The sequence below is a fragment of the Pseudomonas sp. CC6-YY-74 genome (genome assembly GCF_002025205.1).
GTDB lineage: Bacteria > Pseudomonadota > Gammaproteobacteria > Pseudomonadales > Pseudomonadaceae > Aquipseudomonas > Aquipseudomonas paeninsulae.
Genome location: NZ_CP019947.1, coordinates 4,952,674 through 5,040,792, shown reverse-complemented (window position 1 = coordinate 5,040,792; position 88,119 = coordinate 4,952,674). Strand labels below are relative to the sequence as shown.

Genomic DNA, 88,119 nt, shown 5'->3' with positions numbered 1-88,119 from the left:
ACCACTAGGCAGATTCCTAGGTATTACTCACCCGTCCGCCGCTCTCAAGAAGTGCAAGCACTTCTCTACCGCTCGACTTGCATGTGTTAGGCCTGCCGCCAGCGTTCAATCTGAGCCATGATCAAACTCTTCAGTTTTAATACTGCTTGGGTTTTGTGAAAACCCTAAACTTGGCTCAGCACTTCCAAATATACTCTCGAACTTCGAGTGCCTACTTGTGATGCTGATAATCTTGCGACTAACAGTCTTACTCCACAAGCACCCACACGAATTGCTTGATTCAATTGTTAAAGAGCGGTGGCTGAGTCTTTCGTCTCAACCGAGGCGCGCATTCTACAGCAGCCTCATTTACTGTCAAGCGATTCCGAAAATTTCTTTTCAACTTCAACCACTTGCGCTTACTAACTATCCAACATGATGTTTCGATGTTCGAAACTTTCATGCTTATACTTATAGACAAAACCCCCACCCGTTTTCACGGATGGGGGGTTTGGAATACAAGCTTGACGATGACCTACTCTCACATGGGGAAACCCCACACTACCATCGGCGATGCATCGTTTCACTACTGAGTTCGGGATGGGATCAGGTGGTTCCAATGCTCTATGGTCGTCAAGCAATTCGGGTGGAACATCGTGCTTCTTTTATCAAGAAGGACGCGGCTCCAAATTGGGTATGTGATAAAGGGTAGTGCGTGGTCTTGCAAACTTTCGGTGTGTTGTCGACTTCGATCGTCTAGCACACAAACAGCAAATTGTTTGGGTGTTATATGGTCAAGCCTCACGGGCAATTAGTATTGGTTAGCTCAACGCCTCACAGCGCTTACACACCCAACCTATCAACGTCGTAGTCTTCGACGGCCCTTTAGGGAACTCAAGGTTCCAGTGAGATCTCATCTCGAGGCAAGTTTCCCGCTTAGATGCTTTCAGCGGTTATCTTTCCCGAACGTAGCTACCCGGCAATGCCACTGGCGTGACAACCGGAACACCAGAGGTTCGTCCACTCCGGTCCTCTCGTACTAGGAGCAGCCCCTCTCAAATCTCAAACGTCCACGGCAGATAGGGACCGAACTGTCTCACGACGTTCTAAACCCAGCTCGCGTACCACTTTAAATGGCGAACAGCCATACCCTTGGGACCGGCTTCAGCCCCAGGATGTGATGAGCCGACATCGAGGTGCCAAACACCGCCGTCGATATGAACTCTTGGGCGGTATCAGCCTGTTATCCCCGGAGTACCTTTTATCCGTTGAGCGATGGCCCTTCCATACAGAACCACCGGATCACTAAGACCTACTTTCGTACCTGCTCGACGTGTCTGTCTCGCAGTCAAGCGCGCTTTTGCCTTTATACTCTACGACCGATTTCCGACCGGTCTGAGCGCACCTTCGTACTCCTCCGTTACTCTTTAGGAGGAGACCGCCCCAGTCAAACTACCCACCATACACTGTCCTCGATCCGGATAACGGACCAGAGTTAGAACCTCAAGGTTGCCAGGGTGGTATTTCAAGGTTGGCTCCACGCGAACTAGCGTCCACGCTTCAAAGCCTCCCACCTATCCTACACAAGCAAGCTCAAAGTCCAGTGCAAAGCTATAGTAAAGGTTCACGGGGTCTTTCCGTCTAGCCGCGGATACACTGCATCTTCACAGCGATTTCAATTTCACTGAGTCTCGGGTGGAGACAGCGCCGCCATCGTTACGCCATTCGTGCAGGTCGGAACTTACCCGACAAGGAATTTCGCTACCTTAGGACCGTTATAGTTACGGCCGCCGTTTACCGGGGCTTCGATCAAGAGCTTCGCGTTAGCTAACCCCATCAATTAACCTTCCGGCACCGGGCAGGCGTCACACCCTATACGTCCACTTTCGTGTTTGCAGAGTGCTGTGTTTTTAATAAACAGTCGCAGCGGCCTGGTATCTTCGACCGGCGTGGGCTTACGCAGTAAATGCTTCACCCTCACCGGCGCACCTTCTCCCGAAGTTACGGTGCCATTTTGCCTAGTTCCTTCACCCGAGTTCTCTCAAGCGCCTTGGTATTCTCTACCTAACCACCTGTGTCGGTTTGGGGTACGGTTCCTAGTTACCTGAAGCTTAGAAGCTTTTCCTGGAAGCATGGCATCAACCACTTCGTCGTCTAAAAGACAACTCGTCATCAGTTCTCGGCCTTGATCTCCCGGATTTACCTAAGAAATCAGCCTACCACCTTAAACACGGACAACCAACGCCGTGCTGGCCTAGCCTTCTCCGTCCCTCCATCGCAGTAACTAGAAGTACGGGAATATTAACCCGTTTTCCATCGACTACGCATTTCTGCCTCGCCTTAGGGGCCGACTAACCCTGCGTCGATTAACGTTGCGCAGGAAACCTTGGTCTTTCGGCGTGGGTGTTTTTCACACCCATTATCGTTACTCATGTCAGCATTCGCACTTCTGATACCTCCAGCAAGCTTCTCAACTCACCTTCACAGGCTTACAGAACGCTCCTCTACCGCTCATCCTAAGATGAACCCGTAGCTTCGGTGTATGGTTTGAGCCCCGTTAAATCTTCCGCGCAGGCCGACTCGACTAGTGAGCTATTACGCTTTCTTTAAAGGGTGGCTGCTTCTAAGCCAACCTCCTAGCTGTCTAAGCCTTCCCACATCGTTTCCCACTTAACCATAACTTTGGGACCTTAGCTGACGGTCTGGGTTGTTTCCCTTTTCACGACGGACGTTAGCACCCGCCGTGTGTCTCCCGTGCTGACACTTGTTGGTATTCGGAGTTTGCATCGGGTTGGTAAATCGGGATGATCCCCTAGCCGAAACAGTGCTCTACCCCCAACAGTGATACACGAGGCGCTACCTAAATAGCTTTCGAGGAGAACCAGCTATCTCCGAGCTTGATTAGCCTTTCACTCCGATCCACAGGTCATCCGCTAACTTTTCAACGGTAGTCGGTTCGGTCCTCCAGTTAGTGTTACCCAACCTTCAACCTGCCCATGGATAGATCGCCCGGTTTCGGGTCTATTCCCAGCGACTAGACGCCCTATTAAGACTCGCTTTCGCTACGCCTCCCCTATTCGGTTAAGCTTGCCACTGAAAATAAGTCGCTGACCCATTATACAAAAGGTACGCAGTCACCCAACAAAGTAGGCTCCCACTGCTTGTACGCATACGGTTTCAGGATCTATTTCACTCCCCTCTCCGGGGTTCTTTTCGCCTTTCCCTCACGGTACTAGTTCACTATCGGTCAGTCAGTAGTATTTAGCCTTGGAGGATGGTCCCCCCATATTCAGACAAAGTTTCTCGTGCTCCGTCCTACTCGATTTCATGACTAAGAGATTTTCGCGTACAGGGCTATCACCCACTATGGCCGTACTTTCCAGAACGTTCCGCTAATCTCAAAGCCACTTAAGGGCTAGTCCCCGTTCGCTCGCCACTACTAAGGGAATCTCGGTTGATTTCTATTCCTCAGGGTACTTAGATGTTTCAGTTCCCCTGGTTCGCCTCACACACCTATGTATTCAGTGTGTGATAACCATCTTATGATGGCTGGGTTCCCCCATTCAGACATCTCCGGATCAAAGGTTGTTTGCCACCTCCCCGAAGCTTTTCGCAGGCTACCACGTCTTTCATCGCCTCTGACTGCCAAGGCATCCACCGTATGCGCTTCTTCACTTGACCATATAACCCCAAGCAATCTGGTTACTGTCTATAACGTGAAGACGACATTCGCCGAAAATTTGCAATTGAGAACACGCAAATTTTACCTTGACCAAATTAACTGCCAGTGAAAGCAGTCAATCAGTCACTTCTATCACATACCCAAATTTTTAAAGAACGATTTTTCTTACCGGTCAAAGACCAGAAATCAACATTCAGCTACCGTCGGCAGGAATGTTCAGTTCTGAACTCTCTACAACGTCATAAAGTGGTGGAGCCAAACGGGATCGAACCGTTGACCTCCTGCGTGCAAGGCAGGCGCTCTCCCAGCTGAGCTATGGCCCCAGGTAATCGCAAGGCCTCACCCCACTCAATTGACAATTGGTGGGTCTGGGCAGATTCGAACTGCCGACCTCACCCTTATCAGGGGTGCGCTCTAACCAACTGAGCTACAGACCCAATAACGGGCTTCTAACCTAATCGTCTTTTTCAATGAATCAAGCAATTCGTGTGGGAACTTATGAAGAAGCTGAAGCCTTCGATTAAGGAGGTGATCCAGCCGCAGGTTCCCCTACGGCTACCTTGTTACGACTTCACCCCAGTCATGAATCACACCGTGGTAACCGTCCCCCCGAAGGTTAGACTAGCTACTTCTGGTGCAACCCACTCCCATGGTGTGACGGGCGGTGTGTACAAGGCCCGGGAACGTATTCACCGTGACATTCTGATTCACGATTACTAGCGATTCCGACTTCACGCAGTCGAGTTGCAGACTGCGATCCGGACTACGATCGGTTTTATGGGATTAGCTCCACCTCGCGGCTTGGCGACCCTTTGTACCGACCATTGTAGCACGTGTGTAGCCCAGGCCGTAAGGGCCATGATGACTTGACGTCATCCCCACCTTCCTCCGGTTTGTCACCGGCAGTCTCCTTAGAGTGCCCACCATTACGTGCTGGTAACTAAGGACAAGGGTTGCGCTCGTTACGGGACTTAACCCAACATCTCACGACACGAGCTGACGACAGCCATGCAGCACCTGTCTTACAGTTCCCGAAGGCACCAATCCATCTCTGGAAAGTTCTGTAGATGTCAAGGCCTGGTAAGGTTCTTCGCGTTGCTTCGAATTAAACCACATGCTCCACCGCTTGTGCGGGCCCCCGTCAATTCATTTGAGTTTTAACCTTGCGGCCGTACTCCCCAGGCGGTCAACTTAATGCGTTAGCTGCGCCACTAAGTCCTCAAGGAACCCAACGGCTAGTTGACATCGTTTACGGCGTGGACTACCAGGGTATCTAATCCTGTTTGCTCCCCACGCTTTCGCACCTCAGTGTCAGTATCAGTCCAGGTGGTCGCCTTCGCCACTGGTGTTCCTTCCTATATCTACGCATTTCACCGCTACACAGGAAATTCCACCACCCTCTACTGTACTCTAGTTTGCCAGTTTTGGATGCAGTTCCCAGGTTGAGCCCGGGGCTTTCACACCCAACTTAACAAACCACCTACGCGCGCTTTACGCCCAGTAATTCCGATTAACGCTTGCACCCTCTGTATTACCGCGGCTGCTGGCACAGAGTTAGCCGGTGCTTATTCTGTCGGTAACGTCAAAACAGTAACGTATTAAGTTACTGCCCTTCCTCCCAACTTAAAGTGCTTTACAATCCGAAGACCTTCTTCACACACGCGGCATGGCTGGATCAGGCTTTCGCCCATTGTCCAATATTCCCCACTGCTGCCTCCCGTAGGAGTCTGGACCGTGTCTCAGTTCCAGTGTGACTGATCATCCTCTCAGACCAGTTACGGATCGTTGCCTTGGTGAGCCATTACCTCACCAACTAGCTAATCCGACCTAGGCTCATCTAATGGCGCGAGGCCCGAAGGTCCCCCGCTTTCTCCCGTAGGACGTATGCGGTATTAGCGTCCGTTTCCGAACGTTATCCCCCACCACTAGGCAGATTCCTAGGTATTACTCACCCGTCCGCCGCTCTCAAGAAGTGCAAGCACTTCTCTACCGCTCGACTTGCATGTGTTAGGCCTGCCGCCAGCGTTCAATCTGAGCCATGATCAAACTCTTCAGTTTTAATACTGCTTGGGTTTTGTGAAAACCCTAAACTTGGCTCAGCACTTCCAAATATACTCTCGAACTTCGAGTGCCTACTTGTGATGCTGATAATCTTGCGACTAACAGTCTTACTCCACAAGCACCCACACGAATTGCTTGATTCAATTGTTAAAGAGCGGTGGCTGAGTCTTTCGTCTCAACCGAGGCGCGCATTCTACAGCAGCCTCATTTACTGTCAAGCGATTCCGAAAATTTCTTTTCAACTTCAACCACTTGCGCTTTCGATCAACTCTAAGGCTTCTCATCAGCGGGAGGCGAATTCTACAGCGTTTCAAACCGCTGTCAACCACCTCTTTTACCGCTTCCGACCACCTCGACCGACCCACCTGCAGAACCAAACTTCAACCCTGCAGAAGCGGCGCATTCTACACAGCTTTCGCTGTTTAGCAACTTCTCTTTTTAAGCTAACTTCTTGTTTTACAAGAGGTTTACCGAGAGGCCTGCGCCAGAAGAGGTGCGGATTATAGGCCCCGCATAAATTACGTCAAGCCTTTATTACGCTTTTATGGATATTAATGCCTGAACGCCGTGCAAACACCATTTTCACACGCCGACACAGTCCTACTACATAGCCAGAAATCAGGTAACAGATACGACAAAGCCGCTGATGAAACCCATCAACGGCCTTGTGACAACATGCCTAATGATTACTCGGCAGTTTTACGACGCCGCAACTGCAACAAGTATTGCACTGGACCAGAGGCCGCATAGGCCAGGAAGATGATCAGCAGAATCCGCGGAGGATCACTGAACACCACAGCGAAAACCAACACCACCGCAAGGATCGCAACAAAGGGCACTCGCCCTTTCAGATCCAGATCTTTGAAGCTGTGGTACTTGATATTGCTGACCATCAGCATGCCGGCGGCGGCCACCAAGATGGCAATTACAAATGCCATGTTAGAGCCCTGGATACCGAAGTCACTGAAGGCCCACACCGTACCGGCAACAACGCCAGCTGCAGCCGGACTAGCCAAGCCAATGAAATAGCGCTTGTCCGCGCTGCCTATCTGCGTATTGAAGCGAGCCAGGCGTAATGCCGCGCCAGCGACATAGATGAACGCGACCATCCAACCAACCTTACCCAAACTGCCCAGCGCCCACTCAAAGGCCAGTAGCGCTGGCGCTACGCCGAAGGCGACCATATCGGACAACGAGTCATATTCGGCGCCAAAGGCACTCTGCGTGTTGGTCAGTCGCGCCACTCGACCATCGAGACTGTCCAGCACCATGGCCACGAACACGGCAGCCGCGGCCACATAGAAGTTGCCGTTCATGGCATTGATGATGGCGTAGAAGCCAGCAAACAGGTTTGCGGTAGTGAACAGGTTGGGTAGAAGGTAGATACCGCGATGCCGGACTTTGCGCCCCTCAGCATCGTGCCCCTCTTCTACATGCTCATCGATGGGTAGCAAGCTTTCGGCGTCTGGGGCCGACTGGGGCTCTTCTGGACGTTCGCTCATGAACAACACCTTGCAACTGATTTGGAGAATTTCGACAGACGTTGCCAATCAGGTTTCGCCGCCAGCTTTGACTCAATAATCAGGCTTTATACCAGAAGCCTTGTATCAAAATGAAAAAACGCGGCATTGGCCGCGTTTTTTCTCACATGGACAGGCCTTAATTCTTGGCCTTGTCGACGATCTGGTTGGCAGTGATCCACGGCATCATGGAGCGCAACTTCTCACCTACGACCTCAATACCATGGGCCGCATTGTTGCGACGATAGGCAGTCATCGACGGGTAGTTGGCAGCGCCTTCCTGGATGAACATCTTGGCATATTCGCCGTCCTGAATGCGCTTCAGGGCGTTACGCATAGCTTGACGGGACTCGGCGTTGATCACTTCCGGACCGGTCACGTACTCGCCGTACTCGGCGTTATTGGAGATCGAGTAGTTCATGTTGGCGATACCGCCTTCGTACATGAGGTCCACGATCAACTTCAGTTCGTGCAGGCACTCGAAGTAGGCCATTTCTGGCGCATACCCTGCTTCCACCAGAGTCTCGAAGCCGGCCTTGACCAACTCGACGCAACCACCACAGAGAACGGCCTGCTCGCCGAACAGGTCGGTTTCGGTCTCGTCCTTGAAGGTGGTTTCGATGATGCCGGTACGGCCGCCGCCAACGCCCGAGGCGTAGGACAGCGCGACGTTCTTGGCATTGCCGGAAGCATCCTGATAGATAGCAATCAGGTCAGGGATGCCACCACCCTTGACGAACTCGGTGCGCACGGTGTGGCCCGGAGCCTTGGGCGCGATCATGATTACGTCGAGGTCGGCACGCGGCACAACCTGGTTGTAGTGGATCGCGAAGCCATGGGAGAAGGCCAGAGTGGCGCCTTTCTTGATGTTCGGCTCGATTTCGTTCTTGTACAACTGGGACTGGAACTCGTCCGGAGTGAGGATCATCACCAGATCAGCAGCGGCTACTGCAGAAGCAACGTCGGTCACTTTCAAACCATGTGCTTCGGCCTTGGCTACAGTTGCAGAACCTTTGCGCAGGCCGACAGTGACGTCAACGCCGGAATCTTTCAGGTTGCACGCCTGGGCATGGCCCTGGGAACCGTAACCAATGATGGCGACTTTCTTGCCCTGGATGATCGAGAGGTCGCAGTCTTTGTCGTAATACACTTTCATGGAGAATTCCCCTATTTACCTGGCCTCGAAGGCCGTTCACTAAAGATTTAGATGCTGAGTACTTTGTCGCCACGGGCGATACCCGTGACACCACTACGTACGGTTTCCAGGATCGAGGCGGCGCCTATCGCCTGGATAAAGCTGTCCAGCTTGTCGCTCGTGCCGGCCAGCTGAATGGTGTAGACACTGGTATTCACGTCAACAATCTGTCCGCGGAAGATGTCGGTGGTGCGCTTGACCTCGGCGCGCTGGGCGCCGGTCGCCTTGACCTTGACCAGCATCAGCTCGCGCTCGATGTGTGCGCTCTCCGAGAGATCTACCAACTTGACCACTTCGATCAGTTTGTTGAGGTTCTTGGTGATCTGCTCGATCACCTCATCGTGGCCTACCGTGGTCAACGTCAGACGCGACAAGGTCGGGTCTTCGGTAGGTGCCACAGTCAGACTTTCGATGTTGTAGTTGCGCTGCGAGAACAGACCGACCACACGGGACAATGCGCCTGGCTCGTTTTCCAGCAGCAGGGAAATAATGTGTCGCATGATTAGGTACGCTCCGTCTTGCTCAGCCACATATCGCGCATCGCACCGTCTTTGATATGCATCGGATAGACGTGCTCACTGGTGTCGACCTGAATATCGAGGAACACCAGACGATCTTTCAGCGCGAACGCCTCCTCCATCTTCGGTTTCAAGTCTTTCAGCTCGGTGATACGCATACCGACATGGCCATAGGCCTCCGCCAGTTTGACGAAGTCAGGCAGTGACTCCATGTAGGAATGCGAATGACGGCTGCCGTAGTTCATGTCCTGCCACTGACGCACCATGCCGAGGGCGCCATTGTTCAGGTTGACGATTTTCACCGGCAGATCGTACTGCAGACAGGTCGAAAGCTCCTGAATATTCATCTGGATACTGCCTTCGCCAGTCACGCAAGCTACGTCAGCGTCCGGAAAGCTGAGTTTGACCCCCATTGCTGCAGGGAAACCAAAACCCATGGTGCCCAGACCGCCGGAGTTGATCCAGCGATTGGGTTTGTTGAAGCGGTAGTACTGGGCTGCGAACATCTGGTGCTGACCCACGTCGGAAGTGACGAAGGCATCGCCATGAGTCACTTCACTGAGCGTCTCGATGACGGTTTGCGGCTTGATGATGCTGCCGTCACCCTTGTCGTAAGGGAACATGCCGCGACTGCCACGCCACTCCTCGATTTGCTTCCACCAGCTGGAGAGCGCCTCTTTGCTCGGCGTTTCGCCGATTTCCTTGAGAATCGCCACCATCTCGGTCAGTACGCTCTCAACTGGACCAACAATTGGAATGTCAGCCTTGATAGTCTTGGAGATCGAAGCCGGGTCGATGTCGATATGGATGATCTTGGCGTTCGGGCAGAACTTGCCTGCGCCGTTGATTACCCGATCATCGAAACGGGCGCCGACAGCGAGGATCACATCCGCATGATGCATGGCCAGGTTGGCGGTGTAGCTGCCGTGCATACCGAGCATGCCGAGGAATTGACGATCGGTACCTGGGTAGCCGCCCAAACCCATCAGGGTATTGGTCACCGGCAGGTTGAGCATTTGTGCCAGTTCGGTCAGCGGCGATGCTGCGCCGCCCATGATCACGCCACCACCCGCGTAGAGAATCGGCCGCTTGGCGCTCAGGAGCATTTCCGCTGCCTTGCGGATCTGACCGGAATGACCACGCAGTGCCGGACTGTAAGAGCGCAGCTTGACCTTCTTCGGGTAGACGTATTCGAATTTTTCCGCCGGATTGGTCATGTCCTTCGGAATATCCACGACAACCGGGCCGGGACGGCCGGATTGCGCCAGATAGAAGGCTTTTTTCATGACCTCTGGGATTTCCGAGGCGTGCTTGATCATGAAGCTGTGCTTCACGATCGGCCGGGAGATACCGATCATGTCGGTTTCCTGGAAGGCATCGGTCCCGACCATGTTGCTCGGCACCTGGCCAGATAGCACCACCATCGGAATGGAATCCATGTAGGCCGTGGCAATGCCGGTAATGGCGTTGGTCGCACCAGGCCCCGAGGTCACCAGCACCACACCGGCTTTACCGGTGGCACGGGCATAACCGTCAGCCATGTGCGTCGCCGCTTGCTCATGACGAACCAGGATGTGATTGACTTCAGGCTCCTTGAACAGGGCGTCATAGATATGCAGCAGGGCACCACCAGGGTAGCCATAGATATTCTTAACGCCTTCGTCACGCAAGAAGCGGACGACCATTTCAGCGCCGGATAAAAGCTCCACGTTGTTCACCTCTAAAACGCCAGAAACCGCCCAGAAGGAGGCGGTCTAAAATAGGTTTACTGCCAAGCAGAGCATGAGCGACGGTGGTCGCCGACTACGTCAGCTACTACTGAGCAAGTATTGGGAATACTCCAAAGTGTTGCGGAGTCTTCCCACCCAGCGCGAGGTAACGCGTTGCGGGTGAAACAGGTCGGCGCGGGTACGCGCCTCATGTCTGCTGAGCTAAAGCCTGCTTGCGGCGGACTCCACTACAGCGAACGTTGAATTGTTCTGATTCGACGGGGGCAAGTCAAGTAATCCGTGATGGATTCTGCAATCAGGTGCGTATTTTCAATGATCTATCGACCTGAGCCAGAGCCTGGTTTTGCCCGAAGCGAGGCTCAGCAACCTGATTTGTTTGCCATACGAGCGACGAGTAAGGCCGCTGCGCGCGCACTCAGATGTAGCACTTTGACTTCCACCCGCACAGCAGAGAGCAAATAGTTGCTCAGGCACCTACGTGCTGTGACACAGAGCAGGATGACGATTCAACCGTTTTGGTTATAGTAGCCACCAGGTATCGCCGCTCTTAAAAAGGAAACAGCATGCGCCATATGATCCTCACCAGCAGCTTGCTGCTCGCCCTGAGCGCAAGCGCCATGGCCAGCCAGGTATACAAATGGGTCGATGCACAAGGGGGCACTCATTTTGGCGCGCAGCCGCCACAGGGCCAGCAAGCCACGACCATCAATACCGCGGCCCCACCACCGAAGACTGCCGAGCCTGTAGCAACGCCAACTTTCGAGAGCATCGCCGACCCGGAGCAAGCCGCTGTCGATGAAAAAGTGAAGCAGGAAATCGCGACCCAGGAAGTAGAGCGCAAGAAATACTGCCAATCAGTACGTACCAATCTGGCACAGCTGGAAAACAACCCGCGGGTGCGCGTGGAAGTCGACGGCGAAGTACGCCGTCTGAACGAAGAGGAGCGTCAGCAGCGCATCAGCGAAGCCAAGCAGGCAATTGCCAAGAACTGCAAGTAAGCCCAGAACACTGGATAGGATGCGGCCTCAGGCCGCACCGCAAATCAGTTGATCGAACTCACCAAGTAACCTGATCAGAACTCGGGCCTGCGCACTGCGGCCGCCATAGACCTGCTCAGCCATTGGCTGAATGCCGCAAGCCTCTGGCAGCGTGGCACCACTCTCGAGCAGGTACTTCATGCGCGGCAGGAAAATCCACTGCAACCATTGCTCGAAAGCCAGCGTATCGACGCAAAAAGGTTGCTGACTGGCCAGCGCTTGGTCACTCGGAGGCTGATCGTCCCACCAGCCCTGCAACCGCAGTTCACGCTCGATCAGCAGCAACTGCTGGGCAATTGCAGGTACACGAGCATCCATCAGAGACTGACTCGCGCCCGCTCACGCGCCTGCGCCGCACCGACTGGATCGCCCTGACGCTCACGTGCCTGGGCAATCAGGTTCCATAAGCTGGCCTGCAGCGCTGGGCGGCCACTGGCATAACTCAGGCCACGACGGGCGAACTGCTCGGCCTGGGCCGCGTCGCCTTGGGCCAAACGCACTTCAGCTAGACGATAGAGCACTTGCGGCTCGCGTGGAGCAATACGCTGAGCACGTTCCAAACTAGACGCTGCACCATTCAAGTCACCACTACCCTGTTGCTGCTGGGCGGCGGTGAGCAATGCCAACACGGGACCGTCCAGTTGCTCATCGGCGGCCAAACCGCCAGAACTCGGAATACCGCTCGGCGTCGAAGGAGCAGGCACGCTGTTACCTCCACTCCCCAAGGGTTCGCCGGTGACAGGCGCAGTGCTGAAAGGCTGATTGCCCATAGCACCTCCTATCGGCGAGCCTGGTGCAGGAAAGGTCTGAATCGGCGCCGAACTGCCACCGGCACCCGGCACCATCACCATCACGCCGGAATCCTGCGGTTGGCTCTGCGGCGGCTGGGCAGTCGAACTGTCGGAACCACCCGTACCAGCTTGTTGCTTGCCATAGACCGAAGAACTGGAATCGACAACAGGGATGGAGCCGCGCTGCACACTGGCACAACCGCCCAGCACTACCGCGGCGGTTAAAGCAGGAATCAACCACTTAGTCACGTCACACCCTCTTCACTTAATCCAACCAACCACGTACCCAATCCATCACCGAATCGACCGGAGCCTGAATACCACAGGCCTGACCAGGGACAGGCTCACTGCCGCGAATATACGGCATCTGCACGGCATTCGGGCAGCTCGGATCAGAGCCCAGCCCGTTAGCGGCATTCACCCAGGCCTGGACAACGTTATCCGGTAGCGGCATATCCAGTGGCAGCGGATCGGCCTTGATCATGAAATCCGTCCAGACTTGCAAGGCACCACTCGCTCCAGTCAGCGGTGTCGGGCCATTATCATCGCGACCAAGCCAGACCACCGCCAACAGATCCTGACTGAAGCCAGCGAACCAGCTGTCGCGCGAATCATTACTGGTGCCGGTCTTACCAGCCAATGCCAGAGAGCTGGGCAAGCGGCTGTACACCGAACGTCCGGTGCCCTCTCGCATGGTGCGTTGCATGGCATTTTGCAACAGGTATATGGCCCCGGCATCGAAACGCTGCTGAATCTGGTAAGGGTAGCGTTTGAGCGGCTCACCGTCGGCAGTCAGTACGCTACGGATACCACGCAAGGGTGTGTTGAAGCCGCCATTGGCCACGGTCTGATACATGCCCGCCACCTCCATCGGAGTCAGCGCGCCAGCACCCAGCAACATCGACGGATAGGCCGGCCATTTACGCGCAACCCCCAGACGTTCAAGAGTTTTGAGTACATTCGGCACACCCAGTTCCAGCCCCAGCTTGGCACTGGACAAGTTGTAGGAATGGACCAGGCCCTGGTACAGGTAAACGGTGCCGTGAGACTTACGGTCATAGTTTTGCGGGCTCCAAACTTGGCCGTCCTGCCCCTTGACCGAGAAGGGTTGATCCTCCAGAAAACTGGTCAAGGTGTACTGACTAGGGCGCTCCAATGCAGCCAGATAGATCGCCGGTTTGACCAAGGAGCCGATCGGTCTTAGCGCATCCAGGGCGCGATTGAAGCCGGCATAACCTGGCTGGCGACTGCCAATAAGCACCTGTACTTCGCCTGTTTCCGGGTTAGTCACGACCATTCCGGCTTCAACCTGGTCCACCCCCTTGCGGCCGGATAGACGTTTCAGCGAATCGGCCAGGGCACTTTCGGCCTTGAGCTGGAGAATCGGGTCAAAGCTGGTGAAAATACGCAGCCCTTCTTCGGTCAAATCCTCATCGCGGTAATCCTCACGCAACTGGCGTTTAACCAGATCGAGGAACGCCGGGTACGAGCTATCGGCCATGCTGCCGCGCTGGGTCACGCCGAGCGGCTTCTGCTTGGCCGCAACGGCCTGCTCGAGCGTTACCACGCCCTGCTGGAGCAGCACATCAAGCACCAGATTACGCCGCGCCAGGGCGCGCTCGGGATTGCGCCGCGGGTTGTAATAGGTTGGGCCCTTGACCATGCCGACCAGCAAAGCCACCTGTTCGAGTTTCAACTCGGACAGCGGCTGACTGAAGAAGTACTGACTGGCCAACCCGAAACCATGCACCGCGCGTGCGCCGTCCTGGCCCAGAAAAACCTCGTTGAGATAGGCCTCGAGAATATCCTGCTTGTCGTAATGCAGTTCGAGCAGCACCGCCATCATGGCCTCGGTGGCCTTGCGGATCAGACTGCGTTCATTGGTCAGGTAAAAATTCTTCACCAGCTGTTGCGTCAGGGTGCTGCCGCCCTGGACAACCTGCCCGGCCGTGGCGTTGACCCAGACGGCGCGGGCAATCGACTTGGGCGACACCCCGAAGTGATTGAAAAACTCGCGATCTTCGACCGCTACCAGGGTTTCCACCAGATAGGGCGGCACCTGCTCCAGTTTGATCAGCAAGCGGTCTTCCCGATGCGCCGGATACAAACCGCCGATCAACATCGGCTCCAGACGCGCCACAGCAAGGTTGCTGCCATTGGCCTGGCTCAGGCCGGCGACGTAATCGCCGGAAAAGCGCACACGTACCTGCTGTGACGGCTCACGACTTTCATAGAATTGGAAACCGCGCGTATGCAATTCGAGGTTATTTCCGGCTACCGACACGGCGCCCGGACCATTGCCCGCACTCTCCCGGCGATAACCGAGGGCATCGAGCTCCTGGAGAAAGTCGCTTTTGGTCAGTTTCTGGCCGACGAACAGCTCCAGCGGCCGGGCATAGACCTTGGCGGGCACGGTCCAGCGCTTGCCGGAAAATTTCTCCTGCACCACAGCATCGAGATAAACCGCAAAGCCGGCGAACACCACCAAGCCGACCAGACCAAGCTTGATAGCCCAGCCCAACCAGGGGCGCATGCCACGCGAGCGGCGCTTTGAACGAGAACGAGGAGATCGGGTACGAGTCATGGCGCGGCATTATACGCACTTTGCCAAGGACAAGCAGGAGCAGTCCGGCGGTTTGCACAGCGGCTCTCAGCGGCCATAATGCCCGCCTCTTATTTGTTTGAAAGCCAAGGATCGCCCATGAGCCAAGCTCTGATTGCCGCCCTGCAGAACCCGGCCCTATATCCCCATCCGGTAGAGGCTTTCCAGGTCATCGAGACGCATATTTCCTGGGTAGTGTTGACCGGCCCCTACGCCTACAAGATCAAGAAACCGGTGAATTTCGGCTTCCTCGACTTCAGCGAACTGGCCGCTCGCGAACACTTCTGCAAGGAAGAGTTGCGCCTCAACCAGCGCCTCACCCAAGACCTGTATCTGGACGTTTTGCCGATCAGTGGCAGTACCGAAGCACCGCAACTGGGTGGCGATGGCCCGGTCATCGAGTACGCCCTGAAAATGCGCCAGTTCCCTCAGGACCAGTTGCTCGCAGAAGTGCAGGCGCGCGGCGAGCTGAGCGAGGCGCATGTCGATGCGCTGGCCGAACAGATCGCCCAGTTCCACCTCGACGCGCCACGGGTAGCCCAGGCCCATGAACTGGGTTCCCCAGACGCGGTCATGGCGCCAGTCAGACAGAATTTCGAACAGACCCGCCCACTGCTCTCGGACAAGGCCGACCTGCAACAACTCGATGCCTTGCAAGCCTGGGCTGAAAGCAGTTTCGTACGGCTCGAGCCACTACTGGCGCGGCGCAAGGCCGAAGGTTTCATTCGCGAATGCCATGGCGACATCCACCTGGGCAACGTCACCCAGCTCGACGGTCAGGTCGTACTGTTCGACTGCATCGAATTCAACGAACCATTCCGTCTGATCGACATCGCCTCGGACGCCGCCTTCCTCGCCATGGATCTGGAAGATCGTGGCCTCAAGGCCTTCTCCCGACGCTTTGTCAGCGCCTGGCTGGAGCGCACCGGCGACTATGCCGCACTTGAATTGCTGAACTTCTACAAGGCCTACCGCGCCATGGTGCGCGGCAAAGTCAGCCTGTTCCGCCTCGGCCAGGAGACCGATGCGGTCCAGCGCGCAGTGATCCTGCGCCAATACCGCCGCTATGCCACTCTGGCGGAGAGCTACAGCGCGATCCCCTCGCGCTTGCTGGCTATCACCCACGGGGTTTCCGCCGTTGGCAAGAGCCACGTGGCCATGCGCCTGGTCGAAGCTCTGGGGGCCATTCGCTTGCGTTCGGATGTCGAGCGCAAGCGCCTGTTCGGCGAGCAGAACACTGCCGACAAAGACCAATTGAGCGCCGGCATCTACAACCAGGATGCCAGTGCGGCCACCTACCAACGCCTGCATCAACTGGCCGATGCCGCGCTGCATGCCGGCTTCCCGGTGGTGATCGATGCCACCTACCTCAAGCAGGCACAACGCCAGGCGGCGGGCCAGATTGCCGAAGACACCGGCGTTCCCTTCCTGATTCTCGACTGCAACGCCCCCGACGCGGTGATCGCCAGTTGGCTGGCACTGCGCCAGGACGCGGCCCAAGATCCATCCGACGCGACTATGGACGTGATCAAAGCCCAGCAAGCCAACCGCGAAGCACTCTCCCAAGACGAGCTCATCCTCAGCACGCGGGTCGACACCCATGAAAGCGCCAGCCTGGACAGCCTGATAGCGCGCATTCGTCAGCACCTGCCCGGCCTGTAAGCGCAGCGGTACCGAAAAAACCGCGACGGGCAAAGCGCGTCGCGGCTTCTATACTGGCAGGGAACCCACCACGGACGACCCGCCCATGAGCCAGCCCTGTCAGCTCGATAGCCCGCTCTACCACCTGCTGCACAATGAAGACATTGCCGGCTTCAATGCCCAGAAGCCCAAGGATGGTGAGGTAGACCTGTGCAATGGCGACTTTCGCGGGCTTGACTTGCGCGCTATCGACGCCAAGCGGATTAACTTCAGCCATGCCTACTTCCGCGGTACTGATCTACGCGGGCTTGATCTGCGCGAGGCACTACTTGAAGGCGCCAGCCTGGCCCATGCACAGATTTCCGGAGCCTACTTCCCCGCCGACCTGAGTGCCGACGAGATCCTCATGTCGGTTAATTTCGGCACGCGCCTGCGCTACCGCACGCGATGATCATGAGCGAAATTGCCCAACTGTTCGGCGCCCGTGCCGGCGCCTACGCCAGTTTCCGACCACACTACCCGGCAACCCTGTTCGACTGGCTGGCCAGCCACTGCCCCGAACGGCAACGCGCCCTGGACATCGCCTGCGGCAATGGCCAGGCCAGCGTGCCATTGCGTCAGCACTTTGCCCACGTCCTGGCCTGCGATGCCAGCATCGAGCAACTGCGGGCCGCCGCAACGCCAGACGGCATCACCCTGTTCGCCGCCAACGCCGAAGCCCAACCCCTGATCAGCGCCAGCCTCGATTTGATCGTGGTCGCCCAGGCTTTGCACTGGTTCGCCACCCCGGCTTTCTTCGCCGAAGTCACCCGGCTGCTCAAGCCCGGCGGCCTGTTCGGCGCCTGGTGTTACGGCTTGGTGCGCATAACCCGTCCATTGGATGAGCTGATCGACGACTTTTACCGGGGCACTCTGAAGGGCTGTTGGCCGCCCGGACGCGCCAGTGTCGACAGTGGCTACTGTGATATCCAGATGCCCTTCCCGCCCCTCGAACCACCAGCGCTGGCCATCGAAGCACGCTGGAGTTTTGCCCAGCTGACCGGCTATCTGCGCACCTGGTCGGCCGTGCAGTACTGGGAGCGCCAACAAGGCCGCGACCCGGTCAGCGAACTGGAGCCTGCGCTACTCAGCGCCTGGGGCGATATCAAACAGCCACGCTTTGTCCGCTGGCCACTACACTTGCGGGTAGGCATCGCGCACTGAGTGTTTGTTCAACTGCTCGCAAACAGCGCAAGGGGGCTGGATGAATGACGAATTGCAACATTTGAAGAACCTTGGCAAAACCTCCGCACAGTGGTTGCATGCCGTCGGCATCCACAGCGCCAACGATCTGCGCAGGCTGGGGGCGGTCGACGCCTACCGCGCCGTCCGTGCGCGCGGCTTCCGCGCCTCCAAGGTTTTGCTCTACGCCATTGAGGGCGCCTTGCTCGATGTGCACTGGAGCGAATTACCACCCGCCCACAAAGCCGAATTGAATGGTCAACTCAATGCTTGTCCGGCGCACAACAAGAGCTAGCTCACAACCTCTACGCAGAATGATTTACCTGTGACCTGGCAGCGCTTATTGTCTCAGGGACGTTCGTGCGCTTTAGCCAGACTAGCCAGTTCAAGGAATTACGTTCATGTATTTACTCGGGGAGCAACCGGCTTACGCCGACCAACTGATCAACCGACTGCAAAGCATCCCCACCCAGCTCCTGGAAGGCCTGGTACCCAGTGGGCCCGCCCTGCAGCTGGAACGAGCCGAGGATCTGGCTCAAGAGCTGCCAGAGAACCAGCTGTTCATTATCGAGAACGGCTTGCTGCATGCCCTAGTCGACGAACGCCCGCTGTTCTACCTGCAGGAAGGCGATCTGGTTGGCCTGCGCCAGGGTATCGATCTACCCAGCTGCCGCTACAGCAGTGAAGAACCGCTCAGCCTGATCCCCTATTCACGCAGTGAAGTGTTCAAGCACATCTATGTCAGCGAGCCGCGCCAGGAGCTGTTCATCCAGTACCTGATCGGCCACACCGCCCTGCTCTCTGACGCCCTGGCGCGCCTCAAACAACCGGAAATTCGCCCCGCGACCGGCTTCCAGCACTTCGCCGCCGGTGAGGAATTGATCCACCAAGGCGATGCCGCCGATCATGTGTTCATCATCATCGAAGGCCACGCCACGGCCTATGTCGACGGTCACAAGGTCGGTGACGTGCAGAAAGACGAGATCTTCGGCGCCATGGCCGTCTTCACCCGCGAAAAGCGCAGCGCCACTGTGCTGGCCAACGAACCTTGCACGGTGATGGTAATCCCCAAGGAACAGTTCCTCAGCCTGATGCAGAGCAACCCACGCATTGCCCACAGCCTGATAGAAAGCATGGCACGGCGGATCGACCTGCTAAACAAGGAAGTAACCCAGCTGCGCCTGCCCGCAACTGCCTGACAGCCAGTCGTGCGTCGCACTCACAAGCCCGGCCATGTGCCGGGTTTGCTGTTTTTGGCCAAGTCTTGGCGACCCACGGGAATTAGTTTGGCGAAGACGATTGACTTGTAAATGATAATCGCTATTATTAGCAACAGCTGGTCGCGAGATCAGCCGGTAAGCTCAAGAGACCTTCAGTCGGCCTCTTCAGATTATCTCCTCATCAGGCTAATCACGGTTTTGACCCGGCTTTTGCCGGGTCTTTTTTTGCCCTGAAGAAAGTGTTCGCCACCCCACCGTCCAGCGCCTAGGTGAGGCTGTGCGGCCTACCCAACCGAGTACAGAACCTTTTAGGCCGCCATGTTGAGCTTCGCGCAGTTCAGCCCAACTACGCCATCGCTCAATATTCGAGCTTGGCGTAGAGCGTCTTGCGTGACGCCTCGCGTGCCTGCTTGAGGGTGTGGATGCCGCGCTCGGCCAGCAAGGGGATTAGCTTGAGGAACACCTCGCCCGTGACCATGGCATCGCCCAACGCGGTATGCCGGCCAACCACGTGCACACCGAGGCGCGCAGCGATCTGCTCCAGCCGATGCTCGTCGGCGGCATGTCCAGGATGCACCAGGGCGGACAGCAGCAGGGTATCGAGTACGGGCTGGATAAAGCGGATACCGGTCTGCGCCTCCTTGAGTTGCAGGAAGCGCATGTCGAAGGCGGCGTTGTGGGCCACCAGCACCGTATCTTCGGCAAAGCGCTGAAACAACGGCAGCACCTCGCCGATGCTCGGCTGCCCCGCCAGCATCTGTGCCGAGAGGCCATGTATCAGCTGTGATTCGCGCGGGATCGCTCGGTGCGGGTCGATCAGCTGCTCGAAGCATTCCTGCATCAGCAGACGGCCGTTGACGATACGCGCCGCACCGATCGAGATGATTTCGTCACCCTCGGAGGGCGCCAGGCCAGTGGTTTCGGTGTCGAACACGGTATAGGCCAATTCGCGCAACGGCAGTTCGTCGAGTTCGGGGGTCTGCCCCGGCTGGCTGAACAGGTCGAAGTCGTAATACACCGGGCGCCCCTGCACCCTGGCGGGTAGCGGCGCCTGTGCTTGCGGCTGGCTCACCGGCAACTGCAGATACAGGCGATTGTCACCGCTGAGCGCATCGGACTGGCACCAGAGTTCACCGCCGTGCCGCTCCAGCACCTCCTTGAGGGTGCACGCGGCGGCATCGTCTTCGGCAAGCGGGCTGCACGACCGCTGCTCCCACTCATGCAACTGCTGGGGCTCGAGCGCCGCCCCGCTCCAGCGCAGGGCCAGACGCACGAAACGGCCTTCGACGGCCAGTTCGAACGTCACCTCGCGAATCCCCAGAGTGGCGACCATCGCGCCCATCAACTGAGTCAGCGCCTGCACCAGGGAATAACTGTCCAGGCTCAACCAGAGCGACTCGTCGCCGCCCTGGTAACGGGCGGCGACACCAAGGGTGGCGGCAAAATTACGCTGCAGGGCAAGCAGCAGGTCGGTCGCCAGCATGTCCTCCAGCGGCCACTGTGGGCGCAGCAGGTCGGCATGCTGGCTCAGTGTCTGCTCGAGGTGCTGGGAAAGCCGCTGCGCCTCATCGCTGATCACCTTGCCGAAGCGTTGACGGTGTTCGGCATCCATCTGCGGGTATTGCTCGACGGTTTCCGCCGCCGCGCGGATATTGCCCAACGCCGCCCGGGTGCCTTCGGTAAGTTGCTGCAACAGCGCATCGCGGCGACTGTTGAGTTCGACCGAGCGGGTGATGTCATCGAGGATCAGGACGAAACCGATCAGCCCGCCCTGCTGATCCAGCACCGGCGCCATCTGTGCCCGCAGCAGATGGGCACCACGTGCCGTGACGAAATGCGCCACCGGGCTGGGATTGTCCTGCTGCAGATGTTGCCTGACCCGTTCCAGGGCATGCACGATCAGGCGCTGGTCGAGAATGCCGAAGATCGAGCGGCCCAACCCGACCGGCGCACCGGCCGGGCCTCCGGCGTCCGGTTCCAGCAACAGGCTGGCACTGCTGTTGTAGAGCAGGATGCGGCCCTCGCGATTACACACCAGCACGCTTTGTTCGAGTTCCGACATCAGCGCGGCCAGGCGATTCTTCTCCTGTTCGAGACGGGCATTGGCCTCCTCGATACGCACCGCCACCTCGCGCTGCAGTGCGCAGTGCGCCTCGGCAAAGGCATTCAGGGCAGCGCCCAGCCGCCGCATGTCGCGGCTGCCAGTGAGGGCCACGCGGTGCGCGGGGTTGACCCGGTGGATGATGCCGACTTCCTCGCTCAGGCGGATCACCACCTCGGGGTAGGCCGCCAGCCACAGGCGCAGGAGCACGCCGAACGGGATCAGCAGCAGCCCGGAGAGCACCACCAGCAGCGCGCCACGCCCGGCCATCAGCGAGAGCACGGCGGCACGCTCCTGACTGTTCAGGTCGGCCCACAGCAACCCCCCGGCGAGCGCCAGCAAACTGCCGAGCAGCAGACTGAGGATGGCCAGCCAGAAGGCGAAGCGCAGACGTGGACTCATCGGTTACTCGACCGCCAGCTGCGCGCCGATCTGCGCCAGCAACTCCTGGGTCGAGAACGGCTTGGTGATGTAGGCATTGGCCCCCAGCGCCAGGCCCTTACTGATCTCGACCTCGCGGCCCTTGGCCGTCAACATGACAACGCGCATGTGCTGCCAATCCGGATTCTCGCGGATCTTCTGGCACACATCGAAACCGCTCAGGCGCGGCAGCATCACATCGAGCAGCACCAGGTCTGGTGGCTGCCGCTCAATGGCCTCCAGGGCCTCCTGACCGTCGTGCGCCACCAGCACCTGATAGCCGGCCTGTTCGAGGAGGAACTCCAGTGAGATGACGATGTTCGGCTCGTCGTCGGCGATTAATACGGTTTTGCTCATACGCCATACTCCGTCTCGCGGCCTGCGTCTGACGCGGTCGCATTCGCCTGCCCCAAGGGCAGGGTAAAGGAAAAGGTCGCCCCCTGTCCGCGCGCACTCTGCACCCACAGCCGGCCGCCGAAGTGCTCGATGATCTGCCGACTGATCGGCAGCCCCAGACCGGTGCCCTGCGGCTTCTCGGTGAGGTTGTCACCGGCCTGGCGAAACTTCTCGAAGATGGTCTGCTGATCGGCCGGATCGATACCGCAGCCGTTGTCGCGCACGTCCACCTGCAACGCCTCGGGTAGCACCTGCACAGTGATGCCGATGCGCCCCGCCTCGCGGTCGCAGAACTTCACCGCATTGGCGATCAGATTGAGCAGCACCTGCAGCAGGCGATCGCGGTCGCCCAGCACCGGCGGAATCTGCGCCGGCAGCTCGAGGCGCAGCTCCACGCCCTGCTCCTGCAACAGCTGGCTGGTGCTGGCCTGGGCATCCTCGATCACTTCTTGCAGATCGAGCGCGCTGGTGTGCCATTCGGCACGCCCCGACTCGAGCTTGGCCAGGTCCAGCACCTGGTTGATCATCCGCGTCAGGCGCTCGCTCTCCTTGACGATGATGCCGACGAAACGCGCGCGCTGCGCCGGGTCCAGCTCGGGGTTGTCGTTGAGAATCTCGGAGAAGGCGCGGATCGAGGTCAGCGGCGTACGCAGTTCGTGGGTCACGGTGGAGATGAAGTCGTCCTTCAAGCGGTCGAGTTCCTGCAGCCGCGCATTGGCCGCGCGCAGTTCGCCGGTGGCGACTTCAAGCGCGTGCGACTGCTGCTCCAGGCGGCGGCTGTAGGCGATCACCTGCGAGGCTTCGTCGAGGATGCCGAGCACCTCGTCCATGCCCAGCGGCTCCTCCTGCACCACCGAGGCCAGCATCACCCGCGCCGAAGCGGTGCCAATCGCGCCCGCCAGTTGTTGCTCGGCGAAGTGCACCAGATCGGCATCCGGCACCAGCTCGGCACTCGACGCCAGGCCGCGCTGCGCCGCGTAGCCGGCGAAGGCCTCGCGGGCCCGCGGCGGACCGAGGAAGCGCCCGACCAAGGCAATCACCTCCGTCACCGAGGCGCTGCCGCGCCACAGGCTGGAACCGCGCCCGGCGACCTTGAAGGCATCGACGAACAGCAGCGCCTGAGCATGCTCGCGGCTGCTCTGCTGACCGAACAGCGACACGCCGACATAGGCGCCGAGATTGGCCAACATACTCCAGAACAACGAATGACCGATCTCGTCCAGCCCCTCCAGGCCGAACAGCGCCAGCGGCTTGAGCCAGGCAATAGCGAACGGCCCCTGCTCGATGAAACTCAGCGGCAACCAACCGGACTTGGCAAACGCCGGCAACAGCAGGGTGTACAGCCACAACAGAAAGCCCAACGACAGCCCACTCAGGGCGCCGGCGCGGGTGCCCTGCTTCCAGTACATGCCACCGAGCATCGCCGGGGCGAACTGCGCCACCGCGGCGAACGACACCAGGCCGATCGAGACCAGCGCGTAAGCCTCGCCCGCCGCGCGGTAATACACATAACCGAGCAGCATCAACAACAGGATGGCGCCACGGCGGATGCCCAGCAGCAAGCCCGAGAGATCCGTGCGCTGCGCCAGGCCGAGGACCTTCCAGCGCAGCAGCAGCGGCATCGCCAGGTCGTTGCAGATCATCGTCGACAGCGCGATGGTCTCGACGATGACCATGCCGGTGGCGGCCGACAGCCCACCGACGAACACCAGCAGCGCCAACGACTCCTGGCGCAGGGCCATGGGCAGAGTGAGGACGAAGGTATCGGCATCCACCGTGCCGGCGGGGAAATGCATCAAGCCGGCGAAGGTGATCGGTAGGACGAAGATATTGATCGCCAGCATGTACAGCGGAAATAGCCAGATGGCCTTGGCCACGTGGTTCTCGTTGACGTTCTCGACCACGCTGATCTGGAACTGGCGCGGCAGAAACAGGATCGACAGCATCGACAGAAAGATCAACGAACCCCAGGAGCCATAAGTCCCGGCAGGACCGCCGAGGGTCAGCAACTGGTCGACATCGGGCAAGCGCGCGGCCTGTTCGAACACGTCGGCGAAGCCATGGTAGAGGCCGAAAGTGACGTACAGGCCGACCGCCAGAAAAGCCAGCAGCTTGACCAGCGACTCGAACGCGATAGCCGCCACCATGCCTTCGTGGCGCTCGGTCGCATCGAGGTGACGGGTGCCGAACAGGATGGTGAAGATCGCCAGCAGCAGCGCCACATAGAGCGCGGTGTCCTGCAGGGGGCCGAGCGCCTGGCCCTGGCTCGGCATCTGAATCGTCGGGTACTGCCAGAGAATCAGAAAGCTGCTGGACACCGCCTTGAGCTGCAGGGCGATATAGGGAATCACCCCGACCACCGCGATCAGCGTGACCAGGCCGCCGAGCAGCGCGCTCTTGCCATAGCGCGCGGCGATGAAGTCGGCGATCGAGGTGATGCGATTGGCCTTGCTGATGCGGATCATCTTTCGCAGCACCAGCCAGAACAGCGCCGCCATCAGGGTTGGACCGAGGTAGATCGGCAGAAAACCGACGCCACTGACCGCCGCCCGACCAACGCTGCCGTAGAAGGTCCAGGAGGTGGCGTACACCGCCATCGACAGCGCATAGATATACGGATTGGCGATGATCGAGCGGCCAGCATCGGCGCGTTTGTCACCCCAGTAGGCGATAGCGAAGAGGATGCCCAGGTAGGCGCAGGAGGTCAGCAGGATCAGGCCACCGAGCGGCATGGGCAGCGTCTCCTCATCGGCTCGAGCACTCGACGACCAGGATCATCGCGACAATCAGTAGGGCCCAGGCCACGAACAGGTAGGCAAACAGCCGCGGAATACCGAACACCTCGCCGCCGCTATCGAACAGCGCGAGCAACGGATAGCTGAACAGCAGACAACCCAGCATGAACAATGCCACCAGCCGCTGGGCCCGCAGTGTGCGATTGGCCATAGCCCGTACCTCCTGAGGCTAAGTGTGGCCGATTATTCACCCGGCGCACTGCGCGACCTTGGTAGGGGCAGGTTTTGCCAGCGACGCTAACAGGGTGCGCAGCCTTAGCCGGCGAAATCGGCGCAGTAGTCCCGCTCCGGCAACGCCGGGGTGTACCAGACGAAGTCGGCTTCTGCGGCGCTGACCGGCGTGCCCACTTCAGCCAAGATCAGGACCAGACTGGCCGCCTTATCGCCCAGGTCGCTCAGGTGCAAGGGCACGCCCAGATCACGGCGCACATGATAGGCGCCAGCCAGCAGCAGACTTGGCGGCGGTGCTGCCAACAGTGCCTCGGCCATGCGGCGGTCACGCTGCTGCTGCACGGCGAGCATGGCCGGCATCTGGCTTTCCGGTAACTGGTCGCAATGGGAGACGCGGATCTGCCTTAGCAGCGCCTCCTGCACGCTTTGTGCGGTCGAGGCCGAGCCACTCAATGCCGGCCGCTGACGATAAATCTGCAACACATCCGAGCGCTGCAGATTGGCCGCCAGCATGGGGTAAGGCTGAGCCAGGGCGTGCTGCACGATCGGCCTGTACAGCAACCAATCCCAGCCCCGCTGCCAGGCCAATGCCGCCGGAAGGTCGGCGACCTGCTGCCCGGCGGCCAACCGTGCGCGCACGGTGTCGACCTTGCCCTGCTGATCCGCCGTGAGCATTTCCAGCAGCAGGCTGCCTTGCGCGCGCCGCGCCGCCAACGCCTGCAACAACCAGAGCTGCAAGGCATGGTGATCGGGATTGTCGTGCCGCTCGCCGACCAGCACGTGCGGCGCCGGCGCCAGGCGCGCGAGCAGTTGTTGCGGGGTCAGGCGCTGGCCGCTGCGCAGTTCGACGATCTGTCCCAATTCGGCATGCTCGCGTCCTTCCGGGCTTTGCCAGGCCGGTAGCGCCGGCAAGGACGCCTGGCAGCCCGCCAGAAAAAATAACAATAGGCCGGCAATACGCATGGACACTCCTTTTAACGCGCGACTATCAGCGGATGACCGCGTTCAGGATGGCGCTGCACCAACACTTCCAGGCCGAATACCGCCTGCAGTGGTTCGGCGCGCAGGACCTGCTCCGGGCTGCCCAGCGCATGCGGGCGACCGCGATCGAGCAACAGCAAACGGTCGCAGTAACGCGCGGCCAGGTTCAGGTCATGCAGGATCACCAGCACCGCCGCGCCCCGTTCGGCAAAGGCCTGGGTGGCTTGCAGGGTGGTGTGCTGGTGCAAGGGATCGAGCATCGAGGTCGGTTCGTCGAGCAACAGGATCTGCCCCTCGCCACCCGGCCAGAGTTGCGCCAAGACCCGCGCCAGGTGCACGCGCTGGCGCTCGCCGCCGGACAAGGCCAGGTAGCTGCGCCCGGCCAGGTGGACGGCATCTGCCGCCTGCAGCGCTTCGCCGATGATCTGCGCATCACGCAGGTGACCGCTGGCATGGGGCAGCCGGCCCATGGCCACGACCTCCTCGACGCGGAAGGAAAAATTCAGCGTCGAGGTTTGGGGCAACACCGCCAGCCGCCGGGCGCGCTCGGCGCCCGGCCAGTCACCGAGGTGGCGTTGATCAAGCCATACCCGGCCGTGCGACGGGCTCAACTCGCCGCAGAGCGCACCGAGCAAGGTGCTCTTGCCGGCGCCATTGGGGCCGAGCACACCGAGCACTTCGCCGGGGCGCAGCTCCAGGTCGATATCCGTCAATACGCTACGGGAACCGCGCTGCACCGCCAGATTTTCCGCTCGCAGCATCAGGCACGCCCTCGCAGCAATAGATAGAGAAAGAACGGCGCGCCAATCAACGCGGTGACAATGCCGATCGGCAGTTCCGCCGGCGCCAGCAGCAGCCGCGCGGCCAGATCGGCGAACAGCAGCAGGCTGGCGCCCGCCAGTGCCGAGGCCGGCAGCAGCACGCGGTGATCCGGGCCGACCAGCAAACGCATCAGATGCGGCACCACCAGGCCGATAAAACCGATCATTCCCGCCGCCGCCACTGCGGCGCCGACACCGAGGGCGGTGCAGAACACCAGCTCGCGCTTGACCCGCTCCACGGCAAATCCGAGGTGGCGCGCTTCCGACTCGCCGAGCAACAAGGCATTCAGCGCCCTGGCCCGCCGCGGCAACCACAGCGCCACCGCCAGGGTGACTAACAGCAACGGCCACAGCCGCGCATAGCTGGCGCCGTTGAGGCTGCCCAGGTTCCAGAAGGTCAGGGTGCGCAGCGTGGCGTCATCCGCCAGGTAGGTGAACAGGCCAATGGCCGCGCCCGCCAACGCGGTCAGGGCGATGCCGGCCAGGAGCATGGTCGCCACGCTGGTCTCACCGTCGCGGCGACCCAGGCGATAGACCAGGGCAGTCACCCCGAGGCCGCCGACAAAGGCGCAAAACGACAACAGGTAAGGCGCGAAGACCTCCGGCAGGCCGCCCAGCGCCGCGCCGCCGACAATTGCGACCGCCGCGCCCAATGCCGCGCCGCTGGAGACGCCGACCAGGCCGGGATCGGCCAACGGATTGCGGAACAGGCCCTGCATCGCCACCCCGCACAGCGCCAGCACCGCCCCGACGGTCAGGCCCAGCAGGGTGCGCGGCATGCGGATCTGCCCGAGGATCAATTCGGCCTGCTCCAGCTCGACACCACCCACAGACATGCCGAGCAGGCGCAGCGCCGCCTGCAGGGTATCGGCCAGCGGCAGGCTGACCGGCCCCAGCGCCAGGGATAACCAGAGCGCGAGCGCCAGCAACAGGCCCAGCGCGATATACAGTGAGCGCGGCTGAATGACAGGATTCATGGCGTGGGCTGGGCTTCTGCGGTCAAAGAGTGGCTGGCAGGATAAGAGGCTGTGGCGCAGGCCGCCAGTCAATCCAACCCGACTGGACATTTCAGCCGCCAGTTTTTCTGCGCCTGCGGGCGGACTGCGCTTGGCAAGCCAGCGCAGTCCGGGATAATGCCCGCCTACTCTGGAGATGCCGATGATGCGTTTATGCGCCCCGAATGAGCTGGCCGAAGGTCAGAGCCGGGGCTTCGTGATTGACGGCGAAAAGCTGTTTGCCGTGCGCAAGGACGGCCAGGTATTCGCCTACCGTAACCGCTGCCCGCACAAGGGTATCCCCCTGGAATGGCTGCCAGACCAGTTTCTCGACCACAGCGCCAGCCTGATCCAGTGCGCCACCCACGGCGCACTGTTTCTCATCGACTCGGGCGAGTGCGTTGCCGGCCCCTGCGCCGGGCAATCGCTGCACGCGCTGAGCTGCGAGGAAAACCACCAAGGGATCTGGATCGAGGCGTAAACCGAGTGCTGATGTGCAAGCCTGTCTGGACGTATACGGAGCATGGGCCAGGCCCCTACGCAACACCTGGCCCACGGCTGACGCGCGCAGTCTTGTGGGAGGGGCTTCAGCCGCGATAGAAAAAGCGTCGCTGCTGAAGCCCCGTCCACAAAGCCCCATCCGCTACAACACCTTGTCGAACACCTGCGAACCATGCTGGCAACCCGGATGCAAGCGGGGAGACACCCAACGGCCGATAACCCAGCGCGCCCCCCTCTGGCTTTACAACTGCACTTCGAGCCGACGTACCAGGCGGATTTCCTGCGGGGTGATCTGGGCGCCATAGGCCAGCACCTCGACGCCGGCACTGACCGCTTCACGCAGGGCCGCGGCGTAGGCCGGGTCGATCTCCTCGGCCGGGCGCACCGCATCGATCTCCGTCAAGTTGACGCAATACAGCTGCACGGCCCGAATCCCCGCTCGCGCCAGCGTCGCCAATTCACGCAGGTGCTTGGCGCCGCGCTCGGTGCGCGCATCGGGAAAAGCCGCCACCCGGCTATCGGCATAGCCCAGGGTCACGCTTTTGACTTCGACGAAAGCGGCGCCGTGCGGGTAATCCAGGCGGAAATCGATGCGACTGCGCTCCTGGCCATAGGGCACTTCGCGCTTCAAGGCGCTGAAGCCGGCCAGTTCAGTGATCAGCCCGCCACGCAGCGCCTCTTCGACCAGGCCATTGGCGCGTGCGGTATTGATCACCGCCAGGCGACCATGCGGCGTTTCGCCGATTTCCCAGGTGCCCGGCAGCTTGCGCTTTGGATCATTGGTGCGGCTGAACCAGACCCGCGCGCCGTCACTCATGCAGTTGAGCATCGAGCCGGTGTTGGGACAATGAATGCACAGCAGCTCGCCATCCGCAGTTTCGATATCGGCCAGAAAGCGTTTGTAACGACGCAGCAGTCGGCCCTGCTCCAGCGGCGGCTCAAAGCGCATCGGGCCGCCAGCTTTTCAGGCCACGGGCAATCCGCTCGACGGCCTGCTGCAGGCGCGGCAGATCCTGGGTGTAGGAGAAGCGCACATGCTGGCTGGCCAGGTGACGACCGAAATCCAGCCCCGGGGTGAAGGCCACATGCTCGGTCTCCAGGAAGTGCTGGCAGAAGGCGAAAGCATCGCCGCCGAAGGCGCTGATGTCGGCATATAGATAGAAGGCGCCTTCGGGCTCAACGGCAATCTTGAAGCCCAGCTCGCGCAACGCCGGCAGCAAAAAATCGCGGCGGCGGGCGAATTCATGCCGGCGCTGCTCGAGAATCTCCAGGGTCGACGCCTCAAAACAGGCCAGCGCGGCATGCTGGGCCATGCTCGGTGCGCTGATATAGAGGTTCTGCGCCAGCTTCTCCAGATCGGCCACCGCCGCCGGCGGTGCCACCAGCCAACCGAGACGCCAGCCGGTCATGCCGAAGTATTTGGAGAAGCTGTTGAGCACGAAGGCCTCGTCGTCCACTTCCAGCACGCTGCTGGCGTCCACGCCATAGGTCAGGCCGTGATAGATCTCGTCGACCACCAGATGGCCACCGCGTTCTTTCAGCGCCCGGGACAGCCCGGCCAACTCCTCGCGGGACAGCAGCGTACCGGTCGGGTTGGCTGGCGAGGCCACCAGCGCGCCGACGCTGTCCTTGTCCCAATAGCGTGCGACCAGATCCGCGGTCAGTTGATAACGCACCTCCGGACCCACCGGAACAAGCTGCGCGGCGCCTTCGACCAGGCGTAGGAAATGCCGGTTGCACGGATAGCCCGGATCGGCCAGCAGCCAATGCTTACCCGGATCGACCAACAGACTGGTGGCCAATAACAATGCACCGGAGCCACCCGGGGTAATCAAAATCCGCTCAGGGTCTATGCTCAGTCGATAACGTTGCGCGTAGAAGCCGGCAATCGCTTCACGCAGGGCCGGTATGCCTCGCGCAGCGGTATAGCGGGTATGCCCGGCTGCCAGGGCGGCCTGGCCGGCAGCGACGATCGGCGCGGCCGTGGTGAAGTCCGGCTCACCGATCTCCAGATGGATGACATCGACACCGGCGGCTTGCAACTGGTTGGCGCGAGCCAGCAAGGCCATGACATGAAAGGGTTCGATGGCGCGGCTGCGCGCACTGTAGGACGGGGCCATGGACCTGCCTTGATAGAGGTTGAGGCGCGGATTCTACCTAAGCCTTGAGTGAAACGGCAGCAACCAAGACAACCGGGAGTAGCGCTGCGGGTGTTGTTCTGGTAAGTTCGCCCGCTTGCAGCCGCAGGGCCGAGCATTTCCGGCAATGGATAACATCCTGCGCAGTGGATTAGAGAGAGTGAGAGGCGGTCATCCATGCCCACCAAAGCAAAAGAAAAAGCAAAAAGCAGCCAACTGATTCGTGGCTTCGAACCCTATAAAGAAGTAAAGGGCGAGGAGTACATGGGTGATCCTATGCGCGTCCACTTCACCGGCATCCTCAACAAGTGGAAGCTGGAGTTGATGCAGGAAGTCGACCGTACCGTGCACCACATGCAGGACGAGGCGGCCAACTTCCCCGATCCAGCCGACCGCGCCAGCCAGGAAGAAGAATTCAGCCTGGAACTGCGTGCTCGTGATCGTGAGCGCAAGCTGATCAAGAAGATCGACGAAACGCTGCAACTGATCGACGACAACGATTACGGCTGGTGCGACTCATGCGGCGTCGAGATCGGCATCCGCCGACTGGAAGCCCGCCCCACCGCCACCTTGTGTATCGATTGCAAGACCCTGGCGGAAATCAAAGAAAAACAGGTCGGTTCCTGATCTGACCCACGGGGCGCTTCGGCGCCCCGTGTTGTTTCTGCTCCTGCGCTACCCCGATCTGCCCCAGTGGCAACGGCCGGCCGGCGTCCGCCTCAGCTGCAATAGTTCTCCTTTCCCCCGCATATGCCTCTATATTCGCCCGTATGAACGTTCCCGCTTATATCGGTCGCTTCGCCCCTACCCCCAGTGGTTACCTGCACTTCGGCTCATTGGTCGCGGCGCTGGCGTCCTACCTCGACGCGCGCGCGGTCGGCGGTCGCTGGCTGCTGCGCATGGAAGACCTCGACCCGCCGCGTGAAGTACCCGGCGCGCAAGAGGCGATCCGCGGCACCCTGGAAAGCTATGGCCTGCACTGGGACGGCGAAGTGGTGCGGCAAAGCCAGCGGGATGCCGAGTACCAGGCACTGGTCGAGCGCTTGCTGCAGCAGGGCCTGGCCTATGCCTGCACCTGCTCGCGCAAGCAACTGGAGGGCTACCACGGCATCTACCCCGGCACCTGCCGCGATGCCGGGCACGCACCACAGCACGCCGCGATCCGCCTGCGCGTGCCGGAGCTGAGCTACGACTTTATCGACCGGGTGCAGGGCGAATACCGCCAGCACCTGGGCCGCGAGGTCGGCGACTTCGTCATTCGCCGCCGCGACGGGCTGTACGCCTACCAACTGGCGGTGGTGCTCGACGATGCCTGGCAGGGCGTCACCGACGTGGTGCGCGGCGCCGACCTGCTCGATTCCACCCCGCGCCAGCTGTACCTGCAGGAACTGCTCGGCCTGGTGCAACCACGCTACCTGCACGTACCGCTGATCATCCAGCCGGACGGCCACAAACTGGGCAAGTCCTACCGCTCGCCACCGCTGCCAACCGACCAGGCCGCGCCACTGCTGGTTCGCGCGTTACGCGCCCTGGGCCAAGAGCTGCCTGCCGAGCTGGAACACGCTCGCCCGCCCGAGCTACTGGCCTGGGCGAGCAGCCACTGGGACGTTAGCCGCATTGCGCGCAGCCGCACCCTGGCCGAAGCGCAGTTGCGCTGAACTGCCGGGCCGTAGATCCTATATTCATGTGCACGCCTCGCCGAGCGTAGGAGCGGGCCATGCCCGCGATGCTTTTTGCGGGTGCGCTCTATCGCGGCCATGGAACTGGGCGTCCCCGCCGCTCCTACGAATGCCCGAGAGCCATAGCGCGGATGCAATCCGGGCTACTTTTCGCTACTTTTCGCTACGCCGATACACCGCATTCCCCTTATCCTGGCGCCCACTATGCAACAGCCCCACAGGAGCGCACCGCTGAAAGCCCAGCTCGAAGGCGCGTTTTTGGGGACCTCAGCAGCGGCTAGGCAAACGGAGCGAAACTCAGGTGGCCGCCTATGTTTTGCTGACTTCTAGCAACCAGTTAGTCAGGCTCACGACCCGAAGGTCATGCTGGATTTCCTTTCTACAAATAATCCCCCACTGCCCCTGGCCCTCGGCAAAATGCTCGACCGGTTTAACTAACCGCCCTGAACGCAGATCGTTATCGGCAAGCGGCCCATTGACCAGCGCAACCCCTTCGCCATTGATGGCCATCTCCAGCGACATGGCCAGGGTATCGACCACAATCGGCACCGCCCTGCTGGCCATCTTCAGCCCGGCAGACTCAAACCATTGACTCCAGTTCCAGTACCTATCCTCGGAGTTGACCGCAATCAACGGATAGTGCGCGAGGTCTTTGGGGCGCAACTGCGTTGCTTTATCGGCTAACAACGTTGGGCTGCAAACCGGGAAGAATCTGGAATCGAACAGTTTCACCCAATGCAGGTGCGCAGGGATCGGTTCGCTGCGATAGATCACCCCAATGTCCGCACTGTCTTCGTCGAAATCCCAGCCGGCGCCAGAGGTAGCCAGCCGCAACTCGATTTCCGGGTGCAGTGTTCGAAAGTGCGTCAATCGATGGGCCAGCCAACAGATCGCAAAGCTGATGTAGGTCTGCACGCGCAGTGCAGGCGCTGACGCCATGTGCCGGATCGCCGCGCCGCCTTCAAGCAGCTGCTCAAGCGCGGCCAGCACGTACGGGTAATAGCGTTCGCCTTCAGGGGTCAGAATCAGACTGCGCCCTTTACGAGCAAACAGTTTCACCCCGAGGTCAGCCTCCAGAACCTGCATCTGGTGCGTAATCGCAGGGTGAGTCAGGTTCAGCTCTTCGGCCGCGCCCCTTACACTGCCCAGCCGCGCTGTCGCCTCGAACCCCTTCAGCGACTTCAGAGGGGGCAGTTTTCGTAAATCGATACCGCTCGCCATCACCCCACCTCAAACCTGCAAACCAACGCGACTACTCGCGCCCTCGACCGTGCCCAAAATATATCCGGCGCCAGATTGCGAATGGTAGATTTTTTTTACCAGTCCGTAAAAAACATCTCAATTGTCCCCTCCTGTCACAGGTAATAGTTTGGCTTCCGAGCCGTCGACATCCTCACGCTGATTGACGAGCAGAAGAGGCCCTTGCCGAGCAACGTGGTCTTCGCCAGGCAGCTAAGTCTCGAGCAACCTTTGCCCACAACTTCACAGCAGAAATAAATAAGAGGGTTATATGAAAGTAGGATTTATTGGCCTCGGTAATGTCGGTGGCAAACTCGCGGGAAGTTTGCTGCGTAATGGTTATGACCTCACGGTGCGCGACTTGGACCCTGAGTTGGCGCAGTCCTTCCTGGATAAAGGAGCTCACTGGGCCGACTCGCCCAAAGAGCTCGCAGAAAAAGTTGATCTGATTATCACCTGCCTGCCGTCTCCGGCCGCCTGCGCCAAGGTGATGGAAGCCGAAGACGGCCTGGTTCATGGCCTGACAACCGGCAAAATCTGGCTGGAGATGAGCACCACCGATGACGCCGAGGTACGTCGCCTCGGCGCCCTGGTGGAAGCGACCGGCGCCCTGGCCATGGACTGCCCGGTTTCCGGCGGCTGCCACCGCGCCGCCACCGGCAATATTTCAATTTTTGCCGGTGGTTCACGCGCCGCCTTCGAGCGCGTACTTCCGGTGCTGTCGACCCTCGGTCGGCGCGTGCTGCACACCGGCGATATCGGTTCTGCATCGGTACTCAAGGTGATGACCAACTACCTGGCCACCACGCACCTGTGCGCCTTGGCGGAAGCCTTGGTGGTCTGCAAAAAAGCCGGGCTGGACCTGGGCACCACCTATGAAGCGATCCGTATTTCTTCCGGCAACTCCTTTGTCCATGAGACCGAATCTCAGCTGATCCTCAACGGCAGTCGCGATGTCAATTTCACCATGGACCTGGTGATCAAAGACGTCGGCCTGTTCGACTCGCTGGCCAACCAGCTGGGCGTACCACTGGAGATTTCCCCTCTGATCCTGGACATCTTCAAAGACGGTCAGCAGCGCTTTGGCGCACGCGAGTGGTCCTCCAACATCGTCAAGCGGCTGGAAGAAGCCTGCGACCTGCAGGTACTTGCGCCAGGGTTCCCCGCAGAGTTGGTGGACTACGAACCGGAAGAGCAAGGTGCCGAAGTCGTGCCGCCGGGCCGCAGCGCTTAGGTCATCCAGCCAAGGGTCACGCGTCACTGGCCGCGCGACCCTTGGCCTGCAGCGATCGCATGCACTTGCAGGTCGCGGCCTTCTTCTACACGCAACCAAGGACTGAACCATGTCGACCGAAGCGCTAGTGGCAGCAACACCCGAGACCCTGCGTCAGCATGACTGGTGCAGTCTGGCGAAGAATCTGCAGATCGAAACCGGACTGTTTATCGACGGTCACTTTGTCGAGGCACTTAAAGGCAATTGTTTCGACAGCATTAACCCAGCCACCGGCGAAGTACTGGCCTCGGTTGCTTACGGCGACGAAGACGATATAAATCGCGCCGTGGCTGCCGCCAAACAAGCCTGGCACAGCGGACATTGGCGGCACATGGCGCCGCGCACGCGCATGAGCATTCTCATGCGCCTGGCCGACCTGATAGAGAGAAACGCCGCCGAGCTGGCCTTGCTGGAAACCCTGGACATGGGCAAGCCGATTACCGATGCCCTGACCATCGACCTGCCCGAAGTCGTCAACACGTATCGTTATTACGCCGAGTGCATCGACAAAATCGACGGCGTCGTCACCAATACTGCCCCCGAAGCGCTGCATATGATCCAGCGCGAACCCCTGGGCATTATCGGCGCCATTTCGCCCTGGAACTATCCACTGCTGATGGCTTCATGGAAGGTGGCCCCGGCACTGGCGGCGGGTAACTGCGTCGTGCTGAAGCCGGCACAACAAGCCCCCCTGAGCTGTCTGCGACTGGCCCAGTTGTTCATCGAAGCCGGTGGCCCACCAGGGGTGTTCAACGTGGTCAACGGTGACGGCCCGGTTACAGGCAAAGCACTGGCCCTGCATATGGATGTAGCCAAAGTCAGCTTTACCGGCTCAACTGCGGTCGGCAAACAAATCATGATCTATGCCGGCCAGTCCAATCTCAAACGCGTAGCGCTGGAAACCGGTGGCAAGAGCCCGCAAATATTCATGGCCGACCTCGAGAACCTCGATGCGGCAGTGGAGCGTGCCTACGGCGGCATCTTCGACAATGCGGGTCAGGTGTGTAACGCCGGCTCCCGGCTGCTGGTGCATCGCGATATTCATGACGCCTTCGTGGAAAGGTTTGTCGAACGCAGCAGCCAGGCCTATCAGCCGGGCGACCCGCTGGATCCAGCAACGACCCTGGGGCCAGTGGTCACCCGCGCCCACCAGCAAGGCGTGCTACAGAAGATCAAGCAAGGCAGCGCGGAGGGTGCCCATCTTGCCTTGGGCGGATGCGCCCCAGCGGGCATGGAACAGGGTGCGTATGTAACGCCCACGCTGTTTACCGGCGTAGATCGAAACATGAGCATCGCCCGGGAAGAAATATTCGGCCCGGTAGCCTCGGTGATGAGTTTTGACAACGAAGCGCAAGCCATCGCCATTGCCAACGACTCCATCTACGGGCTGGCGGCCAGCGTCTGGACACAGGACCTGAAGACGGCCCATCGCATGGTCCGCTCGATTGAAGCCGGGGTGATCTGGGTTAACTGCTTTGGGGATGGCGACATGACCCAGCCCTTTGGCGGCTATAAGCAATCAGGCAATACACGGGACAAGTCCTTCGAGTGCCTGCTCGGCTACACCCAGAGCAAATCTGCCTGGTTTAATCTCGACTGAGTCTGCCAGGGCCACGACCCTATGTTCGCCACTGAGCATGCAGCCATAAAAAAAACAGCCTCAAAGGCAATACATTTATTAATAGCCAGCTTAAACATTCACGCCCACTATCGGATGATATAAAAAATTCGAAACGTTTTAACCGTACCTTCAGCCAAGCCAAAAAATACTTCAAATAGAACCACTCAGCACTTGCAGCGCACTTAAACCAAGCGAAAAAACACTCTTTCGCCTCACATAAGCACAGAGGAATAACATGACTATAAAAATAATTCCCGCACTGATGAGTACGCTCCTATGCTTCAGCGCCGGAGACCTTCTAGCCCAAGAACAAAGCTCATGTAAAACCATGCGCATAGCCGATATAGGCTGGGTCGATAACGCGGCCAACAATAGTGTACTGGTGGTGTTATCTGAGGCGCTTGGCTATAAGCCGAAGAAAACCATGGTTTCCTTACCTATCACCTTGGCGTCTATCCAAAAGAAGCAGATGGACGTTTATCTTGACTATTGGTCCCCGTCCACTGACGAAACAGTTAAACCATTCCGCGATAAAAAATCTGTAAAGATTTCAGAAGAACCCAACATGCGCGGCGCCAAGTACACCCTTGCCGTGCCGACTTATCTATATGAACAGGGCCTGAAAAATTTCGCCGACATTGCCCGATTCGAGGAAGAACTCGACGGCAGGATCTATGGCATTGAAGCGGGATCCGGCGGTAATAAGCAAATCAATAAAATCATCGGCGAAAACAAATTCGACCTGGGCGAGTTCACGCATATTGAGTCAAGCGAGGCAGCCATGCGGGTAGCGGTAGCCCGCGCGATCAAGAAGAAGGAGCCTATCGTTTTTCTCGCCTGGGCCCCGCACCCGATGAACCTGCAGTTTGATATGACCTACCTTGCGGGCGGCGATGATTATTTTGGTCCGAACTTAGGCGCAGCCGAGGTCTATACCATTACCGCGACGGACTATGATCAACGCTGCCCGAATGCGGCGAAACTTGTCTCAAACATGAAGTACACGGTTGAGATGGAAGCTGCGTTGATGGATCGGATTATGCAGAAAGAAGATCCCAACGACGTGGCTAGAGACTGGATCAAAAACAACCCTCAATGGCTCGACACCTGGCTGGCCGACGTAACCACCATTGACGGCAAGAATGGCCTGGACGCGGTGAAAAAACACCTCGGTATATAAGCCTTGTCCTGGTCTCGGGTTGCCTTTGACCCGAGACCAGGTTCTCCCGGCCGTTCACTGGCCGCTGAAGGCATACCTCCGCTAATCAGCCCTACTCCCCACGCCCTAACTGACGACCGGGGCAGCTTCGCTTTCTCCATGCACGTTGATCATCCGAGTAGCCATTGCCTGACGCAGATCGACCACCTGGGACTCGTCCTTGCGTGGCCAGCATCAAGGTCGCCTTCCCGGTATCCACGGAGCAGTCGAGTGTCCAGATGCAGCCACCCTTCCCGGTTGGCTCGGTGTTGATGGACCCTGTGCCGGCGAATACCGATTCCTCGGCACTCAAGGTACCTGGGGCTTGAAAGACCCTCGGTGACTCAGCCACAAGCCGGCAGCGCACGCTGGCTAACACCCATGGCGTGCGGCAACGCTGCCAACCTGCCCCGCGCCTCCCACCCTGAAGGCCAGAGCCCGAGCGACATGACAGCGCTTGAGCTATCCTTGGCACCCTTCTTTTCCTCAGGAATGTCCACATGAAAGCCCAGCTCGAAGAGTTGATCAGCAAGATAAGCTCGGGCTGCATGCTGGCCGAAGACGTCGCGCGCATTGCCGACGAGGCGGCCTTGGCCTACGCCGACCCACAGGCCTTCCTCGCGGCCAACCCGGACATCAACTACGACGACAGCTTCCCGATCCCGCTCGGCGAGTGGGTGGCGGTCGGCAGCCTGCCAGATACCGTGCTGTTCCAGGCCGATAGCTACGACCAGTTGTTCCAGCAGATCGTCGATTCCTTCGGCCAGCAAGTCAGCTTCGTGCTCAAGCCCAAGCAGCTGGTCAAGGTCGAGCCGCTGAAAGCGCTGAACCGTATCCAGGTGCAACTCTCCAGCCTGTCAGCGGAAACCCAAGGCTATGTACTGGTCGATTTCAGCGAACCGCTGGATGACGAGCTGCAAGCCGTGCTGGTGTATAGAAGCGACTTGGCGCGGGTGCTGGAATTGGCCGTGGAAATCGGCATCTATGCCGCACCGGCGTATGAAGCGATGCAAGCCGCGCAGACCGAGTAGGTTGAGCCGCTCGCGTCACGCTGCGCTGACGGCCCACGGGGAACTCATCCCCGCGGACCTGATCAAAAGACTATCGCGAACACCTCACTCGACCGCCTCATGCAGCCATGCGTGAGGCGGTGTCTGGTGCTTGAGCAGAGGGATGCACCACTACACGCAATAGCCGTCTTGCACGACACCGCAGTGAAGAGATCGAGCGCGCCCGCAGCAATTGGGCGTTTTCACTACCACTCACGCCTGTAACCGCCATTACTGTGCATTAATGGCACGTCGATTCCCCGCAACACGCTGAACGTGTACCGAGCTTGCTCAGACACGCTGAAGTTCGCCCTGTTTGTTCGCTTGAGGATCGCATCTTGAACACAACAACCATGCTCACCTGCGCCATCACCCTGGCCCTTCAGGCAGCGGCGGTACCGTTCGCATTCGCTAGCACCGAACCACTCACAACCGAGGTCAGCGTCGCTGCGCCGCCGCTCACCGCCGAGTTCGCCAACGACGCCAACCTGCGCGGCGAGGTCGGCCCGAAGCAGCACAACGTCGCAGTGCTGCGCGCGCAGATCCTGCTCGATCGCGCGCGCTTCTTTCCGGGCGAGATCGACGCCAGTTTCGGCTCGAACACCCGTATCGCCATCAGCGGCTTCCAGAAAAACAACGGCCTGCCAGTCAGCGGCGTCATGGACGAAGCCACCTGGGTTGCACTCAACGCCGACGTCGAGCCAGTGCTCGTGACCTATACCATCACCGACACCGACGCCGCCGGGCCCTTCCAGCAGATTCCAGCCGACATGATGGACAAGGCCACGCTGACAACGCTGGGTTACCGCGACCTGACAGAAGCGCTCGGCGAGAAATTTCATGCCAGCCCCAGGCTGCTGGCACTACTGAACCCGGGCAAGGATCTGAGTCGCGCCGGCGAGGCCATCGTCGTACCCAACCTCGCCGACGCCGCGCCCCTGCCCAAGGCTGCACGGGTGGTGGTCGACAAGTCCGACTCGACCGTCACCCTCTTCGATGCCGCGAATGCCATCATCGCGCAATTCCCCGCCTCCTCCGGTAGCAGCCGCGATCCGCTGCCACTCGGTGACTGGAAGATCCTCGGTGTAGCCAGAAATCCAGTGTTCCAATACAACCCGAGCTGTTCTGGGACGCCAACCCCGGCCACGCCAAGGCGACCATCCCGGCCGGCCCGAACAACCCCGTCGGCGTCGCCTGGGTCGCCTTGTCCAAGCCGCATTACGGCATCCATGGCACGCCGGAGCCGTCGAAGATCGGCAAGACTCAATCGCACGGCTGCATCCGCCTCACCAACTGGAACGTCACGGCGATGGGACACGCAGTCAAGCCCGGGCTACCCGCCCTTCTGCAAGAGTAAGCAGACGCCCTATGAAGAGCATTCTGATTTTCGCAGCAGGCGCCCTGGTCGGCGCCGCGGGCCTGTTCTATGCCCTGCAGAACGACATCGCCACGCAGTCCATAGCAGCCCCTGGCGAACCCGTGCAGTCTGCGCCGACATCCGTCGCGCCCAGCGATACCGAGCAGGTCGCACCGGCGATGGCTCAGGTTGCGAGCGTAACAACCACCAACACAGCCAGCGCCAAGGCGACGCTCATCGAGATGCCGCTAGAGCCCCCGGCCAGCAGCCCGATTACCCAGGAGCCGAGCGACATTGCACCTAGCACCCCGCCCCCAGCGATCGAGGAAGCCAGCGTGCAGACAATGCCAGCCGAGCCACTGCAGGTGCACCCTGGCGCGCTGCTGGTTCCCGTGACGGGCATAGTCACGGCGCAACTGAGCGACACCTTCGACGACAAGCGCGGCACCGAGCGCATCCACGAAGCGCTCGACATCATGGCGCCGCTGAAGACCCCGGTAGTCGCCGTCGACGACGGCAAAGTGGTGAAACTCTTCGACAGCGTGCCCGGCGGCCTCACCGTCTACCAATACGATGCCAGCGGCACCTTCGCCTATTACTACGCGCACCTGGACAGCTACGCCGCTAGCCTGGTGGAGGGTCAGGAACTCAAGCGCGGCGACCTGCTCGGCTACGTCGGGGCCACCGGCAACGCCAACCCGCTTGCGCCGCACCTGCATTTCGCCATTTTCCTGCTCGGCTCCGAGAAGCAGTGGTGGAAAGGCACGGCAATCAACCCCTACCCCTTATTCCAACGCTGAGTCCGACACCGCCTCGCCCTACAGGCTATGGAGCTACTGCCGTAGCCTGTAGGGCGGACTTTGACCCACCAGCGCTAGATAAAGGATCAAACCCTTTGCGGCTACCGCCTCCATACCTGAGCGTGTCCAGCCATAAAAAAAACGACCCCTAAGGTAAGGAAGTTATTGATGGTCAGCTTAAAAATCCAAGCCCACTATCGGACCACTAAAAAAGACGACCGCACGTGAGCCGTCCCACCAACCTACTCAAGAGAAGCTTTAAAAGCACTACTCAGCACTTACAGCGCACTTAAAACCAGCGAGACAAAGTACCCTCTCGCCTCACATAAGTAACAGAGGAATAACATGACTATAAAAATAGTTCCCGCACTGATGAGTACGCTCCTATGCTTCAGCGCCGGAGACCTTCTAGCTCAAGAACCCAACTCATGCAAGACCATCAACATCGCCGATATCGGCTGGGTGGATAACGCCGCCAGCAATGGGCTCACCATGGTTTTAGCCAAGGGGCTTGATTATAAACCGAAGTCAACCATCGTCTCCCTACCTATCGCCCTGGCATCTATCCAAAAGAAACAGATGGACGTTTTTCTTGATTATTGGTCGCCGGCCTCGGACGATACCGTTAAACCATTCCGTGACAAAAAAACCATTACTGTATTAGAAGAGCCCAACATGCGAGGGGCCAAGTACACACTGGCCGTCCCCACCTACCTGTTTGAAAAGGGCCTGAAAGATTTCGCCGATATTCCGCGCTTCAAAGAAGAACTCGACGGAAAGATTTATGGTATTGAGGCGGGCTCCGGCGGCAACAAGTTACTCAATCAAATCATTGCTGAGAATAAATTCAACCTGGGTGATTTCAAGCTCGTGGAGTCGAGTGAGGCGGCCATGCGTGTAGCGGTGTCCCGCGCCATCAGTAAACAGTCACCGATTGTTTTTCTCGGCTGGGCCCCGCACCCGATGAACCTGCAGTTCGATATGACCTATCTGACCGGCGGAGACGATTATTTTGGTCCTGATTATGGTGCGGCCACCATCTACACCATTACAACGTCTGATTATGCGCAGCGCTGTCCGAACGCGGCGAAATTAATCTCGAATATGAAGTTCACCCCAGAGATGGAAGCCGCGTTGATGGCTCGGATTATGGAGCATGAAAAAGCCGACGTAGTGGCTACGGACTGGATAAAACAGAATCCACAATGGCTCGACACCTGGCTTGCTGGCGTGACGACTTTTGACGGTAAAAGCGGCATTGATGCTGTCAAAAAACACCTGGGCCTCTGACCCCTTACACACCTCGAACCGGACCGGCTCGAGGTGTGTATACAGCCCCACCCTCCAGTCGTGTTCCTCGACTGCTGAAAACAGCACTTCAAGCGAAAGTTCGTCCAACACCTTCCTTAACGCTCATGCCGTAGCCCTTGACGATGGGTCAGCTGTGCCTAACCAGGCAAACGGCTGAGTATTTACGCCCCACCCAAAGACAGGCCCTGCGGCATCACCGGCAAATACCCCGCCGACTTACAACCCCCCGTGCAACGCCTTCTCGAACAGCCGACTGTACTCACTCGCGCTAAAACCAATCGGGTTGGTCCCGGCCGAGGGGTCGACTTCGGCCATTTGCCCGATCTGCTCGATGCGGCTGTCGTCGATGCCGATCTGCGCCAGGCTGTGGGGGATGCCGACTTCGTTGCGCAGGTGCAGCACCCAGTCGAGTACGCCGATAAAGCCTGGTCTGGGCAGGTTGAGGTAGCGCGCGAGGCGTTCCATTTGTGGCTCGATGCTGGCGCGGTTGGCTTGCAGCACGTAGGGCATTAGCACCGCATTGAGCAGGCCGTGGTGGGCGTCGTACAGCGCGCCGATTGGATGGGCCAGGGCGTGCATGGCGCCGAGACCGCGCTGGAAGGCGGTGGCGCCCATGGTCGAGGCCACCAGCATTTGCAGGCGTGCCTCGACATCGCTGCCCTTGGCCACCGCGCGCGGCAGATACTGCTGGACCAGGCGCATACCTTCCAGGGCGATGCCTTCGGCCATGGGGTGGAACAGCGGCGAGCAGTAGGCCTCGAGGCTGTGCGACAGCGCGTCAATGCCGGTGGCGGCGGTGATCTTCGGCGGCAGGCCGATGCTCAGTTGCGGGTCGAGGATGACCAGGGCCGGGAGCATCTTGGGGTGGAAAATGATGCGTTTGATGTGTTCGGCCTCGTCGGTGATCACCGAGGCGCGGCCGACTTCCGAGCCGGTGCCGGCGGTGGTCGGCACCGCGACCAGCGGAGCCATGCCGTCGACGTTGACGCGGTTGCAGTTATCACCGATATCCTCGAAGTCCCATAGCGGGCGACTCTGACCGACCATCAGGGCGATGGCCTTGCCGGCGTCCAGCGCCGAGCCGCCGCCGAAGGCGATCACGCCGTCATGGCCACCGGCCTTGAAGGCGGCGACACCATCGGTCACGTTCTGCCCGGTGGGGTTGCCCTTGATCGCCGCAAACAGTCCGGCCTTGAGACCGTCGTCGCGGCACTGCAGCAGGGCGTGGTCGATCATCGACAGGGCGGCCAGGCCGGGGTCGGTGACCAGCAGCGGCGCGCTCATGCCGAGGGCGCGGCAGGCTTGCGACAATTCGGTGATGCGCCCGGCGCCGATGCGGATCGAGGTCGGGTAGTTCCAGTTCATGCGGTATTGATTCAGGTCCATGGGACGCCTCATAACTGGGTCTTGAAGTGGAAGGATTTCGGCCGGGTCAGGTGCTCGTAGCCGATGCTCGACAGGCTGCAACCGCGCCCGGAATTTTTCATCCCGCTCCAGGCTAGGGCCGGATCGAGGTAGTCGCAGCGGTTGAGAAATACGCTGCCGGCCTCGACCCGCTCGGCCAGGGCCAGGGCGGCCTCGACATCGCGGCTGAAGATGGCGGCGGTGAGGCCGAACTCGCTGTCGTTCATCAGCGTCACGGCCTCCTCGTCGTCCTTGACCTTCTGGATGCCGACCACCGGGCCGAAGGATTCCTCGGTCATCACCCGCATGCCATGGAAGACGTCGGTCAGCACCTGCGGCGCCAGGTAGGCGGAGCCGGGCCGATCGAGGGCAAAGCTGGTCGGGTCGATATGGGCGACCGCGCCCTGGGCCACGGCCTCGTTGATCTGCCGACGGACGAAATCCGCCGCCTCGCTGCGCACCAGTGGGCCAAGGGTGGTTTCCGGGTCGTCGGAACGGCCCAGTTTGTAGTGCCTGACCAGCGCCACCGCCTGTTCGACGAAGGCGTCGTATAGCGACTCATGCACATAGATGCGCTCGATGCCGCAGCAGGATTGCCCGGAGTTGAAGAAGGCGCCGTCGATAGTGGTTGCCACCGCATGCGCCAGGTCGGCATCGGCGCGCACGTAGGCCGGGTCCTTGCCGCCCAGTTCCAGGCCGACGCTGATAAAGCGCCCCGCCGCCGCGCGCTCGACCATGGCGCCGCCCGGCACCGAACCGGTGAAGGACACGTGCTGGATCGCCGGTGCCTGGATCAGCTGCTCGGTATCGGCGTGGCTCAGGTGCAGGTACTGGAATACTCCATCCGGCAAGCCGGCTTCGCTGAAGGCCTCGACCATGCGCTCGGCGCACAGCGGGGTCTGCGCCGAATGTTTGAGCAGCACCGCATTGCCGGCCAGCAGCGCCGGCATCACTGCGTTCACCGCCGTTAGATAGGGGTAGTTCCAGGGCGCGATGACCAGGGCCACGCCAAGCGGTTCGCGGCGGATGAAGCGGGTGAAGCCGGGCTGGTCGGGCAACTGGATATCGGCCAGGGCGCTCTCGGCGATATCGACCATATGGCTGGCACGCTCGACGAAGCCGCGAATCTCGCCGGCGGCGTAGCGGATCGGCCGGCCCATCATCCAGCACAGTTCCTCGGCGAGCTGCTCTTCCTTGGCGGCGAAGGCGGCGATGGCCAGGCGGCCGATGGCCACCCGCTCGACCAGCGAGGTCTGCTGCCAGCCCTTCTGCGCCAACGCGGCCGTGGCCAGGGCCGCTTGAATTTCACTGCCCGTGGCCAGCTCGCGCTCGACATACACCGAGCCGTCGATGGGGGATATGCATTGCAGCTTACTCATTGCTCACTCCGTAGGATGCTGTCTCGGTTAACACGTAGATCCCATGTTCATCTGCAGCCTCGCCGGACGCAGGAGCGGCGGGGACGCTTAGTCGGGGGCGCCTAGCTGGGGGCGCCTAGTCGGGGACGCCCAGCCCCATGAGCGCGATAGCGTGCGCTCGCAAAAAGCATCGCGGGCATGGCCCGCTCCTACGCAATGCCCGATAGCTGTTCCATTCAGCCCATAGCCCGGATTGCCTCCGGGCTATGGGTTTCGGCTGTTGCGCCGGCGCCGGGGCGTTGCGCCTAAACACAGGATCTGCGCACAGGGATTGCCGATCATTCAGATGATTTCAAAGTAGCGATCCAGCTCCCAATCGCTGACATGCCGACGGTATTCACGTTCCTCCCATTCGCGGCTGGCGGCGAAATGCTCGACGAACGGATCGCCGAACAACTCGCGGGCCGCGGTGGAGGCTTTCAGGCGCTGCGCCGCATCCCACAGGGTGCGCGGCAGGGCCAGCTCCGGCGGGTGCTTCTGCGCGTAGGCATTGCCAACCACCGGATCGGTCGGCTGCCACTGCTGCATCACCCCGTACAGGCCGGAGCCGAGGGCCACGGCGAGGGTCAGGTAGGGATTGCCATCTGCCGCGCCGAGGCGATATTCCTGGCGTTGCGACTTGTCGCTACCGGGAATCACCCGTAGCGCCGCAGTGCGGTTCTCCACGCCCCAGGTAGCATCGGTCGGCGCCCAGAAACCGGGAATCATCCGCCGGTAGCTGTTCAGGGTTGGCGCCACCATGCACAGGAACTCCGGCATCAGGCGCTGCTGGCCGGCGAGGAACTGGCGCTGGATCAGGCTCATGTTGTGCGCCTGGCTCGGGTCGTGGAAGGCCGACTTGCCGCTGGTGCGGTCACGCAGGGAAACGTGGATATGCCCGCTCTGCCCCGGGTACTTGCCCGACCACTTGGCCATGAAGGTGGCCATCAGGCCGTTGCGCTGGGCCAGCACCTTCATGAAGGTCTTGAACAGCGCACCCTTGTCGCCTGCGGCTTCGGCATGGTCATAGGCGATGGCCGCTTCCAGCACGCCAGGGCCGGTCTCGGTGTGCAGGCCTTCGATGGGGAAGTCCATCTGCTCGGCCATTTCGAGAATCTCGTGATACAGCTCGGCATGCACCGAACTGCGGATCATCGAGTAGCCGAACCAGTCCGGGGTGAAGGGCTTGAGGTTGCGGTAACCCTTTTCCCGCGCCGACTCCGGGGTTTCATCGAACATGAAAAATTCGTATTCCAGCGCCGCGAAGGGATCGAAGCCCATCGCATGACAGCGCTGAATCACCCTGCGCAGGGTGGCGCGGGGACAGACCTGCTCGGCGGCCTCGGCGAACTCGCAGATAAACAGCAGCATGCCGTTCTCGAAGGGAATGTCGCGGCAGGTATGCGGCAATACACGCACCGGCGCGTCCGGGTAGCCGGTGTGCCAGCCGGTGTAGCTGGCGTTGTCGTAGAGCTGATCCTTGACGTCCCAGCCGAGCACCACGTCGCAGAAGGCGAAACCTGAGTCCAGGGCGGAGAAGAACTTGCTGCGGCTCAGGTACTTGCCGCGCATCACGCCGTCGTTATCAAACACCCCGACCTTGATGTGACTGAGACCGCGCTCCTCGACGATGCGCCTGGCATCCTCGCTGGTTTTTACATCCCGCGGATTGAGCATATGCACCCCTTGGTCTTGTTATTGCCGACCTCCAGTGTCGGCTGGCTGATTCCGATCATCCTGGCACGCGCCAGCGATGCCGCCCTGTAACGCAGCACGCCCGCACCCTCGTCGGCAGGGGTGCGGGCGCATTGGCCTGTGGCTCAGTAGCGATAGGGCGGACCGGCCTTGGTCATCAGGGCGTTGTACTTCTTGAAGATATCCACGACCTTGGCCGCACGCGGGCTGGTCTTGGCGATCTCGTCCCAGAACTTCTGCGCCTCGGCCTCGACCGTGGCCCACTCGGCATCGGGAATGGTGGTCAGCTCAAGCTTGCCGCCCTCGACCCGCAATTGCGCTTCGCCGCCCCAGTACCAGTGCTGGCGGTAGTAATGGGAGCTGTCCATGCACAGTTTGAACAGGGTCTGGAGATGCTCGGGTACTTCGGCCCACTTCTCCGAGTTGGCGAAATAGGAGCCGATCCAGGCCCCGGAGATGTTGTTGGTGAGGAAGTACTTGGTCACGTCGGCCCAGCCGACGGTGTAGTCCTCGGTGATGCCCGACCAGGTGATGCCGTCCAGTTCGCCGGTCTGCACCGCCACTTCGACATCCTCCCAGGGCAGGGTCACCGGTATCACGCCGAAACGGGCGAGAAACTTGCCGGCGGTGGGAAAGGTAAAGATGCGCTTGCCCTTGAGGTCGGCCAGGCTTCTGATCGGCTCGACGGTGGCGAAATGGCACGGGTCCCAGGCACCGGCACCGAGCCAGGTGACGCCCTCAACCTCGCCGTAGGCCTCCTCCCAGATCTGCCGCAGGCCGTACTTCTCGAACAGCACTGGCACGTCCAGGCTGTAGCGGGTGGCGAACGGAAAGTAGCCACCGAATACCGAAACGTCCACCGGCGCGGCGATCGAGTCGTCGTCGCTCTGCACCGCATCGATGGTGCCGCGCTGCATGGCGCGAAACAGTTCGCCGGTGGGCACCAGTTGGTCGGCGTAGTAGAGCTGGATCTCCATCTGGCCGTTGGCCGCCTTGTTGAAGGCATCGATGGACGGTTTGATCACATGCTCGCCGAGGGCCGGTCCGGCATAGGTTTGCAGGCGCCAGGTGATCTTCTTCGGCTCCTCGGCATAGATGTGCGCCGACCCCAGAGCGGTGGCCCCCGCCGCGCCAGTGGTGACCGCGGCGGTCTTGAGGAAACTACGTCTCGTACTCATGCGGTTATCTCCAATAGTGTCGATTCAGATGTCATACATCCGCATAGCACCACTGCGACCCGGCAAGGTCGGTGCAGCGTTTCAGGTGGGCAACTTGATCCTCATGGGTGGCTGTACAGTTGTGGTGTGCCGCAACAATCCGATCGTTATTTACTGCCGTTCCTGAATTCGTGGGTTCAACGTGCGTAGTGCCACTGCGGCAGCCACAGCGCCAGCTGCGGAAACACCATCACCAGCACCAACGCCAGGACCATCACCAGCACGAAGGGCGTGACCGACACGTAGATGTCCTTCAGCGTCACTTCCGGCGGCGCCATGGCGCGCATGAGGAACAGGTTGTAGCCAAAGGGCGGGGTCATGTAGGCGATCTGGCAGGTGATGGTGTAGAGCACGCCGTACCAGATCAGGTCGAAGCCCAAAGCGCCGACCAGCGGCACATAGAGTGGCGCGACGATCACCAGCATGGCGGTGTCGTCGAGGAACATGCCCATGATGATGAACGACAGCTGCATCATGATCAGCACCTGCCACGGTCCCAGGTCCAGACGATCGATAAAGAACCCCTCGATGGCTTTCACTGCGCCGAGACCATCGAATACCGCGCCGAAGCACAAGGCGGCGAGGATGATCCACATGAACATGCAGGTGATGCCGAGCGTCTTGCGCAGGGTTTCCTCCATCACCTGGGCGGTCAGCCTGCGCTTGACCAGGGCGGCCAGGGTCGCCGCCGCCGCGCCCACCGCCGAGCTCTCGACCAGACTGGTGACGCCCATCAGGAACAGGCCGGTCATCGAGAAGAAGATAAACAGCGGTGCGATACCGGCTTTGAGCAGCCGCAGTTTCTCGCCCCAGCTGATCGCCTGGCGCTCCTCTTCGGGCAGGGCGGGCCCCAACGCCGGGTTCAGACGGCAACGGATGACGATATACAGCACGAACATGCTCGCCATCATCAGCCCGGGAAAGACCCCGGCCAGCCACAGTTGGCCCACCGGCTGACGGGCGATCATGCCGTACAGCACCAGCACCACGCTGGGCGGAATGAGGATGCCCAGCGAACTGCCAGCCTGGATCACCCCGGTGACCATGATCTTGTCGTAACCGCGGCGCAGCAGCTCAGGCAAGGCGATGCTGGCGCCGATGGCCATGCCGGCCACACTCAGCCCGTTCATCGCCGAGATCGCCACCATCAGGGCGATGGTGCCGATGGCCAGGCCACCGTGCAACGGTCCCATCCAGACATGGAACATGCGGTAGAGGTCATCGGCCAGTCCGGACTCGGAGAGCATGTAACCCATGAACACGAACATCGGCAGGGTCAGCAGTGGGTACCACTTCATCAACTTCATCGCGGCGCTGAAGGCCACTTCTGCACCACCGTCGCCCCACAGCAGCAGGGCGGCGGCTACCGCGACGAAGCCAATGGCACCGAACACCCGCTTGCCGGTGAGCAGCAGCAACATCATCGTGGAGAACATCAACAGCGCGATGAGTTCGTAACTCATTAAAGAGTCTCCCCGCGGGCTGCGGCGAGATCCCTGAAGAAGGTCGCAATCGACTGCAGCAGCATCAGTGCCACACCGAAGGTCATGATGATCTTGATCGGTGCCATATACGGCGACCAGGCCGAGTAGCTGGTTTCGCCATACTGAAGGGCATACAGCGTCGAGGAGACCCCGCCATAGAGCAGGAACACCAGATAGAAAATCAGGAAACCGATGGTGATGGCATCCATCAGCGCGGCGGTGCGCGGCGACCAGCGGCTATAGAACAGGTCCATGCGCACATGGGCATCGAGCTGCATGGAGTAGCCGCCGCCCAGGAGGAAGTAGGCGACCATCAGGAACTGCGCGGCTTCCAGGGTCCAGATCGCCGGATCGGCGAAGGTCTTGCTGACCGAGGAGTACAGCAGCACCGCCAGCATGACGAAGATCAGGTACATGGCGAAGCGACCGATGACCCGATTCATCGCGTCTACCGCTCGCACGAACACCCGTATGGCCTTAGGCATGCCACAGTCCCACAAAAGATTGGCTATTCCGAAACTCTAGTTGAACATTCGATAAAGCCAACCTGAAGCGGGCAATCTGCCAGCAGCCGGAGCCTGGCAGCCCGGCTTACGCTGGCGCGGCCAGGCGCCGTGCGCCCTTACAACCCGGCGTCGTGCAGGCGCCGGGCATGCGCCACGAACAACCCAACCGGATCGGCGCCCTTGCCGACCAGGCCGAAGGTCTGGTTGACGATGTCGAAGTGATCGAGCGGAAAGTCATCGCCGATCACCGTGCCCAGGTGCGAACTGTAGCGCCCGACCATGCCGTCGCAATGCCCAGCTTCGCGGCGAAAGGTGCGGGCGAATATTCGGCAGGCACGGTTGGGCCCGTCGAAGCGGTTGCCGCCACGATCGGTGATGCCGGGTTGCAAGGTGCCGGACCAGGAGTAATAGCGCACGCCATTGACCTCGGCAGCACCCTCGCCGCCCCAGGTATCTGGCAGGCCTTGGGGGAATTGCCGATTGAACGCGGCGACGCCCTCGGTGGTCAGCGACTGCTGGGCGGCGGCGACATCGACGGGCAGGCGCGGGCCTTTGTAGCCGGTCTCCAGCCAGGCCATGCAACGAGCCACGCCGCGCAGCACGGCGGCCAATAACCGCTCGCGCCAGCTGCCATGGGCCGCCTTGCGCTGGAGAAAATCGGCCAACTCCGAGCCATAATTGGGGCCGGCGACCGAGGTCACCGAAGCCACCCACTCGGGCTTCAGTGCGGCGGCGTAGCGCGCAGTCAGCGCGCCCTGGCTATGCCCGATCAGGTGCACCTTGGCGGCGCCGGTTTCCTTGAGGATCTGGGCGATGCGTTCGAGCAGTTGCTCGCCACGCACCTCGCTGGAGTGCACCGCGGACACCAACACCGGGAAGACCCTGGCGCCCTGGCGGCGTAGTGCCGTGATGATGCCGTACCAGTAGGAATAACCGAGCAAACGGATGAAGCCGAGCAAGCCCGGAACCAACACCAGGGGGTAACGAGGCGCAGCGGTAGTCGACATAACTGATCATCCCTGTTTGAAACCTATGGATCGGCGCCGCTGGCAGCAACGCCGGTAGGTGCGCAACGTGCGGCCACCATAACCCGAAGTCGGCGCAAACATGGCTGGTGCAGCGGCGGCGCCATAATCACCAAGATCGATGGACACTATCAGACCGCTTAACTTCTTATTCGCAGCCAGTTCCCTAGTATTGGCTCCCATAGCCATTGATCGCCATCTGTAGGAGCCAATCATGCAACGTACCATCGTCATCAGCCTGCTGCTGGGTCTGTTCGCCGGCAATGCGGCGGCGCTGCCAAGCCAGAGCCCGATGCCATTGCTCGGTGAAGCGAGGGACAGTCAGCAAAAAACCCTGCCGCAGGATCGTCATGTCGCCGCAGGCGCTGCCGAGCACCTGCTGGAGCAGCGACGCAATGGCTGAGTCACGCGGCTCAGAGTAGCGTGAGCATCCACAACGGCAGCGTCAGCGCCGCCAGCACGGTAGAGAGGAAGACCGCCGAACTGACGTTGCGGGCGTCTTCCGGGGTTTTGGCGAAGGCCAGGATATTGACCCCGCTGGGACACGCCGCCAGCAGCACCAGCACGGTACGCGCCGCCTCGTTCAGCCCGGGCAACTGGCCACTCAACCACCAGACCATGGCCGGGAACAGCAGCAGCTTGGCCGACGCCAGCCCCAGTACCGTGCGACTAGGGCGCAGGCGATAGCGCGACAGGCTGGCGCCCAGCACGATCAGGGCGCAGGGCAGCGCCGCTTGGGCCAGCCACTCAACAACCCGCCACAATGGCTCCGGCACCCGCAAGCCGGACACATTGAGCAGCGCGCCCAGCAACAAGCCGATGATCATCGGATTGGCCAGATTCTTCAGCAGCGCCCAGCCATTGACCCGCTCTTGCCCACCGAACGTTGCGTAGAAGCTGTGCAGGGAAAACAGCGTGAGGCTATGGAACACCAGGATGGCGAAGACATAGACCAATCCCTCCGGCCCCATCAGGCTGGTGACCAGGGGAATGCCCACCAGCACGTTATTGGAAAAGGCGGCAGTCAGGCCCAGCGGCGTAGCCGTGCCGCGCTGCCTGTGGGCAAGCAGATTGACCAGGCCGAACACCAGCAGCACCGGCAGGTAATAGGCCAAGAGCAACATCGGCGACAGACCGTCGCCCAGGGAGGCCTTGGCAATGCCGGCGAACAGCAGCGTCGGCATAAACAGTTTGAAGGTTATATTGGCCAACCCGGCCGCCGATTCGGCGCTCAGCCATTGGCGCCAGCCGAGCAGGTAGCCCAGCAGCACCAACGCAAAGATCGGCAGAATCGCCTGAACAACTACCATCAATGGAGAGGCTCCTGAACCACGCAACGAAAGTGCAAACGTCGCCCGCTGGGACGTGTTTGTGAGGGCGCCAGTGTATGCGCGCACCCGCCGCAATACGACTCACCCCATGCGCGTGGCGGACACTGCCTACCGGCTTTTGCGGTTCCAATAAGCTGTAGCCCGGACAGGCTCGCCACAAGGGAAGACACCATGTACATGCGAACCCTGAGAGTTGCCGGTGTGCTGGCGGCGCTGGCCGGGTGTGCCGGCCAGGCAGAGAACCCGAGCGACTACCTGACCTTTCGTGACGAGCCATTGGTACAGAAAGTGGCTCTAGACATGCACAAACAGCACGTCCTGGAAATCGCCGGCCCCCCGTCCAGCGAGAAGCCGCGCACGCTCAACCCCGGCACCTGCAATAACTACATTCTCCATAAGGAAGGTCAGCAGCAGGCCTATTACGTCAGTTTCAACTCGGCGGACCGCGTCGATGGCAAAGACTTTATGAGTTGTCAGCTGATGGAGAAAAACCAACGCGCACGCGCTCGTGCGCCGGTCTTCGACCGTGGCGGTGGTTATTGAGGCGGACAAGCCAGCAACACCGCCCCCAAGCCGCGCGGCGCAGTGCAACCAGTGGGGCTGTGGCGACACTGTGCTTGCCTCACTGCCGGTTCTGCTCGATGCAGCTGAGCCAGGCGCTAGGCGTGGTTGTTTTCGCGGACGCCAACTGTGTGCAGCGTGCAGTCGGCACACCATGAGCACCCAAACGGTGCATCAGAAACCTCGGCGCACCAAATAAACCCGAGCCACGCCTCATTGTTGTCACCCTCTTCGCCCCAGGCCCGTACCTCTCGACATTAGTGCAGGTTGGCAAGCCCCTTGCTCTGCTCCTGGCATTGAACTGCCGGAAACTGACCCATGCTGGTGATCCACCGACGCATCCCCGCCCAGGACCACTGCGACGCCGAACTGGAATTGAGCTTCGAGGCTCGCAGCAAAAGCCGCCTGCGCTGCTTCAGCCGCAGTGGCGAAGAGGTCGGCCTGTTCCTCGAACGCGGCCAGCCGCCCTTGCACGACGGCGAATGCCTGAGGGCCGAAGACGGCCGCGTGGTCCGCGTGCGCGCCCGCGCCGAAGCGCTTTTACACGTCACCTGCGCCAACGCCTTCGAACTGACCCGCGCCGCCTATCACCTGGGTAACCGCCACGTGGCCCTGCAACTGGGCGACGGCTGGTTGCGCCTGCCCGATGACTACGTGCTCAAAGCCATGCTCGAACAACTCGGCGCCAAGGTCACGCTGATCGAGGCGCCCTATCAACCTGAACACGGCGCCTACGGCGGCGGTCATCACCACTCCCATGCCGGCGAGGCCGAGTTCAGCTACGCGCCGCGCCTGCATCAGTTCGGGGTACGCAAGTGAACCGGGCCTGGGTTTCATTCAGGCTGGCCAGCCCGCTATTACCGAATTGCCTGCCAGTTACCGCTCAGCGTGCCTCCTTCGGCTCGGTGTGTCCCGGTGAATAAGGCCTGGGCGCTACTCAGACTGGCCAGCCCGCAATTACCAATTGGCGGCTACAGCTACTCGCAAGCCCTGGAAATGGCGGTCGAGCAAGGCCAGGTGGCTAACGCCGAGAGCGCCAAAGGCTGGATCGCCGATCAACTCCTGCTCAACCTGGCGCGCTTCGACGCGCCGCTGCTGCTGGCCCACTGCGAGGCTGCTGTCACCGATGATTGGGCGACCCTGCAAAACCTCGCCGCCCAGCAGCGCGCCAGCCGCGAAACCCGCGAACTGCGCCAGGAAAGCCGGCAGATGGGCTATTCCCTCGAGCAACTGCTGAGCGGCTTGCCCGAGCTGGACCATGCTGCCCGCGAATTGTTTGCCGAACTGGATGAACCCGGCCTGGGCGTCGCCTGGGCGCTGGCCGCCCGCGCCTGGCAGATCAGCCCGCAAGACGCCCTCGCTGCCTGGCTGTGGGGTTGGCTGGAGAACCAACTGGCGGTGCTGATGAAAACCCTGCCGCTCGGCCAGCAAGCCGCCCAACGCCTGACCTCTGAGCTGTTGCCATTGCTCGAGCTGGCGCAGCGGCAGGCCACCCAACGACCTCCCGAACAGTGGGGCAGCGCCGCCTTCGGCCTGACCCTGGCGAGCATGGCGCACGAGCGTCAGTACAGCCGCCTGTTCAGGTCATAGCCTGATGATCCCAGCATCGACCGTAGGTGCGGGCCATACCCGCGATTGGTTTGTCACGGCCATGGGACCAGGCGTTGCCCCCACGCCGACCCAGCAACTCGACGGCCGGAATGCTTCCGGCGCGCGCCCAGTAACCGAGGAAACCCACAGATGAACAGCCAACCCCTGCGTATCGGCATCGGCGGCCCGGTCGGCTCCGGCAAGACCGCCCTGACCCTGGCCCTGTGCCTGGCCCTGCGCGAGCGCTACAACCTCGCCGTGGTGACCAACGACATCTATACCCAGGAAGACGCCCAGTTTCTGGTGAGCAACCAGGCCCTGGCGCCGGAGCGGATCATCGGCGTGGAAACCGGCGGCTGCCCGCACACGGCGATCCGCGAGGACGCCTCGATCAACCTGGAGGCGGTCGACCAACTCAACCGGCGCTTTCCCGGCCTCGACCTGATCATCGTCGAGTCCGGCGGCGACAACCTGTCGGCCACCTTCAGCCCGGAATTGTCCGACCTGACCATCTACGTGATCGACGTCTCGGCCGGCGACAAGCTGCCGCGCAAGGGCGGCCCGGGCATCTGTAAATCCGACCTGCTGGTGATCAACAAGATCGACCTGGCGCCCCTGGTCGGCGCTTCGCTGGAGGTGATGGAACGCGACACCCTGAAGATGCGCGGCGACAAGCCCTTCGTCTTCAGCAACCAGAAAATCGGCCAGGGCCTGGATCAGATCATCGCCTTCATCGAACGCCACGGCATGCTCAACGTCGCCTGAGCCGACTCACTTCCCCCGTAAGGAGACACCCATGACCCTGCGCACATCGCTGTTCGCCCTCGCCCTGCTCCTCAGCCCGGCCGCGGCTTTCGCCCACACCGGCCATGCGCATGCTGGCTTGCTGGCCGGTCTGGCCCACCCGCTATTGGGCCTCGACCATGTGCTGGCGATGCTCGCCGTCGGCCTCTGGGCCGCGCAGCAAACTGGCGCGGCGCGCTGGGCGCTGCCATTGACCTTCGTCACCAGCATGCTGCTCGGCGGTCTGTTCGGCTTCGCCGGCATGCAGAGTCCTCTGCTGGAAACCGGCATCGCCGGCTCGGTACTGGCCTTCGGCCTGCTGGTGGCGGTCGCGGCGCGCCTGCCGATGGCCTTGGCGCTTGGCCTGACCGCGCTGTTCGCCCTAAGCCACGGCGTGGCCCATGGCCTGGAGCTACCGGCACTGAGCAGCCCCTGGCGTTACGCGCTCGGATTCGTTAGCGCCACCGCCGCCTTGCACGCCAGTGGCTACCTCATGCTGCGCCTGTTGCCGCAAGTAGCGGCGCCGCTGCTGCGCCTGGCGGGCGTCGCCTCGGCGGTCACCGGCGTGTGGCTGCTGGCCAATTCCCCGTAGATGCATCCATCCGGTGCTGTGGCCGTCTCCCCGTTGATCCTATGTTCACGGGCAAGGTCTGCGACAGTCGAGATACAAGGGTGGATGACGCTTTATTCATCCACCCATCGCGACGGGGGATGCAGAGACGTCATCCACCCAACTCTCGTGGCCCCGGATAAGCCTTGGCGCATGCCGGGATGGCCCTGGCTGCAAGGGTCTGCCGCCTGGCGCCATTCACCTCTCGCCCGGCGCCGATTGCTTTGGCATAGTCCGGTTGTCAGCTTCGCCGCCAACAGTTGGAAATGCCTATGCTGCGCTTCGCTCGTTTTCTGCTCGCCCCATTGCTGTTGATCGCCATCGTCGTGCTGGTGCTCGCGCTGACCAGCCGGCCTGCGACCCAACCGGCAGTGCTGGCGGCATTCGCTGATCAGCCGCTGGTCATCGCCCATCGCGGCGGCAAGGGCCTGTGGCCGGAAAACAGCCTGTTTGCCTTCGAGCGCGCCCGGGCCTTGGGCGTGGACATGCTGGAAATGGACTTGCAGCTGTCCAGCGACGGCGAACTGGTGGTGATTCACGACAGCACCCTGGAGCGCACGACCAACGGCCAAGGCGCCGTCGTTGCACACAGCGTGGCGCAACTGCAGGCACTCGACGCCGGATACCGCTGGAGCGCCGATGGCGGCGCAAGCCATCCCTACCGCGACCAGGGCATTGCCATTCCCACATTTGCCGAAGTGCTCGACCGCTTTCCAGGCATGCCCAAGGTGATCGAAATCAAAGCCCCGGATGCCGGCATGGCTGCGCAACTGTGCACAGCCATCGTGGCTAACGACCAGCAGGACCGGGTGCTGGTCGGCAGCTTCCATGAGCGCAGCCTGCAGTCGTTCCGCCAACACTGCCCGCAAGTCGCCACCTCCGCCGGCCCCGGTTCGATACGCCTGTTGCTGGCGCTCAACTGGCTGGGCCTGGGCAGCCTGCTGTCGCCGTCCTACCAGGTGCTGCAAATCCCCGAGCGCCATAGCGGCGTGCAGATCGCCAGCCCACGCCTGCTGCGCACCGCCCAGGCGCGTGGCCTGAACGTGCAACTGTGGACCATCAACGAACAACCGGCGATGCGCCGCCTGCTCGAGCAAGGCGCCCACGGCCTGATCACCGATTACCCGGACCGCGCCCTGCAACTGCTCGGTCGCTCGACGCAGCTCGGTGCGCTGGATCAGTAACCAAAGCTGCAATTGAGCAAAAAACCAGCAGCTACGGCCACGCCTAGTCCGGTGTGGCCTGGACACAAGCGCGCTCAGCTTATCCACAGATCGTTCCACAGCTGCACTGGATAACTATTCGGAGAGCGCCTGACACCCCGGACAAACCCTTGAAATAACTGGATTATTCCTTGACCAGAAGCGCCTCGCCATGCCTTCGCTGGGCGTTCCGTCGCATTGATCAAAAGCTGATCAACCCGCGCAAAGCCACGACTAGCAAGGCATTCAGCCAGGCATACAGAGTTACCCACAGGCCTACCCACAATAGTCGTGGACAACTTTCGGCGGTTATCCCCAACCTCTGAATAACTCAGCCAAGCATCTGTTTTATCAATAAAAAACAGACTGATCAAAAAACATACAAGCAGTCCAAACCGCCGCACAACTAAGCCTGCATAAGCCTACACCCACCTTATCCACAGCTCGCTCCACAGTCTCTGTGGAGAACTCGACTGCAGACTTATCCACTTGCCCAGCGACCCCTGAAGCTATCGTCATCATCGAGACAATCAACCCGCCTGAACGACTCCAGAGTTGTAGCCTGAGCGCCAGACAATAGGAGAACATCCATGCCGCTCAATGATTTGCTCCACAACCTGCTCGTCGCCTATGCCGGTGGCGCCTGCGGCAGCAGTGCCGAATAAGCAGCCTGATCGCTTGGTAGACGCCCGCAGACTGGCTAACCTGTGAACCCTTTCACTGTCAGGAAGCGAGCATGACTTTGCGTTCAATTTGCGTGTTCTGTGGCGCCAGCCCCGGCGCCCAGCCGATCTACCGCCAGGCGGCGGAAAACCTCGGGCGTCATCTCGCGGAACAGGGCCTGCGCCTGATCTATGGTGGCGGCGCGGTTGGCCTGATGGGGTGGTTGCGGATGCGGCCATGGCCGCTGGCGGCGAAGTCATCGGCATCATCCCGCAGAGCCTGGAACGCGCCGAAATTGGCCATCAAGGCCTGACCCGCCTGGAAGTGGTGGATGGCATGCATGCGCGCAAAGCCCGCATGGCCGAACTCAGCGACGCTTTTATCGCCCTGCCCGGTGGGCTCGGCACCCTGGAAGAACTGTTTGAGGTGTGGACCTGGGGCCAGCTCGGCTACCACCGCAAGCCGCTTGGCCTGCTCGATGTGGGCGGCTTCTACAGCAAGCTCGGCGATTTTCTCGATCACCTGGTCAGCGAAGGTTTCGTGCGCGCCCCACACCGCGCCATGCTGCAACTCGGCGAGTCGCCGCACGAACTGCTGCAGCTGTTACGTAGCTGGCAACCGAGCGGCGCGCCCAAGTGGGTTGCGCGCGAACCCGATTGAGGGCGACTAGAGCGCCGAATACAGCTGGACTTCCACGACGGCATCGGCATGGGCTGGCTGCGCCACCCCGGTCAGCTCGCTGATCAGCGCCCACTGCTGGTCGAGCTCTTTGCTAACCGCCTCCAGCCTGACGATCATCCGCGAGCCGGCACCGCGCACACCGGGATCGGTGCTGCGCATCAGGTCGAAGGACAGGGAGGTTATCGCGGCGGTCAGGTGGGTGAGGCTGCGCGAGGTGAGCGCGAGGAGTTCGGTGAGCTGCTGGTCTTTGGGTGACATATGGGCCTTTCCTTGGCAGGTATGAGCGGTGTGGATAAAGCGTAGCGAGGACTCTCGCAGGCGCCTGCCACTGCAGTGGACCCGATATTACTCCAGCGGTTCATCAGTGCAAGCAGGGGATGCCCCCCGACTACCCTGATCATTTGGCCGGATGCACGCTGCCATTTTGATCCGGCAAGTGGCCTCGGCCTACGCAGGCCGGCGCGCATCCGTTACCATCGCGCCACTCACGAAAAGAGATGCTGCATGTATATCTATCGATTGGTTCTGATCCTGGTAGTGGGGATCTACCTGTTCTCCCCGGCGATCATGGACTGGTGGATCGACCCCAACGGGGCGTGGTACCGGCCCTATTTGCTCTGGCTGATCCTCATCGTGGTGACCTTTATCCTGCAGAGTCAACGCGATGCCGATGACATCTGATCCGCTCGCGCCGAAACGGCAACAGACCCTAATGACCGCCCTTTATCTTTATTCGCAGAGCCAACGTGATGCTGACGAGCTTTAGCCTTAGCCAGCTGATCCTGATCAGCGCCGCCTACCTGCTGGTGCTGTTCGGCGTCGCCTGGGCCAGCGAACACGGACTAATCCCGCGCTGGATCATCCGCCACCCGCTGACCTACACCCTCTCGCTCGGCGTCTATGCCAGCGCCTGGGCCTTCTACGGAACGGTGGGCCTGGCCTATCAGTACGGCTACGGTTTTCTCGCCAGCTACCTGGGGGTTTCCGGGGCTTTTCTGCTGGCGCCGGTGCTGCTCTATCCGATCCTGCGCATTACCCGCACGTATCAGCTTTCGTCGCTGGCCGACCTGTTCGCCTTCCGCTTTCGCAGCACCTGGGCCGGCGCCCTGACCACCGTGTTCATGCTGATCGGCGTGCTGCCCTTGCTGGCTCTACAGTTCCAGGCGGTGGCCGACTCGATCGGCATCCTCACCCGCGAGCCGGTCAAGGAACGGGTGGCGCTGGCCTACTGCGGACTGATCATCCTGTTCACCATCCTGTTCGGCGCCCGCCATATCGCCACCCGCGGCAAACACGAAGGCCTGGTGTTTGCCATCGCCTTCGAGTCGGTGGTCAAGCTGGTCGCCGTCAGCATCATCGGCATCTATGCGCTGTATGGCGTGTTCGATGGGCCGCAGGACCTGGAGCACTGGCTGGTGCAGAACCAGGCCGCCCTGGCCAGCCTGCATACGCCGCTGCAGGAAGGCCCCTGGCGCACCTTGCTGCTGGTGTTCTTCGCTTCGGCCATCGTCATGCCGCACATGTACCACATGACCTTTACCGAAAATCTCAACCCGCGGGCGATGGTCAGCGCCAGCTGGGGCCTGCCGTTGTTCCTGCTGCTGATGAGCCTGGCGGTGCCCTTGATTCTCTGGGCGGGCCTCAAGCTTGGCGTCACCACCAACCCGGAATATTTCACCCTCGGCCTGGGCATCGCGGTCAACAGCCAGACCCTGGCGTTGATCGCCTATGTCGGCGGCCTGTCGGCGTCCAGCGGCCTGATTATCGTCACCACCCTGGCGCTGTCCGGCATGGTGCTCAACCATGTGGTGTTGCCGCTCTATCAGCCACCCACCGAGGGCAATATCTACCGCTGGCTGAAGTGGACCCGGCGAGCGCTGATCTTCGCCATCATCATGGCCGGTTACGGCTTCTATCTGCTGCTGGGTGCCGAGCAGAACCTGGCCAACCTGGGCATCGTCGCCTTCGTCGCCACCCTGCAGTTCCTCCCCGGCGTGCTCTCAGTACTGTACTGGCCGACGGCCAACCGCCGCGGCTATATCGCCGGCCTGCTGGCAGGCATCAGCGTCTGGACAGTCAGCATGCTGCTGCCGATGCTGGGCAACCTGCAAGGCTTCTACATCCCCGCATTCAACCTGGTCTATGTGCTGGACGACAGCAGCTGGCACCTGGCAGCCATCGCCTCGCTGGCGGCCAACGTGCTGGTGTTCACCCTGGTCTCACTGTTCACCGAGGCCAGCCCCGAGGAGAAGAGCGCCGCCGAAGCCTGCGCTGTGGATAACGTGCGGCGCCCGCAACGGCGCGAACTGCTGGTCCAATCGCCACAAGAGTTTGCCGCCCAACTGGCCAAACCGCTCGGCGCCAAGACCGCCCAGCGTGAAGTCGAGCAGGCCCTGCGCGACCTGCACCTGCCCTTCGACGAAAGCCGTCCCTATGCTCTGCGCCGCCTGCGCGACCGCATCGAGGCCAACCTCTCCGGCTTGATGGGGCCGAGCGTGGCCCAGGACATAGCCGAAACCTTTCTGCCCTATAAATCCGGCAGCGAAACCTTCGTCACCGAAGATATCCACTTCATCGAGAACCGCCTGGAAGACTACCATTCGCGCCTCACCGGCCTGGCCGCGGAACTCGACGCGTTGCGCCGCTACCACCGCCAGACCCTGCAGGAGCTGCCGATGGGCGTCTGCTCGCTGGCCAAGGATCAGGAGATCCTGATGTGGAACAAGGCCATGGAGGAGCTGACCGAGATTCCGGCGCACCGCATCGTCGGCTCACGCCTGTCGGCACTCGGCGAACCCTGGCGAGAACTGCTGCAGCACTTCATCGAACTGCCCGACCAGCACTTGCACAAACAGCGCCTGGGCCTGGACGGCCAGACCCGCTGGCTCAACCTGCACAAGGCGGCAATCGACGAACCGCTGACGCCGGGTAACAGCGGCCTGGTGCTGCTGGTCGAAGACCTCACTGAAACCCAGTACCTGGAAGACAAGCTGGTGCATTCCGAGCGCCTGGCCAGCATCGGCCGCCTGGCTGCCGGGGTAGCTCACGAGATCGGCAACCCGATCACCGGCATTGCCTGCCTGGCGCAAAATCTGCGCGAGGAGCGCGAAGGCGACGGCGAGCTGACCGAGATCAGCGGACAGATCCTCGAGCAGACCAAGCGGGTCTCACGCATCCTCCAGTCGCTGATGAGCTTCGCCCATTCGGGCGGCCATCAACAGGCCGACGAACCAGTGTGCCTGGCCCAGGTGGCGCAGGAAGCCATCGGCCTGCTGTCACTCAATCGGCGCAGCGTCGAAGTGGAATTCTTCAATCTGTGCGACGCCGATCACTGGGTTGACGGCGACCCGCAGCGCCTCGCCCAGGTGCTCATCAACCTGCTATCCAACGCCCGCGATGCCTCACCTCCCGGTGCCGCGATCCGAGTCAGAACTGAAGCCTCAGAACACGCCGTCGACCTTATCGTGGAAGATGAAGGCAGTGGCATTCCCAAGGCGATCATCGACCGTTTGTTCGAACCTTTCTTCACCACCAAAGACCCAGGCAAAGGCACGGGGCTTGGCCTCGCGCTGGTCTATTCCATTGTGGAAGAGCATTATGGCCAAATAATAATCGACAGCCCGGTCGACCCCGAGCACCAACGCGGCACCCGTATCCGGGTGACGCTGCCGCGGCATGTCGAAACGACGTCCATAGCGAATTAAACCAGCGACCTGAGACCGTCGAGAGACCGAATTAATGCCCCATATTTTGATCGTCGAAGACGAAACCATTATCCGCTCTGCCCTGCGCCGCCTGCTCGAGCGCAACCAGTATCAGGTCAGCGAAGCCGGCTCGGTACAGGAGGCGCAAGAACGCTTCAGCATTCCCGGCTTCGACCTGATCGTCAGCGATCTGCGCCTGCCTGGCGCACCCGGCACCGAGCTGATCAAGCTCGCCCAAGGCAAGCCCGTGCTGATCATGACCAGCTACGCCAGCCTGCGTTCTGCCGTCGACTCGATGAAGATGGGCGCGGTCGACTACATCGCCAAACCCTTCGACCACGACGAGATGCTCCAGGCCGTAGCGCGCATCCTGCGCGATCGCCAGGAAGCCAGGCAGGTGCCAAATACACCGGCCAGCGCCACTACTGGCCGCAGCAGCGAAAAAGTCGTCGACAACAGCAATGGCGAGATCGGCATCATCGGCTCTTGCCCGGCCATGCTGGAGATGTACAGCAAGATCCGCAAAGTCGCGCCGACCAGCTCCAACGTCCTGATCCAGGGCGAATCCGGCACCGGCAAGGAACTGGTCGCGCGCGCCCTGCACAACCTGTCCAAGCGCGCCAAGGCCCCCTTGATTTCGGTGAACTGCGCGGCCATCCCGGAAAGCCTGATCGAGTCCGAACTGTTCGGCCACGAGAAAGGCGCCTTCACCGGCGCCAGTGCCGGCCGCGCCGGCCTGGTCGAAGCGGCTGATGGCGGTACCCTGTTCCTCGACGAGATCGGTGAGCTGCCACTGGAGGCCCAGGCCCGCTTGCTGCGCGTGCTCCAGGAAGGCGAGATTCGCCGGGTCGGCTCGGTGCAGTCGCAAAAAGTCGATGTGCGGCTGATTGCTGCGACTCACCGCGACCTGAAAGGCCTGTCCAAGGTCGGTCAATTCCGTGAAGACCTGTATTACCGCCTGCATGTCATCGCCCTGAAACTGCCGGCACTGCGCGAGCGTGGCAGCGACGTCAGTGAAATCGCCAATGCCTTCCTCAAGCGTCAATGCACGCGCATGGACCGCGACGACCTGCATTTCGCCCCGGATGCCGAACAGGCAATCCGTCATTACGCCTGGCCAGGCAACGTGCGCGAACTGGAGAACGCCATCGAGCGCGCAGTCATCCTCTGCGAAAGCACGGCTATTTCGACCGAGCTACTGGGCATCGACATCGAACTGGACGACCTGGGTGAGGACGACTTCAGCGGCCTGCCGGCAATGACCGGCAGCAATAGCAACGAACCGACCGAGGATCTTTCGCTGGAAGACTATTTCCAGCACTTCGTCCTCGAGCACCAGGATCACATGACCGAAACCGAACTGGCGCGCAAGCTCGGCATCAGCCGCAAATGCCTGTGGGAACGCCGCCAGCGCCTGGGTATTCCACGGCGCAAGAGCGGCGCGACCACCGGCTAGCAGGCCACTGCATGACTGGACAGGCCAGCCATCTTGGGTAAACCCATCGAACCGAGCAGTACCCACATGCTCGGTTCGAACATCCCGCCTCACCCTACCGCCTGCATCCATGCAGTTGGCGGCCCCCTCTTTTCAGCTCTATCTCCTGCCCCCTGCAGTCGCCCGGCTTCGCGCCCGACTGATTCGCACAGCTAAAGCCTGTAAAACCCTGTCCCTGGTGCCACGACGCATTGCTGCCCCTCTCCACGGCCCGCCGACCCGGAAGCCAATCATGAGGGGATGGACACATACTGCAAGCCGTACGAGAGAGGTGGCAGCGACACCTGTTCTCCACTTTTTTCGACGACCCGCCGGCCGAGGCGAGGTGACAGATTGCCGAGCGCAAGGTTCCCCTCGCTGTTACCGCGTCAACACCTCGTAACAAAGTCCGGGTCTTATGGTAACGAGCGCAGGGCTTTCCATCCCGAACGCCCACCCAGGAATCAGCTTAAGCCCTTGTTTTAAAAGGATTCACAAAAACTGGCACGGCTCATGCTCTATCTCTTTGACAACAACAATAACAAGCGCTACCCAAGATAATAAAAACAAGACGTATCGACTCCAGCACAATAAAAACAACACGGCGGAGGCGCAGCTAACTGATTCTTTTGGAAAGTAATTGCCGTTGGGGCTTGCCCCACAACCAGACAGAGAACAACAAAACTGCCTCGAGGCAGATCCCGTACTGGTTGGGTCACAACACGATCATGGCAGCGTCAGCATTCAAAACAATCCGTTTGCTATTGACTCCTGGCTTGGGAGGATTTCAGACAGTCTTTGACTGGATGGAACGGGCAACTCAACAAAAACAACAAGCCCGCCATAATAATAAAAACAAAGCACGCACCTACTTGGGGGGGAGCTTCGGCTCCCTCAGTAGCTTGTGCGAAGCACCTCTCTCCCGTTGCTTCCTACACCATCTCCCGACTCAATGCTAGAATCCGCGCCATTCCAGTGGTCAGCGTTTATCCTGGCCTGTCATTTCGTCAAACAGTGCATCCCATGCTGAAAAAGCTGTTCAAGTCTCTACGCTCGCCCCTGCGCCGCGGCAAACACCCGCACAGCACCCCCGAAGTGCTGAGCAGTAGCCAGCACCCGATCAACCGTGCGGAAATCAGCCGTTACGCCACCAGCGTGGTCGAACGTCTGCAACACGCCGGCTACCAGGCCTATCTGGTTGGCGGTTGCGTGCGCGACCTGCTGCTCGACATCGACCCCAAGGATTTCGATGTGGCCACCAGCGCCACCCCCGAGCAGGTACGCGCCGAATTCCGCAATGCCCGCGTAATCGGTCGGCGCTTCAAGCTGGTGCATGTGCACTTCGGTCGCGAAATCATCGAAGTCGCTACCTTCCGCGCCAATCACCCCGAAGGCGATGATGAAGAGAACAGCAACCTGTCATCACGCAACGAAAGCGGACGCATTCTGCGCGACAACGTCTACGGCAGCCTGGAGAACGACGCCCAGCGCCGCGACTTCACGATCAATGCGCTGTATTACGATCCGGCCACCGAGCGCATTCTCGATTACGCCAATGGCGCGCACGACATTCGTAACCACCTGATCCGCCTGATTGGCGACCCGACCCAGCGTTATCAGGAAGACCCGGTACGCATGCTGCGGGCCGTGCGCTTCGCCGCCAAGCTGGACTTCGATATCGAGAAGCACAGCGCCGCGCCGATCTACAAGCTGGCGCCGATGCTGCGGGAAATTCCGTCGGCGCGCCTGTTCGAAGAAGTGCTCAAGCTGTTCCTCGCCGGTTACGCCGAGTTCACCTACGAACTGCTGGTCGACTACGGCTTGTTCGCCGAACTGTTCCCGGCCAGCGCCGCGGCGCTCAAGGCCGACCCGGACTATACCGACAAGCTGATTCGCAACGCCTTGATCAGCACCGACCTGCGCATACAGCAGAAGAAAACCGTAACCCCGGCTTTCCTCTTCGCCGCCATGCTCTGGCCCGCCTTGCCGGCGCGCGTAATCAAGTTGCAGGACCGAGGTATGCCGCCGATCCCGGCGATGCAGGAAGCGGCGCACGAGCTGATCAGCGAACAGTGTCTACGCATTGCCATCCCCAAGCGTTTCACCATGCCGATCCGCGAGATCTGGGATATGCAGGAACGCCTGCCGCGACGCAGTGGCAAGCGCTCCGACCTGCTGCTGGAAAACCCGCGCTTTCGTGCCGGTTACGACTTCCTCCTGCTGCGCGAAAGCGCCGGTGAGCAGACCGGCGGTCTCGGCGAGTGGTGGACGGTTTATCAGGACGCCAGCGACAGTGAAAGACGCGGCATGATTCGCGACCTCAGCCAGGAAGCCAGTGGCGATGCGCCGCGCAAACGGCGGCGCAGTGGCAGCAAGCGCAAACGCGCGCCTGGCGCCGATGGTGCGCCCAAGCCTACTGCCAGCGAATAATGCAGCGGGTGTATCTCGGCCTCGGCAGCAACCTTGCCGAGCCGCTCGCGCAACTGCACGGCGCCCTCACGGCGCTGGCCGCACTGCCGCAGTCGCAGCTAGTCGGCACGTCCTCCTTCTATGCCAGCGACCCGCTCGGCCCGGCCAATCAGCCGCGCTATGTCAACGCCGTGGCGGCGCTGGACACCGAACTGACTCCGCTGCAACTGCTCGACGCCCTGCAAGCCATCGAACTGAATCAGGGTCGTGAGCGCAAAGCCGAACGCTGGGGACCGCGCACCCTCGATCTGGATATCCTGCTATTCGGCGACCTGATGCTGGACGAGCCGCGTCTGCGCGTGCCGCATTACCACATGCACGCCCGCGCCTTCGTACTCTATCCGCTGGCCGAGCTGGCCCCTGCCCTACGCCTGCCCGACGGCCGTGCCTTGCCGGACCTGCTCGCCGCCTGCCCCTTCGAAGGCCTCGAGCGCCTGCCCGAGTAAGCTGCGCCGTGCACAGCCTTGGCCGGTTTCGGCGCGCGGATAAACACTGGCGCTATCCGGGGTAGTGACGACCCCGGATTGCGTTGCGCTTGTCCGGACCAGGGCATGGCACAGAGACATCGTCTTACCCAACGCAGGCCGATGCTTGCGACCCCGCAATCGATCACCCCCGCAGCGAGCCCCAGGCGGGCCTGTTGGCGGTAACGCCAGTAACAGATCGGTAACACCTGCAATTGACTTCGCGCCCCCCCATCAGGACTATAGGCGTCCCGTTGCCCCGCACCGGTGCAAACCGAGGCCAATGCAGGCCACTTTGAAGCAGCCTGACTGCTTGCCGAACGCCTGAGTGAGGACGATTGTTATGCCTGACATTACCCTGACCACCCTGCAAAGCCTCAAGCAGAGCGGCGCGAAAATCGCCATGCTGACCTGCTATGACGCCACCTTCGCCCAGGCTGCCTGCCAGGCAGGGGTCGAGGTGCTGCTGGTCGGCGACTCCCTCGGTATGGTGTTGCAAGGTCACGACAGCACCTTACCGGTCGATGTCGCCGACATGGCCTACCACACCGCGAGCGTGAAACGCGGCAACCAGGGCGCCCTGATCCTCGTCGACCTGCCCTTCATGGCCTATGCCACCACCGAGCAGGCGCTGCACAACTGCGCAACACTGATGCAAGCCGGCGCGCACATGGTCAAGCTCGAGGGCGCGGCCTGGCTGGCCGAGCCGATCCGCCTGCTGGCCGAGCGCGGCGTGCCGGTCTGCGCGCACCTGGGCCTTACCCCGCAAGCGGTGAATATTCTCGGCGGTTATAAAGTTCAGGGTCGCCAGGAAGCCCAGGCGCGGCAGATGCGCGCCGATGCCATGGCCCTGGAACAAGCCGGCGCGGCCATGCTGCTGCTCGAATGCGTACCCAGCGAGCTGGCTGCGGAAATCAGCCAGGCGGTGAAGATCCCGGTCATTGGCATCGGTGCCGGCGGCGCCACCGACGGCCAAGTGCTAGTCCTGCACGACATGCTTGGTCTGTCCTTGAGCGGTCGCATGCCTAAATTCGTGAAGAACTTCATGGCCGGGCAGAGCAACATCCAGGACGCCCTCAGTGCCTACGTCAAAGCAGTCAAGGACTGCAGTTTCCCAGCTAGCGAACACGGATTCTCTGCATGAACACGGTTAAGACCATCCGCGAACTGCGTGCTGCGGTTGCCCTGGCTCGCACCGAAGGCAAACAGATCGGTTTCGTCCCGACCATGGGCAACTTGCACGCCGGGCATATTGCCCTGGTCGAGAAAGCCGTCCAGCGTGCCGACTTCGTGGTCGCCAGCATCTTCGTCAATCCCTTGCAGTTCGGCCCCAGCGAAGACCTGAGCAGCTATCCGCGGACCTTGGCCGCCGACCAGGAAAAACTCCTCACTGCCGGCTGTCACCTGCTGTTCAATCCGGATGTGGACGAGATGTACCCCAACGGCATGGATAGCCAGACCCGGGTCAGCGTGCAAGGTGTCTCCGAGGGGCTGTGCGGCGCCAGTCGCCCTGGCCATTTCGACGGCGTCTCCACCGTAGTGAGCAAACTGTTCAACCTGGTGCAACCTGACCTGGCAATTTTCGGGCAGAAGGACTTCCAGCAACTGGCGGTGATTCGCGCGCTGGTGCGTGACCTGAATATGCCGGTGCAGATTATCGGCGAACCGACCACCCGGGCCGCAGATGGCCTGGCGCTATCCTCGCGCAATGGCTACCTGAACGCCGAACAACGCGCCGCCGCGCCAACCCTGTATCGCAGCCTGCAACAGATCGCCAATGCGCTTGGCGCCGGTGAGCACGACTTCGCCAGCCTGGTCGCAGCGGCACGCCAGCAACAGTTGACCGCCGGCTTGCGCCCGGACTACCTGGAAATTCGCGAAGCGAACAGCCTGCGCCCGGCAACCGCCACGGATCGCCAGCTGGTGATTCTGAGCGCAGCCTTTCTCGGCAGCACCCGCCTGATCGATAACCTGACGCTCGACCTCGACCCCACGGTTTGCTCGACGCACGCGTGAGCCTGCGCCGGAGTTGATGACGCAGACGCGTGCGTTAGCATGCAGCCTGACTCACCAACGGCGAGCCACCGCGCTAGTGCGATTTCGCGATTGCGCTGCCGCTTGCCTTATCCCGGCTCACGCCAGTTACACTGAGGCCCGGCCTTGCCGGGCTTTTCGGCTTTTTTGTTGGCCATGCCCCAGTCACCTATTACCTGGACTGCAGCGGCACGCCGCCCCGCCGCCCCTACAGACGGCGTATTTTGACTATTCAGCTACGGCAACCGCCAATAGGGACATAGCCTTTTCGTTACCCTGGCGGCGCTTCACCCAAGATTGCTCAAGCACAAGGAAGCCACCGCACATGGCGTACTACCAGCACCCCCTCGATGTCACCGCCCTGCCCACCTGGAAGGCCCTCCAGCAACACCGAGCCAGCTTGCAGAGCTTCAGCATGCGCGAAGCGTTCAACATGGACGCGCAGCGTTTCGAGCACCTCTCACTGAGTAGCTGCGGCCTGTTTCTCGACTACTCGAAAAACCTGATCACCCTTGAAACCCGCGACCTGTTGGTCAGCCTGGCCAAGGAATGCGGGCTGGAGCAGGCCATTCGGGCGCAATTCGACGGTGAACCGATCAACGCCTCGGAAGCACGTCCGGCCTTGCACACCGCGCTGCGCCGACCGATCGGCGACAAGGTGCTGGTCGATGGCGCCGACGTGATGCCCGAGGTGCAGCGTGTACTGCACCAGATGACCGAACTGGTCGGGCGGGTGCACGATGGGCTGTGGCGTGGCTACAGTGAGAAGCCGATCACCGACGTGGTCAACATCGGCATCGGCGGCTCCTTCCTCGGCCCGCAACTGGTCTCCGAGGCCCTACTGCCATTCGCCCAGCGCGGTGTGCGCTGCCACTACCTGGCCAATATCGACGGCAGCTCGTTCCACGAACTGGCCGCCAAGCTGCGCGCCGAAACCACCCTGTTCATCGTCTCGTCGAAATCCTTCAGCACCCTGGAAACCCTGAAAAACGCCCAGGCCGCACGCAGCTGGTACCTGGCCCAGGGGGGCTCCGAGGCCGAGCTGTATCGACACTTTATTGCAGTATCGAGCAACACCCAGGCGGCGGTGGCCTTCGGCATCCACGAAGAGAACGTGTTCCCGATGTGGGACTGGGTCGGCGGGCGTTATTCGCTGTGGTCGGCCATTGGCCTGCCGATCGCCATGTCGATCGGCATGTCCAACTTCAAGGAACTGCTGTCCGGTGCCTACAGCATGGATCAGCACTTCCTGACCGCGCCCTTCGAGAGCAACATGCCGGTGCTGCTGGCCCTGCTGGGCATCTGGTACGGCAACTTCTGGGGCGCGCAGAGCCAGGCGATCCTGCCGTACGACCATTACCTGCGCAATATCACCAAACACCTGCAGCAACTGGACATGGAGTCCAACGGCAAGAGCGTGCTGCAGGACGGCCAACCGGTAGCCTGCGCCACCGGCCCGGTCATCTGGGGCGGGGTCGGCTGCAACGGCCAGCATGCCTATCACCAGTTGCTGCACCAGGGCACCCAATTGATTCCGGCGGACTTCATCGTCCCAGTGGTCAGCTACAACCCGGTTGCCGACCACCACCAGTGGCTGTACGCCAACTGCCTGTCGCAGAGCCAGGCGCTGATGCTCGGCAAGACCCGCGAAGAAGCCGAGAGCGAACTGCGCGGCCAGGGCCTGAGCGAAGCCGAAGTGCAGCGCCTGGCACCACACAAGGTCATCCCCGGTAACCGGCCGAGCAACACCCTGGTGCTCGAACGCATCAGCCCGCGCCGCCTCGGCGCCCTGGTGGCGATGTATGAGCACAAGGTGTTCGCCCAGAGTGCGATCTGGGGCATCAACGCCTTCGATCAGTGGGGCGTCGAACTGGGCAAGGAGCTGGGCAAGAGCGTCTATTCACGCCTGGTCGGTAGCGAGGAGAAGCCAGCCGAGGATGCCTCGACCCAGGGTCTGATCGAGTTCTTCCGCGGCCGCCACCGCGGCTGAAGCACCGCCTCACCACAACCCGGCCCTGGCCGGGTTGTGGCTTTCTACCGGTCGGTTTAGCCAGCAGCCAGCACCGCGCAGGCCGCCGGCCACGGATTCGCAGTCAAGGCCATGCGCTGCACTTGAACCCGACGACGGCTCGGGTGCTAACCTTAGGCCATCGAGGCCAGACAAGAATAAGGACCAGCCATGTTCGAGATCACCCGCCACCCCGTCAGCAAGGTCGTGCGAGAGCGCGCGCACCTCAACCACGACGACTACCAGCGCCTGTATCGTCACTCCATCGAGCAACCGGCAACCTTCTGGGCCGAACAGGCCAAAGCCTTTCTCGACTGGTCGAAGCCCTGGGACGAGGTCTATAGCGGCGACCTGAACAAGGGCCAAGTCAGCTGGTTCAAGGGCGGGCAACTGAACGTCAGCTACAACTGCATAGACCGGCACCTGGAGCAGCGCGGCGAGCAGATCGCCCTGATCTGGGAAGGCGACAACCCCGCCGAGTCCGCCAACATCACCTACAACAAGCTGCACCATCACGTCTGCCGCCTGGCCAATGTACTGAAGAGCCGCGGCGTGGGTAAAGGCGACCGGGTGTGCATCTACATGCCGATGATCCCGGAGGCGACCTACGCCATGCTCGCCTGCACGCGCATCGGTGCGGTGCATTCGGTGGTGTTCGGCGGCTTCTCCCCGGATGCTCTGCGCGACCGCATCCTCGATGCCGATTGCCGCACGGTGATCACCGCCGACGAGGGTGTGCGCGGCGGCAAGTACGTGCAGCTCAAGGCCAACGTCGACAAGGCGCTACAGAGCTGCCCGGACGTCGCCACGGTGGTGGTGGTCGAGCGCACCCAGGGCCAGATCGACTGGGTGGAGGACCGCGACATCTGGTACCACGAGGCGCTGCAGGCCGCCAGCAGCGACTGCCCTGCGGAACCGATGGACGCCGAAGACCCGCTGTTCATCCTCTACACCTCCGGCAGCACCGGCAAACCCAAGGGCGTGCTGCACAGCACCGGCGGCTACCTGTTGATGGCCGCCATGACCCACAAGTACGTGTTCGACTACCACGAAGGCGATATCTACTGGTGTACCGCCGATGTCGGCTGGGTCACCGGCCACAGTTACATCGTCTACGGCCCGCTCGCCAACGGCGCCACCAGCCTGGTGTTCGAGGGGGTGCCCAACTACCCGGACGCCTCACGCTTCTGGCAGGTAATCGACAAGCATCAGGTGAACATTTTTTACACCGCGCCGACCGCCCTGCGCGCCCTGATGCGCGAAGGCGAAGAGCCGGTGAAGAAAACCTCGCGCAGCAGCCTGCGCCTGCTCGGCAGTGTCGGTGAGCCGATCAACCCGGAAGCCTGGGAGTGGTACTTCAATGTGGTCGGCGACAGGCGCTGCCCGATCGTCGACACCTGGTGGCAGACCGAAACCGGCGCCATCCTGATCACCCCATTGCCCGGCGCCACCGACCTCAAGCCCGGCTCGGCGACCCGTCCGTTCTTCGGTGTGCAACCGGCGCTGCTGGACGAGCAGGGCAAGGAGATCGACGGTCCGGGCAGCGGCGTGCTGGCGATCAAGGCCAGCTGGCCGAGCCAGATCCGCAGCATCTACGGCGATCATCAGCGCATGGTCGACACCTACTTCAAACCCTACCCCGGCTACTACTTCACCGGCGATGGCGCACGCCGCGACGAAGACGGCTACTACTGGATCACCGGCCGGGTCGACGACGTGATCAACGTCTCCGGTCATCGCATCGGCACCGCCGAGGTGGAAAGCGCCCTGGTGCTGCACGATGCGGTCGCCGAGGCGGCGGTGGTCGGCTACCCGCACGACATCAAGGGCCAGGGCATCTACGCCTTCGTCACGCCGATGAGCGGCGTGGAGCCCAGCGATGATCTGAAAAAACAGCTGCTCGACATGGTCGGCAAGGAAATTGGCAGCTTCGCCAAACCCGAAATGATCCAGTGGGCACCCGGCCTGCCGAAAACCCGCTCGGGCAAGATCATGCGCCGCATTCTGCGCAAGATCGCCTGCAACGAGCTGGACACCCTCGGTGACACCTCGACCCTGGCCGACCCCAGCGTGGTGGACAGCCTGATCGAGCAGCGCCTGAACCGCTAAAACCTAGGGCGGACCAGCGGCGGCCGCTCAGGAGCGCAGCGAACAGTCCGCCGCCGTGGCGTTTCCTTTGCCTCGGCTGGCGCACTGCTTGGCGAGTACGCCCTACCCTGTAACCTCGCGGGAGGAACCAGCAAACTGGCTCCTCCCTTCCCTGCAACCCGAGCATTAGCTGTTGATGGAATTTCTTCGCCGGCGTATCGAAAGCCAGGTATTCAGCCTCAGCGGCATCGCCTTGGGTCAGATCGACTTCGAACACCCCAAGGGTGACCCCGGCCTGTTCGGCCCCGACTCAATCAGCTGGCAGGTGCATGGCGACTTCACCAGCATGCTGATCGGCGGCATCAGCGCCCTGCTCCTGCAGGCGCTGCACCCGCTGGCGCTGGCCGGGGTCTGGGATCACTCGAATTTTCGCGACGATCTGCTCGGCCGCCTGCGCCGCACCGGCCAGTTCATCTCCGGCACCACCTTCGGCGCCCGCGCCGATGCCGACTGGCTGATCGACAAGGTCACACGTATCCACCTGCAGGTTACCGGCACGGCGCCGGATGGCCGCCCCTATGCGGCCAGCGACCCCGCCCTGCTGACCTGGGTGCACGTGGCCGAGGTGCACAGCTTTCTCCAGGCCCACCTGCGCTACCGCAATCCCCGACTGAGCGAGGCCGACCAGGATCGCTACTACGCCGAGATCGCCTTGATCGCCGAGCGCCTCGGCGCCAGCCAGGTGCCGCGCTCGCGCAACGAAATCAGCGCCTACCTGGCAGCCATCCGCCCGCAGTTGCGCTGCGAACAGCGCTCCCGGGAGATTCTGCGCATCCTGCTCAATGCCCCGGCGCCCAGCGCCCTCGCCGTCCCGGTAGGCAAACTGCTGACCCAGGCCGGCATCGACCTGCTGCCGGCCTGGGCGCAGAACATGCTCGAACAACCCATCGGTCCAGTGCGCAGCCGCGTGATTCACGCCGGCGTTCACAGCCTGGCCCCCGTGTTGCGCTGGGCCGTGCGCAACGGTGCCATCCACCGCGCGCGCAAACGCCTGGGCCTGCCGCCCGCTTGATGCGGCGCCAGGCCGGTGTCTATCACGCCTGCGCCTGACCGGCCGGTTCCCCCACTGGCCCAAAACCAAGCCCCTGTGCAACCATAGCGCCCTTGCTGCAACTCGCCGCCCCCACTTTCTTGAGGAACCCCATCATGCAAGAAGTCGTCATCGTCGCCGCCACCCGCACCGCCGTCGGCAGCTTCCAGGGTTCGCTGGCGGGCATTGCCGCCCCCGAACTGGGCGCCGCGGTGATCCGCCGCTTGCTGGAACAAACCGGCCTGAACGGCGCCGAGGTCGACGAAGTGATCCTCGGCCAGGTGCTCACCGCAGGCAGCGGACAGAACCCGGCACGCCAGGCAGCGATCCTCGCCGGCCTGCCCCATGCGGTACCGGCACTGACCCTGAACAAGGTCTGCGGTTCGGGCCTGAAAGCCCTGCACCTGGGCGCCCAGGCGATTCGCTGCGGCGATGCCGAGGTGATCATCGCCGGCGGCATGGAGAACATGAGCCTGGCCCCCTACGTCATGCCCGGCGCACGTACCGGCCTGCGCATGGGCCACGCCCAGTTGGTCGACACGATGATCACAGACGGCCTGTGGGACGCCTTCAACGACTACCACATGGGCATCACCGCCGAGAACCTGGTGGACAAGTACGCCATCAGCCGCGAGGAACAGGATGCCTTCGCCGCCGAGTCGCAGCGCAAGGCCTGCGTCGCCATCGAGGCCGGCCGCTTCAAGGATGAAATCACCCCGATCCTGATCCCGCAGCGCAAAGGCGAACCGCTCAGCTTCGCTACTGACGAACAGCCGCGCGCCAGCACCACCGCCGAATCATTGGCCAAGCTCAAGCCGGCGTTCAAGAAAGACGGCAGCGTGACTGCCGGCAATGCCTCCAGCCTCAACGACGGCGCCGCCGCGGTGCTGCTGATGAGCGCAGGCAAAGCCCAGGCCCTCGGTCTACCGGTGCTGGCGCGCATCGCCGGCTACGCCAACGCCGGCGTCGATCCGGCAATCATGGGCATCGGCCCGGTCTCCGCCACCCAGCGCTGCCTGGCCAAGGCCGGCTGGAGCCTGGAGCAGCTGGACCTGATCGAGGCCAACGAAGCCTTTGCCGCCCAGGCCCTGGCCGTTGGCAAGGAATTGCAGTGGGATGCGAGCAAAGTCAACGTCAACGGTGGCGCCATCGCCATCGGCCATCCGATCGGCGGTTCCGGCTGCCGGATTCTGGTGACCCTGCTGCACGAGATGATCAAGCGCGATGCCCACAAGGGCCTGGCCACTCTGTGTATCGGTGGCGGTCAGGGCGTGGCTTTGGCGATTGAACGCGGATAAATAACGCTCCCCGCGAAGGGCGGGTGCAACCCCAGCCATCGGCGGGTTGCACCCGCCCAACTGGCTGGCATAGCAGGCTCCAGCGCTTTTCTTGATAAACTGCGCGCCCCCTTCTCCGAGTCGCAGCGTATGCCTTCTCTCGAACAGGCGCTGCGCGCCGCACTAGCCCATCGCCAGCCATTGCTCGCTGAACTGAACCAGCAAGGCACCGACTGTTATCGGCTGTTCCACGGCAGCCAGGAAGGCGCCAGCGGTCTGACCATCGACCGCTACGGCCCGCAGTTATTGGTGCAAAGCTTTCATCAAAGCCTCAGTCATGACCAGCTGCTGCAACTGGCTGAGCAGTGCAAGCAGGCCCTCGATACGCCGCTATTGCTGGTCTACAACGACCGCTGCCAGGGCAATTCGCGGATCGATCGCAGCGACCCGGTCTATCAGGCCCAGCCGGCGGCCCTGGAAGACCTGATCGGTCATGAATGGGGCCTCAACTATCGCGTGCGCGGTCGCCATGCCGGACAAGATCCGTTGTTGTTTCTCGACCTGCGTAACGCCCGCGGCTGGATCAAGGCGCACAGTGCCGGAAAATCCGTGCTCAACCTGTTCGCCTATACCTGCGGCGTCGGCCTCAGCGCCGCGGCTGGCGGCGCCCGCGAAGTGATCAACCTGGATTTTGCCGAAGGCAACCTGGCGGTCGGTCGCGAAAACGCCGCACTCAATCCCGGACTGGCGCCCATGCAGTTCATCCAATCCGATTATTTTCCGGCGATTCGCCAATTGGCCGGGCTGCCAATCAGCGCACGGCGCGGGCATAAGTTGCCCGATTACCCGCGCCTGCAACCGCGCCAGTTTGACCGGGTCTTGCTCGACCCGCCAGCCTGGGCCAAGAGTGCCTTCGGCACCGTCGACCTGCTGCGCGACTACCAAAGCCTGCTCAAACCGGCGATTCTCGCCACCGCCGATGACGGCATGCTGATCTGCTGCAACAACTTGGCAAAGGTCGCCCTCAGCGACTGGCGCGCGCAAGTGCTGCGTTGCGCGGAAAAGCTGGGCCGCCCGGTACGCGACTGTCAGGTGCTGGCGCCAGCACCGGACTTTCCTTCACTTGACGGCCAACCACCGTTGAAAACCCTGATCCTGCAGTTCTAAGCCAACCCCGAGCCCGCACAGAAAACACCGCCCGCCTTACCTCTGGAACTACCCACGCGTGCCATACTCCAAAGCATTTCTCGTCGCGATTGATGGCGTTTTTATGCTTAAAGGAATAAAGCGCGCCGCTGGCGCCCTGTTGATTGCCATTGCACTCTATAGCCTGCTGGGCTTTCTGATCCTGCCCGGCATCGGCCTGCGTATCGCCAACCAGCAATTTGCGCAATACGCCAACGCGCCCGCCACGCTGGAACGCGTGCAACTCAACCCCTTTAGCCTGGAAGCCAGCCTCTGGGGCTTGCGCATCGGCGAACCCGGCCAGGAACAAGTGGCCTTCGAGCGCCTCTATGCCAACCTGCAACTCGACAGCCTGTGGCGTGGCGTTCTGCACCTGAGTACTGTCGAACTGGATAAGCCACATACCCAGGTGCAGTTCGCCAAGGACGGAACACTCAACCTGACCCAGCTGTTCAAGTTGCCAGCCAGTGCCGAGCCGGCCACCGAGCAGCCGCCGAGCGAGCCTTTCCCGCTACGCATCGCCCACATCAAACTGGCCGGCGGCAACCTGCACTTCCTGGATCTGCGGCCGAGCGAGCCCATCGAGTTGCTCTACGACGACCTTAGCGTAGAGCTGCACAACCTCAGCACCCGGCCCGACGACAGTGCCGAAATGACCCTGGTCGCCACCGGCCAAAATGGGGGGCGGATCGACTGGAACGGACAGATCAGTCTGGTGCCGCTCAGCTCCAGTGGCAGCCTGAAAATCAGCGACGGCAAGATCAAGGCCCTCTGGCCCTATGTACGCGATGCCGTGCCCCTGGTACTAGAGGAGGGGGTATCGACCTGGCCACCGACTACACGCTGAGCCTGGCCGATAACACCCAACTGCTGCTGCACAACATCCAGGTCAAGATCGCCCCGTTCGCCATCAAAGCGCCGGACGGCCGCCATTTGGTCAAACTGGCCAACCTGGAAATCAGCGACAGCAGCCTGGATCTGGTCAAACAACGGGTGGTGGTCGGCAAGTTACGCAGCCAGCAACTGGAAACCTGGGCCGCCCGTGAAGCCGACGGCCAACTGGACTGGCAGAAACTGTTCGCCAGCGCGGCGCCCGACACCGCACAGCAGAACCGGACGCCGCAGAAAAGCACAGCCGCGGCGCCGGGGAAACCCTGGCAAGTGCTGCTGCGCGATGTGCAACTGCGTAACTATCAGGTGCACCTGGTCGACCGTGTACCAGAGCAGGATGTTGCACTCGATCTGGGCCCGCTCGACCTCGACCTGCAGAACTTCGACAGCCTGGGTACCTCGCCCTTCACGCTCAAACTGGATACCGGCCTGGGCAAACAGGGCAAGTTGCACGCCGAAGGTCAGGCACAACTGAACCCGACCACCGCTAGCCTGCAAGTCGCTACTCGTGCGCTCGACCTGCGCGTGGCCCAGGCCTACCTCAGCCCCTTTGTGCGAATCGAGCTACGCAGCGGCCTGCTCGATAGCGACCTGGAACTCGCCCTGAGCGCGACCGAGCCGCTGGCCTTTAGCGTCACCGGCAAGGCCCAGATCAACCAGCTGCATACCCTCGACACCCTCAAGGAGCGCGACTTCGTGCGCTGGCAGCAGCTCGACCTACTCGGCCTGAACTACCAGCACGGCGACAGCCTGAATATCGACAAAGTGCAGCTCAGCCAGCCCTATGCACGCTTTATCATCAATGAAGACCTGACTACCAACGCCAGCGAACTGCTAATCGCCCCAGCGACCAGCCCCGCAGAATCCGCTGCCCCTGCTGCCAAGTCCGAGTCGGCCAGCAAACCGCTGAGTATCCATATCGGCGAAGTCACCCTCGCCGACGGTTCGGTCAATTTCGCCGACTTCAGCCTGACCCCTAATTTTGCCACCGCCATCCAGCAGCTCCACGGCAGCATCGGTACCCTCGACAGCCGCACGCAAGCGCCGGCCAACGTCGATATCGTCGGCAAGATCGACCGCTACGCACCGGTCAGCATCAAGGGCAGCCTTAACCCCTTCGACCCGCTGGACAGTCTGGACATCATCACGCAGTTCAAACAGGTCGAACTAACCACTCTGACGCCCTATTCCGGAAAATTCGCCGGCTATCGCATCCGCAAGGGACGCCTCAATCTTGACCTGCATTACCGCATCAGCAAGGGCAAGCTGAATGCCGAGAACAGCGTGGTGGTCGAACAGTTGCAGTTGGGTGAAAAAGTCGATAGCCCCAGCGCGGTCGACTTGCCGATTCGCCTAGCGGTCGCCCTGCTCAAGGATAGCGACGGCAAGATTGCCCTGAGCCTGCCGGTGCAGGGCGACCTCAACAACCCCAATTCAGCGTGATGCCAATTGTCTGGAAAACCCTGCGCAATCTGATCCTGCGCGCGGTTCAAGCGCCGTTCAAATTTCTTGGCGGCTTGATCAGCGGCGGCTCTGCGATGGACTTGAGCACGGTGCACTTCAACCCGGGCAGCAGCGAACTCGACAGCAGCGCCCAATCCGCCTTGGACCTACTCGCCAGAGCCCTGAAGGAGCGCCCGGCGTTGAGCTTGGAGGTCGAAGGCACCAGCGCACAAAGCAGCGACGGCCTGCCACTGGCCGAGCAGCGCCTAGAGCGCGAATACCAGAACACCTATCACAAGATTCTCCAGCGCCGTGGCGATACGGTCCCGGTCGATGCCAGCCAACTACAGGTCGCGGACGACGAAAAAGGCCCGCTGCTCGAAGCCATCTACCGCCGCCGCCTGAAACAGCAACCGCCCGCCGCATGGAACGAATTGGACAAGCAACAGCGGGTCGTTAATTTACGCAATGCCGTCCTCCAGTTCTGGAGCAAAAGCCAATTATTGCAACGCCAACTGGCCCAGACCCGCGCCTCCAACATCAAGGATTATCTGGTCGAGCGTGGCGGCCTGACTGACGAACGCATCTATCTGCTGGATGTCGGCTTCGGCCAGGCGCAAGCGGACGGCCGAGTGGCGACGTCGCTGAGCCTCGATAGCCGATGAGACGGAGTCCACTATGAGACGGCTTAGCCCCATTTTTCTAGCCTTGGCGCTCAGTTGCTGCGCCGCTACGGCCCAGGCCGATACCCTGCGCTGCGGCAGCCAACTGGTCAGCGTCGGTGATCGCTCCTTTGAAGTGGAGCAGAAATGCGGTGAGCCGGCCTTCCGTGATCTGGTTGGCTACACCCTCGGGTCATACGAACGGCGCGAGTTCAAGATCGAGGAATGGGTCTACGGACCCAGCAACGGCATGCTCACCATCCTGACCTTCGAGGGCAACCGCCTGACCCACATCGAACGCCGACGCGGCCACTGACAAACGCCTGCCCGCAAGGTAGCCTGAGGCATATCCTTGTCGAACTGGTTAACCCCGTGAAAGCGCTCCTCACTGCCCTGCTCATTCTGCTGGCCGGTAGCGTCCAGGCCTCGACCTTGCGCTGCGGCAGCGCCTTGATCAGCACCGACGACGCCAGCAGCGAAGTGCTCGGCAAATGCGGCGAACCGAAGAGCCGTGACTTTATCGGCTACCGCGAAGTGATCGACATCTACGGTTTTCGTCGCGAAGTGTCGGTGGAAGAATGGACCTACGGCCCGCGCAATGGCATGTACTATTTCCTGCGATTCGAGGGTAACCGCCTGCGCACTATCGACAGCAAGCGCGGCAACTGAACACGACAAAGCCCCACGAGCATGACCCGCAGGGCTTTGATCTTACGTTTGCGCTTACAGCTTGCTGCTGAAGTCGCGCAACTCATCCTCGGCCTTTTCCTTGGTCCAACCGTAACGCTCTTGCAGCTTGCCGGCCAGGTATTCGCTATGGCCTTCGGCCACATCCAGGTCATCGTCGCTCAGATTGCCCCAACGCGCCTTGATACGACCATTGAGTTGCTTCCACTTACCTTTGATTACGTCGGTATTCATGCGGTTGTCCCGTTCGCTGGTGAGGCCCGGCTCGACTGGTATGAGCCGGGCGGTTTGCCACGTGATTTAGTCGGCGGATTTCAGGCCGTCGGCAGACACCGCAGTAACACCTTTGATTTCCTTGGTTTTAGCTATCGCCAGGTCACGCTCGGCATCACTGGCAACCACCCCGGAAAGGGAAACCACCCCCTTGTTGGTTTCAACTTTTATATCCAGACCGCTGAGGCTGTCATCGGCAAGGAAGGTCGACTTCACCTTGCTGGTAATCCAGGTATCGGAAACAGCCTCTTCGGCCTTGTCCATGGTGGCGCTTGCAGCCAGCATGATCGGCTGCGCGGCAGTGCGGCTATCGGCGAAGGCGGTACCCGCAAGCGACAGGCTCAAAACCGTAGCGGTGATAGCGGCAAAAGCGAACGTATTGATTGGCTTTTTCATGGGTATTGACTCCTGTACGTTGCAAACAATCTGCAAGCCATTCCAAGCTGCAGTCTCCCCTGTACTGTTGCAAGCCATGCGCCAACTCTAAAACCCAGTTATAGTTTTATTTATCAAGCACTTAACGAAACAATAAAAACCCTTAACCATGCAGTCTGCATGCTCAGGCCAATATTCTCGGGCAAATTGCACGACACTAAACTCAAGCACACCCGCTTCGACCTGCCTGCAAAGCCGCCTACTTAGAGGGCCTTCGCTTCCAAGTGAGTGCCCCCTGCCGGGCGCACAAAAACAGGGCCTGAAGGCAAGCCGCTCACTGAAGGTGTTGATGCCGAGTAGTTAAGCCCAACTAGCGCCGGATCCAGTGGCCTGCACGGTTGGATGGTTAACTCAAATTCGCCGGTTTGAGTCTTATCTGTGGGAGGCCCGACCTCGGCGTGCCCTGCACCGCGCCAGCACAACCTGGCAGCCCAGCGGGCTGCATTCGCCGCGGGCCGCTTCTCCTACACGGTTATGGACCGGCTTGAGCCCATGGAAGGGTTAATCGATCTGGCCACTAGAAACAAAAAACCCCCGGAGAAATTATCTTCCGAGGGTTTTTCATTTCCGGCCCAGGCGGGGCAAGTCTTTCAGCTCAGTTCATCAACACGGTTACTGAACGGCTTGACCTAAAGGGCGTTCTTTAAACGCGTAAAGCTCGCGGGTAATTAAGCGCCCGATGCTTCAGCGGCTGCCACATCTTTGATCGACAGCTTGATACGGCCGCGGTTGTCCACGTCCAGTACCAAGACCTTCACTTCCTGACCTTCTTTAAGAATGTCGGTGACCTTCTCGACGCGCTGATCGCTCAGCATCGAGATGTGCACCAGACCGTCCTTGCCCGGCAGGATGTTGACGAAGGCGCCGAAGTCGACGATGCGCTCGACCTTGCCGACGTAGATCTTGCCGATCTCGGCCTCGGCGGTGATGCCGAGAACGCGCTGACGCGCAGCCTCTGCCGCTTCCTTGGTTTCACCGAAGATCTTGATGGTGCCGTCGTCTTCGATGTCGATCGAGGCCTTGGTCTCCTCGCAGATGGCACGGATGGTTGCGCCACCCTTACCGATCACGTCGCGGATCTTGTCGGTGTCGATTTTCATCGCGATCATCGTCGGCGCATTGGCCGACAGTTCGTTACGCGAGGTAGCGAGGATCTGGTTCATCTGGCCGAGAATGTTCAGGCGCGCTTCCAGGGCTTGGCCCAGGGCGATTTCCATGATTTCTTCGGTGATGCCCTTGATCTTGATGTCCATCTGCAGCGCGGTAACACCCTTGGCGGTACCGGCTACTTTGAAGTCCATGTCGCCCAGGTGATCTTCGTCGCCGAGGATGTCAGTCAGAATGGCGAACTTCTCGCCGTCCTTGACCAGGCCCATGGCGATACCGGCAACCGGTGCCTTCATCGGCACACCGGCATCCATCAGCGCCAGGGAAGCACCGCAGACCGAAGCCATGGAGCTGGAACCGTTGGACTCGGTGATTTCCGATACCACACGAATGGTGTACGGAAACTCGTCGGCGCTCGGCAGCATCGCCGAGATGCTGCGGCGGGCCAGGCGGCCGTGGCCGATTTCGCGACGACCGGTAAAGCCGACACGACCGCACTCGCCGACCGAATAGGGCGGGAAGTTGTAGTGCAGCATGAAGGGGTCTTTGCGCTCGCCTTCGAGGGTGTCGAGCAGCTGTGCATCACGTGCAGTACCCAGGGTCGCAACCACTAGGGCCTGAGTTTCGCCGCGGGTGAACAGTGCCGAACCATGGGTCTTCGGCAGCACGCCGACTTCGATGGCCAGCGGACGTACGGTGCGGGTGTCGCGGCCGTCGATACGCGGCTGACCGTTGACGATGTTCTCGCGCACGGTGCGGTATTCGACTTCACCGAAGGCTGCTTTCACCTCGGCGGCAGTCGGTTGACCTTCTTCGCCAGACAGCTTGGCGACGATCTGCTCACGCAACTCGCCCAGACGAGCATAACGCTCGTGCTTGACGGTGATGGCGTAGGCCTTGGAGATTTCTGCACCGAACTCGCTGCGAATGGCAGCCAGCAGTTGGGTGTTTTCCGGCTTAGGCTGCCAATCCCAGGTCGGTTTGGCGGCTTCGGCAGCCAACTCTTTAATAGCCTGGATCGCGCACTGGAAGCCTTCCTGGGCGAACAGCACGGCGCCCAGCATCTGGTCTTCGGTCAGCTCTTTGGCTTCCGACTCGACCATCAGCACGGCATCAGCGGTACCGGCCACGACCATGTCCAGGCTGGAGGCTTTCTGCTGCTCATAAGTCGGGTTCAGCAGGTAGCCGGAGTCCGGGTGGAAGGCTACGCGTGCAGCACCGATAGGGCCGTCGAACGGGATGCCGGAGATCGCCAGGGCCGCCGAGGTACCGATCATTGCAGCGATGTCCGGATCGGTCTTCTTGCTAGTGGAAACCACGGTGCAGAGAACCTGCACTTCGTTCTGGAAACCTTCCGGGAACAGCGGACGGATCGGCCGATCGATCAGGCGCGAGGTCAGGGTCTCTTTCTCGGACGGACGGGCTTCACGCTTGAAGAAGCCGCCGGGGATCTTGCCGGCAGCGTAGGTTTTTTCCTGGTAGTGCACAGCCAGGGGAAAAAAGCCCTTGCTTGGGTCGGCAGTCTTGGCGCCGACCACGGTCACCAATACGCTGACGTCGTCGTCAACGCTGACCAGTACTGCGCCAGTGGCTTGACGGGCGATACGGCCAGTCTCGAGGGTAACGGTCGATTGACCGAACTGAAATTTCTTGATTACCGGGTTCACGGTGTTTTCCTTCTCTTTTTTGCCTTTGGGGAAAGCGGTTTCTTGCAGAATTCGTGGGCAGTTGCGGGAGTCGAACCCGACACTGTCCTAACAGGCGGTTAAATGCGTACGACTGAAACGCAAAAGCTGGAAGCAGGGACGCACCCCACTTCCAGCTTCGGCAGTCAGCTACGCATAAGCATTGCTTAGCGACGCAGACCCAGGCGACCGATCAGGGCGCTGTAACGACTAACGTCCTTGCCCTTCAGGTAATCCAGCAGCTTGCGACGCTGGTTAACCATACGGATCAGGCCACGACGCGAGTGGTGGTCTTTACCGTTGATTTTGAAGTGACCTTGCAGCTTGTTGATGTTGAAGGTCAGCAAGGCAACTTGCACTTCCGGGCTACCGGTGTCGCCTTCAGCTTGCTTGTAGTCGTTAACGATCTGGGCTTTATCTTCAACGCTGAGTGCCATGTGGGCGTCCTCTCAGTTAGGCAACGGCCGAAACAGTTGCAATAGGCCGGGAATCGCTTCCCGTGATTTTAAAGTGAGGAATGACCGTGCCTATTAACAGCCACCCTCGATACGCTGGCGAGAACCGAAGCCCTCCACCAACGCCACGGTCATACCGACCGAATCAAACGACGCGGCGCAATGCGCCCGTCTTCGCTCACTTCACCGATCCCGATGAAGCAACCATTGTGATCTTGCACCCGTACCATGCCGAACTTCGGCGCTTCCGGTGCGCGTACCGGCTGCCCTTGCAGCCAGTAGAACGAACTGTGCTCGGAAAACTGCAACAACGGCCAATGCAGCAGGCCACTGTCCACCGGCAGCAGAAACTGATCGACAGCCTCATGACCACCCTCGGCATGGGCCTGTTCCAGCGCCTCCAGGCTCACCGTTTGGTCTAGCCCGAAAGGGCCCGCCTTGGTACGCCTTAGCTGCGCAACATGGGCGCCGCAACCGAGCAAGTGGCCGATATCCTCGACCAGAGTGCGTATATAGGTGCCTTTCGTGCAGTCGACCGCCAGGCACGCTTGCTCCGCCTCGCAGCTCAGTAATTCCAAGCGCGCAATAGTAACAGAACGCGGCTCGCGCTCCACCACCTCACCGGCACGGGCGAGCTTGTACAGCGGCTGCCCGTCACGCTTGAGCGCCGAATACATCGGCGGTATCTGGCTGATTTCACCGCGAAAACGCGGTAACAATGCCTCGATATCGGCACGACCAACGGTCACCGGGCGACGCTCCAGCACTTCGCCTTCGGCATCGGCGGTGGTGGTGGTGACGCCCAGTTGCATCAGGGTCTCATAGCCTTTATCGGCGTCCAGCAAATACTGCGAGAACTTGGTCGCCTCGCCGAAGCACAACGGCAACACGCCAGTAGCCAAGGGATCGAGACTCCCGGTATGCCCGGCTTTTTCGGCGTTGAGCAACCAACGGACTTTTTGCAGCGCAGCGTTGGAACTGAAGCCGCGCGGCTTATCCAGCAAGATGATGCCATTGACCGGACGACGAATACGTTTCACCTGAGCCACGCGCTTACTCCTTGGCCTCGGTTGTTTCGTCGCCGTGCGAATTGTCTTCACTGACGGCCCGCTCGATCAACGCGGACAATTGCGCACCCCGCACCACACTTTCGTCGTAGTGGAAGCGCAAGTTGGGCACGCTGCGCAGCTTCATTGCCTTACCCAACTGCATGCGCAGGAAACCGCTGGCGTCGTTGAGGACCTTGACACTTTGCGCCACGCGATCGACGCCTTCCTCTGGCTCAGCGCCCATCACGGTGACGAAAACCTTGGCATGACTGGCGTCGCGGCTGACTTCCACCGCGGTAATGGTCACCAGCCCGCCCAGGCGCGGGTCTTTGATTTCCAGACGAATCAATTGCGCCAGTTCACGCTGCATTTGGTCGCCGATGCGTTGGGCACGGCTATATTCTTTGGCCATTTATACTACCTTCCACTCGCCACGACGTCCTGAAAAACGCCGGACCTAAAAGCGGCAAACGCCCGGCCGCGCAAAAACGGGGCCGGGCGCTGCATATTGCAACTCGCTGCTACATGCCTGTTACAGGCTGCGAGCCACTTGGACTTTTTCGTACACTTCGATCTTGTCGCCAGGCTTGACGTCGTTGTAGCTCTTCACGCCAATACCGCACTCCATGCCGGCACGCACCTCGGACATGTCGTCCTTGAAGCGGCGCAGGGATTCCAGTTCGCCTTCGAAGATAACCACGTCTTCGCGCAGGACGCGGATCGGACGGTTACGGTGCACGATACCCTCGAGCACCATGCAACCGGCGATCGCGCCAAACTTCGGCGAACGGAACACGTCACGCACTTCGGCGATACCCAGAATATTCTCGCGAACATCGCTGCCGAGCATACCGGTCAGAGCTTTCTTGACGTCTTCGATGATGTCGTAGATCACGTTGTAGTAACGCATATCCAGACCTTCCTGCTCGACGATCTTGCGCGCGCCAGCATCGGCCCGCACGTTGAAGCCGAACAGTACAGCATTGGAGGCCAGCGCCAGGTTGGCATCGGATTCGGTGATACCACCGACGCCGCCACCGACCACACGCACTTGCACTTCATCGTTACCCAAGCCACCGAGCGAGCCTTGCAAGGCTTCCAGCGAACCACGGACGTCGGATTTGAGGACGATATTGAGCGTCTTCTTCTCTTCCTGGCCCATGTTCTCGAAGATGTTCTCGAGCTTGCCGGCGTGAGCACGAGCCAGCTTGACTTCGCGGAACTTGCCTTGACGGAACATGGCCACTTCACGGGCCTTCTTCTCGTCGGTCAGCACGCTCATCTCGTCGCCCGCTTCCGGAGTGCCATCCAGACCGAGGATCTCGACCGGAATCGACGGACCCGCTTCCTTGATGGCCTTGCCGTTTTCATCGAGCATGGCGCGAATACGGCCGTAGTTCGAGCCGACCAGAATCATGTCGCCCTGGCGCAGCGTACCGTCCTGAACCAGCACGGTGGCAACCGGGCCACGCCCCTTGTCGAGACGCGACTCAACCACGACGCCACGACCAGGAGCGGACGGGGTCGCTTTAAGCTCGAGTACTTCGGCTTGCAGCAGGACCGCTTCCAGCAAGTCGTCGACACCAGTACCGACTTTCGCCGATACCGAAACGAACGGCGTATCACCGCCCCACTCTTCGGACGTAACACCGTGAACGGACAGCTCGCTTCTGATGCGATCGAGATCGGCACCTGGCTTGTCGATCTTGTTCACGGCAACGACCAGCGGTACACCGGCGGCCTTGGCATGCTGAACCGCTTCAATGGTTTGCGGCATTACACCATCGTCCGCCGCTACAACCAGGATCACGATGTCGGTCGCCTGGGCACCACGGGCACGCATGGCGGTAAACGCCGCGTGACCCGGAGTATCGAGGAAGGTGACCATGCCACGATCGGTTTCGACGTGGTAAGCGCCGATATGCTGAGTGATGCCGCCGGCTTCGCCTGCAGCCACTTTGGCGCGACGGATATAGTCGAGCAGCGAGGTCTTACCGTGGTCAACGTGACCCATTACGGTCACAACCGGCGCACGGGAGAAGGTCTCGCCTTCAAACTTCAGCGACTCGGCCAGCTGATCTTCCAGGGCGTTGTCGCTGACCAGTTTGACCTTGTGGCCCAACTCTTCGGCGATCAACTGGGCAGTTTCCTGATCCAGTACCTGGTTGATGGTCACCGGAGTGCCCAGCTTGAACATGAACTTGATGACTTCAGCCGCTTTAACCGACATCTGCTGAGCCAACTCACCGACGGTGATGGTTTCGCCAATGGCGACATCACGTACGACCGGACCAGTCGGGCTGTGGAAGCCATGCTGATTGCGCTTCTTCAGCTTGGACTTGCCACGCCCACCACGACGATGGCTGTCGCTTTCTTCGTCGACGCTGCGCGGCGCCACACGGGGTGCCGGTGCCTTTTCCTTGACCGCAGGACGATGCTGGGTGGTCTTGCGATCACCACGACGATCGGCATCTTCATTACGCGGCTTGTCGGGACGGCGCGGTTCGTCTTTCTTGCGCTCTTCAACCACTGCAGCGGCCACCGGCAACTCGACCGGCGCAACCGCTACAGCTGCAGTCGTCTCGTCAGCTTTGGCGCCAGGTACTTGAGCCTGCGCGCCATCAGCTGCGCGACGCTTGGCTTCTTCTTCTACCTTCACCCGTGCCGCTTCGGCGACCGCACGCTGTTCAGCCAGCTCACGCTGCTTCTCGGCCTCGATCTCTTCAGGGCTGCGCTTTACGAAGGTTTTCTTCTTGCGCACTTCAACGCTGATGGTCTTGCTACCTGCCACCCGAAGGGTGCTGGTAGTTTTACGCTGCAAGGTAATCTTGCGCGGCTCTTCAACCTTCACGCCGTGGCTGCTTTTGAGATGGGCAAGCAAAGCCTGCTTCTCGTTATCGGTAACAACTTGCTCGGCACTGCTGTGCGGCAAACCCGCCTCACGCATCTGCTGCAGCAGGCGCTCTACCGGTGTGTCGACCACTTGGGCCAGTTCTTTCACCGTGACTTGCGTCATGCACTTCTCTCCTCAGGCCGTAAAACTTACTCGAACCAATGGGCTCGGGCGGCCATGATCAGCTTGCCGGCACGCTCTGCGTCGATGCCGTCGATGTCGAGCAGGTCGTCAATCGACTGCTCGGCCAGGTCTTCGCGGGTAACCACACCGCGTACTGCCAGTTCTTGCGCCAAGCCTTTGTCCATACCCTCAAGTGAGAGCAGGTCTTCGGCCGGGTGGGCGTCTGCCAGTTTTTCTTCTGTGGCGATGGCCTTGGTCAACAGGCGATCTTTTGCCCGTGACCGTAGCTCGCTGACGATGTCTTCATCAAAACCATCGATGCTGAGCATCTCTTCCATCGGCACATAAGCGATTTCTTCCAGGCTGGTGAAGCCTTCTTCGACCAACACCTGGGCCAGCTCTTCGTCGACTTCCAGCTCGTCGATGAAGTG

Annotated in this window: 70 protein-coding genes, 2 tRNA genes, 3 rRNA genes, 3 pseudogenes and 1 other annotated feature (1 of these 79 only partly in view); of the genes and pseudogenes, 39 read left to right on the top strand and 39 right to left on the bottom strand. The window is 61.0% G+C overall.

The window, feature by feature from the left end:
- Positions 1-137: a sequence feature (16S ribosomal RNA rRNA prediction is too short), on the bottom strand.
- Between the two features lie 364 nt (positions 138-501).
- The 9 genes from rrf to B2D37_RS22870 form a co-directional block, all read right to left on the bottom strand.
- Positions 502-617: ribosomal RNA gene (gene rrf, locus B2D37_RS22915) — 5S ribosomal RNA — on the bottom strand.
- 152 nt (positions 618-769) lie between these two features.
- Positions 770-3,660 (bottom strand): 23S ribosomal RNA (locus B2D37_RS22910).
- Between the two features lie 248 nt (positions 3,661-3,908).
- Positions 3,909-3,984: transfer RNA gene (locus B2D37_RS22905), tRNA-Ala, on the bottom strand.
- Between the two features lie 37 nt (positions 3,985-4,021).
- Positions 4,022-4,098 (bottom strand) — tRNA-Ile (locus tag B2D37_RS22900).
- Positions 4,099-4,182: 84 nt separating this feature from the next.
- Positions 4,183-5,719: ribosomal RNA gene (locus B2D37_RS22895) — 16S ribosomal RNA — on the bottom strand.
- The 16S, 23S and 5S rRNA genes sit together here with 2 tRNA genes alongside, the layout of an rRNA operon.
- Positions 5,720-6,408: 689 nt before the next feature.
- A complete protein-coding gene (gene pssA / locus B2D37_RS22885; protein ID WP_079204844.1) occupies positions 6,409-7,224 on the bottom strand; it encodes a CDP-diacylglycerol--serine O-phosphatidyltransferase in 816 nt (271 codons plus the stop codon).
- Positions 7,225-7,381: 157 nt separating this feature from the next.
- Positions 7,382-8,398, bottom strand: coding sequence for a ketol-acid reductoisomerase (gene ilvC, locus B2D37_RS22880; protein WP_079204843.1), 1,017 nt, complete (start codon positions 8,396-8,398; stop codon positions 7,382-7,384).
- 47 nt (positions 8,399-8,445) lie between these two features.
- Positions 8,446-8,937 (bottom strand): acetolactate synthase small subunit, encoded by a 492-nt coding sequence (ilvN, locus tag B2D37_RS22875; RefSeq protein ID WP_079204842.1) that lies wholly within the window; start codon positions 8,935-8,937, stop codon positions 8,446-8,448.
- A gap of 2 nt (positions 8,938-8,939) precedes the next feature.
- Positions 8,940-10,664 (bottom strand): acetolactate synthase 3 large subunit, encoded by a 1,725-nt coding sequence (locus B2D37_RS22870; RefSeq protein ID WP_079205076.1) that lies wholly within the window; start codon positions 10,662-10,664, stop codon positions 8,940-8,942.
- A 584-nt stretch (positions 10,665-11,248) separates the two neighbouring features.
- Here B2D37_RS22870 and B2D37_RS22865 point away from each other — a divergent pair.
- Positions 11,249-11,683 (top strand): DUF4124 domain-containing protein, encoded by a 435-nt coding sequence (locus B2D37_RS22865; RefSeq protein ID WP_079204841.1) that lies wholly within the window; start codon positions 11,249-11,251, stop codon positions 11,681-11,683.
- A 27-nt stretch (positions 11,684-11,710) separates the two neighbouring features.
- On the opposite strand, the gene B2D37_RS22860 is transcribed toward B2D37_RS22865, so the two are convergent.
- The 3 genes from B2D37_RS22860 to mrcB are packed head-to-tail and all read right to left on the bottom strand — an operon-like array spanning position 11,711 to position 15,097.
- Positions 11,711-12,040 (bottom strand): YqcC family protein, encoded by a 330-nt coding sequence (locus B2D37_RS22860; RefSeq protein WP_079204840.1) that lies wholly within the window; start codon positions 12,038-12,040, stop codon positions 11,711-11,713.
- Entirely contained in the window at positions 12,040-12,762 is a 723-nt protein-coding gene (locus tag B2D37_RS22855; protein ID WP_079204839.1) for a M48 family metallopeptidase, read from the bottom strand. Before B2D37_RS22855 ends, B2D37_RS22860 begins: the two co-directional genes overlap by 1 nt.
- A 16-nt stretch (positions 12,763-12,778) precedes the next feature.
- Entirely contained in the window at positions 12,779-15,097 is a 2,319-nt protein-coding gene (gene mrcB / locus B2D37_RS22850) for a penicillin-binding protein 1B (protein WP_154067145.1), read from the bottom strand.
- Between the two features lie 117 nt (positions 15,098-15,214).
- On the opposite strand from mrcB, the gene B2D37_RS22845 reads away from it, so the two are divergent.
- From B2D37_RS22845 to B2D37_RS22825, 5 genes are all read left to right on the top strand, one after another.
- Positions 15,215-16,777 carry a bifunctional aminoglycoside phosphotransferase/ATP-binding protein gene (locus B2D37_RS22845; RefSeq protein WP_079204837.1) on the top strand — a complete coding sequence of 521 codons (1,563 nt, stop codon included), beginning with the start codon at positions 15,215-15,217 and terminating at the stop codon, positions 16,775-16,777.
- 85 nt (positions 16,778-16,862) lie between these two features.
- Positions 16,863-17,207, top strand: a complete 345-nt coding sequence (locus tag B2D37_RS22840) for a pentapeptide repeat-containing protein (protein ID WP_079204836.1) — start codon at positions 16,863-16,865, stop codon at positions 17,205-17,207.
- Between the two features lie 2 nt (positions 17,208-17,209).
- Positions 17,210-17,959 (top strand): bifunctional 2-polyprenyl-6-hydroxyphenol methylase/3-demethylubiquinol 3-O-methyltransferase UbiG, encoded by a 750-nt coding sequence (locus tag B2D37_RS22835; RefSeq protein ID WP_079204835.1) that lies wholly within the window; start codon positions 17,210-17,212, stop codon positions 17,957-17,959.
- 40 nt (positions 17,960-17,999) lie between these two features.
- A complete protein-coding gene (locus tag B2D37_RS22830; protein ID WP_079204834.1) occupies positions 18,000-18,272 on the top strand; it encodes a TfoX/Sxy family protein in 273 nt (90 codons plus the stop codon).
- A gap of 106 nt (positions 18,273-18,378) precedes the next feature.
- Positions 18,379-19,176, top strand: coding sequence for a Crp/Fnr family transcriptional regulator (locus B2D37_RS22825; RefSeq protein WP_079204833.1), 798 nt, complete (start codon positions 18,379-18,381; stop codon positions 19,174-19,176).
- Positions 19,177-19,555: 379 nt separating this feature from the next.
- Here B2D37_RS22825 and B2D37_RS22820 read toward each other — a convergent pair whose 3' ends face one another.
- From B2D37_RS22820 to B2D37_RS22790, 7 genes are all read right to left on the bottom strand, one after another.
- Positions 19,556-21,700, bottom strand: coding sequence for an exonuclease domain-containing protein (locus B2D37_RS22820; RefSeq protein WP_079204832.1), 2,145 nt, complete (start codon positions 21,698-21,700; stop codon positions 19,556-19,558).
- A 3-nt stretch (positions 21,701-21,703) separates the two neighbouring features.
- Positions 21,704-22,075, bottom strand: coding sequence for a response regulator transcription factor (locus B2D37_RS22815; RefSeq protein WP_079204831.1), 372 nt, complete (start codon positions 22,073-22,075; stop codon positions 21,704-21,706).
- Positions 22,072-24,846 carry a sensor histidine kinase gene (locus tag B2D37_RS22810; protein WP_079204830.1) on the bottom strand — a complete coding sequence of 925 codons (2,775 nt, stop codon included), beginning with the start codon at positions 24,844-24,846 and terminating at the stop codon, positions 22,072-22,074. Before B2D37_RS22810 ends, B2D37_RS22815 begins: the two co-directional genes overlap by 4 nt.
- Before the next feature lie 13 nt (positions 24,847-24,859).
- Positions 24,860-25,060: a hypothetical protein gene (locus B2D37_RS22805; protein ID WP_079204829.1), complete on the bottom strand. Its 201-nt coding sequence runs from the start codon at positions 25,058-25,060 to the stop codon at positions 24,860-24,862.
- A 104-nt stretch (positions 25,061-25,164) separates the two neighbouring features.
- Positions 25,165-26,043, bottom strand: a complete 879-nt coding sequence (locus tag B2D37_RS22800; protein ID WP_079204828.1) for a ChaN family lipoprotein — start codon at positions 26,041-26,043, stop codon at positions 25,165-25,167.
- 11 nt (positions 26,044-26,054) lie between these two features.
- On the bottom strand, positions 26,055-26,822 hold the full coding sequence (locus B2D37_RS22795; RefSeq protein WP_079204827.1) for a heme ABC transporter ATP-binding protein: 768 nt from the start codon (positions 26,820-26,822) through the stop codon (positions 26,055-26,057).
- Positions 26,822-27,859, bottom strand: coding sequence for an iron ABC transporter permease (locus B2D37_RS22790; RefSeq protein ID WP_079204826.1), 1,038 nt, complete (start codon positions 27,857-27,859; stop codon positions 26,822-26,824). Before B2D37_RS22790 ends, B2D37_RS22795 begins: the two co-directional genes overlap by 1 nt.
- 181 nt (positions 27,860-28,040) lie before the next feature.
- Here B2D37_RS22790 and B2D37_RS22785 point away from each other — a divergent pair, with 181 nt between their 5' ends.
- Positions 28,041-28,358: a Rieske (2Fe-2S) protein gene (locus tag B2D37_RS22785; RefSeq protein WP_079204825.1), complete on the top strand. Its 318-nt coding sequence runs from the start codon at positions 28,041-28,043 to the stop codon at positions 28,356-28,358.
- A gap of 261 nt (positions 28,359-28,619) precedes the next feature.
- Here B2D37_RS22785 and sfsA read toward each other — a convergent pair whose 3' ends face one another.
- Positions 28,620-29,327: a DNA/RNA nuclease SfsA gene (gene sfsA, locus B2D37_RS22780; protein ID WP_079204824.1), complete on the bottom strand. Its 708-nt coding sequence runs from the start codon at positions 29,325-29,327 to the stop codon at positions 28,620-28,622.
- Positions 29,317-30,498 (bottom strand): pyridoxal phosphate-dependent aminotransferase, encoded by a 1,182-nt coding sequence (locus B2D37_RS22775; RefSeq protein WP_079204823.1) that lies wholly within the window; start codon positions 30,496-30,498, stop codon positions 29,317-29,319. Before B2D37_RS22775 ends, sfsA begins: the two co-directional genes overlap by 11 nt.
- 195 nt (positions 30,499-30,693) lie before the next feature.
- On the opposite strand from B2D37_RS22775, the gene dksA reads away from it, so the two are divergent.
- Entirely contained in the window at positions 30,694-31,143 is a 450-nt protein-coding gene (gene dksA, locus B2D37_RS22770; protein WP_079204822.1) for an RNA polymerase-binding protein DksA, read from the top strand.
- A gap of 143 nt (positions 31,144-31,286) precedes the next feature.
- Positions 31,287-32,174: a tRNA glutamyl-Q(34) synthetase GluQRS gene (gluQRS, locus tag B2D37_RS22765; protein WP_079204821.1), complete on the top strand. Its 888-nt coding sequence runs from the start codon at positions 31,287-31,289 to the stop codon at positions 32,172-32,174.
- A gap of 330 nt (positions 32,175-32,504) precedes the next feature.
- Here gluQRS and B2D37_RS22760 read toward each other — a convergent pair whose 3' ends face one another.
- The gene (locus B2D37_RS22760; RefSeq protein ID WP_079204820.1) at positions 32,505-33,416 is read right to left on the bottom strand and encodes a LysR substrate-binding domain-containing protein; all 912 of its coding nucleotides are present in this window, start codon (positions 33,414-33,416) and stop codon (positions 32,505-32,507) included.
- A 289-nt stretch (positions 33,417-33,705) separates the two neighbouring features.
- On the opposite strand from B2D37_RS22760, the gene B2D37_RS22755 reads away from it, so the two are divergent.
- The 7 genes and pseudogenes from B2D37_RS22755 (at position 33,706) to choX (B2D37_RS22725) (ending at position 42,022) form a co-directional block, all read left to right on the top strand.
- Entirely contained in the window at positions 33,706-34,668 is a 963-nt protein-coding gene (locus B2D37_RS22755; RefSeq protein ID WP_079204819.1) for an NAD(P)-dependent oxidoreductase, read from the top strand.
- A gap of 109 nt (positions 34,669-34,777) precedes the next feature.
- The gene (locus B2D37_RS22750) at positions 34,778-36,307 is read left to right on the top strand and encodes an aldehyde dehydrogenase (protein WP_079204818.1); all 1,530 of its coding nucleotides are present in this window, start codon (positions 34,778-34,780) and stop codon (positions 36,305-36,307) included.
- Between the two features lie 256 nt (positions 36,308-36,563).
- Positions 36,564-37,508: a choline ABC transporter substrate-binding protein gene (choX, locus tag B2D37_RS22745; protein ID WP_079204817.1), complete on the top strand. Its 945-nt coding sequence runs from the start codon at positions 36,564-36,566 to the stop codon at positions 37,506-37,508.
- Between the two features lie 518 nt (positions 37,509-38,026).
- Positions 38,027-38,557, top strand: coding sequence for a hypothetical protein (locus B2D37_RS22740; protein WP_079204816.1), 531 nt, complete (start codon positions 38,027-38,029; stop codon positions 38,555-38,557).
- Between the two features lie 371 nt (positions 38,558-38,928).
- Positions 38,929-39,932: pseudogene (locus B2D37_RS22735) on the top strand (L,D-transpeptidase family protein).
- 344 nt (positions 39,933-40,276) lie between these two features.
- Positions 40,277-40,732 (top strand): M23 family metallopeptidase, encoded by a 456-nt coding sequence (locus tag B2D37_RS23470; RefSeq protein WP_256573220.1) that lies wholly within the window; start codon positions 40,277-40,279, stop codon positions 40,730-40,732.
- A gap of 345 nt (positions 40,733-41,077) precedes the next feature.
- On the top strand, positions 41,078-42,022 hold the full coding sequence (gene choX / locus B2D37_RS22725) for a choline ABC transporter substrate-binding protein (protein WP_079204814.1): 945 nt from the start codon (positions 41,078-41,080) through the stop codon (positions 42,020-42,022).
- A gap of 237 nt (positions 42,023-42,259) precedes the next feature.
- Here the strand turns inward: choX (B2D37_RS22725) and B2D37_RS22720 are convergent, their stop codons facing one another.
- From B2D37_RS22720 to B2D37_RS22690, 7 genes are all read right to left on the bottom strand, one after another.
- Positions 42,260-43,429, bottom strand: a complete 1,170-nt coding sequence (locus B2D37_RS22720) for an iron-containing alcohol dehydrogenase (protein WP_079204813.1) — start codon at positions 43,427-43,429, stop codon at positions 42,260-42,262.
- Between the two features lie 8 nt (positions 43,430-43,437).
- Positions 43,438-44,826: an aldehyde dehydrogenase family protein gene (locus B2D37_RS22715; RefSeq protein ID WP_079204812.1), complete on the bottom strand. Its 1,389-nt coding sequence runs from the start codon at positions 44,824-44,826 to the stop codon at positions 43,438-43,440.
- Positions 44,827-45,147: 321 nt separating this feature from the next.
- Positions 45,148-46,521, bottom strand: coding sequence for a glutamine synthetase family protein (locus tag B2D37_RS22710; RefSeq protein ID WP_079204811.1), 1,374 nt, complete (start codon positions 46,519-46,521; stop codon positions 45,148-45,150).
- 143 nt (positions 46,522-46,664) lie between these two features.
- On the bottom strand, positions 46,665-47,717 hold the full coding sequence (locus tag B2D37_RS22705; protein WP_079204810.1) for a TRAP transporter substrate-binding protein: 1,053 nt from the start codon (positions 47,715-47,717) through the stop codon (positions 46,665-46,667).
- A gap of 176 nt (positions 47,718-47,893) precedes the next feature.
- Entirely contained in the window at positions 47,894-49,219 is a 1,326-nt protein-coding gene (locus B2D37_RS22700) for a TRAP transporter large permease subunit (protein ID WP_079204809.1), read from the bottom strand.
- Positions 49,219-49,725, bottom strand: a complete 507-nt coding sequence (locus B2D37_RS22695) for a TRAP transporter small permease subunit (RefSeq protein WP_079204808.1) — start codon at positions 49,723-49,725, stop codon at positions 49,219-49,221. The genes B2D37_RS22700 and B2D37_RS22695 overlap by 1 nt, the downstream gene beginning before the upstream one ends.
- Positions 49,726-49,862: 137 nt before the next feature.
- On the bottom strand, positions 49,863-50,753 hold the full coding sequence (locus B2D37_RS22690) for a triacylglycerol lipase (protein WP_079204807.1): 891 nt from the start codon (positions 50,751-50,753) through the stop codon (positions 49,863-49,865).
- 232 nt (positions 50,754-50,985) lie between these two features.
- Here B2D37_RS22690 and B2D37_RS22685 point away from each other — a divergent pair, with 232 nt between their 5' ends.
- Complete coding sequence (locus tag B2D37_RS22685; protein WP_079204806.1) at positions 50,986-51,174, top strand: hypothetical protein; 189 nt, start codon at positions 50,986-50,988, stop codon at positions 51,172-51,174.
- A gap of 10 nt (positions 51,175-51,184) precedes the next feature.
- On the opposite strand, the gene B2D37_RS22680 is transcribed toward B2D37_RS22685, so the two are convergent.
- Complete coding sequence (locus tag B2D37_RS22680) at positions 51,185-52,081, bottom strand: AEC family transporter (protein WP_079204805.1); 897 nt, start codon at positions 52,079-52,081, stop codon at positions 51,185-51,187.
- A 192-nt stretch (positions 52,082-52,273) separates the two neighbouring features.
- Here B2D37_RS22680 and osmE point away from each other — a divergent pair, with 192 nt between their 5' ends.
- The 7 genes and pseudogenes from osmE to B2D37_RS22645 all read left to right on the top strand — a co-directional run bounded on the left by osmE (position 52,274) and on the right by B2D37_RS22645 (position 58,171).
- Positions 52,274-52,645, top strand: a complete 372-nt coding sequence (gene osmE, locus B2D37_RS22675) for an osmotically-inducible lipoprotein OsmE (RefSeq protein ID WP_079204804.1) — start codon at positions 52,274-52,276, stop codon at positions 52,643-52,645.
- A 336-nt stretch (positions 52,646-52,981) separates the two neighbouring features.
- On the top strand, positions 52,982-53,482 hold the full coding sequence (ureE, locus tag B2D37_RS22670) for an urease accessory protein UreE (RefSeq protein ID WP_079204803.1): 501 nt from the start codon (positions 52,982-52,984) through the stop codon (positions 53,480-53,482).
- A 96-nt stretch (positions 53,483-53,578) separates the two neighbouring features.
- Positions 53,579-54,253 (top strand): urease accessory protein UreF, encoded by a 675-nt coding sequence (locus B2D37_RS22665; RefSeq protein WP_079204802.1) that lies wholly within the window; start codon positions 53,579-53,581, stop codon positions 54,251-54,253.
- Between the two features lie 150 nt (positions 54,254-54,403).
- Positions 54,404-55,018, top strand: coding sequence for an urease accessory protein UreG (ureG, locus tag B2D37_RS22660; protein WP_079204801.1), 615 nt, complete (start codon positions 54,404-54,406; stop codon positions 55,016-55,018).
- A gap of 31 nt (positions 55,019-55,049) precedes the next feature.
- Positions 55,050-55,628: a HupE/UreJ family protein gene (locus B2D37_RS22655; protein WP_079204800.1), complete on the top strand. Its 579-nt coding sequence runs from the start codon at positions 55,050-55,052 to the stop codon at positions 55,626-55,628.
- Between the two features lie 290 nt (positions 55,629-55,918).
- Positions 55,919-56,830 carry a glycerophosphodiester phosphodiesterase gene (locus B2D37_RS22650; protein ID WP_079204799.1) on the top strand — a complete coding sequence of 304 codons (912 nt, stop codon included), beginning with the start codon at positions 55,919-55,921 and terminating at the stop codon, positions 56,828-56,830.
- A gap of 754 nt (positions 56,831-57,584) precedes the next feature.
- Positions 57,585-58,171, top strand: a pseudogene (locus B2D37_RS22645) (TIGR00730 family Rossman fold protein).
- 6 nt (positions 58,172-58,177) lie between these two features.
- Here the strand turns inward: B2D37_RS22645 and B2D37_RS22640 are convergent.
- Positions 58,178-58,450: a hypothetical protein gene (locus B2D37_RS22640; RefSeq protein WP_079204798.1), complete on the bottom strand. Its 273-nt coding sequence runs from the start codon at positions 58,448-58,450 to the stop codon at positions 58,178-58,180.
- Positions 58,451-58,696: 246 nt separating this feature from the next.
- Here B2D37_RS22640 and B2D37_RS23265 point away from each other — a divergent pair, with 246 nt between their 5' ends.
- The 15 genes and pseudogenes from B2D37_RS23265 (at position 58,697) to B2D37_RS22570 (ending at position 79,650) form a co-directional block, all read left to right on the top strand.
- Positions 58,697-58,873, top strand: coding sequence for a hypothetical protein (locus tag B2D37_RS23265; protein ID WP_154067144.1), 177 nt, complete (start codon positions 58,697-58,699; stop codon positions 58,871-58,873).
- 68 nt (positions 58,874-58,941) lie between these two features.
- Complete coding sequence (locus tag B2D37_RS22635) at positions 58,942-61,896, top strand: sensor histidine kinase (RefSeq protein WP_079204797.1); 2,955 nt, start codon at positions 58,942-58,944, stop codon at positions 61,894-61,896.
- 34 nt (positions 61,897-61,930) lie between these two features.
- Positions 61,931-63,352: a sigma-54 dependent transcriptional regulator gene (locus tag B2D37_RS22630; protein ID WP_079204796.1), complete on the top strand. Its 1,422-nt coding sequence runs from the start codon at positions 61,931-61,933 to the stop codon at positions 63,350-63,352.
- A 1,041-nt stretch (positions 63,353-64,393) separates the two neighbouring features.
- A complete protein-coding gene (locus B2D37_RS22625) occupies positions 64,394-65,800 on the top strand; it encodes a polynucleotide adenylyltransferase PcnB (protein ID WP_079204795.1) in 1,407 nt (468 codons plus the stop codon).
- The gene (gene folK / locus B2D37_RS22620) at positions 65,800-66,285 is read left to right on the top strand and encodes a 2-amino-4-hydroxy-6-hydroxymethyldihydropteridine diphosphokinase (protein WP_079204794.1); all 486 of its coding nucleotides are present in this window, start codon (positions 65,800-65,802) and stop codon (positions 66,283-66,285) included. Before B2D37_RS22625 ends, folK begins: the two co-directional genes overlap by 1 nt.
- Positions 66,286-66,646: 361 nt before the next feature.
- Entirely contained in the window at positions 66,647-67,447 is an 801-nt protein-coding gene (gene panB, locus B2D37_RS22615; protein ID WP_079204793.1) for a 3-methyl-2-oxobutanoate hydroxymethyltransferase, read from the top strand.
- Positions 67,444-68,319, top strand: a complete 876-nt coding sequence (gene panC / locus B2D37_RS22610) for a pantoate--beta-alanine ligase (protein WP_079204792.1) — start codon at positions 67,444-67,446, stop codon at positions 68,317-68,319. Before panB ends, panC begins: the two co-directional genes overlap by 4 nt.
- 343 nt (positions 68,320-68,662) lie before the next feature.
- A complete protein-coding gene (pgi, locus tag B2D37_RS22605) occupies positions 68,663-70,327 on the top strand; it encodes a glucose-6-phosphate isomerase (protein WP_079204791.1) in 1,665 nt (554 codons plus the stop codon).
- 189 nt (positions 70,328-70,516) lie between these two features.
- Complete coding sequence (gene acs, locus B2D37_RS22600; protein ID WP_079204790.1) at positions 70,517-72,454, top strand: acetate--CoA ligase; 1,938 nt, start codon at positions 70,517-70,519, stop codon at positions 72,452-72,454.
- Positions 72,455-72,629: 175 nt separating this feature from the next.
- Positions 72,630-73,505 carry an oxygenase MpaB family protein gene (locus B2D37_RS22595; RefSeq protein ID WP_079204789.1) on the top strand — a complete coding sequence of 292 codons (876 nt, stop codon included), beginning with the start codon at positions 72,630-72,632 and terminating at the stop codon, positions 73,503-73,505.
- A 134-nt stretch (positions 73,506-73,639) separates the two neighbouring features.
- Positions 73,640-74,821: an acetyl-CoA C-acetyltransferase gene (locus tag B2D37_RS22590; protein ID WP_079204788.1), complete on the top strand. Its 1,182-nt coding sequence runs from the start codon at positions 73,640-73,642 to the stop codon at positions 74,819-74,821.
- Between the two features lie 129 nt (positions 74,822-74,950).
- Positions 74,951-75,967, top strand: a complete 1,017-nt coding sequence (locus B2D37_RS22585) for a class I SAM-dependent rRNA methyltransferase (protein WP_079204787.1) — start codon at positions 74,951-74,953, stop codon at positions 75,965-75,967.
- 103 nt (positions 75,968-76,070) lie between these two features.
- Positions 76,071-78,984, top strand: a pseudogene (locus tag B2D37_RS22580) (DUF748 domain-containing protein).
- A 13-nt stretch (positions 78,985-78,997) separates the two neighbouring features.
- Positions 78,998-79,297 (top strand): DUF2845 domain-containing protein, encoded by a 300-nt coding sequence (locus tag B2D37_RS22575; RefSeq protein WP_079204786.1) that lies wholly within the window; start codon positions 78,998-79,000, stop codon positions 79,295-79,297.
- A 56-nt stretch (positions 79,298-79,353) separates the two neighbouring features.
- On the top strand, positions 79,354-79,650 hold the full coding sequence (locus B2D37_RS22570) for a DUF2845 domain-containing protein (RefSeq protein WP_256573128.1): 297 nt from the start codon (positions 79,354-79,356) through the stop codon (positions 79,648-79,650).
- Positions 79,651-79,704: 54 nt separating this feature from the next.
- Here the strand turns inward: B2D37_RS22570 and B2D37_RS22565 are convergent, their stop codons facing one another.
- From B2D37_RS22565 to nusA, 8 genes are all read right to left on the bottom strand, one after another.
- The gene (locus B2D37_RS22565) at positions 79,705-79,902 is read right to left on the bottom strand and encodes a CsbD family protein (protein ID WP_079204784.1); all 198 of its coding nucleotides are present in this window, start codon (positions 79,900-79,902) and stop codon (positions 79,705-79,707) included.
- Between the two features lie 66 nt (positions 79,903-79,968).
- Positions 79,969-80,337, bottom strand: coding sequence for a BON domain-containing protein (locus B2D37_RS22560; RefSeq protein WP_079204783.1), 369 nt, complete (start codon positions 80,335-80,337; stop codon positions 79,969-79,971).
- A gap of 707 nt (positions 80,338-81,044) precedes the next feature.
- Positions 81,045-83,150 (bottom strand): polyribonucleotide nucleotidyltransferase, encoded by a 2,106-nt coding sequence (pnp, locus tag B2D37_RS22555; protein ID WP_079204782.1) that lies wholly within the window; start codon positions 83,148-83,150, stop codon positions 81,045-81,047.
- A 185-nt stretch (positions 83,151-83,335) separates the two neighbouring features.
- Entirely contained in the window at positions 83,336-83,605 is a 270-nt protein-coding gene (gene rpsO, locus B2D37_RS22550; protein ID WP_079204781.1) for a 30S ribosomal protein S15, read from the bottom strand.
- Between the two features lie 149 nt (positions 83,606-83,754).
- Positions 83,755-84,672, bottom strand: coding sequence for a tRNA pseudouridine(55) synthase TruB (gene truB, locus B2D37_RS22545; protein WP_079204780.1), 918 nt, complete (start codon positions 84,670-84,672; stop codon positions 83,755-83,757).
- A gap of 4 nt (positions 84,673-84,676) precedes the next feature.
- Positions 84,677-85,084, bottom strand: a complete 408-nt coding sequence (gene rbfA, locus B2D37_RS22540) for a 30S ribosome-binding factor RbfA (RefSeq protein ID WP_079204779.1) — start codon at positions 85,082-85,084, stop codon at positions 84,677-84,679.
- A gap of 120 nt (positions 85,085-85,204) precedes the next feature.
- Positions 85,205-87,688, bottom strand: coding sequence for a translation initiation factor IF-2 (infB, locus tag B2D37_RS22535; protein ID WP_079204778.1), 2,484 nt, complete (start codon positions 87,686-87,688; stop codon positions 85,205-85,207).
- Positions 87,689-87,714: 26 nt separating this feature from the next.
- Positions 87,715-88,119, bottom strand: the 3' end of a protein-coding gene (nusA, locus tag B2D37_RS22530; protein WP_079204777.1) for a transcription termination factor NusA. Its footprint extends 1,077 nt past the window's final position; the window shows 405 of its 1,482 coding nt (coding positions 1,078-1,482); its start codon lies beyond the right edge, outside the window; it ends in the stop codon at positions 87,715-87,717.

Excerpts from the sequence above, each read along its gene's own strand:
- panB (WP_079204793.1), top strand. The coding sequence starts at position 66,647 with ATGCCTGACATTACCCTGACCACCCTGCAAAGCCTCAAGCAGAGCGGC.
- B2D37_RS22860 (WP_079204840.1), bottom strand. The coding sequence starts at position 12,040 with ATGGATGCTCGTGTACCTGCAATTGCCCAGCAGTTGCTGCTGATCGAG.
- B2D37_RS22595 (WP_079204789.1), top strand. The coding sequence starts at position 72,630 with ATGGAATTTCTTCGCCGGCGTATCGAAAGCCAGGTATTCAGCCTCAGC.
- choX (WP_079204814.1), top strand. The coding sequence starts at position 41,078 with ATGACTATAAAAATAGTTCCCGCACTGATGAGTACGCTCCTATGCTTC.
- ilvC (WP_079204843.1), bottom strand. The coding sequence starts at position 8,398 with ATGAAAGTGTATTACGACAAAGACTGCGACCTCTCGATCATCCAGGGC.
- B2D37_RS22560 (WP_079204783.1), bottom strand. The coding sequence starts at position 80,337 with ATGAAAAAGCCAATCAATACGTTCGCTTTTGCCGCTATCACCGCTACG.
- B2D37_RS22655 (WP_079204800.1), top strand. The coding sequence starts at position 55,050 with ATGACCCTGCGCACATCGCTGTTCGCCCTCGCCCTGCTCCTCAGCCCG.
- B2D37_RS22630 (WP_079204796.1), top strand. The coding sequence starts at position 61,931 with ATGCCCCATATTTTGATCGTCGAAGACGAAACCATTATCCGCTCTGCC.
- folK (WP_079204794.1), top strand. The coding sequence starts at position 65,800 with ATGCAGCGGGTGTATCTCGGCCTCGGCAGCAACCTTGCCGAGCCGCTC.
- dksA (WP_079204822.1), top strand. The coding sequence starts at position 30,694 with ATGCCCACCAAAGCAAAAGAAAAAGCAAAAAGCAGCCAACTGATTCGT.
- ureE (WP_079204803.1), top strand. The coding sequence starts at position 52,982 with ATGCTGGTGATCCACCGACGCATCCCCGCCCAGGACCACTGCGACGCC.
- osmE (WP_079204804.1), top strand. The coding sequence starts at position 52,274 with ATGTACATGCGAACCCTGAGAGTTGCCGGTGTGCTGGCGGCGCTGGCC.
- B2D37_RS22625 (WP_079204795.1), top strand. The coding sequence starts at position 64,394 with ATGCTGAAAAAGCTGTTCAAGTCTCTACGCTCGCCCCTGCGCCGCGGC.
- B2D37_RS22590 (WP_079204788.1), top strand. The coding sequence starts at position 73,640 with ATGCAAGAAGTCGTCATCGTCGCCGCCACCCGCACCGCCGTCGGCAGC.
- B2D37_RS22775 (WP_079204823.1), bottom strand. The coding sequence starts at position 30,498 with ATGGCCCCGTCCTACAGTGCGCGCAGCCGCGCCATCGAACCCTTTCAT.
- B2D37_RS22635 (WP_079204797.1), top strand. The coding sequence starts at position 58,942 with ATGCTGACGAGCTTTAGCCTTAGCCAGCTGATCCTGATCAGCGCCGCC.
- B2D37_RS22715 (WP_079204812.1), bottom strand. The coding sequence starts at position 44,826 with ATGAGTAAGCTGCAATGCATATCCCCCATCGACGGCTCGGTGTATGTC.
- B2D37_RS22795 (WP_079204827.1), bottom strand. The coding sequence starts at position 26,822 with ATGCTGCGAGCGGAAAATCTGGCGGTGCAGCGCGGTTCCCGTAGCGTA.
- mrcB (WP_154067145.1), bottom strand. The coding sequence starts at position 15,097 with ATGACTCGTACCCGATCTCCTCGTTCTCGTTCAAAGCGCCGCTCGCGT.
- B2D37_RS22785 (WP_079204825.1), top strand. The coding sequence starts at position 28,041 with ATGATGCGTTTATGCGCCCCGAATGAGCTGGCCGAAGGTCAGAGCCGG.
- B2D37_RS22690 (WP_079204807.1), bottom strand. The coding sequence starts at position 50,753 with ATGTCGACTACCGCTGCGCCTCGTTACCCCCTGGTGTTGGTTCCGGGC.
- panC (WP_079204792.1), top strand. The coding sequence starts at position 67,444 with ATGAACACGGTTAAGACCATCCGCGAACTGCGTGCTGCGGTTGCCCTG.
- B2D37_RS22700 (WP_079204809.1), bottom strand. The coding sequence starts at position 49,219 with ATGAGTTACGAACTCATCGCGCTGTTGATGTTCTCCACGATGATGTTG.
- B2D37_RS22820 (WP_079204832.1), bottom strand. The coding sequence starts at position 21,700 with ATGAGTCCACGTCTGCGCTTCGCCTTCTGGCTGGCCATCCTCAGTCTG.
- pgi (WP_079204791.1), top strand. The coding sequence starts at position 68,663 with ATGGCGTACTACCAGCACCCCCTCGATGTCACCGCCCTGCCCACCTGG.
- B2D37_RS22650 (WP_079204799.1), top strand. The coding sequence starts at position 55,919 with ATGCTGCGCTTCGCTCGTTTTCTGCTCGCCCCATTGCTGTTGATCGCC.
- B2D37_RS22760 (WP_079204820.1), bottom strand. The coding sequence starts at position 33,416 with ATGGCGAGCGGTATCGATTTACGAAAACTGCCCCCTCTGAAGTCGCTG.
- B2D37_RS22845 (WP_079204837.1), top strand. The coding sequence starts at position 15,215 with ATGAGCCAAGCTCTGATTGCCGCCCTGCAGAACCCGGCCCTATATCCC.
- gluQRS (WP_079204821.1), top strand. The coding sequence starts at position 31,287 with ATGAACGTTCCCGCTTATATCGGTCGCTTCGCCCCTACCCCCAGTGGT.
- infB (WP_079204778.1), bottom strand. The coding sequence starts at position 87,688 with ATGACGCAAGTCACGGTGAAAGAACTGGCCCAAGTGGTCGACACACCG.
- B2D37_RS23265 (WP_154067144.1), top strand. The coding sequence starts at position 58,697 with ATGTATATCTATCGATTGGTTCTGATCCTGGTAGTGGGGATCTACCTG.
- B2D37_RS22810 (WP_079204830.1), bottom strand. The coding sequence starts at position 24,846 with ATGCCGCTCGGTGGCCTGATCCTGCTGACCTCCTGCGCCTACCTGGGC.
- B2D37_RS22710 (WP_079204811.1), bottom strand. The coding sequence starts at position 46,521 with ATGCTCAATCCGCGGGATGTAAAAACCAGCGAGGATGCCAGGCGCATC.
- acs (WP_079204790.1), top strand. The coding sequence starts at position 70,517 with ATGTTCGAGATCACCCGCCACCCCGTCAGCAAGGTCGTGCGAGAGCGC.
- sfsA (WP_079204824.1), bottom strand. The coding sequence starts at position 29,327 with ATGCGCTTTGAGCCGCCGCTGGAGCAGGGCCGACTGCTGCGTCGTTAC.
- choX (WP_079204817.1), top strand. The coding sequence starts at position 36,564 with ATGACTATAAAAATAATTCCCGCACTGATGAGTACGCTCCTATGCTTC.
- B2D37_RS22640 (WP_079204798.1), bottom strand. The coding sequence starts at position 58,450 with ATGTCACCCAAAGACCAGCAGCTCACCGAACTCCTCGCGCTCACCTCG.
- B2D37_RS23470 (WP_256573220.1), top strand. The coding sequence starts at position 40,277 with ATGCCAGCCGAGCCACTGCAGGTGCACCCTGGCGCGCTGCTGGTTCCC.
- ilvN (WP_079204842.1), bottom strand. The coding sequence starts at position 8,937 with ATGCGACACATTATTTCCCTGCTGCTGGAAAACGAGCCAGGCGCATTG.
- B2D37_RS22865 (WP_079204841.1), top strand. The coding sequence starts at position 11,249 with ATGCGCCATATGATCCTCACCAGCAGCTTGCTGCTCGCCCTGAGCGCA.
- B2D37_RS22835 (WP_079204835.1), top strand. The coding sequence starts at position 17,210 with ATGAGCGAAATTGCCCAACTGTTCGGCGCCCGTGCCGGCGCCTACGCC.
- B2D37_RS22790 (WP_079204826.1), bottom strand. The coding sequence starts at position 27,859 with ATGAATCCTGTCATTCAGCCGCGCTCACTGTATATCGCGCTGGGCCTG.
- B2D37_RS22575 (WP_079204786.1), top strand. The coding sequence starts at position 78,998 with ATGAGACGGCTTAGCCCCATTTTTCTAGCCTTGGCGCTCAGTTGCTGC.
- B2D37_RS22565 (WP_079204784.1), bottom strand. The coding sequence starts at position 79,902 with ATGAATACCGACGTAATCAAAGGTAAGTGGAAGCAACTCAATGGTCGT.
- rbfA (WP_079204779.1), bottom strand. The coding sequence starts at position 85,084 with ATGGCCAAAGAATATAGCCGTGCCCAACGCATCGGCGACCAAATGCAG.
- rpsO (WP_079204781.1), bottom strand. The coding sequence starts at position 83,605 with ATGGCACTCAGCGTTGAAGATAAAGCCCAGATCGTTAACGACTACAAG.
- B2D37_RS22830 (WP_079204834.1), top strand. The coding sequence starts at position 18,000 with ATGAATGACGAATTGCAACATTTGAAGAACCTTGGCAAAACCTCCGCA.
- B2D37_RS22825 (WP_079204833.1), top strand. The coding sequence starts at position 18,379 with ATGTATTTACTCGGGGAGCAACCGGCTTACGCCGACCAACTGATCAAC.
- pssA (WP_079204844.1), bottom strand. The coding sequence starts at position 7,224 with ATGAGCGAACGTCCAGAAGAGCCCCAGTCGGCCCCAGACGCCGAAAGC.
- B2D37_RS22705 (WP_079204810.1), bottom strand. The coding sequence starts at position 47,717 with ATGAGTACGAGACGTAGTTTCCTCAAGACCGCCGCGGTCACCACTGGC.
- B2D37_RS22805 (WP_079204829.1), bottom strand. The coding sequence starts at position 25,060 with ATGGCCAATCGCACACTGCGGGCCCAGCGGCTGGTGGCATTGTTCATG.
- B2D37_RS22585 (WP_079204787.1), top strand. The coding sequence starts at position 74,951 with ATGCCTTCTCTCGAACAGGCGCTGCGCGCCGCACTAGCCCATCGCCAG.
- B2D37_RS22680 (WP_079204805.1), bottom strand. The coding sequence starts at position 52,081 with ATGGTAGTTGTTCAGGCGATTCTGCCGATCTTTGCGTTGGTGCTGCTG.
- B2D37_RS22720 (WP_079204813.1), bottom strand. The coding sequence starts at position 43,429 with ATGGACCTGAATCAATACCGCATGAACTGGAACTACCCGACCTCGATC.
- B2D37_RS22755 (WP_079204819.1), top strand. The coding sequence starts at position 33,706 with ATGAAAGTAGGATTTATTGGCCTCGGTAATGTCGGTGGCAAACTCGCG.
- B2D37_RS22740 (WP_079204816.1), top strand. The coding sequence starts at position 38,027 with ATGAAAGCCCAGCTCGAAGAGTTGATCAGCAAGATAAGCTCGGGCTGC.
- B2D37_RS22800 (WP_079204828.1), bottom strand. The coding sequence starts at position 26,043 with ATGCGTATTGCCGGCCTATTGTTATTTTTTCTGGCGGGCTGCCAGGCG.
- B2D37_RS22685 (WP_079204806.1), top strand. The coding sequence starts at position 50,986 with ATGCAACGTACCATCGTCATCAGCCTGCTGCTGGGTCTGTTCGCCGGC.
- B2D37_RS22840 (WP_079204836.1), top strand. The coding sequence starts at position 16,863 with ATGAGCCAGCCCTGTCAGCTCGATAGCCCGCTCTACCACCTGCTGCAC.
- B2D37_RS22750 (WP_079204818.1), top strand. The coding sequence starts at position 34,778 with ATGTCGACCGAAGCGCTAGTGGCAGCAACACCCGAGACCCTGCGTCAG.
- ureG (WP_079204801.1), top strand. The coding sequence starts at position 54,404 with ATGAACAGCCAACCCCTGCGTATCGGCATCGGCGGCCCGGTCGGCTCC.
- B2D37_RS22815 (WP_079204831.1), bottom strand. The coding sequence starts at position 22,075 with ATGAGCAAAACCGTATTAATCGCCGACGACGAGCCGAACATCGTCATC.
- B2D37_RS22695 (WP_079204808.1), bottom strand. The coding sequence starts at position 49,725 with ATGCCTAAGGCCATACGGGTGTTCGTGCGAGCGGTAGACGCGATGAAT.